The sequence below is a fragment of the Cohnella suwonensis genome (assembly GCF_042655365.1).
In the GTDB taxonomy this organism is placed as follows: Bacteria; Bacillota; Bacilli; order Paenibacillales; family Paenibacillaceae; genus Cohnella; species Cohnella suwonensis.
Genome location: NZ_JBHSMH010000004.1, coordinates 1 through 115343 on the forward strand (window position 1 = coordinate 1; position 115343 = coordinate 115343).

Sequence of the window (115343 nt, forward strand, 5' to 3'; positions counted from 1 at the left end):
CGATTGTTTGTTTCTTACGCTCAATGTTCAGTTTTCAAAGAACAATTTTGTTTCTTTTTTCATGTCGTCCGCGTTAACAGCGACTTGAATAATATATCACGTCGCCCATGTCGATTGCAACAAGTAATTTCTTACAGTTGCCTTCGCCCTTCGTTCGGCTCGTTTATCTTGCCCAACAGGCGCGAGATATAATGTATCACACCCGCTTAGCGCGCGTCAACCTTCAAATCAACATTTTTCGCGCCATGCGCGTCGAACCCCAAACGGCCCGCTCGGAAGGCGGGCCGCTTCATGCGATCAACGTCCACTGCAAGCCGAGCACGAGACCGATTCCCGGCAATCCGAGCAGCGCGACCGTGCCGATCGTGAAGGGATTAAGCGGCATGTACCACCCCGTGACCCAGCCGGAGAAGTTAAGCGCGTAGAGCGCGAAAGCCGACAGAACGAGATGAACGCCGAACCTCATCGCCCAGCCCTTGGGCGCGCGGCGACCGATCAGAACGAACGCGAGAGAGGCGGCCGAGGCGACGAGAAGCACGAGCCAGAACGTCTTCATCCGGTACCTTCCTTCTCCCCGAGCGCGGCGTGGCGTCCCCAATGCCACTTCGCTTGTTTCAGCAGCATGCCCAGCTTCTTCTCGGCCGCTTCGAGGCAATAGACGGCGTAATCGACGTAATCTTCCCCGAGCGCATGATGGAATCTCCATTCCGCTTCGGTCAGCTCTTGCTCCGCTTTGCGAATATCCTCGACCAATCTGCGCTGTTCGGCCGATAGCGCCGTTGCCGGCACGTTCTCCTTCACCCACTTCACGGCAATCCCTCCCGCATGTTCGCAGTGCCCGTCCCTAAGGACAACCTGATTCCATGTCTATGCAAAAAGCAGGACCGATAGAACGCCTTCGAGCGGAACAAAAAAAGACGCCCGCAGGCGTCCCGTGATTTCCATATCCGTCTTGCGCCGAATCGAATCGCCGCATCGGCCGATCAGCTTAATTCGCGGCGCCCTTCGAGCGCTTTGGAGATCGTGACCTCGTCCGCGTACTCCAAGTCTCCCCCGACGGGAAGACCGTGCGCGATTCTCGTCACCTTGATGCCGAACGGCCGAACGAGGCGCGAAATATACATTGCGGTCGCTTCCCCTTCGATGTTCGGGTTCGTCGCGAGAATAAGCTCCTGCACGCGTTCGTCGCCGAGACGCCGAACGAGCTCCGCGATGCGGATATCGTCGGGCCCAAGGCCGTCGATCGGCGAGATGGCGCCGTTAAGCACGTGGTAGTGCCCGTTGAACTCGCGTGTCCTCTCCATCGCGACGAGATCTTTCGGCTCCTGCACGACGCAGATGACCGACATGTCCCGCGCCTTGTCGGAACATATCCGGCAAGGGTCCGTATCGGTGATGTTGCAGCAGACGGAGCAGTACGTCAGGTTCCTCTTGACGCTAACGAGCGCCTTCGCGAAATCGATGACGTCCTCTTCCTTCATGCGAAGCACGTAAAAGGCCAGTCTCGCGGCCGTCTTCGGCCCGATGCCCGGCAAGCGGGAGAAGGAATCGATCAGTTTGGCTATCGGTTCTGGATAAAACAAAGGCTCCCGTCTCCTCTACTCGTCGGCCGGCGGCTCCCAGCGATCGGGAAGCCGCCGGCTCGCATCCTTTAGAACAAGCCCGGGATTTTCATGCCGCCGGTGTATTTGCTCATGTCTTGGTTCGCCAGGTCGTCGGCTTTGGTTAGCGCGTCGTTGACGGCCGTCAGTACTAGATCCTGCAGCATTTCCACGTCTTCCGGATCGACCGCTTCCGGTTTGATTTTGATGTCGAGCAATTTTTTGTGTCCGTTGACGGATACGGTAACGACGCCGCCGCCCGCCGTTCCTTCGATCGTTTTCGATCCTAGTTCTTCTTGGGCTTTCATCATTTGCTCTTGCATTTTCTTCACTTGCTTCATCATTTGGTTCATGTTGTTCATCGTAGACAGCCTCCCTTAAATGGTTCAAGCCCATCGTTCTTAATCGTCCTTGATCGTTACCAGTTGTTCCCCGAACAAGCGTACCGCTTCGTCGACCCACGGCTCGCTCTTGTCACCGCCTTCATCGTCGGGCACGAGCAGAAGCTCCTCGCCTGCCCTTTCGGAATTCGGCTCGCCGGACGCCCCCGCGACCGCGTCCTGCCATTCCTTCTGCATGCAGGTCACGAGCTGGGTCGGCTTGCCGAATATCGAGGAGAGCACCCCTTCGATGACGCCTTTGTTAGCCGGCCGCTCGGTCGTCTCGCGGTGAATCGTATTCTTGAACGCGACCGCGACGGAGTCGTCCGCGTAAGCGACCGGTTCGCCGTCGACGAGCCATGCATAAACGGTGACCCGTTCTTCCTTGACCCGCTGGAGAATCTGCGGCCATTTGCTTTGCGCTTGGCTCGCCGTATCGCGAGCCTCCGCGAAAGCATTCAGCTTCGCGCGGGATACCGGCGCCGCCCGGGGCGCCGCGGAGGCGACGCCGCCGGACGCACCGGATCTGGCGCTGCCGCTTCCCGGGCTTGAAGCGGAGGCGGCCGTTGCCGACAAGCCTCCGCCGCTCGCCAGCGCGGACAGCTTGCTCTCCAGCGCCGCGACTTGCTGCTTCAAATGAACAAGCTCGCCCCGGCCGGCGCCGTCAGCCGGCGCGTTCGCTCCCGATCCGGCCGCAGCTCCGGCGACGGACGTCGCCGACGATTCCGAGCAAAGCTTCAGCAACGCGATCTCGAACATCGTCTGCGGATGGGCGGCGTATTTCATCTCGCCTTGATAACGATTGAGCAAATCAATAATAGCAAATAACCGCTCCCGAGAGAATCCGCGGGATACTTCCTTCAGCTCGGCCGGATTCGCGATTCGGCCGGAAGAGTCTCCTGCTTCCGGCGCGAGCTGAGCTAGCAACAAGTCGCGGAAATAATGCATGAGCTGCTCCAAGCACTTGTCCGCGCTCTTGCCCGCTCTCATCATCTCGTCGATCTCGAGCAGCACTTGCGCGGCATCGCTCTCCCGGATCGCGACCGCGAGCCTGGAGAACTGCTCCGACGGCAATCCGCCCGTCGCCGCGACCGCCTGTTCCAAGCTCACCTGCCCGCCGGTGAACGACGAGATCTGGTCCAGCAAACTCAGCGCGTCGCGCATGCCGCCGTCGGACAGCCTGGAAATATAACGAAGGGCTTCTTCTTCGGCCGTAATGCGCTCTTCCTCGCAAATTTCGCGAAGACGGCCCGCTTGCTCCTCCAGCGAAACCCTGCGGAAATCGAACCGCTGGCAACGCGAAATGATCGTCGGCGGAAGCTTGTGCGGCTCCGTCGTCGCCAGCACGAACATGACGTGGCCGGGCGGTTCTTCGAGCGTCTTCAGAAGCGCGTTGAACGCTTCCGTCGTCAGCATGTGCACTTCGTCGATAATATACACTTTGCGCCGCACTTCCGTCGGCGCGTATTTGACTTTGTCTCGAATATCCCGGATCTCTTCGACTCCGCGGTTGGAGGCCGCATCGATCTCGACGACGTCCATAACGGAACCGCTCGTGATGCGCTCGCATTGCGAGCATTCGTTGCAAGGCTCGACCGCCGGCCCGCTTTCGCAATTGACCGCTTTCGCCAATATTTTGGCCGCGCTCGTCTTTCCCGTTCCTCTCGGCCCGCTGAACAAATAAGCGTGGGAAAGCCGGTCTTCGCGAATCGCGTTCTGCAAAGTCTGTACGATATGTTGTTGCCCGACCATATCCCCGAACGTCTGGGGACGCCAGGCCCGGTACAAAGCAAGATGTGCCATTTGCTAGTCGCTCCCGTCGGCTTGCGCTTTCATTCATTATACATCATAGGAGCTTCGCGCTCCACCGACAGGTACGCATAGCCTAATCGCCATTACCGGCCGTCCGGATTGGGGAACCAAACGGCAAACCGGGCGCCTTCGGACGACGTCGACACTTCGATGCCGCCTCCCAGATCGTCGACGATTCGCTGGCATACCGATAAGCCCAGCCCCGTTCCCTGCTGCTTCGTCGTAAAGAACGGATCGAACATCTTCTCCAGTACTTCGCTCGGAATGCCTGGCCCCGTATCGTCGAACTCGACGGCTATTTTGCCCGAGTCGTACGGAGAATGGCATTCCCTTATCGTTAACGTCCCTCCTTCGCCCATCGCTTCGATCGCGTTTTTCCCCAAGTTCAGAAACACCTGTTTAAGCAATTCCCTGTCGGCCATGATCGGCGGCGCTCCGTTCTTCGCCTTATAGACGACGGTAACGCCATGAAGCAACGCCTCGTTGCGGATCATCGGCAATATTTCCTTGAGCACGTGACCGACTCTCATGGAAGCGAGCTTCGCTTCCTTCTGCTTGGTCAGAAGAAGGAATTCGCTGACGAGTCCGTTGACCCGGTCCAACTCGGCCAGCACGATGCCGACGTATCCGCGTTCCTTTTCCATCTCCCGATCCGAGAGGGTCTTGTTCAGCAATTGCATGAATCCGATGATCGCCGTCAGCGGGTTCCGGATTTCGTGGGCCGTTCCCGCGGCGATCTGGCCGATCGTCTTCAGCCTGTCCGATCGCCGTACCTGCTCTTCCAGTTCGAGCATGTGGGATACGTCGCGAAACAGCACGAATGCCCCCATCGTCTCTCCGTCCCTCAGCAGCGTCTCGCCGTCCAGCATCAGCCTGCGGTTCGTTTGGCCGCCCGTCCAATTCAACGCCCGGTCGCGAAACGCACCCCCCCGAAGCAGCTCCCGGCCGAACGGCGCCGATTGCACCCCGATCGTTCTCATCCATTCGTCGGCGGGCAGGCCGATGAACGAATTCCGCACCCCTCCGAACAAGCCGCAAATCATCGGGCTGATCTCTACGATTCGAAAATCCGAGTCCAACAGGAGCACGCCGATATTCTCCATCGCCAGGAACCGATGCGAGAACTGGGCGACGAACGCCTCCCTGGACGGCCATTCTTTATCGGTCCGGTCGTAATCCGCGATACTTGCCGGTTCGTCCATTATTCGTATCACCTCCGGTCGACAAGCCAGCGATTGTAAATATTCGGTATATTACGCGCATTTCCCTCCTTAAGACCCACTTTCATCGGCGTAATTTTTTCCATAACATGCAAAAAGAAGCATCCGGCATATTGCCGAGATGCTTCATTTGATATTCGCGGATAGAACCGTGCACCCGCCCTCGATAATTACGATCCAGCCGTATAAGAGCGCGACGCTCGAGCCGAGCTACCCTCCAGCACAAGAACTAAACCACTTACGGCTGCTTCCTTCCGGACCTGACCGGGTTCATGGCCGTCCCTCGCGGAGGACTCCGCCGTCAACGCGGCGCGAACTTACCGGAACCTGCATCGCAAAACCTAAAACGGGAATTCAACCTCGCTAGAGCGGATTGCGAGTTACAGGGCACCGCTACCTCCCCGTCTAGCACGGCAAACATAAGTATACTCAATTGCGCATGGAGATGCAACGCCCGGAAATAGTTCCCTCGTCTATTTCATGGACGTCACGTGAATCGTATAGCGCGGATAGTTGAAGCGAAGCACCGTCGCCACCTGCTGCTCGAGCGTCGGAATCTCGTGCGGCCGCAAGCCCGGAGCCAGCTTGATCGTGACGTACGCGTCCGCTCCGTTGAACGTGATGTTGGAATCCGCGACGCCCCGCAAATTCTTAATCGCCCGCTTCATCGAGACGTTGTCCGCCGAATAATTCGTCACCGCGTGATGGCCGGGCAACCGCGGATGGACGCTTCGGGCGCTCATATAGTCGTTGTTGGCCATGCCCTGGGCTTTCAAGCCGTTGTTCGCGCCGTCGTTATTGGTTTTCCCGCATCCGGCGGCCAAAGACAGCGCGCCCGCGAGCATCGCCGTCGCCATCAGGGCCGCAGCCCTTCTCATGCGCATGAAAAAAACCTCCCTTGTATCCCGTAGGATGCGAAGAGAGGCTTATCTCTATACGGATTCGAATTAGATTCCGTATTTTTTCTTGAACTTGTCAACGCGGCCGCCTGCATCGATCAGCTTCTGTTTGCCCGTGTAGAACGGGTGGCAGTTGGAACAAATTTCGACTTTCACGGTCGATTTAATCGAACCGGTTTCGAAAGTGTTTCCACATACGCACGTAGCCGTAACGATGTTGTATTTCGGGTGGATGGATGGCTTCAAAGGGTTCACCTTCTTTCTGCCCTGAATCAACGGTCGGATCCAGAGTATTAGACACATGATGGGATTATAGCACGCTCTATGATGGCCTGACAAGACTATTGTTCCCTTATTTCATCGCTCTAGTCCGCAATCCCGTTCCGTCGCATAACATCCCGGTACCAATAGGCGCTCGCTTTAGGGGTACGCACCTGGGTCTCGTAATCTACATGGACCATCCCGAACCGCTTCTCGTATCCGAATGCCCACTCGAAGTTGTCCAGGAAGGACCATAAATAGTAACCCTTCAGATTGCCGCCGTCTCGAATGAACTTTAACGATTGCTCCAAATGAGCCTTAACGTACCGAATACGTCCCTCGTCTTCCACTTTTCCGTTTTCCAGAACATCTTTCGTGGCAGCTCCGTTTTCCGTAATGAAGATCGGAATGGACGTATAGTCTTTCCGAAGGCGTTGCATAAGCCGATGCAGAGATTCCGGATGGATTTCCCAACCCATATCCGTCACTTCGCTGTTCTCGGGCAGCACATAATCGGTTAGCAGCATCGAATGGCCCGTTCCTGACCGAATGACGCCGCGAGAATAATAATTGATGCCCAGAAGATCGCCCGGTTCATGAATGGTTTCAAGGTCCCCGGGTTGAATAAAATCATATTCGCCGACATGCGGCAAAAACCACTCCATCATGTCTTGCGGGTAAGCGCCTTTAAATACCGGATCCAAAAACCAACGATTCAAATAACCGTCATGTCTCCGCCGCGCCTCGAGATCTTCTTCGCGGTCCGATGCCGGATCGTTATGATCCAGGTTTAAGGTAATGCCGATTTGCCCGGTCAGGCCCATCTCCCGGTAAGCTTGGACGGCCAGCCCGTGCGACAACAGGATATGGTGGGCCGCCGCGATCGCTTCGCGCCAGTTCCGGTGCCCGGGCGCGTGGACTCCGACGCCGTAGCCGAGAAAAGCGGCGCACCACGGCTCGTTGTGAGTGTTCCACATCGGCACTTCCCGTCCGAATTCTTCGAATAAGGTTCTGGCATATTCCATATAGTGGTCAACCGCTTCGCGATTGGTCCAGCCGCCCTCATCCTGAATCCATTGCGGCAAATCCCAGTGATAGACGGTGACCAAGGGCTGGATGCCGCATTCCTTCAATTCATTCAGAAGCGAGCGGTAAAAATCCAAGCCTTCGCGGTTCAGCTTTCCTTTCTCGGGATAAATTCGCGGCCAGGCGATGGAAAAGCGGTAATGCTTGATTCCTAAATCGGCCAAAAGCCGGACATCTTCCCTGAACCGGTAATAATGCTCGCAAGCGCGTTCTCCCGTATCGCCTCCCGCGACCTTGCCCGGAGTCCGGCAGAAGGTATCCCATATGGAAGCCGTTCGGCCGTCCGCATCGGCGGCCCCTTCAATTTGATAAGACGACGTGGCGACACCCCAAATAAAATCGGAAGGAAAATCGGATTTGTTATTCATATAAAGACACCCTCGGCGTTAAAATTTGACGGAACCTGCCAGCGCCCCGCTGACGAGATAACGTTGAACGAACGAATACAGCACGATTAGCGGAAAGGCTACAATGATAATGCCGCACGCGAGCAGCGGCCAGTTATTCAGATATTGGCCGAAGAAAGCGAACAACCCGCGCGTGATCGGCTGGTATTTCGAATCCGACAAGTAGATGGTCGGGCCGATAATGTCGTTCCAGATGCCGATGGCGGTCAGCAGAATTCCCGTCGCCATGACCGGCTTCATCAAGGGAAGCAGGATTTGGAACAGGAAACGCAAGTACCCGCTCCCGTCGATCGCCGCCGCTTCGTCAAGCTCCTTGGAAATCGACTTGATATAACCGACGAACATCATGAACGCGATGCCCGTTCCTCCGGTGCGCAGCAAGATGTATCCCCACTGCTCGTTGTAAAGCCCGAGGTTGTTGACGAGCCAAAACTGCGGGACTAGCGGGTTCGGCAGGAACAGGGACATCATGAAGAACAGATAGATCAGATTGGAAAATTTGACGTAACGCCGGGCGATCGGAAAAGCGGCGAACACCGATAGCATGATCGACCCGAACGTCGCCGTCGTCGTGTACAGCAAGCTGTTCCAAATATAAGTCGAGAAATCTCCTTTTTTCCATGCCTCGGCGAAATTCCCGAACCGAAAGTGCTCTGCGATGCCGACCGGGGATTTCAAAAATTCGATTTGCGTTTTCATGGCCACGTTAAAAAGATAGAACAAAGGAAAAACATAGACCGCCAGCATCGCCAGCACGACGAGATATCGGGCGAAGGAAGTGGATTTCGTCTCTTGCATTACAGCTCCACCTCTCGTCTGCGCAAATAGATCATGGCGACGACCGACACCAAGAGCACGAACACGAATTGGATCATCGCGCCGGCGGAAGCCAGACCGAAGTCGGCTACCCGGTTGTTCGCGATCGCGTCGCGGTACACGTCGAAGGCCAGCGTACGCGTATTGAAGTTGCCGTTCGTCAAAACGTAAATGATATCGAACGTCTGCAGCGCTCCGATAATGGAAAGCATCATGTTGACGGTAAACGCAGGGGCGATCATCGGAAACGTGATGTGCCGGAACGACTGCCAGCGGCTCGTTCCGTCAATGTAGCCCGCTTCGTACAAGTCTTTCGGGATGGATTGAAGACCGGCCAGGAAAATCGTCATCGAATAGCCCATATACATCCAGATCTGAATGAAAATAATCCACTCGAATGCGGAATCGTAGCTGGAAAAGAACGTCGATTTGGCGCCGAACCAGCTATACAGCTCCTTCATCGGGCCGCCCAGCGGGTTCGTCATCATCCGCCAGACGAGACCGGACACCGTAACGCCCAGTACGACCGGCAGGAAGAAGGTTGCCCGGTAGAAAGCGTCGCCTTTCAGTTTGCGGTTCAGAAGGATGGCCATCCCGAGTCCGATGGCATTCTGAATGAGTACGACGGCGACGGCGAAATAAACCGTATTTCCCATCGACCGGATGCGCTCCTGCCGATCCGACGAGAAGAAAAACTTTTCGTAATTATGCCAACCGATAAAATCCCAATCGACGCCCGGAAGCCCCGTGGCGTTCGTGAACGAAAAAAATATCGTCGCGACGGAAGGGCCGAATCCGAACACGACATACAGCAGCAAGGGCAGCATGAGCAATACGAGCGGCAAATGCCTTGCGAGCCCTCTCCCGAACGGGTACATCCCATTCACCTCTCCATCCCTGATCTCTAGTTTAAGGAAGGACGGGGCCTGATTCGAGATCAGACCCCGCGATCTATCTATTCATGAAGCTCATTTCGAGGCGGCCGCATCCCATTCGGATTGCGAAAGCTCAGCCAAGTCTTTCGACGTCTTGAGCGGACCGAACGGCGCCAGGAACTCCGCGTGGATGCTGGAGCCGTTGACATGTTCGCCTGCATTGGCGCGGTTGATGAACAATTGGTCCCAAGCCAGCTTAAAGCTCGACAGATAAGGCTTGATTTCGTTGATGAACGGATCGTCTACCTTCACGTCGGCATTCGGCAGGAAACCGGACGCTTTCACGAACGCCGCGTATTCTTCCGGTTCGGACTGCATGGCCAGCCATTTCAAAGCGGCGTCTTTGTTTTTCGACTTCTCCAGGACCGTCCAAGACATATCGTATTTGCCGGCGAGCGACGCGTTCTGGGCGGCGTCGTTGCTGCCCGGGATCGGGAAGTAGCCGAATTCGAGGTTCGGATCGCCCGATTTGAGCGTCGGCGCATTCCAGGTTCCGTCGGCGATCATGGCGACTTGGCCGCTGATGAACAAGCTCGGCAGCGAGCCGTAGTCAACACCCGCGAAGCCGTCGATCGCATTCTGCATCATGAACTGGGCTTTATCGAGGATTTCGAGTTGCGCCGGGTCCGTGAATTTCGCCGAGCCGTCCCAAAGTCCTTTAATGAAAGCGGCCTGGTCTTTTTGAATGGAGGCGGACAAGCCTTGAACCGCAAGGTTGAGCGGCCAGATGTCTTTGCCTGCGAAGCCGAGCGGAGTAACGCCTTTTTCCTTCAGCTTGTTCACTACCGCGACGAATTCGTCCCACGTTTTCGGCACTTGCAGGCCGTTGTCGGCGAAAATCTTTTTGTTGTAATAAAGACCGGTGAAGGATACTTTGCCCATGTTGATGCCGTATACTTTGCCGTTATAAGTCGTGGAGTTCTGAACGTCGACCGGGTTGTAGTTTTTCACGAACTCTTCGTTCGTCAGTTCCGCGATCAGGCCGGCGTCGATCCACTGTTTCCATAGCGGGGGCTCGGCGCCTTTCGCCCACTCCTGCGGGATCGGCGCGAAGCCGCTCTTGAGGGCAACCAGATCGGCATCGTTCGCATTAATACGCGTTGTTTGCAATTGGTCATACGTGGCGTCCGAAGGCACGACGTCATAGACAACCTTGACGTTCGGGTAACGTTCCATAAATTTTTTGTTGAACTCTTCGTAATACTTGTTAACAGGCTCGTTGATCCAGTGAATGATTTTCAGCGTCACTTCTTCTCCGCCGGAATCCGACGGCGATGCCGCAGGTTCCGACGAGCTTGCGGATGGAGCCGGCGTATTCGACGCATTGTTGTCCCCATTGCCGCAAGCGGCAACAACGATAACCAGAACCAGACTCATGAATAAGGCAGCATACTTCTTCAACATACCTTTTCCCCCAATCGCTTTTTAAGAAATTTTTTTCGAAAGCGCCTTCAAATGTCCGGGGACATCGCGAATAACCTCAGTTCACAAAGGAACTTTCGGTTACGAAATCGCTTTCGTAAAATACACCCTAATTATTTCTTAAGTCTTGCGATTTGTAAAGGGGGGGATGAATAATTTTATAAACACCCCTTATTTCATTTGCTATTACCCTTATATTGACGGGGCGGGGAAGATAATAATACAATGAATACAAGAATATAGCCGAAAAGGTCAAAAAAGCCCGAAACCGGTTTAGTATAATGCTGAAACAAAGGGGATTCCGAAACCATGAACATCAAATCCATCGCCAAAATGGCGGGCGTTTCCGTCGCTACCGTGTCGAAAATCATTAACAATTACAGCGATATCGGCGAAGAAACCAAGCAGCGGGTGCTCAAAATCATGGAGGAGACCGGTTATAAGCCTTCCTCGTCGGCGAAAACGCTCGCCACGAAAAAATCGAACTTGATCGGCGTCGTATTCGCGGGCGCGTTGAATTCCGACCTTAATCATCCTTTTTTCGTAAGCGTAATCAACGCATTCAAGAAACAAATCGGACTGCTCGGTTACGACCTGCTTTTCTTCTCCAACGAGACTTTCTTCGATTCCAAAGAGGATTACTGGGCTCGCTGCCGCCACTTCCAGGTGGACGGCTGTATCATTATTGCCGGGGACGAAGTGGAGGCGAGCGTTCATCAGCTCGATCAAAGCGATATCCCATGCATCGGGATCGACATTCCGTTAACCGGCAACAACTCCGCTTATATTATGTCCGATAACGCGAAAATATCGGCGAAGGTCGTAGAGCATCTGTATATGAACGGCTACCGCGAGACAGGATTTCTGGGCATTGAACGGCATTCGGAAGTGGTTTCGTTGCGGGAGCAAGCGTTCAAGGAGTCGCTTAGAACGTTCGGCCTTCCCGTTAATCCCGATTGGTTTATTTACAGCAAAGATTTCGACGAGGAAAGCGGCTACCAGGCGATGAAAAAATTAATCGCAACCGGCCGTTTGCCGAAGGCTATGTTCGCGGTTACGGATTTACTGGCCTTCGGCGCCATGCGGGCCATGAAGGAGCATCGCCTTAAGATCCCCGAGGATATGGCGCTGATCGGCTGCGACGATATCGATGCCTGCCAATATACGGACCCGGCGCTTACGACGGTGAAGCAAGATAAAGAAAAGATCGGAAAATTAGCCGCTATCATGCTCTACGATATGATTAACAAGCAAATAGAACCATCGGCTATTCTTATCGAACCCGAAATGGTCGTCCGGCAATCCTGCGGCGTTCGGTAATCATGGCTTCCCAATTGATCGGAGGTTTCGGTACATGAGGCGATCGAGGATTTTGCGGATAACGACCGTCCTGCTTAGCACAGCCGTCCTGAGCGGCTATTTTTTTCAGTCTGACCGTTCCGACGATGAAACATTGCGGAAAATGAGGGTCGGGATCGAAGATTCCGCATCTAAATCGATAGCGATCGGCGACGCCGTCGTTCGTAAAACGTTGGACGGAACCGCATTTCAAGCGCCTCAATCCCTGATCTACAAAACGGACCGCGTGAATAAGCCGATGCCGACCAACGATTGGTGGAGCTCCGCCGCTTGGAGACCTTTTACGGGCGCGATGTATCCTCATCCACTCGCCGTTAAAGGTTATCCGGACGGTCTCGGGATTGCTTACCCGGACATTCGGGTACGCCCGAACAGCTATCAAGCACTCTATAGCGATTCCGGCAAGGACATTCTGGTGGGAGGCGAAGATCTGATCGCGGATGCGACGCTAGTGGACGGATTCGGCGATTGGTCCGTCGATTTGCTGTTCGAGAATGACGAGCGCAACAAGCGAATGCGCGTCACTTTGGCGCACGGCAGTCCATACATCTATTACGCCTTCGAACAGACGAAGCCCGTTCTCCGTTTCTCCGCCGAGCCCGAGTGGTTCTACGGCTCAGCCGATCAAGCCGTGATCGGAGTAACGGTTAACGGGCATCACTACGCGTTTTTCGCGCCTAGCGGAACCACTTGGTCGCAAGCCGGCGATTCGACGCTCTTGGCCGACATGCCGAAGAACAAAGGCTACTTAAGCATGGCGCTCCTGCCCGACAACAAAGCCGAAACGTTAAACAAATTCGCGGAATACGCCTACTCCTTCATCACCGATACCCGCGTAACCTGGAATTACGACGAGAAGAGCAGCCTGGTGAAAACCAATTACGAAGCGGCAACGACCGCAATGGAAGGCAAACGGAAAGGCACCTTGTTTGCCCTTTACCCGCATCAGTGGAAACATACCGATGCGCCATTCCTGCCCTATACGTATAAGAGTCCGCGCGGCGAGATGAAAATCGCGGAAGGGCGAAGCTTTATCACGGAAATGACCTATCACGGTATCCTGCCCTATTTGCCCAACATCGGGACGGACGAAACCCAATTAAACGCCCTGATGGACGAGTTCATGGCCGACCAGCCGCTTATGAAGCCGAGTCCAGAGGCGGAAGGCACGTATTGGTATGGGAAAAACTACGGAAGGCTGTCGCAGGCGCTGCAGATCGCCAAGCAGCTTAACCGTTCGAAAGACAAAGAAGCTCTGATGAAAGCCATTCAGATAGATATGGAAACCGCCTTCGGCGATACGACCGCCGGAAAACGATTAACTTATTACGACGCGGTCTGGGGCACGTTAAACGTGTATCCAACCCAATTCGGGGCGGATTTGGTGCTCAACGACCACCATTTCCATTATGGATATTGGGTCTATGCCGCCGCTATGCTCGCCTATGAAGATCCGGAATGGGCTTCTCCGGACCGGTACGGCGGCATGATCGAGCTGCTGATTCGCGATTATGCCGATTGGGACCGCAGCGATGAATCCGAGAAGCCGCTCTTTCCGTTCCTTCGCACATTCGATCCTTATGCCGGACATTCTTGGGCTTCGGGAGAAGCTGCCGACGGCAGCGGTTACTCTCCGGGGAACAACCAAGAGTCATCTTCGGAAGCGATCCAAGCGGCCGCGGCGATGATTCTATGGGGAGACGCCACCGGCAACCGGGAAATTCGCGATACGGGAATTTACCTCTATACGACCGAGACGGAAGCCGTTCGCCAATACTGGTTCGACGTCGACGGCGAGAACTTTCCGGAAGGGTACGAATTCGGGTACGCGCCGCTCGTCTTTTCTTCGGGAGCGGAATACCGCACCTGGTGGACGAACAATCCGGAAGAAGTCCGTCTCATCAACGCGCTTCCATTTACCGGCGCTTCCCTCTACCTCGGCTGGAATCCGGAATACGTCCAATCGAATTACGAGCGGATGATCAAGGAAAACGGCGGGCCCGAGCAGGAATGGAAAGACCTTATCTGGATGTATGAAGCCTTCTACGACCCGGATACCGCATTGTCCAAGATGGAAAACGAACCTTTCGAATCCGAGTTCGGAGAAAGCGCGCCCCATGCTTACCAATGGATCGCCAACATGAAAGAGCTTGGCCGGGTCGATCCCTCCGTGATCGCCGATACGCCGATGTATGCCGCATTCCTTAAGGACGGCAAACGGACTTTCATCGCCTATAACGGTTTCGGCAAGGAGATCAAGGTCACCTTCAAAGCTGCAGAATCCACGAAAAAACTCGTTGAATTAAAAGTGCCGCCTAAGTCGATTCGCTATGTGCAGCTTCATCCATAAATTTAGGGCATCCACGATGTGGATGCCCTTTTCTTGGACCGTAAAATCAGAAAGCCTGTCTATTCACCGGCGGCACATGCGTATAAGATCCGATCACGACATCCGGAAGCTCCTGTCTGAAAATGTCCAGCAGCGTCTTCATGCCGTAAATCTCGCCTTGGGCCGGCGGGATGAGCGACAAATACGCGTCCGGATCGATGTTCAGGTTGCGCATCTGAATGAGCTTCAGTCCGGTGCGACGGGCGAAGCCGATCATCGCCTCGATCTCTTCCTCGCGGTCGGCGACCCCGGGGAATATCAAATAGTTGATCGACGTGTACACGCCCTTGTCGGTCGCGTATTTCAGCGATTTCTCGACGTTCTTCAGCGTGTAACCGCGCGGTTTGTAATACGCGTCGTAGTGCTCGTCGAGAGCGCTGATCGTACTGACCCGCATCAAGTCCAGTCCCGCGTCGGTAATCGCCCGCATATGGTCGGACAGGCCGGCGTTCGTGTTGATGTTGATATAGCCGAGCTGCGTCTGCCCGCGAACCCGCTTGATCGCCTCGATGATCGTCTTCGCCTGCGTCGAAGGCTCGCCTTCGCAGCCTTGGCCGAAGCTGATAATCGATTGCGGCGTCTTCAGGTGCTCCAGCATGATCTCGACGACTTCATCTACTTCCGGCTTGAACTTGAGTCGCGTCTGGGGAGCGACGAAGCCGCTGTCGTCCGGTTGCTCCGAGATGCAACCGTAGCAGCCCGCGTTGCAGGAGAACGATACCGGCACGGCTCCTTCCAACCGTTGCAGGAACGTATTCGAAGAAGTGAGGCATTCGTATTCCAGCGCGCAATGGGACAGATGCTTGTACAGCCGGTTCTCCGGATACTTGTTTAGAATCCGGTCGACCTCGAGCTTCAGCTCGTCGCGGTCGCAATTCTCCGGATTCCAAGGCTCCGGATCGTCGCTCTGCCCGGCGGCCACGTAGAAGCCGTCGTCTTTCCAGACGACCGCCGTGTAGCCGAACAGCGGGAACAATTGCGTCTTGTCCGTCTTGGAATAGCCGGGCACGTAGAACCGGGTAAAGCCTTGGGGCAGCAACGCCCCGACCGCCTGGTAGGCGCCGGGGAGAAGCTGCATCTTGCCGGTGGCCGGATCCATGCCGATCGGCCGGGTATGGGGAAGCCCGACTAACGTCGCTCCCGCCGGCAGCGGAATGAGCTCTTCGTCGAGAAGCTCGACGAGGTCGTTGCCGCTGCGGGCGATGCCGTACAAGTCGGGATGATCGAAAACGTTGCCTTGTTCGTCTGCGTAAACGAGATGCATGGGCTAGGCCCTCCTTACTGGACGCTTATCCACGTGGCGGGCTCGTCCTCGAAGCCGGACGACGCGTGCCGCCGGATCCCGATGAAGATGAGCTCGGCGCGCTCGAAGCGCCGCTCATGTCCAAGGAATCCAGGAACTCCTGGTTCGTCTTCGTGTTGGCTAACTTCTTCAGGAAGCCTTCCACGTATTCCATCGAGTCGTTCATGCTCTTGCGAATCGCCCACAACTTGTCGAGCGCTTCTTTGTCGAGAAGCAGTTCTTCGCGGCGCGTGCCCGACCGGCGAATGTCGAGGGCGGGGAAAATGCGGCGTTCCGACAGCTTGCGGTCGAGGTGCAGCTCCATATTGCCCGTCCCTTTGAACTCTTCGTATATAATATCGTCCATGCGAGAACCCGTTTCCACGAGCGCCGTCGCCAGAATCGTCAGACTTCCGCCTTCTTCGATGTTGCGCGCCGATCCGAAGAACCGCTTCGGACGGTGGAACGAAGCCGGGTCGATTCCCCCGGACAGCGTGCGGCCGGACGGCGGAACGACGAGGTTGTACGCGCGCGCGAGCCTCGTGATGCTATCCATCAGAATAACGACGTCGCGCTTGTGCTCCACGAGCCGAAGCGCGCGCGCGAGCACGAGCTCGGCGACTTTGATATGGTTCTCCGGCACTTCGTCGAACGTCGACGCGATGACCTCGCCCTTAACCGAGCGCTGCATATCCGTTACTTCCTCCGGACGCTCGTCGATCAGAAGAACGAACAAATCGATGTCCGGATGGTTCGTCGCGATGCTGTTCGCGATTTCCTTCAGGAGCAACGTTTTGCCGGCTTTGGGTTGGGCGACGATGAGGCCGCGTTGGCCGAGTCCTACGGGAGCGACGAGATCCATAATCCGGGTGGAAAGCTGGGTCGGAGACGTTTCGAGCTTGATTTTCTTCTGCGGATACAGCGGGGTGAGCGCGGGAAAATGCAGGCGTTCCGCGGCGGCTTCGGGCGTTACGCCGTTGACGGCGTTCACCTGAAGCAAGCCGAAGAACCTTTCGTTTTCCTTCGGCGCGCGACACTTGCCGGAGACGAGATCCCCCGTGCGGAGATCGAACTTGCGAATCTGCGAAGCCGATATATAAATATCTTCGGGGCTAGGCAAGTAGTTGATCGGTCTCAGGAACCCGAAGCCTTCCGGCAATACGTCGAGCACGCCCTCCATGAACATGAGCCCGCTTCGCTCCGCCTGCGCCCGCAGGATCGCGACGATCAGTTCTCTTTTCTTCATCTGGGCGTAATTATTGATCTGATGCTGCTTCGCGAGCTTATACAGCTCGGTCAGCTTCATCCCTTCCAGATCGCCCATCATTAAATCGGTCAAAGGAATCCCCACTTCTGTTCAGAAATACGCTACTTGCGCTTGCTAGCCGTTACCCGTTGCGCCACACTTCCGCGCCCAGGTTGCTCAACTGGGAGACCAAGCGCTCGTAGCCCCTGTCGATGTACTCCACGCCGCCGATCTCGGTCGTTCCGTCTTCCACGGTCAACGCGGCGACGACGAGGGATGCCCCCGCGCGCAGATCCGCCGCGCGGACTTTGGCCGCGTTAAGCCGTCCGCCCTCGATGATGGCGGAACGGCCTTCAACCCGGATTTGCGCGCCCATGCGGGCGAGCTCCGGTACGTGCTTGAACCGGTTGCTGTACACGTAATCCGATAGAACGCTCACGCCTTGCGCCTGCGTCAGCAAGCTCGTCATCGGAGATTGCAGATCCGTCGCGAAGCCCGGATAGACGAGAGCCCTCACGTCCACGGCTTCATACAACGGCTGGCCGACGACGCGGATCGCCTCGTCCATCTCGTACACGTGTACGCCCATCTCTTGAAGCTTAGCCGTCAAAGCTTCCAAATGCTTAGGAATGATATTATCGATAAGGACGTCGCCGCGGGTTGCCGCGGCGGCAATCATGTATGTTCCGGCTTGAATGCGGTCGGGAATGATCGAATGCCTGCAACCGTGCATCTCCGATACGCCTTCGATGCGGATCGTCTCGGTGCCGGCTCCTTTGATCTTCGCTCCCATCGCGTTGAGCAGCGTGGCTACGTCGATGATCTCGGGCTCTTTCGCCGCGTTCTCGATCAAGGTCAATCCCTTCGCCCTGGAGGCGGCTAACATAATGTTAATCGTCGCTCCGACGCTTACGACGTCCAAATAAATTTTGGCGCCCCTTAATTCTTTCGCGCGGATCCGAATGGAGCCGTGTTCGTTGGTCACTTCCGCTCCCAAGGCTTCGAAGCCTTTGATATGCTGGTCGATCGGACGAGGCTCGAAGTTGCATCCGCCCGGCAAGCCGATCGTCGCTTCGCCGAATCTGCCCAGCAACGCTCCCATTAAATAATAGGAAGCCCGGAGCAGCTTGACTCTTCCGTTGGGCATCGGCACCGACCTCATCGCGGACGGCTCTATCGTCATCGTATCGTTCTCCCAGCTTACCTTGCCGCCCAGTTCTTCCAGCAATTCCGCGTACACGGCCACGTCGCTCAGTTGAGGCAGGTTGTCCAATCTGACTTCCGTCTCTGCCAATATCGCTGCGGGTATAAGAGCAACCGCGCTGTTCTTAGCGCCGCTGATGCCGACCGTTCCCCTGAGCGGCCGCCCTCCCCGTACCATCAGTTTTTCCATGAATGCGGTATTCCTCCTCGTGTAGTTGTCGATGAGGAATCACCGACACATGAAGGAACGGGAAAACGCCTAATAGACGTTTTCCCGCAATGATAATTTCGATCGTTTGGACTTCATAACGTCATGAATAACGATAAGAATCGAATGATTCGCCGCGGCTTCGTAGGCGATCGCCGCAGGATCATTTGCTATTATAACACAAAATGACTTGACGAAGTAAACCGGGCCATTTCCCCCGCTTCGTCCGTGCTTCCCGATGTTATCGGGATCCCGGTTACGACCCCGTCGCGAAACGCGACGCCGAGCCTTCGCTCAGTTGCATGTTCACGACCAGTCTCATCTCGTCGATGTCGAACGGCTTCGTGAAATGCATGAGCGCGCCGAGGTCGGTCGCTTCCTTGATCATGTCGAGTTCTCCATAGGCGGTCATCATGATCACCTTGATGTCGCGGTCGTATTCCTTGATTTGTTTCAGGATTTCCAAGCCGTCCATGCCGGGGATCTTCATGTCGAGCAGTACCAGATCGGGACGGTGGTTGCGCACGATGTCCAACGCCGCTCTCCCGTTGGCGGCCTGAAACGTATCGTACCCTTCGGTCGCGAATACTTCCAAAAGCAAAATGCGGATGCCTACTTGATCGTCTACGATTAACAATTTCTTCTTCTCCAAGAGCTCATCCCCCATATTCACCAATGTAGCCTAATTCGTGACCGAACCGCGAAATCCTTCTCCAGCTGTTAAATTTATGAAGAGTGACTGAAATATCCATTCGCCCGTCCGCGCGGAATTGACCTCCGCATCAACGACAAAAAAACGTTCCGGCCGATAAAGGCCGGAACGGCTTGTAGGTCTTATTGTTCCGAACGGCTCAGGGCCGCTTTGACGAACTCGCGGAACAGCGGCTGCGGACGGTTCGGGCGGGACGTGAATTCCGGATGGAACTGAACGGCCAGGAACCAAGGGTGGTCGGGAAGCTCGATCATCTCGACGAGACGGCCGTCCGGCGACGTGCCGGAAATGCGCAGACCCGCCGATTCGATGCGCTCGCGGTATTCGTTGTTGAACTCGTACCGGTGACGATGGCGCTCGTAGACGAGCTCGTCTCCGTAACATTGGGCCGCCAAGCTTCCCGGCACGAGCTTGCATGGATACAGGCCGAGACGCATCGTGCCGCCGAGGTCTTCGATGTCCTTCTGCTCGGGCAGAAGATCGATGACCGGGAACGGCGTCGCCGGGTGGATCTCGGAGCTGTTCGCGCCGTCGAGTCCCGCCATGCCGCGAGCGTATTCGATGACCGCGACTTGCATGCCGAGGCAGATGCCGAAGAACGGCGTACCCGACTCGCGCGCGTAGCGGATCGCGGTGATCTTGCCCTCGATGCCGCGATCTCCGAAGCCGCCCGGCACGAGGATGCCGTGCACGCCGCCGAGCAGCTCGTTCACGTTGTCCGGCGTTACTTCTTCCGCGTTAACCCAACGGATTTCGACTTCGGAATCCGCGTCGATGCCCGCGTGGGCTAGCGATTCGACGATGCTGAGGTAAGCGTCGTGGAGAGCGACGTATTTGCCGACGATCGCGATTTCCGTCGTTTTCTTGAGCGACTTGACGCGGCTGACGAGAGCTTCCCATTCTTTCATGTCCGGAGGTCCGACTTGCAGGTTCAAATGCTTAACGACGTATTCGTCCAAGCCTTCCGCGCGCAAGTTCAGCGGCACTTCGTACAGCGTCGAGGCGTCGCGGCATTCGACGACCGCGTTGGCGTCGATGTCGCAGAACAGCGCGATCTTGCGCTTCATGTCTTCCGCGAGCGGATATTCCGTGCGGCAGACGATCACGTTAGGCTGGATGCCGATGCTGCGCAATTCTTTGACGCTATGTTGGGTCGGCTTCGTCTTCACTTCGCCGGCCGCTTTAATGTAAGGAATGAGCGTAACGTGGACGTACATGACATTCTCGCGGCCGATGTCGCTCTTGATTTGGCGAATCGCCTCCAAGAACGGCAAGCTTTCGATGTCGCCGACCGTGCCCCCGATCTCGGTGATGACGACGTCCGAGCCCGCTTCCTTGCCCGCTCGGAAGACACGATCCTTGATCTCGTTCGTGATGTGGGGGATCACTTGAACGGTGCCGCCGAGGTATTCTCCCCGACGCTCCTTGCTAATGACGGTCGAGTAAATTTTACCCGTCGTCACGTTGCTGTTCTTCGAAAGATTAATGTCGATGAAGCGCTCGTAATGACCGAGATCGAGATCCGTTTCCGCGCCGTCGTCGGTCACGAACACTTCGCCGTGTTGATACGGGCTCATCGTTCCCGGATCGACGTTAATGTATGGATCGAACTTCTGAATCGTTACTTTGAGACCTCGGTTTTTGAGCAAACGCCCCAAAGACGCCGCTGTAATGCCTTTGCCCAGCGATGATACGACACCGCCCGTTACGAAAATGTATTTGGTCACTCTGAACGAAACCTCCCGCCGCATGCCCTATCGGCATCCTCATTATCGTTACCCATTTTGCGCCTTGAATTGACTGAAACTTGGTGAAAAAAAGAAAAAAAGCGACACCCAATAAATGGGGGCACTTTTCTAATTCGTGCTATGGAAAAGCTCACTTCTAAAGCCCAAGCATAAGTTTAACGTGTCGAAATGTCGGTGTCAAGCAAAAACGCCTCCGGCTTTTTGACTAAGCCGAAGGCGTTATTGTGAAGTTGCAAACGGCTTTCTGCAGCCGCCGAATAGCCGGGATCAATTATCGTCGTCGTCTTCCTCTTCGGCCGACTCGTCATCCTCGTCTTCTTCGAAATCGTCGTCTTCGCCTTTTTCCTCGGCCAAGTCTTCTTCGAGTTCGGTGTCTTCCTCTTCGTCGATGAGGGTTTCTTCGTCGGCTTCCGCCGCCTCTTCGCCTTCCTCGAACACTTCTTCGCGATCTTCGTCGAACAGATCGTAAGTCTCGTCGTCCGCGGAAGCGACGTCCTCTTCTTCGCCGTACAGATCGTCGTCCTCGTCGTCCTCGTCATTGATGATACGCGGACGCTTGCCGCCAGCGTTCATCGGATCGTCGGAACGCTCGACAGGGTACCAACGCTTCAAGCCCCAGACGTTGCCGCCGACGCAGGCGAAACGTCCGTCGATGTTGATCTCCGTGTAGAGCTGGGCGATGACGTCGGTTACTTGGCTTTCGGACAAGCCGCGCATCTTGGCGATCTCCATCATCAGATCCCTGTAGTAAAACGGGGTGTTCGCACTCTTCAGTAATTCGTAGGCCAGATCGACCATCGGCATCTCGCGAATTTTCTCGGAGTCGATTTTCAGCACGTAATCGGCGCTCACGTGTCTTCCATCCTCTCTGTATGTGAACCGGCAAGCAAACACGCCTTCGGCGTCCACCGGACGCAGAAGAAGCTTTGCGGAGGTCATTCGGATAACGAATGACTAACCTTCACGTAGATTATCAACCTTTAGTAAACCGTATTTCGTATAAAATTGCAAGTCGCCCAAGCAAAACGGTCCCGACCGTTTCGAGTCCGCGAAAAAGCGAAGGCGCGTCCGATCGGGACGTCACCTTCGCTTTTCGACTGTATCCCTTCCCGGCCGCTCCGCGGGCGGAGGAACCGGCATGACCGAGAGTCTCGCCGGGGAAACTCTCCATTTATCGTATGTCGGCGAATGGGAAATGACACGGAACGGCGCCTATTTCCAGTCAAAAAAGGCCGCTTTCCCAAGCTTTTACCGCGGCTCGTTCATACAGTAGAGAACACGGCACGACGGCACTTCTCTTTCCCCTAAGTCGCCCATGCCGCACATTCGTCCGGGAGGGAAGCCGAGATGGACGCTAGCGATATCGCGGAGTGGCTCCGCACCTCTTCCCGCCCCGCCGGCAAACGCGGGCGCAGGAGCATCCTGCGATTCTGGGACCCCGATGATTACGTCCGCTTCTTGAACGCGCTGCGAACGAATCCGTCCGGCGCGGAAAGCGGATTTCCAAGAGGCGTCCGCAAGCTCAGCCTGATCCGGGCCATCAGTTGCTGGGCCGGATCGCGAGAGTTGCCCCCCTCGTTGGCGGGCAGAGCTTACTGGGAAGAAGATTGCCGCGTCAGAGTCTCGGCCTTGCCCAAGGGCGCGATCGTCACCGACAAAGGCATCCCCTGGGGCGTCAAACACATTCAAGCCCCGCTGGCTTGGAGCCGAACGACCGGCTACAGGGTCAAAGTCGGCGTTATCGACACCGGCGTCGACTTCGAGCATCCCGACTTGCACCACTCGCTGGAGAGGGGCATCAATCTCCTCCAGCGGATGACGCTGCCCCAGGACGATAACGGTCACGGTACCCATATCGCGGGAACGATCGCCGCGGCCAACGAGTTGCAGGGCATGATCGGCGTCGCGCCACGTTCTACGATTTACCCGATCAAGGCGTTCGACCATAACGGAAGCGCGTACGTATCGGACATCATTCTCGGCATCGAATGGTGCGTGCGCAATCAGATCGACGTCGTCAACATGAGCTTCGGCATGAAAACGAGAAGCAAGTCGCTGTTGAACGCCGTCAGCACCGCCTACCGCGCAGGCACTCTCATCGTTGCCTCTTCCGGCAACGACGGCCGCATCGGGGATATCGATTATCCCGCCCGTTACGGACAGACGATCGCGGTCGGCGCGACGAACCAGAAAAACCGGATCGCCTCCTTCACGAACAGAAGCGGCCTCGTCGACGTCTATGCGCCGGGAGACCGCATCGTCTCCGCATGGCTCAAGGGCAAGCATCGCGAAATGAGCGGCACCTCGATGGCCACCTCTCACGTGACGGGCGCCATCGCCCTACTGCTGGCCATGAAGCCGGAATTGAAACCGGACCAGATCAAGGCGCTTATCCAATCGTCCGCCACGCCCCTGAAAAACGGCAAAGCTCTCCGGACGGCCGGAGAGCTGAACGTGGTGCGATTGTTGAAAGCGGCCGAACAATTGTAGCCGTCGGCCGGCGCAACGGCGCTGCGGCTTACATCTTGTCGGGAGCGGAGACGCCGACGAGCGCGAGCGCGCGGGCGATCGTGACCCGCACGGCGGCGAGCAGCTGCAGGCGGGCTTGGCTTTGCTCCGCGTCCTCGGTAATGACGCGTTCCGCTTTGTAGTAGCTATGGAACTGCGAGGCGAGCTCGTACACGTATCGGATGATCGAGTGAGGCGCGTAGATGCGCGCGGCTTCCGCGATCGTCTCGGGCAGTTCGCCGATTTTGCGAATGAGATCGTATTCTTGCTCCGCGTTCAGCTTGGAGAGGTCGACGTCCTTCCACGGCTTGACCGCGATGCCTTGCTCCTCCGCCTGGCGGAAAATGCTGCAAATGCGCGCATGGGCGTACTGCACGTAAAATACCGGATTTTCGTTCGATTTCGACACCGCGAGATCCATGTCGAAGTCCAAGTGCGAATCCATGCTCCGCATCGAGAAGAAGTAGCGAATCGCGTCGACGCCCACTTCGTCCATGAGATCTTCCATCGTTACCGCTTTGCCGGTTCGCTTGGACATCTTCACTTTCTCGCCGTCTTGGAACAGGCTGACCATCTGGGCGATCAGCACCGTCAGCTTGTCCGGATCGTTGCCCAGCGCCGCCATCGCCGCTTTCATGCGCGGAATGTAGCCGTGGTGGTCCGCGCCCCAGATGTTGATCATCTGGTCGTAACCGCGTTTGTACTTATCCATATGGTAAGCCGCGTCCGGCGTCAGGTACGTGTAGCTGCCGTCGTTCTTGACGAGCACGCGGTCTTTGTCGTCGCCGAACGTCATGGAAGCGAGCCATACGGCTCCGTCCTGTTCGTAGACGTGGCCTTGCGCCCTTAACGCGGCGAGCGCTTCGGTCACTTTGTCGTTCTCGTACAGCGAAGTTTCGCTATACCATTCGTCGAAGCGGACGCCGAACCGTTCCAGGTCGCGTTTGATTTTCGCGAGTTCCTTCTCCAGTCCGTAAGACCGGAAGTAAACGAAACGTTCTTCCTCGCCTAGGGAAAGAAGCTTGTCCCCCTGCTCGTCCGCCAGTTCCTTCGCGAATCCGACGATGTCTTCGCCGAAGTAGCCGTCTTCCGGCATCTCGGCGTCTTGCCCGAGCACCTGACGGTAGCGGGATTCGATCGACCGGGCGAGGTTATTGACCTGGTTGCCCGCGTCGTTGATATAGTATTCTCTCGTGACGTCGTAACCGGCGGCGGCCAGCACGTTGCACAGCGCGTCGCCTACGGCCGCGCCGCGGGCGTGGCCCAAGTGAAGGCTTCCCGTCGGGTTCGCGCTCACGAACTCGATCTGTACCCTCTTTCCTTGGCCGGCGTCGACGTTGCCGTACTCGCCGCCCCGGCCGATCGCTTCGCCGATGACCGGATACAGGTAGCTCTTGTCCAACCGGAAGTTAATGAATCCCGGTCCCGCGATTTCGGCGGAAAGGATCGAAGCCCGTCCGGCTTCCAGGTTGCCGATGATCGCTTCCGCGATCTGGCGCGGGTTCTTCTTCGCGAGCTTCGTCAGCTGCATCGCCAGGTTCGTCGCCAAATCTCCGTGCGTTTTGTCCTTCGGCACTTCCAGGACGATCGCCGGCAGCTCGTCCCTCGATGACGCGAGCCCCGCCGCGAGCGCCGCGTCCGCTAGCGCCTCCTTCACCGATGTTTGCAATTGTTCCAATGCGTTCATGGCTTTCGTTCCTCCCGAATATCAAACCTTAAGGCTGTGTTCCACTCTGTTGTGGCTTAATGACAGACAAATGAACTGTAAAACATGCAGTTATTTCGGCTAAAAATCAGATATCTGGTAAAATAGATGTAATACATACATTAATTTCACCAGATTCATCCTGCATCAGTTGAAATCCGCAAAATGAAGTGCACTTTTGCATATAATTCATGCAAAGGCCTTACCGCGTATCTTTTTTCATGCACATTTTACAGTTAAATATTCCAACTACGTTGTTTCTAAGCAACATTCACGCTGAACTCAGCCAACCTTAATGTCGAGACGGATACGGAAGCTTCCGGCCGACTGATCATGCATGAGCAATTCGTATTCCCATTCCACGTAACCGCCGGCCTCCGACAATTCGGATGCCAGCATGGACGTACGCGCCCGTACGTCGTGAGCGCCGTAAGGCGTCGTCATTTCACCCGGCACGGCTTCTTCCCCCAGGCGGAAAACCTGCTCGTAGTCGACCGTTCCCCTGCGCCTGAGCCTGAGCTCCCCGTCGCGGACGAACAACGTGTTGTTCGTCTCCGCCCCGCTTTCGTCGGGCGGTTCCTTGTACGTCAGCGCCCAACCCGCGGCCAGGCGGAACAGCTCGCCAGGCAATCCGGCAAGGTCCGTCTCGCCGTCCTGCTGCCGGCTGCGGAACCCGACGGTTACGCTCCGTTTGTCCGGCATCTTTCCCTCTCCTTGCGCCTCGTTACTCTTGTTACTACTATATACACATCGCCCGATCAATTCAAATACGAAATCGGGGCTTGAATAAGGATGGACGGCGCGGCTATAATGAGTAAAATAAATGATCGACGATGAACGAGAGAGTAACCGAGCCATTCTCGAACGCAGCGAGCCGGGACAGTGGAAGCCGGCGCGAGAACTCGGCGAACCGCACTCGGGAGTCGGTTTCCCGAACAAACGACGAAGTAGGGAAACCCGGCGGCACGCCGTTAACGGGCATACGAGTGGGTTCCGCGCGGGCGGAACGCCATAAGAGTGGTACCGCGGATTCATCCTCCGTCTCTTAACGAGACGGGGGATTTTTGCATTTCACTGACTTTATTCGATTAGGGAGGTTGGGAAACATGTTGACGACAATCGCCGCGTCCATCATCGCTCCGTCGTTGCCCGCGGAAGCGGACATGACGGAAGCAAAGCTTACCGGCATGCTGGAAGTCCCCCCGCAGAGGGAAATGGGCGACGTCTCGTTGCCTTGCTTTACGTTCTCGAAGCTTCTTCGGCAATCGCCGCAGAAGCTCGCGGAGCAGTTCGCGGACGCGATCAACGGCATAGTCGGCCGAGATGGCGAAGTGCGGGCCGCGGCGCTGGGCGGCTATCTGAACTTGACGTTCGGCGGAGCGCACTGGAAAAGCGACATCGTCGGCGCCGCCCTGGCCGAGGACTACGGACGGTCGCGCCTTGGCGAAGGGAAACGCGTCGTTATCGACATGTCTTCCCCCAACATCGCCAAGCCGCTCGGCATCGGCCATCTGCGCTCGACGATGATCGGCAACGCGCTGGCGAACCTGTACGCGGCGACGGGACACGAGGTTGTCAAAGTCAACCATCTGGGCGACTGGGGCACGCAGTTCGGCAAGCTGATCGTCGCGTACCGGAGATGGGGCGACACGGACGCTTTACGGAACGAGCCGATCGCCGAAAGCTTGCGGTTATACGTTCGGTTCCACGAAGAGAGCGAACGCGAGCCGGCGTTGCAAGATGAAGCGCGCGAGGCTTTCGCGCTTCTCGAGCGCGGCGACGAGGAAACGCACGAGCTGTGGCGGTTCTTCGTGGACGAGAGCATGAAGGAATTCCATCGGGTGTACGACCGGCTCAGCGTATCGTTCGACCATTACACGGGAGAAAGCTTCTATAATGACCGGATCGACGCCGTCGTTCGGGAACTGGAAGCTTCGGGATTGCTGGAGGAAAGCGACGGCGCCAAGGTCGTCCGCTTGGAGGAGCTCGGACTGCCGCCATGCCTCATCTTGAAGAAGGACGGTTCGACGATCTACCCGGTTCGGGATCTCGCCACGGCGATCTATCGGAAACGGGAGCTCGGAGCCGATGAAATGTTGTACGTCGTCGGCGCGGAACAAAGCTTGCACTTCCAGCAAGTGTTCGCCGTGCTCGGCAAGCTGGGGCATTCTTGGGCGGCTTCGTGCCGGCACGTGCCGTTCGGCCTCATGACGGTCAACGGCAAGAAGATGTCGACGCGCAGAGGCAAGGTCGTGTTTCTCGAGGACGTGCTCGACGAAGCCGTCGAACGCGCGCTCGCTATTATTGAAGAGAAAAGTCCCTCGTTGCCGAACAAAAAGAAAGTCTCCGAAGCGGTCGGCGTCGGCGCCGTCATCTTCGGAGACTTGAAGCACAACCGGCAGCTATCCGTCGACTTCAACCTCGAGGATGCCGTCAGCTTCGAAGGGGAAACGGGGCCTTACTTGCAGTACACCCATGCGAGAATATGCAGCTTGCTCGGGAAAGGCGATTATTCGGCTTTGCGCGCGAAATATCCGATCGACGGCAGCTATCTAGCCGCGGAACCGGCGTGGGAGTGCGTTAAAACGCTATCCCGCTTCGAGGCGGTATTGGCGGAGGCGGTTCGAGACAACGAGCCGTTCGTCGTGGCGAAATACTTGCTCGCGGTCGCCAAATCGTTCAACCGCTTCTACAACGCCGGCAAAATCCTGGCCGAAGGCGCGGACCCGGCGGAAGTCGCGTCGAAGCTCGCTTTGGCGGCCGCCGCCGCGAATGTGCTGAAGAGCGGGCTCGGCTTGCTCGGCATCGCCGCCCCTAGGGAGATGTGAGCGGAATGCCCGCGCGTTCGTCCCGTTAACGGATATCCCATTTCCGAAACGAGACGACGCGGCATGGGCCTTCCGAGAACAGCTTGATTCCTTGCGAGGCTTCTCCTGGGTAGATCCGCGCCGTCATGACGACTTCCCCATCGCCCGCGAACACTTCCACGGAGGACTTGTCGACGAAAATTCGCAAAGCCAGATGCCCGTCGGACAACGGGATCGCCGCCCTTCGCTCGCCCCCGGGACCGATGCCGGAACGGTCCCGGTTCAAGCGAAGGAGTCCGTCCGACGTTCGATAAGAAAGAACGGTTTCTTCCGGTCCGCCGGCTCCTTCCCCGGTTCTCAGCTTCAAGCCGAACGCCGAAGCCCGTCCCGCCTCGAACACGGCGTGCAGCTCGTAACTGTCTCCGAAGGCGTCGATTCCCCGTTCTCCATCAAGCTCGAATTCGGACAAACGGCAAGGATTGCCGCGATAACTTTCGATTTCCTCTACCGGCCGGTAGACGATCCGGCCGTCCTTCAGCAACGCTTCGCGGGGCAGGCTCATCGCTCCCGCCCAACCGTGTCCGTCTCGCTGCGTCGGCATATCCGACTCCCACATGTCCATCCAACCGATGACGATGCGCCGGCCTTTCTCGTCTAATGCCGATTGGGGCGCGTAGAAATCGAAGCCGTGATCCACCTGGGCATAGCGTTCGGGGCGAAACCGGCCCGACGGCAGATCGAACTTTCCCGTAACCGCCATCGTCGAATGCAGGTTGCGGTATTCTTCTCCCTGAGCCGGCATTCGCTGCGGCGAGAGCATAAACACGTCTTTGTCCCCCAACGGGAACAAGTCCGGACATTCCCAATTATCGCCGAACCGGCCGTCGCTTTCCAAGAGCACGTTGACGAACGTCCAACTCTTCAAATCATCGGAGCGGTACAGCAGCACAAGGCCGTTGCCCTTCGCGTCGTTGGAGCCGAGCACGGCGTAGTATTGCCCTTCGCGAACGAATACTTTGGGGTCGCGGAAATCCTTCCGGCTTACTCCCTCCGGCATTCGGTCATAGCCGATGACCGGATTGCCTTCCCATTTCTCAAAGACGACCCCGTCTTCGGAGAAGGCAATCCCCTGCGATTGCTTGTAATCGCGGTCCTTGTCCGGCCCGGTCACCACGTGGCCGGTATACATCAGCGCCAGCTTGCCGTCCTTCGCGATCGCGCTTCCGGAGAAACAGCCGTCCCGGTCGAATTCCGTGTCCGGAGCCAAGGCGACCGGCAGGTATTCCCACTTCACCAGGTCACGGCTGACCGCGTGCCCCCAGTGCATCGGTCCCCAGACCGGCTCGTACGGATGATGCTGATAGAACAAATGATAAAGTCCTTTATATTGAACAAAGCCGTTCGGATCGTTCATCCAGCCAAATTCGCTCATCAGGTGATAATTCAGGCGATAATCCGGACGAAGCTTGTGTTTGTTCTCGCGAATGAATCGATCGGCATCAGAAGTCGTAAGTCGGATAAAGCATCAACCTTTGCATATGATTTGATAATTTCATACCTCTACTTAATTGAACCTTGCGTAACTCCTTGAATGATAAAGCGCTGCGCAAATAGATATACGATCAAGATAGGAAGAACGATTAGTAATACCGCAGGCAAAAACATCTCGTAATTGGTCGCATATGTGCCGTTAAACACTTGGATGGCGAGCGGCAGCGTCAGCTTGTCTTTGCCTGCGTTCTGTAGAATCAAGACGGGCAGCAAAAAGTCGTTCCAAATCCATAGGACGTCCAAAATGAAGATCGTCACGGAGGTCGGCTTCAAAATGGGCAGAACGATTTTGAAAAACGTCTGCCGGCTGTTGCAGCCGTCGATGAGCGCCGCTTCCTCGAGCTCGAGGGGAACGCTCTTGATAAAACCGTGATAAATGAAAACGGCCAACGATGCGCCGAAGCCGATGTACATAAAGATCAAGGTGAGCTGCGGTTGAGCTTGAATCCAACCCAGTTGACGCCCATAGATCGAAACCATGGGGATCATAATCGATTGGAAGGGAATGACCATGGATGACACCATGAAGAAGAAGATAGAGTTGTTCGTCTTGGTGCGATTCCGAACAAAATAATAAGCCGTCATGGCGGAGAACAACAAAATCAACGCGACGCTGGCCGATGTGATAAAGGATGTATTCCAGAGACTTCTGAAGTAATGCATGTCATGAATCGCCGTTTTGAAATTTCCGAAGTGAAAGGAAGTCGGAAAAGCAACAGGCGAATCGATGATTTGAGCATTGGTTTTAAACGCATTAAACAAAAGCAGGATAAAAGGAAAAAAGAAAAAACATAAAGAGATGACAAGCACGGCATACGTCAGAGTTTTTTGAAGATGAGCACGGGCGTGCATTATGCCTCGACCTCCAATTTTTTGCTGAAGTAAACTTGAAGGATCGTTGCCCCCGCGACCACGAAGAAGAGCACGAAAGCCTCGGCCTGTCCCACCCCGTAATCGTAGCTTCGGAAGGCTTTGTTGAATACGTGCATCGAGGCCATGACCGTGCTGCCGAACGGACCGCCTTTCGTCAACGCGAAGTTGACGTCGTAAACCATAAATCCTCTTTGCAGCGTCAGGAAAATCGTAACGATGAACGAAGGAACCATTAAAGGCAGGATCATCCGCCTTAAACGCAGCCAGCTGCCAGCGCCGTCAATGGTAGCCGCCTCCAAAATATCTTTCGGCACGTTCATCAAACCCGCGACGAAAATGACCATCATATAGCCGGCATATTGCCAAACCGACACGATCACGAGCGCCCAAAAGGCCTTATGTTCGTCCCCCAGCCATGTGGTTTGAAAGAGCGCCAATCCGTACTTCTCGCCGAAGTTGATAGCCACGTTGTTGAATACGAACTGCCAGATGAAACCGAGAACCAAGCCGCCAATCAAATTCGGGGTAAAGAAGGCCGTCCTGAAAAAATTCTGACCCCTGGTCCCGGCCGTAACCATATACGCCAAGAAGAAGGCGACCCCATTAACCAACAGCACCATGAAGAACACGTATTGGATCGTCAGCCAAATCGCTTTCCAAAACTCCGCGTCATGAAATACCGCGGCGTAGTTGTCCGTCCCGACGAAAGGCATGCTGGAAGAAATGCCGTCCCATTGAAAAAAGGTCATATAAATCCCGTATATGAACGGAACGAGAACCACGGCGCAAAAGATGAGGATCGTCGGCCCCGTGAAAAGCACTTGATTGCCGAGACGTTTTCCCAGGTTTTTTTCTGAAATCAAAGGTCTCTCCTCCACTCTATCCCTGTTGTGACGCTATTGAAAAGGAAAGTCGATGGAGAAGCGCAAGGGCTTATCCATCGACAAGTGCTCTTTCGGACAGCTTCTATCCCGCGGCAAACCGTTTACTTTACGTTTTTCCAGTAATCCTGAATGTCGGCAGCCAGACCTGCGCGATCGGTTTTATTGACCAGGTACTTCTGCATGGAAGCGCCCAATATTTTCCAGTGATCGCCCGGTACATAGTTGCCTGCAAAAGGAATGGATTTGCCCGCGTTGTTGTATGCCTTGATTGCTTTAGCAAGCGAATCCTTCGGCTCAAGCTGAATGTTCTTGAAAGCGGGAATGATGCTTGCTTTGTTCACCAAGAAATCTTGTCCCGCCTGGTCGTAAACGATCCATTCGAGGAATTTCTTGGCTGCCGCTTGCTGATCTTCCGAGTTTTGCGTTTGGTCGACGATGATTTGTTTGGTAGCGCCGATCGCGATCGCGGAATTCGCTTTGTCGCCGGCATTGTTGCTTACCGGAACCGGGAGGAACCCGAATTCGCCCGTTGCATTCGATTTTTGCAGCTCGGGGAACATCCAGTTACCGTTAAACGTGATTGCGGCTTCGCCTTTCGCTACAACCGCGGCGCTTTGTTCATACGTTACGGCAAGCGGGTCGTTTTTCGCTTTGTTGTACTTTTTCATGACTTCGAAAGTATCCATTAGACCATTAAAAGCTGCGTTGTCCGCCACTTTCTCGCTTCCTGCTTTCAAGCTGTCCAAATATTTGTTCACGTCGCCATCCGGCTGCGTCGCATATGCAATGGCTAGGAAGTGGTTGCCTAAGGACCAGTCCATGCTTCCGATGGATAATGGAGCTACGCCGGAAGCTTCGACTTTCATGAAAAGTTCTTCCAGAGCGGAAGTGGAATTGACCGTAGCCGGGTCGAAAGTACCGCCAACGGCTTTGTCGAGAACGGCTTTGTTATAGATAAAGCCGTAACCTTCGACTGCGAACGGGAAGGCGAGCGTCTTGCCGTCGATTTGGTTGGGCTGGGCCATATCGGCTACCCATTTCTCGCCCGAGAGATCCGCCGCTTTATCTTTGAATTTGGCGATATCGCCGGCATCCAGCATGATCAGTGCCGGCGCCGTTCCGGAAGCGTAAAGGGTAGAAGCCATCTCGACGGGAGATTGGCCGTCGCCGGTAGAGATCACCTCGACCGTAATATTGGGATTCGCTTTCTTGAACTCTCCGGCGGCAGCCTCGATCAGCTTTTGAACGTCGGCTCCTTTGGTGTTCATGAACGTTATTTTGACCGGTTTGTCGGCTGGAGCTTCGCTGCTAGCCGCGCTGCTGGCAGGTGCGCTGCCGGCAGGCGCGCTGCTCGCTTGGTTTTCATTGTTGTTATTCCCGCATGCGGATACAACGATTGCCAATACAAGCATGAGAACTAATGAAGCTGCCCGGTTGAACTTTTTCATGTCATTTCCCCCATAAATTGTTTTTGAATTACCCCTTAGTTTTCCAACAAAGAAAATGCGTTATTCGTTTGCCGTACATCCCCCCTCTACTTGTGCGGGCAATGAGAACGCTGTCATAAAGCATAAACATGAGGCTGCTTTATGCCAGGACTCTTGCATCGGCGAACGCGATAACTTCATCCTCTTTGTGTCAAACGATTGGTATGTCAATCGTTTGACATAATCATATCAGCATAGAATGAAAACGTCAACAATTCACTCCAAAAAGACGAAAAACCCTTACAGCGTAAGGGTTCGCAAGGCTTTTGTCATCCGTCACGTCGTTTCGCGTTCCACCAATTTAACCGGAAGCACGTACTCGCGCCCGATTGTCTCTCCGTCCATCTGCTTGCGAATCAATTCGACGGCCAGCCGTCCCATATCTTCGATCGGCTGCTTGATCGTCGTAAGAGCCGGACTTACCCAAGAAGCGGCGCTGACGTCGTCGTAACCGACGATCCGCATTTGACGCGGGATCTCTTTGCCAAGCTTGCGGCACCATTTGATAACGAAAGAGGCAATGATATCGCTGGTAGCGAACACGCCGTCGATATCCGAATGCTGAGTAAACAACTCCGCCATCAACCGTTCGTATTCTTGCTGATCGAAAACATCCATATTGGTCTGCAAGGTAAGGAACTCGACGCCTTCGGCCCGCACGACCCGCTCGAAAGCAGTCGTTCGAAGGTTTGATAGCATATCCAGATGCAAATTCCCACAAAAATGCGCAATCTTCCGGCAGCCTTTGTCGATCAACAGCCGAGCGGCCATCTCCCCCCCGCTTTCGTTGTCCGAAGCAACGAACGGTATGGCGTCGATTCTTCGATCGATGGTTACGATCGGGTAATTCAGATTCCGATAATCTTCCACTTCCAGCGTATGGCTGCCCATGATGATGCCGTCAACCCGGTTTCGTTTCAGCATCTCGATGTATTCTTTTTCCTTCACCGGATCCAGGCGAGAGTTGCAGAGCAGCACCTTGCAGCCGCTTCGATAAGCGTAATATTCCACATGATTGGCAAGCTCCCCGAAGAAAGGGTGCGACACGTTCGGAATGATCAGACCGATGATATTGGATTGCTTGCGCAGCAAAGAACGGGCGATTTCATTCGGCTGATAGTTCAACATATCCATCGTCTCGAATACTTTTTTCCGCGTCGCCTCGCTAATATATCCCCTATTATTAAGCACCCGGGATACCGTCGTAACGGATAGCCCCGCTTTTAACGCCACGTCATGAATTGTCGGCATAGAAACCACTCTTTCTCCGTCCGGTTAATTCATAACTATAACCGATATTCGGCAGGCGGACAAACCTCGCATTTCCATCCTACGACGATTCTATGCAATCGTTCATGACGACGAAGCGACCGGGCGTCAGGAATCGCGCGCCCTAGCGCGCTCCCTTCTACCCGGTCGCTTCGAATTGCCTACATCCGTTTTTAACGTTTGCCCGTTTCCGTCAACCGGAATTGGCCGACGAGCTGCTGCATGAACGCGGTGATCGCCTCGACGTTGTCCGATGTGTGACGGACGCCGACGATATCCGCGAGAAGCTCCTGCATTCGGCCTTCGACCTCCGTGGAGATGGTCCGGTTCTCGATGCTGACGGTTGCGACTTTCTCCATGAGCACGACGACTTCATCGATGACTTGCGTCTTCAGCGAATCGTCGGCTTTCGCGTCGCCGAGCGTCTCCGTCGCGGCGGCGACGAGCTCTGTGCCCTCGGACACGACTTTCGTCCCCTCGGTGATCGACTCGTACGCCTCCTGAGCGTTGTTCGTGATTTTCTCGACGAAGCCGTGCACTTCCTCCGTCGACTGGCGCGTCATGTCGGCAAGCTTGCGGATCTCTTGCGCGACGACGGCGAAGCCGCGGCCGTGCTCGCCGACTCTAGCCGCCTCGATCGCGGCGTTCAGCGCGAGCAGGTTCGTCTGCGCCGATATTTCCTCGATGACGTTCAACACGCCGCGGATTTCGTTCGCAGTATCGAGGAAGACGCGGATCGTCTTGTTCGTGTCGGCCACGCGCACGGAGATTTCCGACATTTTATCCCCGATGCGCCCGACTTCGCCCTGAGCGACCGTAATTTGCTGCGACGCCTTCTCCTCGAGCATGTGAAGCGTCTGTCGCATCTCGTCCGCCACGTCCTTGGCCACGTCGATATCCTTGAGCTGACGCCGGATGCTTCGGATCATGTCGTGGACCTTGCCGCTCACCCGCTCCGTCGAAGCGGCCGTCGTCAGCGTCGATTCGCTGAGCAGCTGCTGGCTGGAAGACACGTCCTCCGCGGCGAGCTTCACCTTGAGCATGATGCCTTCCATCGAGTCGATCATGTTGTTGATCCATTTCGCCAGCTCGCGGGATTCGTCGTTGTCGAACGTCTTCGTATCGAGCCGCTGGGTCAAGTCGCCTTCGCCCTCGGCGTTGATGCGGATGAAGCGACTGATCTCCCGAATCGGTTCGACGATTCTGCGGTTCGTCCGGCGGTGCACGGCGCCGCTCGCCCAAGCGCCGAACAGCAGGTTCATCGCCAGCGCGCACAGCCCCGTCGCCAGCGGAGACGCCTGCGAAGCGATCAAATATACGAGCGCCGCGCCCGCGATTCCGAGAATTCCGACGAGGAGCGCATGCGGACGAAGCTGCCGGAGGGCGATGCCCCGGATCCGATACACCTCTTCCAGATCCCCTTCGCACATCATCCCCCAGACGTCCGGGCAATGCGGAAGCTGGAACGTAACCCCTTTGCCGATAACGGGAATGTGACGGTAATCCGAATAACCGGGGAATTCCACGAATAGGTTGCTGCCGTTACGAATCGTGTTCGCCACGCCGGGATGCAATTGCCCCGTCGCCGGATCGGTAAACATCAGCTCGAGCTCCGTATGCTCCTTGACCGTCACCATGCCCCAGTCGGTCGTGACGCCGTCCTTCAGGTTCTCTCCGTGCGTGAACGTCCGATCCTCGAATCGGCTGCGCGACAACGCGATGCCCGGGGCGATATCCCGGTTCAAGCCCGGTTTCGCCATGAAAATATAGTTGTCGCCGGAGTCCGGATACACGTGGCCGGATTCCCGCTGAATCAAATCGCCGATGACGTCGTTCGGCACCCGCGCGCACAACGCGCCGGACCATGCGCCGTTCTTGAAGATCGGCTGAATGAAGAGCAACGTCATTTTGTCGTGGAACGGAGACGAACGCGAACCGGTCTCGAGCGTCATCGGGTCGCCGTACGGGCCGAACAGGCACTTGCGCCCTTCGCCCTTTTCCCCGCGCGAATAGTCGAGACCTGCCGATAGCAACGAGCCGGCGCCGTACTCCCGGCCGACATGCGGCGAGTGCGTGGAATAAACGACGATGCCTTGGCCGTCCAGCAAGATCAGCTCGGTCACGTCGGTCGCACGGGCGTACGTCGCGGAGAACAATCTGTGCAGAGCGTCCGTTCCGATGTCGCTTTCTTCGCTGTTGGAGGAACGAGATTGGGAATCGGCCGACTCCATCTGCTCCTTCAGCCGCTCCAGATGCCGCCACTGCTCGGATGTCCAGTCCTTCAGCACTTGGACCCTCGTCTCGGCGATTCCTTCGAAAATGTTTTCAACGTCTTGCTTCAGCTTCGCGTTTAACCGATAAGACCACCACAAAGGCAAACCTTGCTTCCAACCGAGCCAACCGAACATACGCCCACCACCCCATGTCCCTATCGATATCTTTGTCTATGGAAGTTATTGTAACATAGCGCAAACCGGTTGAAATCCATTATTTTCGTATAATTCGATAAAAATCAATAAAATTCGCTCTCATTTGAACGAAAAAGCCCTCGAAAACCGCACGTTCGCGATAATCAAGGGCTATAACGTTCGTTAATGTCCGCTTATTTCACAAAACCGAGAAGCATTTCGCGAATCATCTTGGAAGCGACGATCGGCGTCATCTCCGTCGGGTCGTAGATCGGCGCCACTTCGACGAGGTCGAAGCCGACGACGTTCACGCCGGAACGGGCGATCGCGTGAATCGCTTCGAGCAATTCCTTCGTCGTAATGCCGCCGGCTTCCGTCGTTCCCGTTCCGGGGGCGGCGGACGGGTCGAGCACGTCGATGTCGATCGTCACGTAGACCGGACGGCCCGCAAGCGAAGGAAGCTCTTTCTTCAGCGGCTCCGCCACTTCGAACGGATGGAAGCGGATGCCGGACGTCTGCGCGTAAGTCCAATCTTCCTTGGAGCCGGAACGGATGCCGAACTGGTAAATGTTCTGCGGCCCCATCAGCTCGGCCGCCTTGCGAAGAGGCGTGGAGTGCGACAGCGGCTCTCCCTCGTACTCTTCGCGAAGGTCGGTATGCGCGTCGAAGTGCAGGATCGCGAGATCCGGATATTTCTTGTACACCTTTTGGATGACCGGCCAGCTGACGAGGTGTTCCCCGCCGAGCCCGACCGGAATTTTGCCGTCGGCCAGAACGCCGGCGACGAATTCGCCGATGATGTCGAGGCTCTTCGCCGCGTTGCCGAACGGCAGGAGCAGATCGCCCGCGTCGAAGTATTCGAGATCGACGATGCTGCGGTCGAGGTAGGGGCTATACTCTTCCAGTCCGACGGATGCTTCGCGGATGCGGCCGGGGCCGAACCGGGAACCCGGGCGGAACGATACGGTGTAGTCCATCGGCATGCCGTAGATGACGGCTTTCGAGGACGAGTAGTCTTCGGAGCTGCAGATGAACACGTTGCCGGAATAGGCTTGGGGTAAACGCATGTCGCGGAAATCTCCTTTAGGTCGCTAGTGCTATCGATTTATTTTACTTCGTTAAATCTTCCACGAACTTCGGCAGCGCGAACGCCGCTTTGTGAAGGCGCGGGGAGTAGTATTTGGTGTCGAGCTCCGGAATGGCGCTCTCGTCGACGGCCAGCGGATCGTGTTTCTTGCTGCCCATCGTGAACGTCCAGAGGCCGCTCGGATACGTCGGCACGTTCGCCGTGAAGACGCGCACGAGAGGGAACACTTCCTTGACGTCGCGGTTCACTTGTCGGATCAGGTCGGCTTTGAACCACGGGTTGTCCGTCTGGGCGACGAACAAGCCTTCGTCCTTCAGCGACTCGTAGATGCCTTGGTAGAAGCCGCGCGTGAACAGGTTCACCGCCGGTCCCATCGGCTCCGTCGTATCCGCCATGATGACGTCGTATGTATTTTTGTGATCATGAATGTGCATGAAGCCGTCATTGACGATTACTTCCACGCGAGGATCTTCCAGTTTGCCGGCGATGGAAGGCAGGTACGTCTTGGAATGCTCGATGACTTTGCCGTCGATGTCGACGAGAACGACCTTTTTCACCTTCGGGTGCTTCAGCACTTCGCGCACGACGCCGCCGTCTCCGCCGCCGACGATGAGCACGTGCTCGGGATTCGGGTGAGTGAACAGCGCGGGATGCGCCACCATCTCGTGGTAGACGAATTCGTCCTTTTCCGTCGTCATGACCATGCCGTCCAGCAAGAGCATGTTGCCCCACTCTTCGGTTTCGATCATCGCGAGCTCTTGAAACTCGGTTTGTTCGTGAACGTACGTTTGTTTCGATTTCATCGTGATGCCGTAGTTCTCGGTTTGCTTCTCGGTGAACCACAATTCCATGGAGGACATGGGATCCCTTCTTTCTTCTGCATGTATGCGTATCGTATGGCCTTCGGGCGCACGTTGCATCGTTCGCTTTATTGTACCAAACAACAAGTATTATATAAAAACGTGCCCAAAAAGCAACAACCTTCGGTTTATTAAGGAAGAGAGACGGAGCGACTCGGATCTTACGGAGGCTCCACGCCCCGATTTTCGGTCGTTGAAGAGGGGATAGCCGGGAGCCGTCTTTTCCATACTAATGGAATCTAATCCTTTCCAACAACGACGAACGGCATGAGAGGGAGGCACGCGCGAACGATGGAAAACAACGATCGACAGCCCGCCCCGGTAGCCGTCTCCCCGTGGAGCAAGCTCCGCCGGAGGCTGGGCTGGCTGACCTTGCTGACGCTGATCGCTTGCGCCGGCGCCGGCATCGCGATGCTTCGTTACGGATCCTTGCCATCCGGAGCGACGATGAAATCGACGGAAATCGTCGATTCGGACGGCAACGTCATCGCTTCGCTTCAGAGAGGCATGAACCGCGAGGTCGTTAAGCTGGCCGATATTTCGCCGTGGCTCGTCAAAGCGACGTTGGCGGTCGAGGATCGCCGGTTCTACGAGCACGCGGGCGTCGACTGGAGAGGAATGGCGAGGGCGGCATGGGTCGACGCGAGGCATATGTCCAAGCAGCAAGGAGCGAGCACGCTGACGCAGCAGCTCGCGCGCAATCTTTATTTGACCCACGAGCGCACGTGGAAACGCAAGCTTAAGGAAGCGTGGTACGCCGCCCGCTTAGAGCAGACGTATACGAAAGACGAGATTCTCGAAATGTACTTGAACCAAATCTACTACGGGCACGGCGCGTACGGGGCGGAAGCGGCTTCGAGGCTGTACTTCGGCAAATCGGCGAAGAACCTGACGCTGGCCGAAAGCTCGCTTCTCGCGGGCATTCCGAAAGGACCGCGCTATTACTCCCCTCACCTGCGTCCGGTAGAGTCCCGCGCGCGGCAGAAGACGGTACTCGCGGCTATGGCCGACACGCGCCAGATCTCCCGGAAAGAAGCGGATACGGCGGCCAAATCGCCCGTCGACGTACGGCCGCTGCCCGAGGAAGAGGAGCGAACCGCCCCCTACTTCGTCGACTACGTCAAGAAAACCGCCGTCGAGCAGCTAGGCATCGACGAACGCCTTCTGAACGAGGGGGGCTTGACCATTCGCACGACGCTCGACTCAGGCATGCAGAAGAAGGCCGAGGAAGCCGTCAAGAGCGGCATGAAAGGGGCCAATCAAGCGCTTCAAACCGCCCTCGTGGCCATCGATCCCCGCAACGGCTACATCAAAGCGATGATCGGCGGCCGCAGCTACCGCAGCAATCAGTTTAACCGCGTGTTCGCGCGTACGCGCCAGCCCGGGTCGTCGTTCAAGCCGATCCTGTACGCCGCGGCCTTGGAGAGCGGGACGATTACGCCCGCTACTCGCTTCCGCAGCGAGCCGACGATCTTTTACTTCGATTCGGACCGCGAAATTTACCGGCCGAGCAACTATAACGGAAGATACTTCAACGAGGAGATCGGCCTCCGCCAGGCGATCGCGGCTTCGGACAACATCTACGCCGTCCACGCGATCATGGAGACCGGGCCGAACAACGTTATCGCGATGGCGCGCAGGCTCGGCATCACGTCGTCGCTGAAAGCCGTTCCGTCGCTCGCGCTCGGCACGTTCCCGGTCAGTCCGTTCGAGATGGCTTCCGCCTTCTCGACGTTCGCGAACGAAGGCCGGCGCTCCGAGCCGATCGCGATCACGAGCATCGAAGACAGGGACGGCAACGTGTTATATAAGTCGCGGACGCGCGGCGAGCAGGCCGTCTCCCCGGCTCTCGCCTACGTGACGACGCGCCTGTTGGAGAGCGTGTTCGAGCGCGGCGGCACCGCCCACCGCGTGTCGAACCTGCTGAAGCGGCCGGTCGCCGGCAAGACCGGGACGACCGATTCCGACGCGTGGTTCGTCGGCTATACGCCCGAGCTGGCGACGGCCGCATGGGTCGGCTACGACCGCGGCCGGTCAATCGCTTCGAGCGAAGCCCACCGCGCCGCGCCGATCTTCGCGCAATTCACCGAGACGGCGCTCTCGGCCTCTCCTCCCGCCGACTTCGCCGTGCCCGAAGGCGTCGTCAGCGTGTTCATTGATCCGGCGACGAACGCTCTTGCCACGCCGGATTGCCCGGGCCGCGTGCTGATGACGTTCCTCGCCGGCACGGAGCCGACCGAGACGTGCGCCGTCCACGGCTCGCATGAGGAGGGAGGCGACAAGCCCGGCGACGGCGGGCCTTCGATCTGGCGCAAGTTCCGGAGTTGGGTCGGGATATAGCCTAATTTGAATTGTTCTAGACCTGAACGGGAGAGGCCGGATCCCGGTCAGGTCTTTTTGGCGTGGGGGGACAATCAGATTGTCTTCGTCCAACTAGCGCAACGGCGCGGAACACCGTTATTTCCGCGGAATGAGGGTATTCGAGCAGTTAGCGGCGCAGGACACCGTTATTTCGGCGGAAGGAGGGAATTCGAGCAGTTAGCGGCGCGGGACACCGTTAATTCGGCAGAATGAGGGGAATCGAGCAGTTAGCGGCGCGGGGCACCGTTATTTCCGCGGAATGAGGGAATTCGAACAGTTAGCGGCGCGGGACACCGTTAATTCGGCAGAATGAGGGGAATCGAGCAGTTAGCGGCGCGGAACACCGTTATTTCGGCAGAATGAGGGGAATCGAGCAGTTAGCGGCGCGGGGCACCGTTATTTCGGCGGAATGAGGGGCTACGCGGCAGTTAGCGACGCGGGACACCGTCCTCTCCTTCCCCATCGAGCCCCCGGCCGCGCTTCCCCATCCGGGCGGAATCGGTTAAGATGACGATGGGAGATTTAACCACGAACGGAGTGTGAAGCGGTGACCATCAAAGTGCTGATCGCGGACGACAATTCCTTCATTCGCGAAGGGATGAAAATCATCCTGACGACGTTCGCCGATTTCGAGGTCGTCGGCACGGTCGGGGACGGCGCGGAGGCGGTCGATTACTGCCGGAACAACGAAGTGGACGTCGTGCTGCTGGACGTGCGGATGCCGAACATGAACGGCGTCGAAGCCGCGCGCCTCATTGTCGCGGAGACGAAAGCGAAGCCGCTCATCCTGACGACGTTCGACGACGACGAGTTCGTGCTCGAAGCCGTCAAAGCCGGCGCGCGCGGCTATTTGCTGAAGAACAACGATCCTGAAAGGATCCGCGACGCCATCAAGAGCGTGCACAACGACCATCACGTACTGCAGGACGTCGTGCTCGAAAAGATTAAGTCCAATTTGCTGAACGGCGGGACGAACGCGCCCTCCTCAGCTCACGCCCACGCGCCCGCCAAGCCGGCCAATGCCTTCGCTGACGGAAGCCTCATCGACCGCGGCCTGTTCACGGAACGCGAACTGGATGTCATGACGCAAATCGCGAACGGCCTCTCCAACAAGGAGATCGCCAAGAAGCTTTTTATATCCGAAGGCACGATAGCCAACTACATCACGTCCATCCTGAACAAAACGGGACTAGAGCATCGCACTCAGATCGCCATCTACTACTTAACGGGCGAGACGAGAATGTCCGACGGTTAACCGGCAAAGGAACGATGGCCGAACGCGCGCATTCATCGGGGAACGAGCGACAAGGAGGCAGGCTTCATGGATTACCGGATCATCGGCAACAAAGCGGGCCTGCTCGCCTATACGATCGCCGTGTCTTTCTTCCTTACGGAGCAATCCGACGAACGTTACATGCTGGCCAACCTGGTCTTCCTGAGCCTGAACATCGCCATTCCGATTTTCAAGCGCCCCGCGCCGAAACGCGTACTCGGCCTGCTCGCCGCCGCTTTCGCCATCGGCTGCGCATGGAAACTCGACCCGCTTTTCTTGCTCCTGCTTCCGGCCAACCTGTACGAACTGGCTTGGCTCACCGGCTTGCGGACGCTCTTCGCCGGCCTGCTGTTGCTCGTCCCCTTGCCCTTTGCACCCAAGGAACTCGTTCCGGCTTACTTGCTCGCCGCGTCGCTCAGCTTCCTGATCTTCGCGAACGGGCGCGCGGCGCTCGCGAGAATCGGCAAGCTCGAGGCGATGAACGAGAAAGCGCGCGAAGATTTCGAACGGCTTACCCGCTCGCTGAACGAGAACGCGGATTATATGAGGCGTTCCGAATACACGATCAAGCTCGAGGAGCGCAATCGGCTGTCGCAGCAGATCCACGACGACATCGGGCACGCGATGGCCGGCGCCCTCATTCAGATGGAAGCGTCGAGGATGCTGCTCGCCTCCAATCCGGACAAAGCGTCGGAGCTACTCGGCAACGCCATTCATATTTCCAAAGAAGGACTCGAACGCATTCGCTTGACGCTGAAGGACGCGAAGCCCAAATCCGAGGAGCTCGGCATCAACCGGCTTCGTCTCATGGTGGACGAGCTGTCCGCGAACCGCGGCGTGCAGGCGACGCTTTCCCACAAAGGGGACGTCGACGCGGTCACGCCGCTCCAATGGAAGATCGTGCAGGAGAACGCCTCCGAGGCGATCACCAATTCGCTGAAATACGGTCAAGCGACGAGCATCCATATCGAAGTGCACGTGCTCAACAAGTTCGTGAAGTCGGTCGTGTCGGACAACGGCGTCGGCGCGGATAAGATCGTCAAGGGCCTCGGCATCGTCGGCATGGAAGAACGCGCGGCCGCCGTCGGAGGCACCGTCGTCGCGGACGGCAAGAAGGGCTTCAGCGTCACGACATTGCTGCCAAGGGAAACGCCGGCGCCTGCAGACGGTTCACCCTGACATTCTCACGGTCCAAAACATGAAGATTCTCATATCCCGGGATGAACTTATGCACTGACATAGGGGCATCCTTTTTCATTACAATTCAATCATAACCTCTTGAAAAGGAAGTTCGAAAAGTCAGATTTCGATCACGAAGCCTATGCTGATAACCGAACTAATCGAACCTTAATCTAATTTAGATGGAGTGATCCGGATGAACGTACTTGAAATCCGCAACCTGACGAAGAAATTCGACGATTTCGTCGCCGTGGACAATATGTCCCTGAGCGTGAAGGAAGGCGAGATTTTCGGGTTCCTCGGCGCCAACGGCGCGGGCAAGAGCACGACGATCAGCATGGTCGCCTCCCTGCTCAGAAGCACGAAGGGAGAAATTCTCCTGCTCGGCAAGAACATCTCGGCCAACGCCAAGTTCGCCAAGTCGAACATCGGCATCGTGCCGCAGGATCTCGCCATCTACGAGAACATGACCGCCTACGAGAACGTGAGCTTTTTCGCCGGACTGTACGGCCTGCGCGGCGCTCTCTTGAAAGAACGGACGGAAGAAGCGCTCCGGTTCGTCGGCCTCGCCGACAAAGCGAAGAGCTATCCTTCCAGCTTCTCGGGCGGGATGAAACGTCGCCTCAACATCGCTTGCGCCATCGCGCACCGGCCGAAGCTGATCATCATGGACGAACCGACCGTCGGCATCGATCCGCAATCCCGGAACTACATTCTGAACTCCGTCCGGGAGCTCAACGAGATGGGCTGCACGATCATCTATACGAGCCACTACATGGAAGAGGTCGAGGAGATCTGCACCCGCATCGCCATCGTCGACCACGGCAAGATCATCGCGGAAGGCACGAAGGAGCAGCTCAAGGCGATCATCACCGACACGAAGGACATCTGGATCGGCGTCAAAGGCGGGGAGACGTTGGAGACGGAACGGCTGAAGCAAATCCCGGGCGTCACCGCGGTCCGGCTCGAGGACAACGTCGTCAAGATCGCTTCCAAAGGCGAAGTAAACAACTTGAACCGCATCGTCCAGCAGCTGATCAAGGACGAAATCGAAATTCGCTCGGTCGAAGAGCAGGCTCCGAATCTGGAGACGGTGTTCCTGACGCTGACCGGCCGCAACTTGAGGGACTAAGGGGGAACGAGAGATGCACATCCTCAGTATCGCGTTAAAAGAAATCAAGTCGACCCTGCGGGAGAAAAGAACGTTCGTCTTCATGCTCGCGTTCCCGGTCGTTCTCATGCTGATCCTCGGCACGGCGCTATCGAACGCCTTCGTAAGCAGCACGCCGGTGGACAATATCCGCCTTCTCTATAAGAACGACGCGACGAACGGTCAATTATCGCAATCCTGGCAAGCTTTCGCCGATGCCCTCGCCAAGGAAGGCATCGAGACGACGCCTCTCGCGGCCGACATGGACGGCAAGCTCGAAGTGAGAGAAGACCATTACACCGCGTACGCCGAGATCGACGATCGAGGCCTCGCTTTGTACACTAGCAGCAAAAACACGATCGAGAGCAACATCGTTCAAGGAATGCTGACCGCCTTCTCGGATCGATACAACTTGGCCGCGGCCGCTTACGAGACCGACCCTTCCAAAGCCGAGGCGATTCTCGCCGGCGCGAACGCGGAAGGAACCGAATTTGTTCGGGAAACCGCGCTGGACGCCGATAAGAAACCGGGCTCCATCGATTATTACGCCATCGCGATGACGACGATGATCGGTCTTTACGCCGCCCTCCCCGGCAGCATGCTGTTCCAAGGGGAACGCTCCCGCAATACGCTCGCCCGCCTGACGGCCGCGCCGGTCAGCAAAGCGGAGGTGTTCATCGGCAAAGTCGCCGGCACGACCTTCATCAACAGCATCATGGTCGGCGCCGTCATGCTCGTCAGCGGCGTGCTTTTCCAAGCGGACTGGGGCAGTCACCCCGCGCTCGTCCTCCTCGTGCTGACCGCGGAAGTCGCGTTCTCCATCAGCTTCGGCCTCGGGCTCAGCTACTTATTCGGAGGCGAAGCGGCCCGCACGTTCATCATGATCTTCACGCAGGTCGCGTCGTTCGTAGGCGGCGCCTACTTCCCGATCGCGGACACGGATAAAGGGCTGGGTCTCCTGACGGAGCTTTCGCCTCTACGCTGGGCGAACCGCGCGCTGACCCGCATCATTTTCTCGGACGACTTGAACGCCGCTTGGCCGACGATCGGATTGTTCGCCGCCAGCGCCGCCGCGTTCCTCGCCGTATCCGTCATTTCCATTCGCCGGAAGGAGGCGCTCTAAAATGCTGAAAGATATAGGCTGGCTTATGCGCAAAACCTTAATGAACACGTTCCGCAGCAAAAAAAGCCTGTTCTTATACTTGGGATTGCCGATCATCGGCGTCTTCGTCTCTACTTTCCTGTACGGCAACTTCAACGGCGGGACGCTTAAGGTCGGCGTCGTCGACCAAGACGGCGGCTCGGCGCTGACGCAAGACGCGATCCGGTTCGTGGAAGGCTTAAAGGAAGTCGAAATGACGGTCACGGACGAAGCGACGCTGAAAAAAGACATCGCGGCCGGCAAGCTGGACAGCGGGCTTATTTTCGGCGAAGGCTTCTCGGCGAGCTTGCGGGCCGGGACGGAGCAACCGGAACAGCTGACGCTCCTCTCCGTCAAGGGCGCCCAAGTGACCGCTTACGTCAAGGCGATGCTGCAAGGTTACGTAGCCAACGTCGCATCGATCGGCCGCGAGACGAAAGGCGATGCCGCCGGGTTCGACGCGCTGTACTCGGCCTATCGGGACCAAAGCTTCAAGGTGACGACCGAGCAAGTGACGGATACGTCGCATAACAAAGACATGACGTACCAATCGCTCGGCTTTCTCATTACGTTCATGCTATTCTCTTCCGTCAATCTCTCGGAGCTCATCCTCGGGGAGAAGGAAAACCGCACGTTCCTGCGCCTGCTCTCGTCGCCGATCTCGGCAAGGACGTACGTGCTGGCGAACGTCGCGGTAAGCTTCGTCATCCTGTTCGCGCAGATCGTCGTCACCTTGTTCCTGATGAAGAACGTCATGAACATCGACTCCGGCGTGTCGTCCGCGCATTTGTTCCCGATTTTGCTGCTGTTCGCGCTTGCCGCGATCGCTCTGTCGCTCTTGATCGTCTCCTTCTCCAAGAGCCGGGCCGGCGCCGGCGCATTGCAGAACCTGATCATCACGCCGACCTGCTTGCTCTCCGGCTGCTTCTTCCCCGCCGAGATCATGCCGGACTCCGTCCGCCAAATCTCGAACTTCCTGCCGCAGCACTGGCTGCTCGATTCGGTGGAGAAACTCCAACGCGGAGATGCCTTCGGCAGCCTAGGCCTTAACATCGCGATCCTGTTCGCTTTCTCCGCCGCGTTCGCTCTCGTCGCGATCTATCGATTCGGACGGAATAACGATACGAAGCAGTTCGTGTAAGACGACAAAAACCCAGGTTTCGGAGCCGCCATCTGCGGTCCGGTCTGGGTTTCGCTTTTTCTATTGTATCTACTCTGCCAGCCTACGCGAGGTGGAAAAGTACATTTATTCAGGCCCGTGAACGCTGAAATTCGACTATATAGGTTGAACCAAAGACTACCTATCCCAGGCGGAGTTCGTCGCGCTGTACAAGGCGGCCTTCACCACGAACCGGTTGTTCAGCTTCGCGCGATCTTCGGCGTGACTTACTTTTATCCGGTATTCAAGGTTCGCGTCGTCCAGTTCGGCAACGACGACTTGTCCGACTTCTACGGCAACTACAACAACGTGACCGCCATCGTCTTCCGCGAAGTCCTGCACCGTACGTTCAGCGGCATCACGATCCAATGCCCCGCAGGCTACCTTCTACATAAGACTTTATGCTCGAAACGCCGAACCTTCCGTCTAATTCCCGTCAACCGAGAGCAGCAGTTCGACTAAACCCAACTACAGCGCCGTAACCCGGCCAACCGAGAGCAGCAGTTCGACTAAATGGGGTTGGAACAGGTTAACGTTACTGCATCATCTTATTGTCCATCAAAATCCGAAATCGGCGTGAATAGCTGCACAAGTGAAATCCGTTCCGATGAGATGGAGATTTCCATCTGCCGTTTAAGGACGTAGCCGATTAACGACATTACCGATTAACGCCGCTAACGATAAACCGGCAAGATAAGTATAGACGTTAAAGAAAAGCGTATTCGTATACTGATTTAACCATCCGAATCGGTAGATAACCGAGTCGGGATCTCCCGGGCCTCCTCCCAGTCGGCGCAGCAGCGAATGCGATTTCTCGTATTCGCCGTAAGCGCAAGCGAGGATGAGCAGCGTCAATCCGCTTATCGCTAGTATCGATGCCCGCCAATGGAGACGGATGCGATAGCTTATTCGACAAGCATAAACCATCAAGAACGCATACGCGGGTACGGCGGGGATGACGAAGAGCAATCCGGGATTCCCGTTGCCGGATATGCCGTGACCCGTCCCTCGGTATTCGAGAGTGAAGAGGCCGACCCCTGCGAACAAGGCGCCGCTTACCGCCACCGCAATCGCGAGGCCGATCGCCTCGGCCCGGTTACGCCGGGAGTCGGCGACCGGAACGCGCGAAGACTCGGACATGGACGTCGCTCGGCCCGGATTGCTCGAGAAGATTTTCCTATCGGATGGAGACATCTTCATGTCTACCTCCTTCCGCAATCATACAATTACATTCAACACCATCATACTCTTCACGCCTAAATTATACACTGATTTCCATACGAAGCCATTCGTGTAACGGATAAAGAAAAACCCGGGCGAGACCGCGATCGTCGCGGTCTCGCCTGGGTTATTTCACGTCAATCGAAACCTCTAAAGGCCGGTAAACGGACAGCAGCTCTCCCTGCCCGTCGACTGCAAACAACACGGAACGCTCGCGCTGAAGCTCGAACTCGTATGTTTTGCCGCTGGAGGGGTCCGTGACCTCAACCGTCGCATCGGCGGCGTATTCCGACACGAAGACGAACAGTGCCCCCGCGGAGAAGCTTACCTTCTTCCCGTACACCCCCGGAAGCTCTCCGCCTTGCTTCCATTCCAGTTCCGGCCGGACGCCGGCTTCGTTCAGGGCATATTCATATAGCTCGACCAAAGATTCGGTTCGTTCATTCAGTTCAAGAGGCAAAGGCGACCAGATCAGCTTTCCCTTGCCGATCGCATAGCTATGGACCTGCGCCGCACCGCCGCCGTTCGTTCCCCCGACGACTTCCTTGCCGATCTGCGCGATGCGATGTCCGCCGAAGGACACCGGCAGCCGCTTGCCTTCCAACTCCAGCAACTCTTCCCGAAGCACATTCCCGAGCTGCCTTCCGCCGGTTATCCCGACTAACCGTTCCGAGGGAGCCCAATATTCGTTCAGGCCGATCGGGCCCGTGTACAATAGCGTACCGCCGTGCTCCTCGATATGGGACAGCAGATCTTGCAGCGCAGCGTCCGCAAAGTTGTGCGCGCTTGGAACGACGATCAGCTTCGGCTTATACGCCGACAAGCTCTCCAGGTGATACTCCCCGACGGCCCGAAACGCCGCTTTCATCTCGTAAACAAGCGTCCTTGTCAGCTTGGATGTGGCATCGAAAGCGAGCTTGCACGTCGAGAAATCATTGGAGAACGGATAGACGACAACGACGTCTTCCAGCTCGCGGCCTTCGAACAGATCGCGGATTTCCCCCATGAAGCTCCCGAAATCGTACGACACGTCCGCCTCCGGCTTCTCCGTCCCGTCCGCCCTCAGCGCTCCAATATTCGACTCGTTCACGTTGTTCATATAGATGTTGGCGTTCCACACCCACTGGACCGCGCCCGCTCCCCCGGTGGAGAAAGCGTAAGCGTATTTGCGCTCGAGAATGTTGCGAAGCTCGAACTCGGAACGCTTGGCCCTGCCATCCGGCGTCTCGACATACATGATCCCGGTTTCCTGCACCAGATTCGGTTTGTCCGGCGACTTCGCGAAGATTCCGTCCCATACGAGTTGGTCCATCATCCACCACGTGTGGTTCGTCGTATAGTCAACCGCTTCGGCATAGAAGAACGGAGACGGCCGCTGACCGGCCAGCCCTTCATCCTGCCCGACGGTCACCAGCTGGCTCGGTTGAATCGAGCGAATCGTTTCCGTTAGCTCCCGGGCCCATTTATTGTGCATATCCATCGTAAAGAGCGTGTAATCGAGCCAAGCCCCCCCTTTCTTCGGAAGGATCGGCGTCGTGCCGAAGTTCACGTCCCCGGCTTCGGGCAGTCGCACATGCCCAAAATCCGGCAGCTCCGGCGGCGTCATATGCCAATGCTCCTGAAGCGCGCCGATGGAACCGTGTCTCTTCTCGAGCCATTCCGCGAACCGCCTCTGCTCGTAAGGATCTCCATTGGTTCGCGGTCCCGCGAAAAGTTCTTTCGGATTGAACATCGACGGCTCGTTAATCAAATCCCAATGGACGTTCTTCGTCTCCGCATGCCGTGACACGATCGACGCGATAAACCGTTTCTGCGCCTCCACGCTGCGCGGATCGAGATAAGGATTCATTCCTTCCCAAGCCTCGGGCGTAAACGCGAAAAAGTTGAACGTCACTTCGATGTCATGCTTCTTGGCCGTCAGGATAAAAGCGTCGATGGCGCGCAGCACTTCTTCGTACGGATGCCCGTCGACGTACATCACTTGCCGCCAAGCCGTCCATATGCCCGTGCGGATCAGGTTGATTCCGGCCTTCTTCATCTGCGCGATATCGCGGTCCCATACGGCCGCGTTCGGCATGAACAGAAATTTCCGCGCCACGTCGGAACCCATGTAGGTCATGCCGACGATCGGAAGCGGACGTCCGTCCTTCCGGAAATAATCGCGGTCGCACCGCAGCCATTCCCCTTCGCGCAGCAACGCGGAATCGATCCCCCAGAAGCCTTGGCGCAAGCGGCGTACTTCTCCCGCATCGGAAGTCGCGAGACAGCTGACGCCGTAATATCCGGGTTCGATCCCAACGGGAACCTGGATCTTGGCAAAAGCCAGTTCTCCCGACGCTTTCATCTCCGTCCGGCCGGTCCATACGGCTTTCGCAGCGCCCTTCGCTTCCTTCGTAACCTCAATCTCGAAACGCCAGAATCCGGGCTCGGACGGCAATCGGTCTTCGGCCGTTCGCAAGGCTTGTACCTGCAGCGTCAAGTTCGCCCGCTCTCCCGGCTCGTACGCGGCATAGTTCGGTTTCAGCCAGATCTCGGTCACGCCTCGCCGGCAATATGCGCCCCATTCGCCGAGCGCTTCCGCTCCGCCGTTTTCCCAGAACGTCTTCTCCGTCCGCAGGTTTACGAATATCCAGCGCCCGCCGGAGAAAACCCCTTTCGTATTCTCGATCAGCACGGCCGGAGCCGCGACTTCCCGATTTTCCTTGGACACGCCTATTAACAGCGGCGCGATATGCGCATCCATAGGCCCGCTTGACCCGCCTTCTCCCGGACGATCGTCCGACCGCGTCACATGGAGAACGAAACCCGTGGTCGGTTGAACCGAGAACAACGATTCCTTGCCGATAAACAGAGGAAGGTCTTCATTGGCCCTGTAATGATCGATCGGCGCGGGATCGACATGCAGCATTTCATGGATTTGCAAGCTTTGATGATAGGCGGTCTGCTCTTTCTCGGCAACCCACGCCCCGTTTTCTTGGTTGACAGGAACGCGGAATGGCTCGTCTCCGACATGAAGAAGGCCTCCCCCTCTTTGCAACAAAGCGAGAATATCCGTCCATGCCCGCTTGGGGAAAAACTTGCCGTGCAAGCTGATCAGACAGCCGGCATCCCGTAGCTTCCCGGACAACAATTCCGCGTCGACCACTTGTCCGATCGCCGATAGCGCCTCGATCGAGGCGTCCCCCGGACGTTCGCCTTCATAAGGAAAAGTATCATCGTAAAAAATAACCGTTCGACTCATTTGAACCCAATCCCCTATCCGTTCACCTTACTCGTATTTGATCGATTTGATTTCGAACGGCTTGAAGCTCAGACGGAGAACGCCATCGGCAATATCCAAAGGCTCCATCTCTTCCTCCAGCAGGTTGACGACGCATACCCGGTTAGGCGAGCCGGGCAGACGAACGGCGACGCTGTCGCGGCTTCCGACAGACTCATATAAGCGGACGATCGTTCCGCCGCCGCGCTCCGCCGGTTTGACGGTATCGAGCACGACGGAACGGCTCTCGAACGGGATCATCGACTGCCCGTCCGGCAGCAGCACTTCGCCTGCCGATGCTGCGGCTACGGCTGCGCTGCGCCGCGGAACCCGCACCGGGATCGCGGGGTGATTCAGCTCCGCGGCTTTGCGAACGACCAGCGCTCCGCGCCAATCCTGTTCGTGAGGGTACAGAGAATACGTAAATTCATGCTCTCCCTGATCCGCCGTAGCGTCCGGCCATTTCGGCGCGCGCAGCAAGGACAAGCGGATCGTGCCGTCTTTGATGTCGTAGCCGTATTTGCAATCGTTCAACAGGCTGACGCCGTAGCCGCCCTCCGACAAGTCCGCCCAGCGGTGGCCGCAAACCTCGTACTGGGCTTGCTCCCAGCTCGTGTTGTTATGGGTCGGCCTTTCCAGCGCCCCGAACGGGATTTCATAAGTCGCCTTGGCGGCTACGATGTCGACGGGAAACGCGACCTTGAGCAATTTGTGATCCTCGTGCCATTGCACGCGGGTTTTGAAATCGACGCGTTGCTGATGATGGTACAGAATAACGTCCTGGCTGATGGTCGACCGGTTCAAGCGCCACTCGAACCGAAGCACGTCCGACGTCTTCCCTGCCTGAACCAGCTCTTTCTTGACGAGCTCGACCGTTCCCGCCCGCTGCTGCTCGAAGCGAGGGTCGATGTCCCAGGCGTCCCAGTACAGCGGTTTATCGTGATAAAATTGAAGCTCGTTCGCTTTGGCTCCGGGAGGCAGAAGCTCGCGGCCTGCCGATTTGTCCAGCCAGCGCGTGATTTCCCCTTCTACGTTGAATTCCAACAGGTATTTCCTGGTTTCCCACGAATTTCCGAACGACGCCGTCACCGGCGCATCGGCAGGCACACTGTCGCCCTCATCTGCCAACGTCCGAAGCCAAATCGTCTTATAACCGACGGCGGGAATCGAAGGTACGGTAATCGACATCGTATAGCGGCCCTCGCCGTACTCGCCGTCGCGGCGGACGTCGCTTGGCAGCCGGTTGCCCGCCTGATCGAACGCTCCCGCCATTGCCAGCTCGGCATCCCCTTCGATCGTAACGACTTCGTCCCGCTCCCAGCCGAGACTGTTGAATACGACATAAGGCGTTCCTTCTCCCGCCGCCGATACTTGCGCGGCCAGCGCCTGCAGAGACTGCTCCAGACACTCGTTCCCCAGCTTGAACACTTGCTCGTATTCGGTTGCGGACGTCTCGTAGGTTTCCGTAATCGCCGTTCCCGGGATGATGTCGTGGAACTGGTTAAGCAGCATCAGCTCCCAGCCTTGGCGCAGAGCGTCCCGGCCCGGTTCGCCGTTCAAGAACGGCCGAGCCAGCCGGTTCCATATTTCCGCTTCGCGGTACAGCACTTCCGCTTTGCGGTTGTTTCGCTTATTCCGCGCATGAGTCGTATAGGTGCCCCGGTGAAGCTCCAAATACAGATCGCCGTGCCACTTCGGCAACGTCGGCGCGATTGTCCCGACTTCTTCGAAGAAAGCCGCGGCCGTGCCGAACCGGCTGACCGGCAGCCCCGGCATGAGCGAAGAACGGCGAACGTATTCGATCATCTCGCGAGTAACCCCGCCGCCGCCGTCTCCGTGTCCGTACAGCAGCATCAGCTCGTCCAGCTTGTCTTTTTGCCGGAATTCCCGCCAATGCTCGTGAATGTCTTTCGGCTTCGTATGCTCGTTAAGGCCGTGGTTCAAATACGATACGATGGAAGACCCGTCGATGCCGACCCAATGGAACAGCTCGTGCGGGAACTTGTTCGTGTCGTTCCAATTCAGCTTCGTCGTCATGAAGTAATCGATGCCCGCAAGCTTCAGCATTTGCGGGAGCGAAGCGCAGTAGCCGAACGTGTCGGGCAGCCACTCGATATGGGACGTTCGACCGAACTCTTCTTGATAGAAGAGTTGACCGTACAGCATTTGGCGGACGAGCGATTCGCCGTTCGGAATGTTCAAGTCCGGCTCCACCCACATGCCGCCGACCAGCTCCCACCGGCCTTCCGCGACTCTGGCTTTGATCTTCTCGTAGAGTGCCGGATCATGTTTCTTCGCGAAAGCGTACAGCAGCGGTTGGCTCTGGGAATAGACGAAATCCGGATACTCCTCCATTAACGTCGTCATGCTGGAGAACGTGCGGCTGACCTTGCGGACGGTTTCCCGAACCGGCCACAGCCAGGCGATGTCGATGTGCGATTGGCCGACCATGTGCATCAAGCCGTCCGCGCGTTGATCCGGTATTAACGCTTGAACGCGGTCCGCCAGCCTTTCCTCCATCGAACGAAGCCATTCCCCATCGGTCGGACGGCTGTCCAGAAACCGGTAGGTTTCCTCCATCGTCTCATATAGAACGTCCATCATCTTCTGCCGGACCAAGTCGCGTTCGTCAAGCAGCAGCATCGCTTCGTAAGCAACCTGGACGCTATATAATAAGCTTTGCAGCGGTTTGTTCGCGCGGACGAGCCGGATCTGGAAATGAGTGACCGGCGGATTGATCGTGGATTGGGCGTTGAGCGGATCGACCGGCTCCGGAATCGGGTCGTAGAGCTCGATTTCAAGCAACGGCTCGCTTCCGATCCCCCCTAAGTAAAGCGGGACGAAAGGATGGTTTCGATCCAACCCTTGGTAAGAGGCGCCGTTCACGCGAAGCAGCCCTTCTCCTCCGCCTTCCGCGAGCAAGCCGACCGAATCGGATGCCCACTCCGGAGGAATCGCGATTTTCTTTCTAAGAAAGTAAGTGATGCCGTGTTTCCCGTCCAGCCGGTCATCCTGCAGCAAGCCGTCTTGCCCCGGTTCGTATTCATACTCTCCCGGTTTGATATAACGGGCTTTTCTCATTTCCCAATCCCGCAGCGGTATGGCATCCAGCCACTGTTTATCGGATAAATATTTAACGTAACGAAGGATTCGATACATCTATTACACCTCGTTCTCCACGAATAAAGACGCGCCGATGCAGTCTTCGGCGTTTCTTCCGACCATGATGCTGAATTCCCCCGGTTCGACGGCGGGCATCAGCCGCGCGTTGATCAATTGCAGGTGCTCCTTGGCAATCCGAAAAGCGACCGCTCGGGTTTCCCCCGGTTCCAACGTTATTTTCCGAAAGCCTTTCAGCTCCTTCTCGGGCCGGGTCACGGAGCTGACTTTATCGGATATATACAGTTGCACCGCTTCCGTGCCCGCGACGGCTCCCGTATTGGTGACGTTGACCGTGACGGTCGCTTCCCCATCCGGCGAAATCCGCTCCGGAGACACCTTTAACCCGTCGTACTCGAACGAAGCGTAGCTCAAGCCGAATCCGAACGGATAACGCGGCTTCGAATCCGTCTCCAAATACCGCTTGCCCCTGCTTCTCTTGCCGTTGTAATAAACCGGAAGCTGACCGACGTCTTTCGGGATCGATACGGTTAACCGGCCGGAAGGGTTAACGTCGCCGAACAAGATGTCGGCCAAGGCGTTCCCGCCTTCCTGGCCCGGATACCACGCCTCGAGAATCGCATGCGCGTTCTCGTCGATCCAAGGCTCCACGATCGGACGTCCGTTAATGTACACGACAATGACGGGTTTTCCGAGCTTATGGATTTCTTTCGCCAGCTCTAGCTGTGCGCCCAGCAAGTGCAAACCGGTACGGTCGATTCCTTCGCCGCACTCCATATCGCTCCACGAATGCTCGGTGACGACGGAAGCGCCCGTTCTAAGATCGATCGTCCCCTCGCCGAAATCGCGCGCGCTTGAACCGCCGAGCGCCAGAACGACGACGTCCGCTTGCGCGGCGTTATCCAGCGCCGTCTCGAATCCTTCCTTGGAATCCCCTTTGATCCGGCAGCCCGGCGCGTACAGGATCCGGTCTTGCCCGCTCTCGCCCAATGCGTTGCGGATGCCATCCAATAAGGTGACCACTTGATGGCGAGGCTGCGGAGAAGTATAGTCCCCCAGCTGATTGTAAATATGATTCGCGTTCGGTCCGATCACCGCGATTTTGCCGGTTTCTTTGCTTAGCGGAAGCGTTCCGCCCTCGTTCTTCAGGAGGACGATCCCTTCGCGGGCGACCTGCCGGGCTAGCTCGACATGCTCCCGGCAACCGATGATTCTCGCGGCTTGCTCGGGGTCGACGTATGGACGCTCGAACAAGCCGAGCAGGAACTTGGTCTTTAATACGCGCAGCACCGCTTCATCCAGCTTCGCTTCCGAAATGGCATTGTTCCGCAGAGCGGACAGCAGGTGCTTACCGAACATTTCGCCGGACATCTCCATATCGACGCCCGCTTTAAGGGCAACCGCCGACGCTTCTTCCCCGTCCTTCGCCACGTCGTGGCCCCAGGCCAGCATGTTGATGGCGCCGCAGTCCGTAATGACGAACCCGTCGAAGCCCCATTCTTCCCTTAGAAGCCGCTGCAGCAAGTATTCGCTTGAGGTGCAGGGAACGCCGTCGATCTCGTTGTAAGCCGTCATCACCGACAAGGCGCCGGCTTCGACCCCCTTGCGGAACGGGAGCAAGTCTATCTCGTGCAGCTCGCGCAAGCCCATATGAACCGGGCCGGCATTCCGCCCGCCTTCCGAGCTGCCGTAGGCAACGAAATGCTTCAAGGTCGCGATTACGCTATCGTCCCGATCCAGCCGGTAGCCCTGCAGCCCTTGCACGGCGGCGGTCGCCAGTTCCCCGATCATGTAAGGATCTTCGCCGAAGCATTCCTCGGTTCGGCCCCAACGGGGATCCCGGACGACATCCAGCACCGGCGAATAAGTAGCCGCGCCGCCTTGACTGCGGGTTTCGGCCGCGATGGCCCGGCACATGTCCCGGTATAAATCCACGTTCCACGCGCTTCCCACCAAGAGCGGAACCGGAAATACGGTCGCTCCGATCGCCATATGCCCATGCGAGCATTCCTCGCCGAACAGAATCGGAATGCCGAGCCGCGAACGCTCGACCGCATAACGCTGAATTTCGTTGATCGCCCGCGCGCCTTCCTCCGGAGACAATCCGTTCTCAAGCGTAACCTCGGTCCATGGATCGGCGCGAAGCACTCCGTAGAGCGATCCGACGCCGCCGTTGCTCGCTTGTTTCTTGAAGGATTCGTCAAGGAGAATGGCGCCGTTGTCTTTATGGTAAGTCTTCCAACCGAACGGCTGAAGCAATTGGCCGACCTTTTCTTCGATAGTCATCAAGGCGAGCAGGCTCTCCGCCCGCTCCGCCGCAGGCAGCGCCGAATCCCTGTACCCCATAATCCGTCTCCTTTACATCCATAGACATAGCAGAAGGAAGTAAACCCGAAGGTTATACTTCCTGTTCTGCCCGTCAACGATTAGCTTTGGGTGATCGCGTTTTGGTAGATTTCGATATATTTGGCCAGGTTCAAGCCGTCGAAGCCCTTCACGTAAGCATCCCAGTCTTTCTCGATGTCTTTGTTGCCGATAATGAACTGGGCCATGCTCGTATTGACGTAATCCTTGATCGCCGTAGTCAGTTGAGCCGCGGTATCCGTGTCTTCCGGACGGATATACGCGCTTGCCGGATAAATTTCTTTAGGAGCATACGGCTCGTATTCCTTCGTCGCTTGCGCCAGACGCGTTTCGTAGCCTTTAGCGCTGAGCGGATCTTGCGCCGAAGCGAACGAGTCGCGGAATTCCTTCGACATATCCTTCGGACCGAGCAGCGACCAGCTATCGTTTCTTATCGCGTTTTCATCCAGCTTTTTAAGATTTTCGAAGCTGTATTTCGCCGGTTCGCCCCAGATGTTCTTCTCGCCCGGCTGCGCTTTGTTCCAGCCGATGCCTTCGTTCGTTCCGTATTCGCTGAACAGCGCGCCTTCTTCGCTGAATGCATAGTCGGCAATTTGGATAGCGGCGATTTGCTGCGCTTCGCTCGCTTTGTTGGTGATCGTGAACGCGAATTCGCCGAGCCCTTGCCATGTGCCCGCAAGCTGAACGCCGTTCGGCCCTTTAAGCGGCGGTACGATAACCCAATGCTTGTGGCGAGTGATTTTCTCGTCCCCGACATTGAGCAGGTAGCTGACGAGCGCGGTCGTAATGGAGCCGACGATCTCGTCGCCTTCGCGGTTGCCGAGCTGGCCGATCGCCTGGTCGTTCTGCGTAAACGATGCGGAATCGATCAGGCCTTCCTTGTACAGCTTCTGCATGTACGCAAGGCCATCTTTCCACTCCGGCTTGTTGGCCGCAAAATCGACTTTACCGTCGGTCACGGTCAAATATTTGTCGTTGTCGTTGTAAATAAACGAGTTCATCAGATAAGCGTCGATGTTGCCGTTCCATACGGACTTGTTCGGAGCGCCGGTCAGCGGAATTTCGTCTGCTTTGCCGTTGCCGTTCGGGTCTTGCGTCTTGAAGGCCTTCAGCACGGCATACAGCTCGTCCGTCGTCGTCGGCACCGGCAATCCGACCTTATCCAGCCATTCTTTATTCATCCAGTACTTCTGGGAATACGTGCAATGGTAACATTCATTAAACCGCGGAATGCCGTAAATATTGCCGTCCGGAGACGTCATGGCGGTTTTCAAAAACGGTTTTTTCTCCCATAGAGCCTTGAGGTTCGGAGCATACTTATCGATCAGATCGTTAAGAGGAATCAATACGCCCTGTTTTCCGTAAGTCATCAGATCCGCATTGGAAAATTTGCCTTCCAAGAACACTTCCGGGTAATCGCCGCTGGCAAGAAGAAGCTGTCTGCGGTCGATCAATGCGTCGGCAGGAGCAAGATCCCACTTGATCTTCGCGTTGAATTTCTGTTCGACCAGCTTCGTATAATCGTTGTCTTCCAGCGGAGCTTTTCCTTGAGGAGCGAAGAAAGTGACTTCTACCGGCCCCGAAGGCGTTGCGCTTGCCGAGGCGCCTGCCGATGGGCTTGCGCTGCTTGTATCTTTATTGTTATTGCCGCAAGCCGAAAGCACGATACTGCCGATCAACAGAACCATTAACGAAACCCACAGTGTTTTTTTCAAAATGACTCCTCCTTAAATGTTTAATCCGGGATGAAGCATACTTGCATAGCGGCGAATCTCGATGATCTTACCTCTCGGGCCTCACCTCCATTAATAGTTAACCGCCCTGCAAATTAACCTTTTAAGGAACCGATCATGACGCCTTTGACAAAATGCCGCTGCGCAAAAGGGTACATAATCAGGACAGGGATGCATGCCACCACGATCAACGCGTATTTGAGCACTTGCTCGAAGCCTTGGTCGCGAATCTTTAATGTCGTATTCGCCAACATTTCCGGATCGGCCGCGTTAAGGATCAGCAGGTTACGAAGCACGTATTGGAGCGGGAACAAATTCTCCGATCTCAAGTAGATCAATGCGTCGAAGTAAGCGTTCCAATGGCCCACCGCGTACATCAGGGCCAGAACGGCAAGAATCGGTTTGGACAAAGGAAGCACGATGCTAACCAAGTAGCGGGTGTCCCTGCATCCGTCGATCTGCGCGGCTTCCTGAAGCTCCGACGGGATGGAGGTCTGGAAAAACGTTCTCGCGACGATGACCTGGAAGACGGATAAGGCGCCGGGCAACCATAGCGCCCAACGGGTATCCAACAAATGGAGGTCTTTGACCAACAAATAAGTCGGGATGAGCCCGCCGCTAAAGAAGAAGGTGACCATCATGAGGATAACGACGATTTTGCGCCCATAGAACGTTTTTTGCGCCAGCGGGAACGCCAGCAGTACCGTAAACGCGACATTAATGAACGTTCCGACTACCGTGTAATAGATCGAGTTCAAGTAGCCTAGCATGATCTGAGAGCTGTTAAATATCGATTCGTAAGCTCTGAACGAGAATTCGACGGGAAACAGCCACACTCGGCCGGCAACGACCGCTCGCGGAGAACTGAGCGACGAGCTGAGAATGTACAGAAGCGGATACATAACGCTTAGCATTAACACCGTCAATAAGAGATAGATGAAAATAAGCAGAATTCGGTCGCCGAGCGTCTCTTTGATTTTGTTTTTGTTAAACATAGTTCCCCTCCTCGTCTACCACAAGCTCGTTTCCGATACTTTGCGTGAAATCCAATTGACAATCAGAAGCAGGATCAGGTTAATGACCGAATTGAACAATCCGACGGCGGTGGAGAAGCTGAAATTCGCTCCGAGCAATCCGACCTTGTAGACGTAGGTGGAGATGACTTCGGAAGAGGTTAAATTGAGCGAGTTCTGCATCAGGTAAATCTTCTCGAATTCAATGCCCATTACCGATCCCAACTTCAGGATCAGCATGATGATCATGATCGGAACCAAAGCGGGCAAATCGATATGAATGATTTTTTTCCATCTGGAGGCTCCGTCGATTCGGGCGGCTTCATATAACGCGGGATCTACGCTTGCCAAGGCTGCGATGTAGATGATGGAAGCGTATCCCATCTCCTGCCAGACGCCGGACCAGACGTAGATGGATTTGAAAAATTCAGGAACCCCCATGAAGTTGGTCGTCGGCAGTCCGAGCATGGTGAACAGCCGCTCTACCACGCCGACATGCGGCGTCAGCATCAGAATAATAATGGAAACCATGACGACGGTCGATATGAAGTGCGGAGCGTAGGTGATCATTTGAACCGATCGTTTGAAGAAGCCGGTGCGGATTTCGTTCAGCGCCAAGGCGAGCAGAATCGGAACGGGAAACCCGGCGAACAAGGAATAGAAACTGACGCCAAGGGTGTTCTTGATGATCATCCAAAAGTTCGGGGAATTGAAAAAGTTCTCGAAGTGCTTGAATCCGACCCACGGGCTCCCCCAAATCCCGCTAACGGCATTAAAATCTTTGAACGCGATTTGAACGCCGACCATCGGGATGTATTTGAAAATAAGTAAATAGAGAACAGGCAGCAGAACCAAACAATATAATTCCCAACTCCTCTTCATCTTCATCCATGAAAGGCTCATCCGCATTTCCCCTTGTCGATTCGTTATGTCCGAGTGTCGTGTTGCAGGTCGACTCGGTCGGTAAGTCGATTCTAGCCCGCGTCAGCTCCATTCATCAATTTGTAAGATTCCTTGACATCACCTTTTTCCCAAGCCTGTTCTACCGGGGAAAAAACATGAATAAAACGCTTACTTCTCATTTTTCTACACTTCTTAATTTTCGCTTAACAAAAACCCTCGGGTTCATGTCATGATATCTGACATAAATCCGAGGGTTTAGTTTGAAAAATACGATATAACGGCTTAATGTCCGGTTTGCTTACGATAATCGCTGGGAGAAACCCCCGCGATATTCTTGAAAGCTCTGTTAAAGGAATTGTAGTTGTAATATCCGACCTCGACGCTGATTTCCTGCAGCGACTTCTCCGTCTCCATAAGCCGCTTTTTAGCGTTTTGAATGCGGAGCCCGATCAGGAAATCGACGAAATTTTCGCCGAATTCTTCCTTGAACATCTTGCTGATGTTTTTGGCGTTCATCAAGAACTTGTCGCTCAGATAGTCCAAGGAAAGCTCGGGGTTCGCATAGTGCTCTTCGATGAAGCTTCGAATCTCGCCGATAATGATTCGATTCCGGTGGGAATCCCGGAGCGATTGCATTTTGCCGGACGCCGCTTCGAATATTCGGATGCAGGAGCTTTGAAGTTCTTCGATCGTTTCCCAATGCTTTTCCGCCTCAAGCAATTCCGTTTCCGTCTCTTTCCACACGTTCCGATACTCCCTGGACAATTCCAGAAATACGCGGTCCAAGTGCTGATGCAGAAACGACAAGAGGCTTTCGATTTCTTTACGCGAGAAGATGGAGTCGCGGATTTGCTTGAACAACTCGGCCAGTTGCTTATTCCAATCCTGATCGGGCAGCCGCAGCGCGTTCGAGAACGAATAAATCGTATGGAAATATTCGTGATTCCGGGTCTGCGGCCGGGCTATTTCCTCCGGATGGATGACTCGCCCCGTTCCGAGAACGGCTTTGTAGGAAAGCAAGCTGCAGGCCGTCTCGTAAGATCGCCTTAATTCTTCGAGCGTTGCCGCCGCGCCGCCATGACCAAGCGTGATCGTGAAGCTCAAATTTTGCTTGACCCACTGGATGACCAAGGCGGTGATCGCGTCCCGCATTTCATCCAGCTTCTCCTTTTCCGGCACCCATATGATCGCCGCCATCTGGCGGTCCGTCGTCCACTCCGCCCATATGGACGCTTCGCGTTGCTGAGTCATTTCCTGAAGGATACTGGATAGGAGAAATTTAAACAAGGATTGATCCTGCTGATCGTAAGTCTGGGAAAACGCGCGATATCCATCGATCTCAAGTACTTGGACGTAAGCGATCTTGCCGGCGGCATCCACGTTGTATTTTCTAAGGTCGGAAGACCATTCCGCTTCCGTGATCGGAACGGTACCTTCCATCGCCTCCAGAAAACGGTGCTTTTTCTGCAGGATGCTGTTCTCCACGTTCTCCTGCCGGATTTTCTTCGTCTCCTCCATCAAGTGCTCCAACGCGCCGCGAATGAAGCCGAATTCGTTTCCGTCCGATTTTCCGTCATTCGGTTGGACCAATGAACTGGTTTGAATCAGCGAGACGATTTGCCCGATCGGCTGATAATTCCGCTTGGTCACGTGAACGACCCAGAAGACGCCGAGCAGCACCGCGGCTATCGCCAAACCCAGCCAGACGCTGTAGAAATTCAGAGCAATCCGGAGAAATCCGGTGTCGATGAGGCCGCTTTCCACCAACCATCCGGTATAGGGAGAGACGAACTCGGAGAATACCTTCCCCTCACCGGAGGTTTCGTCGTCTTTGTCCAGCAAGCTCCGGTGCCGGTTGTCGTACATCCGTACAAAGCTGATGTCGGGATTGTACATTTGGGCGACGGATTCTTTCAACTTCGACAAGCTGACATTCACCACGAAGTACCCTTTCTTGGCGCTGGTGAAGTATGGATATCCCCGAACTAAAGAAATCACTTCTTCTCCCTTTAAGGAAGGGTATAATTGATAAACCCTTTTTCCCGTCCATTTGACGGTATCTTTTTTCCCCTTCATTTGTTCGATGAACGGCATGTCCGGAAAATCTTCTCTCCAGACGGACCCGTCGCCGAACACATAATGATCCTTCAGCCTTACGAAATACACGGAGTGAACGATCGGATAATTGAACTTCAAGTCTTCCATGATTTTGCCGGCCTGTATATTCTCGTAGACGTCTATGTCGTTAAGGCTGAAAAAACGGGATACGACCGGATCTGCCAGAATTTCTCTAACGACGCGGTAATCGATCTTTCTCAGCTCGTTATCCGTATATCTGATGACTTGCTGGGCCAAATATTCATTGGCCTTGATGGCTTCCTTGCGGTTCTGTTCGCTCAAGGTTTGGAAGAAAATCACGAACAATGCGGTGATCACTACGAAAAACACGGGAAGATACGATAAAAGGAGCTTACGAAACCAGTTTCTATTCATTAAGATCCCCCCTTCTTCCATGATAATCGTAATTATCGGTATCTATTGATTCGTCAAGATCCGGAATACGTGAGCGATCGGAGCCTGTCCGTTCCGATCGGCGTCCGGAAGGCGAACGGAAATCCCTTCTTCCGTAAGGATATAGGTTAGCTTCCCTTCCATGCCGACCAGTTCGATGCTTTCCGCATGGTCCATATAAGGAATCAGAACATGTTCCGGCACCGGCGAATCCGCATCCGGATACAGATACGAGCAGTAAACCGTATCCCCTTTGCGGGTGAACGCGCAGGATCCGGTGAAATAAGGGGCGCAGATTCGCGTCCCGTACACGGCTTCCCCGTACGACTTCATCCACGCGCCCAGCTCCTTCATCCGCTTCACGGCTCCTTCCGGCAATCGTCCGTCGGGCTGCGGCCCCACGTTCAGAGCCAAGTTGCCCCCTTTGGCGACGACTTCAAGAAGGATGTGCACCAATTGACGGGTCGGCTTGTAACGGTCCTCATACCGGAAGGAGAAAGAGGTGCCCATCGTAATGCAGCTCTCCCACGGCACATTCAGCGGACCTTCCGGAATCGTTTGCTCCGGGGTCACGTAATTTTCGTACGGACCGCCTACCGTGCGATCGGCCGAAAGCAGCCACGGTTGCCGTTCGCGCGCCCGTTCGACGACTTCGCCGAGCCGAATGTCCTGAGGAACCTTGCCGCCGTCTCTGACCCAGCCGGCATCGAGCCACAGGACATCGATGCGGCCGTATTTCGTCATCAATTCCATGATTTGCTCATGGGTGAATTGAACGAAATTCTCCCACAGCCAAGGCTGCTCCTTCGGATCGTAAGATGGTCCCCGCCACATGTTGGAGCCTCGGGCCATGCCAGGCGCCCAATAGGAAGGCGTGTGCCAGTCCGCTTTGGAGAAATAGGCGGCGATGGCCAACCCTTTATCCCGAAACGCGTCAAAAATATTCTTGCAGATGTCCGCGCGGGGATGGGCGTGAAACGGAGTGTCCGGTCCGGTTATCCGATAATCCGTCGTATGCGTGTCCCACATGCAGAACCCGTCATGATGCTTGGTCGTAAAGATCAAATACTTAAATCCGCCTTCGGCGGCGAGCTCCGCCCACAGTTCCGGCTGGAAGCGGACCGGATTAAACGTCTTGTTCAGTCCGAAATATTGACGCTTGAACTCTTCCATGTCGTCCGTCCAGTCGATGTCGTCGCGCGACCAGTCGCCGTCCTCGTCGCTTAGCGCCCACGACTCTACCAGCCCCAACTGGGAATACGGCCCCCAATGCATCATGAATCCCAATTTCTGATCCTTGAACCACTCCAACCGCTCCAGAATCAGCGGATCTTCCGGCTTGACCCAATCGGCTTCGCTGCTGAAATTGTGGACGCCGTTCTCCACTTCATGGATTTCATGGTCTTCCTCGTGCAGTTGCGTCTTCTGTTCTTCGGAATCGTTCATATCGGAATTCCTCCCATGTGTTTATCGGATGAGCGCTTTTAATGCCTTGACGGCTTCCTTCGATATCCCTAGCTTGTATCCTGCCCAGCGGTAACGAATGCGATCTTGGGCATCCACCGCGTACACGATCGGCAAACCCTCCTTCGGGTGTCCCGCGGACATGGAGCCGTCGATGGAAGCAAGCGTTTCATACGCTTTGTTTTCTTTGCCGAACCAGATGTTCGAAGGCAGCCCCTTGTCGCTCGGCAGCGTTAAGGAAACGTTCCATTTATCCTCTCCGATGAAGCATAAGATGCTCACGCCCAAGGATTCCCATTCGTCTTTCATCTCCCGAAGCTCGCGAAGCAGATGCTTCGACGGCTCGCGGTCCGGCTCGATCCAGGCGATAAACGTACCGTTGCCGCCGGCGAGCTTCGATACTTCGACCTTCTCGCCCGCGGGCGATTCGGCCACGCAAGAAAGATTCGCAACGCCTAGTATCGGGACTTCCGCGCGCCGCTTCCGGAACTTCAACGGAACGGCGGATCGTTGTCCCGGCTTGACTTCGAAGAAATGAAGGCGGATTAACGCGGTGCCGTCCTCCAAACGAATTCCGGTCGTTAAACGGTAATGGCCGGCCCGCATTTCAAACGGTTCATCCCATCCATCGGCTTTGCCCCGCTCGTATTGGAGCGTATGGTAGGTGCCGTTATCGAAACGGGCCACGGTGAAGTTGTGGAAATATTTTGCTTGCTCCTCGGATTCCTGGTCCATCATCCATATAACGGTTCCCGATTCCGCTGCCGGTACGGCGCCCGGAAACGCGGAAGCGTCGGATTTGCCCAATCGCGCATCCTTCCACGTCCCCGCGGATAAATACTGCGGCCTCCTATCGCTCGGCTCGAGCCGGGCGGGAATTCCCGCGCTGCGCGAAGCGGCGACGAACAGAATATCCCGCGACAGCCGATCGCCTTTCTTTAACCGGTAACTGCCGTCGGGCGTGGCCGATCCTCGGTAATCCTTCAAATCTTCGAAGATCTCGAAATCGTTCTCGATGGACTCCGCCAGCAGATCGGGATTCGCCGCGAATTCCCGGATGCCGGCGTCGCCGAAGCGACGTTGGAAGAAAGCCCGGTACGGCGTGATCATCTCAAAATCGACGCGAGGCTTCAAAACATAAGAAGCAAACGTATCGTCGCCGGTCTCGCCTTTCACCTTCATCGAGAACGTTAAATGATCTTCCAGCGTCTCGCGGAACGTATCCGTCAGATCCTTATCGTTTAACGTCTCGAGGACCCGCAAACTCCATTCGCCGTATTCAGGGGACTGCTCTCGTAAGTAAGCGGCGATTTCCCGGCTGTTCCCGCGCGCCTTCCGCAGAACGTTCCTTACTCTTACGGGCGGGAGAGAGCACTCGGCGGCAAGCGCATCGGCATCCTCCTCGCTCAAGAACGTCGACTCGTAATTCGCGCGAATGCACGCTTCTTGTTTCGTCCTTGCATCGTTAACGGATATTTCTTCCTCCGTAACCGGGTCATCTTCGAAATCCGGCAAATCCGGGGGCGGAACCATATCGAGCTGAGCCGTCTCGCCGGAAGGCAATCGCTTGGTTAAAGCAACGGTTACCTCGTCCGTTTGCCCTACGCGACATTTGGCATACCCCCAGCCTTCGCTTCCATATGCGGATATAAATACATCCCCTATGCCAAGCGTGACGGATACAGAACCGGATTCATCCGTATGCATCGGAACGATCGTCGATAATTCGGCATAATTATAGACCTGCAAATCGACCTTTGCCCGAACGGGATTGCCGTCCGAATCCACCGTGCCGACCTTCAGGACTTTCGTGTCGGCATATCGATGCAGCAGATTCAGCTCCGAATACCAAGGCCGCGCGAGCGTCACTTCTTCCGGTCCCGGGTAACCCGCGGCGACTCGAGTATGGACGAGCATCGCTCTTCTGGCCGGTCTGCGGAACCATCCCCGGTCAAGCCGAGGCTCCGGCTCGCAAGCGCCGAGAAAATGCCAAGCCCCGTCCGCCCAAGCCTCCACCCAGGCGTGGTTCGAATCGCAGTGCGCCCAGAGCGGCGTATAGCATTGTCTTGCCGGAATGCCGATACTTCTAAGCGCCGATACGGCAAGCGTCGATTGCTCCCCGCAACGGCCGAGCGCGGTTCGAATCAACGTCAGCGGAGATACCGTCCGCCGATCGTTCGCCATGTAATTCGCCTTCTCGTGGCACCAGTGGTTCGTTTCCAATATGGCGTCAGCCATGGACATCCCCTTGACGCGGGGATAGATTTCCTCGAATAGCGGCAACCGAACCTCTTCGATATTCTCGTTGTTCACCCTGTAAGGCAGTACGAAATGGAAAAACAACAAGTCGGGAATCCGCTCTCCCCAAGGCGCAACGTTTCGAATGTGCAAAGCTTGCCTTACATGCGCGAGAAATAGAGAGCCGTCGTAGTCGGCTAGATCGTTTAACGGCATATAGGCATACAAGTACTTCAACGCCAGCCGTTCGTCTTCGGACAGCGGTTCGTCGAAGATGCCGAAAAGCTCCTTATCCCTTGCCGACGCAAGGCGGCGTTTAAAGGCGAACTTCTCTTCTACAAGGAGCATCGTGGGTTCGTCTAACGATAATAGCCGGCTTTTTCCGTTCATAACCGATTACTCCTTCCATACTTTCCCGTCTTCGCGAATATATAGCCGCGTTTTCCCGTCCGAAGCCGGTACGGATGCAAGGAACGTTCGGGATGTCGTCTCGATCTTGGGCTCATCCGTCCATTCCGTTAGGCGCAAGGCCGACGGATCCTCGCTGAACCGTCCGTGTTCCGCATAGTGACTGCTCTGACGGTAGTATAGCCTTCGTAGCCCCCACTTTCGTTTTTCGTCCTCGGGGATTTGGGGCGTTGTTCCGGAAGTATCGTCGGTGAAGAAGACATATCCCCACAGCTCCGGATAATGCATATTCACAATGCCCATCGGAGACCAGACCCAGTTATCCTCCGGGAAAGGGCGCCCGGTTCTAGGATCGAGCTTCTTGACGTACTTGCCGTCTTTCGCTTCTACTTGCCACTGCACTCTTGAAAAATTCACCCGCCAGAACTCGCCCGGCCGAGGAGGGCGACCTTCCAAGGCGCATTCTTTCAATATGTTCCACGGCATAGCCACCTCGACGCTCCACAGCCGATTGTCCGCCGAAGGATCGTTCAGCCTGCCGTCGATATGAACCGCGGTCCGGATCCCGCGGATATCCCAGCCGTTCACGGCCGGCCCTCCGTCGCGGTAAGGTTTCACGAGCAGTAAATCCCATATCGTATTCAGCGCGTTCATCTCGAACTCGTAGTATTGGTGGGTATCGCCGTCGGGGTCGATAAAAATTTCAAAATCGTTGTCATAGAAAATGACGGATTCCCGCTCGGTTAACGTCGCCCATATTTCATCTTCCTCGAGCTCCGCGCCGAAATAGAAATAGTCGTCGTCCCATAGCATTTTAACGCGCGTGCGTTTAGCCGGAGCGGGCTTGGCGTCGCCTTCGATATCCGCGAAATACTCGCTCCACTCCGCGGTTTTCCAAAACGGTTTGTCCAACCGGCCGTCAAGCGAAGGCAGCGCTCGATCCGCTCTCTTGCAAAGGTACCGGCCAGGGCAGTAGTTCGTGATGTTCGGTTCCGGTACTGCGCTTCTCATCGCTTAACCCCTCAGCTTCCGGAAAGCGATGCGTTCCCGCTTCCATGTATAGGTAATATAAAGTTCGTTGCCCCTGCATACGATGGCCGGATAGGAATACTCTCCCGGGCCGTCTTCGAGGACGACCTCGTCGGCCCAAGCGAACCCGTTGTCCGACGAGAAGCGGACGACGAGCGGAGTGCGCGGCGAATCGGTCGTATAACCGCTCACCGGGTTAAACGCAAGCGCCAGCACGCCGTCGTCCATGCGGACGACATCGACTCCGCTGTTGTTGTTCGGCAGATGGGTCGGATAAGCCGCACTCCACGTGCGGCCGGCGTCTTCGGAATCGCTTCGGTAAATAAAACCTTCCGTGCTTCGCAACAGCATATGAACAAGCGATCCGCCCGTCGACCATAAAGCCGGTTGAATCAACCCTTTGGATGGACCGTGCTCGGTTCCGACAAGCTTTGATACATCCACCGGTACGATCGAGCTTCGGGTCCATGTGCGTCCGTCATCCTCCGAGATGTCCACGAACGCTTCCCAGAGCTCTTTGCCCGGCTCGTCCGGAATACGCCGTTCCACCGATGCGGGGGCGAGCAACGTACCGTCGCTTAACCGGATCGGCTTGTTGCGTACGGGACCCCGTCCCCCGATATCGCCGGGAACGAGCTCCTCCGGCTCAGACCACGTTTCGCCGCCATCTTCCGAACGAATGATTCGCGAAGACCAGGCCGGGATTTCATGGCCCGCTTTGTAGAACAGCCAGACCTTCCGGCCTTCCGCGAATAAGACCGGGTTCCAATGCGCGATGCCGTCTTCGTCCGCGATTTTGTGCGGCGCCGACCAAGCGTCTCCGCTTCGGCGGGCCATCCAGATCGCGACATCGCTCGCTTTTTCGTACGACCCTCCGAACCAAGCGGTCAGCACATCCCCGTTCGGCATTATCTCCAGCGTCGAAGCGTGACAGCTCGGGAACGGCCGGTCGTCCTCGAAAATAAATTGATTTTCCATCGTCCGGGTCATGGGCAAACCTCTTGGATCCGTTTCTCTTTCATCAACGTATGGATCAGCTCGCCGAACAGGGTGTTGGCCCAAGCGAACCAAGCCCTCGTATAGTTGGCGGGATCGTTGACGTCGAACCCTTCGTGCATATAACCGGTATCACCGTCGGTCTCGACCAACGTTCTGACCACCTCGGCGATTTCCCCGGAGTCCGTCGATGTCAGCGCCTGCATGACGAGGCTGATGTGCCAAATATATTGCGGCGGGGTGTGGGGACTGCCGATTCCTTTGGCGCGGCTTCCCTCGAAGTAATAAGGGTTGTCCTTGCTCAGGATGAATCTTCTCGTGTTGAGATAGACGGGATCGTCTTTCTCCGTATACCCCAAATACGGAATCGAAAGAAGACTGGGCACGTTCGCGTCGTCCATCAAGTTGTAATTGCCGAAGCCGTCGGTTTCGTAGGCGTACATCTCTCCGTATACCGGATGGCGGTAGATCCCGTACGTCCGGATCCCGTGGTCGATCTCTTCCTTCAGCGCGGCCGCTTCCTCTTTCCACTTCGAATCGCCGTATACGTCCTCCGCGATCTCCGCCATATAACCCAGGACAACGCTGGCGAACATGTTGGCGGGAATCAAATAGCCGAACGTGCAGGCGTCGTCGCTCGGGCGAAAGCCGGACCAAGTCATTCCGGTATAGTTAACCGGCATCCCCATTCCGTTGTTTCTCAAGGTGTCGATCTTCGGACCGGTTAACCGGGTGAACCGGTAGGGAGACTGCTCGAAATGATTCTGCTCCGTTCGCCACAGACGAATGATCCGGGCTGCGGCCTGCTTGAACGCATCGTCGAAGATCGCCGTACTCCCCGTATGCTTCCAATACAAGTAGCCGATCTGGATCGGATAACACAGGGAATCGATCTCGTACTTCCTCTCCCACACCCAGGGGCTTATCTCGTCGAGCTCGGTCAAGTCGTCTTCGTAGCGGTTATTGTTGTCCGCTTCGTTAAACGCGTTCGCGTAAGGATCGATCAGAATGCACCGGATCTGTCGTTTGACGAGCCCTTCGATGATTCGCCCCAGCTCCGGGTCGCCCGCGGCGAGCGGCAGATAAGGGCGGACTTGGGCGCTCGAATCCCGCAGCCACATCGCCGGGATGTCGCCGGTAAATACGAACGCGGTGCCGTCGTCCATCAGACGGGTCGTCGTTTCCAGCGTATTCGGGAAACATTGCTTAAACATGCGCAGCAATTTGGGATGGCCGGCCAGCTCCGTCTCGGCCTGCCCGATCGTTTCCTGCACGGATTTCGGCAATTTCAACTTTAGTCACTCCCTTTCTCGTTCATCATCGATTGGCGTTATAGGCGGCAAAGGCGCGAATGTTCGGTTCTTCGGCGCTCCGGATGACTCTCAGCCGGAGCTGCCGGGCGCGAACGGCCGGGAACGAATCGATCTTCTTGCGGCCGATCGCGCTTCCCGCCGCGATCTCGGTCCACAATCCGTCCCGCTCCGCCTCGAGCACGTATTCCCGTACCCTTTCCCCATGCTCGATCTGCTCCATCAGGATGACATGGTCGACCTCCGCGTCATCCGGAAGTCGGATCGTGAGCATATCGCCCTTGCCGGAGGTTTCCGCAAGCGGATTCGAGAATCTTCTCTTGATCTCATCGCCGAATTCGACGACTCGCCGAACCTCTTCGTTCGGCAGCAAACCGCGAACATCCGGCGCAAGGTTCAGAAGCAACGTCGCGCCGTGCCCGACGGAACGATCGTACATATCCGTCAGTTCTTCCAACGACCGCAGCGGCGTTGCGTCGTTCGGATGCCAGAACCAGTGGTTGCCCCGGATCGGGACCGGACACTCCGCCGGCACCCAAGCCGGCGTTTCCGGAAGCCAGGAGGTCATTTCGTTCGTGAACATGCTGACCCGCGCCGCTTCCGCCGTATTCCAGCACGGATAAGGCGCGACGCCGTCCTCGTTGCCGACCCAGCGAACCGTCGGAGCCCCCATGTTGAACACCATGGCATCCGGCTGGTATTTCCGGACCAGCCACATGATTCGGGGCCAGTCGTACTGCCTTCCTTCCGAACCGGCACCGTCGAACCAGATTTCCACGAGCGGTCCGTACCGGGTCAGAAGCTCAGTTAATTGAGCGCAATATACCTCGTCGTACGCTTTCGGATCCGGATACCTCGGGTCATGCCTGTCCCAAGGGGAAAGATACACGCCGAACCGGATTCCTTCGTTGCGGCACGCTTCCGCGCATTCGCGAACGACATCCCCTTGGCCGTTCTTCCATGGACTCGACTTCACGGAATAATCCGTCGTTTCCGTCTGCCACAGGCAGAAGCCGTCGTGATGCTTGGCCGTCAGCATCAAATATTTCATGCCCGCGAGTTTGGCGGTTCTTGCCCATTGCCCCGCATCCAGAGATTCGGGATTGAAGAGCGCCGGCGAGTCTTGCCCGTCCCCCCATTCCCGGCCATGAAACGTGTTCAGGCCGAAATGGCAGAACATGCCCAGCTCCAAGTCCTGCCACGCCGCTTGCTGCTTCGTCGGTTTCGCCAAAGGAATCGTAATCATTCGTTCATTCCTCCGTCATTCGATCTAGAATAGGCGCATCCTTAAACGCCACCGAAGCGTCCCTTGTTCCGTGCAATTCCAACACGACGATTTCGTTATCGCCTTGCCGCAGCAACGGAGCCGGAACGTATAACGTTCGCTGCGGGCCTTTGTTCCAATACCGCCCAAGGTTAAAGCCGTTGATAAACGCAACCCCCTTGGTCCAGCCTTCCATATCGAGAAACGTATCCTCGCACGCGTCCGCATGGAACGTCCCTCTGTAAAACGCCGGCCCCGTCCGAGCGCTTGTCCCGCCGTAAGCCAGCGCCGACAAATACTCGAGCGGGAGCGGCCGGATCGTCCAATCGAACAGGAATTGAAACCCGAACCGGACCCCTTCCGTGATGCCCTTCCGGTCTTTCAAGTAGGGACCGTAGTTGATCCGCCCCATATTTTCCACGAGGATGTCGAGCCGCGCCCCTCCTGCCGGTACCGGGAACGAAAGCTTTTGGTCCGCAGGGGAACGTTCGATGGCCCCCATATATTCGCCGTCGAGAAATACGAGCGCCCGGTCCCTCGCGTCCTGAATGCGAAGCTCGTCAATCGGCCGCGGTCCGGAAATCCGGGTCGTGTACAGAATAAAGCCGTAATTTTGCCCGGCTTTCTCCATCGGAACAGGAGTCGCCGACCGGACCGGGTCGGATAAAGCATCTAAATTGGCGAACAATCCGGCCTGCTCCCCCAACTCGACCCGACCGTATGCATGACGCCCGATTCGTGGCGGCAGCTCCGCCTCGCCGGCCTCCGAATAACGGGAGATCACTTCGCGGACGGCATGATATTTGTCCGTCGGTTCTCCGGTTTCGTCCAGCAGCGCGTCATAATCGTAGCTCGTAACCGTAGGCTCGTAATGATCGGGTTGCTGGCAGTTAGCGCCATTGTAAAAGCCGAAATTCGTTCCGCCGTGGAACATATAGAAGTTCACGGAAGCATTCGCTAACAGCATCTCTTCCAACACGGCGGCCGCATCGGCGGCATCCCTCGTATGGTGAGGTTTGCCCCAATGATCGAACCATCCGTTCCAATATTCCATGCACATCAGGGGACCTTCGCTCTGATATTCCCTTAACTTGGCGAATGAAGAGCCCGGATTCGAGCCGAAATTGACCGTCGCCAGCACGCCCGGAATCGAGCCTCCCTGCAGCAGGGAATCGGTGGGTCCGTCGGAAGTGAACAGCAGCACGTCGATCCCCCTGGCGATCATGCCTTGCCTAAGATGCTCCAGATAGTTCGCGTCGTCCCCGTAGCTGCCATACTCGTTCTCGATCTGCACCGCAATGATCGGTCCGCCGTTCGTGCACAGGAGCGGTTGAAGCTTCGGCAGCAGAACGTCATAATAGGCGTCCACCCTTTGCAGAAACGGCGGATAGGCGCATCTTAGCTGCATGTCCGAATCCGCCAGCAGCCATGCGGGCAAGCCGCCGAATTCCCATTCGGCGCAAATGTACGGGCTCGGACGGACGATGACATGCAATCCGAGCTCGCCCGCTATCCGAATAAACCGCGCCACGTCGGCCATTCCGTCGAACCGGTATTGTCCCGGCTTCGGTTCGTGCACATTCCAGGGGATATAGGTTTCCACCGTATTCAGTCCGCACGCCTTCAATTTCAGCAATCGGTCCCGCCAGTACTCGGGCACGACGCGAAAATAATGCAAAGCGCCGGATAGGATTCGAACCGGACGATCCCGGTATACGAAGCTGTTTCCATCATAAGAGAATAGACTCACCGTATTCCTTCACCTCTTCACGATCGGGATTGCTTTGAGAATAAGGGTTGCGGCACGTTCGCTCAACGGGATTTTTTCGGTGCGTACTCATTTTTCCCAACGCGATATTTTCAGCGGGTTGCCGCAGGGAAAGCGCCTTGTTTTTCCCAATATCGTCGGAACCTGCCGTTCTTCTCGATCAACTGGTTCATCGTGCCGCTCTCGATGATTTCGCCTTTATCAATGAATAAAATGTAATCCGCGTCCCGGATCGTGGAAAGGCGGTGAGCAATGATAATCTTCGTGCAAGAGGATGCCCACTGCCCGAGATCCTTCTGGAAAGAGGATTCGGTGTCCACGTCCAGAGCGGAAGTCGGCTCATCCATGACAAGAATGGAAGCATTCCGCAAGATGGCTCGAGCGATCGAAAGCCGCTGCTTCTGGCCATGAGAGAGCTTGATGCCCCGCTCGCCGATTGCCGAATCGAAGCCCTTCGGCAGGGCGGCGATAAAATCGTAGGCCTGGGCCAGCTTCGCCGCTCGCTCAATATCCTCGTATGCGGCTTCGGGACGGCCTGCCGCGATATTCTCCGCTACCGTTCCGTCAAAGATATAAATATCCTGGGAAACGAGCGCCATTCGCTCCCGCAAGGAGGCTATGGAATACTCTTTCAGAGGGATTCCGTCAAGGCGGATCGTTCCCTCCTGCGGCTCATAAAACCGATGCAGCAGCTTAACGACGGTGCTTTTGCCGGAGCCGCTCGGTCCGACCAACGCGATCGACGTTCCCGCCGGCACCTCGAAGCTGATCCCGCGAATGGCGTTCGATTCTTCCGCGTAACGGAACGCAACCCCTTCGTAACGGATCGACGGAGAGCCGTCCGGCAGCGCGATGCCGTCCTTAACGTTCTCTTCCTCCATGTCCATCACATCGAAAAGCCGCCGGGCTCCGGAAATCGACCGCTGCAAATTATTGATCGTGTCCACCAATACATTAAACGGCTCCGCCACTTTATCCAGAAGGGTGATGAAGGCCACCAATCCGCCGGGTCCGATGCTGCCCGAAGCCATCATGTACGCTCCGACGCCGACGCCCGCGATATACCCGACCCTCCCCGGTATCTCTTTTGCGATGCCCCGTATCGTGCTTAGTTTGGTCAAGAGCACGTTATAGGCGACGCCCTTGGTCTGGATATCGGCCATACGTTCGTCGATGATCGGTTCCATCTGATTGGATTTGATTTCGCGGACGCCGTGCAGAGTCTCGCCGATCGTAAAGAATACGCCGCGCGTTGCCCGGCTTTGCATCTCCGCCGCCTGCTTGAACTTGCTCTTATGAACGAGATTGCTGAGCAGTTGAAGCGGACCGATCGAAATCGCGATGGCGCCCAGAATCGGATGAACCGACATCAGATAAATACCGACGAAAAGAAAAGAGACCGGCAGGGCGATGAGCCGCTGGACATCGAATACGATAAAGTTCTTGGCGATCTCCAGCTCGCTGTACATGATGTTGAAGGAGTTCGAGCTGTGATGGCTCTCGTGGAAAGAGAGCGGGAGCCTCTGGAGATGATTAAGGATTTTGCGCCGCATCTCGAACACGACGGATTCGTTCAGAGCGGAATTAAGCCAGTTATAGAGAAAGGTAAAGGCTAGCTGAAGAACGGTAGTAACCGAGAACGCGCTCAAGATGATCAGCAAATTACGATCGGGGATATTCGGGACCTGGTCAAAAAGCCTTCGGCTCGTTTCGGCGAATAGGAGCGCGACTCCGGTAAGCGCGATTTGAGCTCCGATAACCCCGGCGTAGTACCATTTATACGTTTTGATAATGGCGAGAAACTGAAGGAAAACAGGGTCTTTAAGCAATTCCCATACGGATTTCCGCCTTTGGATTACGGGCATATCCTGGTGATCGTCGGCAAGCTTCATCGGGGTTCTCCTTCCACTCTCCGGTATCATCGGCGTGCGTATTTCGTCTAGGCGTTAAATTTACCAACCATGTGAAGCAGGTCTTCGGACATTCTAGCCAGCGAATCGGCGGAGCTTGATATTTCTTGCATCGTGGCCAGTTGTTCTTCGGCCGCAGCCGACACGTTCTGCGTTCCCGCGGCCGTGACATCCACAATGCCGGCAATATCCTCGAAGCTGTCGACCAATTCGTTGGTGCCTGCCGACATCAGCTTTGCCGCTTTGGAAACCTCTTGGATTTGCTGAGTCACTTCCGTGATGGAATGCCGAATGTTCTCGAAGGAGGTCCCTGCCGCCATGACCGTATCCAATCCGGATTCGACTACCTTCGTACCATCCGTTACTTTACGGACTGTCTTCATGGTCTGGTCTTGTATCGCGCGAACCAAGCCGGTAATGTTTTTCGCCGATTGATCGGACTGTTCCGCAAGCGTTCGGACCTCGGCCGCCACAACGGCAAACCCGCGTCCGCTTTCCCCTGCTCGCGCGGCTTCGACGGCGGCATTCAAAGCGAGCAGATTGGTTTGCGAAGAAATATCGGTAATGATTTGCACGAATTTCCCGATTTCTTTGGAATGCTCACCTAGGCTGATGACCACTTGCGAAATTTCACTGACGGTTTCCTGAATATCGTTCATTTTATAGATGGCCGATTGAATGCTTTGCTCCCCGTTCTCTGCCAACCGAGCCGTTCTTATCGCCTGATCGGATACGGTTTGCGCGCGGGCAGCCATTTGCTCGGCTTCCGCGGACATCGCATGAACCGACTTCAGACTTTCCTGAACACTGCTCAACTGCTTGTCGGCGCCGTCCGCGACCTCCTCCGTAATGAGGGCTACTTGCTCGGTTGCCTGGCTTGTTTGCTCCGCGCCCGCCGTCAACTCTTCCGATGCCGCGGCAATCTGCTCCGCATTCATCCTTACGTCGCGTATGAGTTCTCTTAGATTTCCGGCCATCGCGTTGGTCGCTTCTACCAGCAGCGCGATCTCGTCCTTCGTCGTTATGATCAGCGGCTCGCCCGATAAGTTGCCCTGGGCGATTTGCTTCGAGCGTTCCACGACCCTTCCGATCGGCTTCACTATCCGCCCCGCTATCCAGAAGGCAAGAAGCGCGCCAAGCATTATGGCCGCGAGGGTGATGAGCCAAATTACGGCTACCAGGGAATCGCCGTTTCGTTGAATCAGCAAGCTTTTGTCCGCCATCTCTTTCTCTTTGTTCACGACCAAATCGCCGAAACCCCTCTTCAGCTCTTCCGCCTTTGCCTTGATGGTCGTATTGTTGTTGAAGATGGCCTCCTCTTGTTGGCCTTGGGCGTAAAGACTATAGACGTCATCCTGCATCATGCCGCCCCATTCCTCGCTCCGGCCGAAAAGCTTGACCGCATCTGCCGCCATAGGGTTGCTGGACCATTTTTCTTCAATCGCGCGGCTTTCTTTCGCGTATTTGTAATAATTGGCCATCATCGTGGGGTCTTTGGTCATCAGGAAACCGCTGGTTAAGGCGATCCGTTCCGATAAATTGAACCGCAGGGTTTCGTAATCCTTCAACAGGTGCATGTCCTCTTTTACCGTTTCATTAATGATCTTATTGAATTGCTGAATGCGTACATAAGTAAAGAGCGTTACCGCCAACATCAAGAACAGGACGATACCGAATGCGAGAAGAAGCTTCCAACGTAAACTTTTCATTTTGCTTCCAAGCTCCTTTTTGTTCATTCTGTTGACGATTGTCGAAATATCTGAATTTCGTCCTATAACACTCCATTGACACCATAGATTAAACAGTTTTATATTTTATAACATGATGTTAGTAATAAGGCTAGTTTATTCTTTAAAATTGTAACTTAGCTCTGAAATCTCTTATCCACCTCTCTAATTTTTCATTATTTAATAACACGATGAAACTATTTACGAAGGTTGGTGTTCGTTATTCGCTCCGAAAAACACGACCAGGAGTACATCAAGAAGAAAAACCAAATGCTGATTCTCGAGATGATCCGGGCACACCGACCCGTTTCGCGCGCGGAGATCGCCAAACGGACTCGAATGAGCGCAACTTCGATCGGTCGAATCGTAGGGGATCTGATCGAATTCGGATTGGTCAAAGAGACGGATCAATTCTCTTCCGGCGTCGGACGCAAGGCGACCCTGCTGGATATCGACGTTCAATCGATCCTCTCGGTCGGCGTGGAAGTGGACCGGAATATCGTCCTAATCGGCCTCGTCGACTTGGACGGCAACATTGTCGCGGAGCAGCGCCGAACGATCGATCGTCAGCTTGCGCAACCCGAGTCGCTCGCGGGTATCATCGCCGACATGGTCATGCAGCTCGCGGAAGCGCACGGCCTCTCTCCTTCCAAATTCATCGGCGTCGGCATCGGCATGCCGGGAATCATAGACTCGGCCGAAGGAACCGCCGTCTTCTCCGCGCAGCTGGGCTGGAAAAACGAACGCTTCGCATCGATCGTGGAAGCCAAACTCGGCTTGCCCGTCGTTCTGGACAACGATTTGAAAGTGAAAGCGCTTGGCGAAAGCAGCGAAGGCGCCATGTCCGACCAAGGAAAAACCGCGCTGATCAGCATCGGGAGCGGCGTAGGATCCGCCCTTGTCGTGGAAGGGAAAATCTATCGGGGCGCGAACAACATTGCGGGAGAAATCGGGCACTCCACCGTCGATCCGAACGGAAAGCTATGCGAGTGCGGAAAGAGAGGCTGCCTTCAAACGTATATCGCCGACCTGGCCATGCTTCAGGAAGCCGGTCAGATCAAGCCGGTGTCCAGCGTAAATGAATTGTTCTCTCTTATGAATGCCGGAGAAGCATGGGCGTTCAACATTATCGACCGAGCCTGCACCTATGCCGCGGTCGCAGTCAGCAACGTCGTCTGCACCTATAATCCGGACGTCATTATTTTGACGGGAGACTTCATCGATTCGAATCCGGAGGCGTTCGATGCCGTATCGGGCAAATTAAAGGATTTCATTTGGGAGCCTTTTGCCGGAACGTTCGAATTGAAACGTTCGAAGCTCGGCAAGAAATCGGTCATGATCGGAGCGGCTAAGCTGGTCCTTCAACAACGGCTGGACCGCGGCCTGCGCAACGATTGACTAACTCGTGGAGGGGATACGGCATGAAAGCGGCGACGCTCGTCAGAGAATTTCGCGGAGGCATTGAAGAATGCGTCCATTCGGGTCATATTTGCGGCGTGAACGACAGGGGAGAAATCCGGTACGGAGCGGGCGATCCGGAAGCCGTCACGTTCTTGAGGTCGGCGGGCAAGCCGTTTCAAGCGATACCGGTCATCCGTCATGGCGCCGACGCCCGATTCGGACTGACCGATGCGGAAGGGGCTATTCTCGTCGGTTCCCACCGGGCGGAGCCTTTCCACGTGATAGCCCTGGAATCGATCGCGGATAAAATCGGCGTATCGGAAGACCTGCTCCTCTGCCATCCAACTTATCCGCTTAGCGCGTATGCGACCGAAAGCCTGCATCGCGAACATAAGCCCAAGAGATCGATCTACCACAACTGCTCCGGCAAACATCTCGGTATTCTGGCCTTGTGCAAAACTTTGGGGTATCCGGTAGACGGGTACGGGAATCCGGATCATCCGGCACAGGAGGAAATACTGGAAACGTTATCTTACCTGGCCCATTATCCCAAGGAGAAGATCGGCATGGGAACCGACGGCTGCGGCTTTCCCGTGTTCGCCCTTCCGCTTCGCGCCTTGGCAACCGCCTACTTGAAGCTCGCATGCCCGGACCTGATCGCCAATCCCGATATCCGCATCGCCGTTCAGACGATCGTCCGCCGGATGAACGAACATCCCGAAATGGTCGCGGGAACCGATCGGATCTGTTCCCATCTGCTAATGGACTCGAACATCGTAGCCAAGGGCGGCGCCAAAGGCGTATATGGTTTCGGGCTCAAGAAAGAGCGGCTAGCTTTCGCGCTTAAGGTGCTGGACGGCTCCGAGGACGAATGGCCGCTCATCGTGGCGTCCATCCTGGAACAGATCGGTTACGATAACCGGGAGACGATCGACCGGATGTACGGGCTTGCGCCGGTTAGCATCCGCAACGACAACAATCGGGTGGTCGGCCGGAATCAAACGGCGTTTACGCTGTAAGAACAAGCCATAGAAAGAGGTTTTACCCATCATGAACGAACTTTATGTAGGCATTGATATTGGCGGCACCAAAATGCTTGCGGCTCTGGTAGACGGCGACGGAACGATTCTTTCGAAAGCTCGGCAAGAGACGTTGGCGGAACGGGGGGCCCATGACACGATCGACCGGTTGATCGCCATGACGGAATCGTTGCTCCGGGAGTCTGGCGCCGCGGGCGCCGAAGCGGGGATCAAAGGCATCGGTATCGCCGTCGCCGGCATACTCGATCCGGCTCAGGGGACGGTTGTGCTCGCCACCAATCTAGGGTGGAACAACGTTCCGATCGGTCGTATGCTCGAGGAGCGTTTCCAATGCCCCGTCAACGTATTGAACGACGCCAATGCCGCGGCCCTCGGAGAATGGCTGGCCGGAGCAGGCGCGGGGACGGAGGATATCGTCTTCGTGACGGTTTCCACCGGGATCGGCGGCGGCATCGTCAGCGGCGGGCATCTCATTCTCGGCTTCTCCGGCAGCGCGGGAGAGCTCGGCCATATCAGCATCGACCGGAACGGTCCTGCGTGCGCCTGCGGGAACAGGGGCTGCATCGAACTGTATTCGTCCGGCAGCGCGATTGCCAGGCGCGTCCGGAATGACATCCGCGGCGGCGACCCGAGAACTTCGCCCGTCCTTCGGCAGGCCGGCGGGGATGCGGACCGGCTAACGGCGCAACATGTCGCGGCTGCTGCGGAAGAAGGGGACGATTATGCCAACGAAGTGCTGACCGAGTCGGGCTCCGCACTAGGTGTCGGGTTGATTTCGATCATTCATCTGACTAATCCCAAGAAGGTGATTATGGGAGGCGGCGTTTCCGAGATCGGAGAAACTCTCTTCGGCCCGTTGATGGAAACGGTGCGCAAACACGGGATACCCGACTTAGTGAACCCTGTTCAGTTCGTCAAGGCAAAGCTTGGAGAAGATGCCGGAGCGGTAGGAGCGGCCTTGTGGCGGCAGTACGAACGGATGCGGAATGCCTAATCGAAGATGCCCAGCGATCCGCCATCTCGATCGCAGGGCAGCTAACCCGAGTTGAGTATCCGCGAAATGGATTGCACGATATCGACATTCGAGAATAGCGAACAAATAAGCGCCCCCTAGAATTCATCGTCCGAGCCCGAAGGATCTTTCGACGATATTCTAAGGGGCGCTTTTCAGTTTGAAAATATCATTCTCCTTACGACGACTTTTTCGTGCCTTTCTCGACACCGTTCGTTACGTTTTCGACGCGATGACCGATCGAAGCCTCCTGCACGTCACCGAACGCCCAATGCTTCGCCGTCACGTCGCTCCACTTCGCGTCGATGCCGGTTACCGGCCCTCTTCCGAGCAGGCGGTTGATCAGCGTGACCGCTTCCGCACGGGTCAGCTCCGCGTTCGGACGGAACGCGCCGTCCTCGTAGCCTCTCATGAGCTCGGCGGCTTGGACCGACTTGATCGCGTTCTCCGCCCAATGACCGGCTTTGACATCCGCGAAGCCTTGACCCTTCTCACCGTCCTTCACTTCGATGATCCGAGCGACGATCGCCGCCATCTCCGCTCTCGTGATCGTCATCTTCGGACGGAAGCTTCCGTCCTCGTAGCCGAGCAAGAGCCCCATCTTCGTCGCTTTCGCGATCGCTTCGCTCGACCAACGCTTCGCGTCGACGTCTTTGAACGCAAGCGCCGCGACTGTCTCTTTCTTGCTCAGCACGCGGGATAGAATCGCCGCGATCTCCTCGCGCGTGATCGGTTTCTCCGGTCCGAACGTTCCGTTCGGGAAGCCTACGATGTAAGGCTCGTGCGTCTTGCCCGCCTCGCCTTCGCCCTCGAGCGCCGTCTGTTGCCAGCCCTCTTTGTGTACGATCGTGAACGTACTGAACTTATTGATCGTAAAGCGGATGCCTTTCTTACCCGTTGCGTCGTAAGGGACGATTTCCCCTTTGACGAACTCTTTCGTTCCGTCGCTATGTTCGATGAAAATACCGAGATCCTTCAGTTCTTCGTCCGTAAGCGACACGTCGCCCAATGGCAGCACGAGCGTCACCTTGCGGCTTTGCATATTCGTCTCGATCGTCATCGGACGTCCGACGACGTTGATCTTGTCGGTTCCCGCGGCCATTCGTACGACCGTTTCCTTCTTCGCCCGTTCCTCGACTTCGCGACGCTCGTTCTCTGCTTTGATCGGTACGAGGCGGAAGTACTTATCGTCGTCGAGGCCTTGCAGCGATTCGTTCGGAATGATCACGCGGGCATTCGGCGTGTTGATCTCCAGGTTCAAGCCGTTGCTAGCGAGCGTGCCCGTAGAGCTCTCAGGGAGCTTCACGTTCAGCTCAGACACTTCATCCTTCGCGTCCGGAATGACGATCTTCGCCGTATTCGAGCCTGCCGCTTCTAATTGCTCCGCCGTCTTGGTTGCTTGCTCGTTCGTGAACGTTACGTCATCCTTTTTGCTGCCGCTGGCGTCGGTCGTGCGCTCGATCGTCGCCTTGGACACGACGCTGCCGTCCTTCGAGCCGTCTTCCACGTCGACGGTAATGACTTCCTTCGTCGGGGCCGGAGCGCTGCCGCCGCCAATTACAGGGTTCATCGTCCACTTCGCGTAAAGCGTCACATTGGACGAGCCCATGGCGAACGAGTCTCCTGTAGCGTAGCCGGTTCCTCTTCCGTCCGCCTGCGTATTCCATCCCGCGAACGTATAGCCGGACTTCGCCAATTTTCCGGTATTGTCAAGCACGTTAACCGCAGCACCCGGATCATAAATGCTTCCGTCGGCCGGTACGTCTCCTTCGGTGCTGGCGTTGGCATCGTAAGTAACGGTATACAAGCCATCGACAAGCTTGCGAAGACGTTGATTGTTTTTGTCGGCGAAATAGACGTTTCCGTAGCTATCCACCGCCACTCCGTAAGGAGAATCGAATTCAGCCGAAGTAGCTGGTCCGCCATCTCCCGAAAAACCGGCATTGCCCGTCCCCGCAATTGTCATAATGCTTCCCGATTCCGCATCGATCATCCGGATTCGGTTATTCCCTTTGTCCGCGATGAGGATATTCCCCTCAAGGTCCAATGCGATACCGCGCGGCTCATTCAATTGCGCATTGTTCGCAGGTCCTCCATCCCCTGAATAGCCTAGACTGCCAGTCCCCGCGATTGTGCTGATGACTCCGCTTTCGGAATCGATTTTACGAATGCGATGATTGTCCCTATCAATGATAAGTACGTTATTGTCGCTATCCAGAGCCAATCCGCGCGGGTAATTTAATTGAGCTTCGGTTGCGGGTCCGTCGTCTCCCGAAAACCCTGGCACACCCGTTCCTGCAATCGTGGTGATGATTCCGGTAGTTGCTTCGATTTTGCGGATTCTGGCATTGTACAGATCCGCGACATACAGGTTATTGTCGCTGTCTAAGGCAAGAGCGATCGGACCATCGAATTGCGCATCGGCGGCAAGCCCGTTATCTCCCGAGTACCCATACACCTCCGCCGTTCCGGCAAACGTGCTTATTTTTCCGTCAGTGCCCACTTTGCGAATCACCTGATTCCCATAATCCGCAATGAAAATATTCCCGTCCGAGTCCACGACAACTGCTTCAGGCTCGTTCAGTTGCGACAACGTCGCGAGGTCGCCGTCGCCGGAATAGCCTGGCTCGCCCGTTCCTGCAACGGTGCTGATCTTCTTCGTGACCGCATCGAGCTTACGAATCCGGTTATTGTCCGTATCGACGATATATACATTGCCATCGGCGTCAGTGGCAACGCCTTCCGGATAATTCAATTCCGCAGAAATTGCAGGGCCGTCGTCTCCCGAATACCCGTAGGTTCCATTGCCGGCAATTGTTATGACTGTTTTCGGCAACGCTTGAACGAATTGCATGACCGTAAAGGTGACCGGCGTCAGCGAGTCCGCGGATACCGTTACCGTCGCCGTATACGTTCCGACGGACAATCCGTCTTTGGCTTTGACCGTGAAGGTCGTGGACGGAGTTGTATCGTCAAGCGACGTGGCAACCGGCGGCGTGAGCGTAAATCTGCTCTCATCGCTTAACGCTACTGAAACGTTGGTTAGGACGCCCGATCCCTTCCGCTTCAACGTAACCGTCCTCGTCTCCTGCGTTCCCGCAGCGTATCCAACGGTCAACGGCTTCAACGTCTGGTCGGACAACGGGCCGGGAGTCAACACGCGAATCGCGCCGTTGATAGAATCGACAACATAAACGGTGCCGTCATCGGCGACGGCAATATCCTTCGGTCCGCCCAATTGGGCGAGAAGGGCCGGTCCGCTATCGCCGGAATAGCCGTAAGTGCCGGTCCCCGCGACTCTCTCGATCGTACCGTCAGCCTGTTTCACCTTGCGAACTTTATGGTTATCCGTTTCCCCGATGTACACGTTTCCTTGACCGTCGATGGCAACCCCGTTCGGCCGATTGAGGCTGGCGGCCGTTGCCGGCCCGCCGTCGCCGGACAATCCCCAGGGGTCCCCCGTTCCCGCAACAGCCGAGATTGCACCAGTCAAGAGGTCGATCTTACGGACAACATGCTCGTTGAAAGCCGTGTAATACAGTTGGCCGTCGAATACTTCCATGCTGGAAATCGCCGTAGCTGCATTATCTGGAGATAGCCTGGTAAGGATGCCATCCTGAGCAACTTTGTATATAAAGCCGTTATCGGTAAAATAGACATTTCCGTCGTCGTCAACAGTGATGCTGATCGGCCGAAACAACGCCGTTGCGGTAGCCTGAACGTCTGTCGTGGCCGTATCGCCAAAGTTCAAAAGGATAGGACCATTCTCGTTGGTTTTTCCTGCTACGTCGACGATCTGGTCGTTCACCACTTTGCGAACGAGCCCATTATACGAATCCGTAAAATAGAGCGTGCCGTCGCCTGCTACTGTTACGCCTTGCGGAGCGCTTATATTCGCCTCAGTTGCTATCGTGCCGCTTGGGGAGTAATCCCCCGCTTCGGTACCTACGACTGTCGTGATCGCATTGTTGTTTTTAAGATCGATCCGCTGAATGGTGTTTCCTTTCGTGACGTACAAGTACCCGCGCGCCTCGTCAAGCGCCATTTGATTCATGGAGTTCATCCCTTGAACGAGCGTGGAGATCGTATACGAATCGCCTACGATACCAGTCTCTATCGGGGCCGCCGATACACGCGAATCGCCTTGAAACGCGGGAATAAGCAACTGAAGAGACAAGACCCCCGCCAATACTTTGCCAAACCATTTTTTTCGCATAATAAGACAACAATCCTTCCGTCAAAATAATCGTATGCAGCCGGCCTTGCGGCATAGTGCACGGCTCGCCCGCGATTGGACGAGCCGTTCATTTCCAGCTCAATATTCCGCTTACGACGACTTCTTAACGCCTTTCTCGACGCCGTTCGTAACGCTCTCGACGCGATGGCCGATCGACGCCTCCTGCACGTCGCCGAACGCCCAATGCTTCGCCGTCACGTCGCTCCACTTCGCATCGATGCCGGTTACCGGCCCTCTTCCGAGCAGGCGGTTGATCAGCGTGACCGCTTCCGCGCGCGTCAATTGAGCTTTCGGACGGAACGTGCCGTCGTTGTACCCCTTAAGGAGCCCGGCCGCTTGAACCGTCCGGATCGCGTCCGCCGCCCAGTGCGCCGCCGCAACGTCCGGAAAACCACTTCCCATTGTTTCGGTCTCGATCAGTCTCGCGACGATCGCCGCCATCTCCGCTCTCGTGATCGACTGCTTCGGACGGAAGCTACCGTCTTTGTAGCCGACCATCAGCCCCATTTTGGTTACCTTCTCGACGGCCGCGTTAGACCAACGCTTGGCGTCGACGTCCTTGAACGTCATCGGAGCCACCGTCTCGCTCTTCGACAAGACACGGGAGAGAATCGCCGCCATTTCCTCGCGCGTAATCGGCTTCTCCGGTCCGAACGTTCCGTTCGGGAAACCCAAGATGTAAGGCTCGTGCGTCTGGCCGCCTTCGCCTTCCAGCAGCGTCTGCTGCCAGCCTTCCATGTGAACGATCGTGAACGTACTGAACTTATTGATGGTGAAGCGGATGCCTTTCTTACCCGTTGCGTCGTAAGGGATGATTTCCCCTTTGACGAGCTCCTTCGTACCGTCGCTATGCTCGATGAAGATGCCGAGATCCTTGAGCTGCTCGTCGGTCAGAGACACGTTGCCGATCGGCAGGATGAGCTCTACCTTGCGGCTCTGCATATTCGTCTCGATCGTCATCGGACGGCCGACGACGCTGATCGTATCGTTGCCGGCGGCTTCGCGCACGACTTGCTCCGTACGCGCCCGCTCTTCGACCTGCTGCCGTTCGCTCTCCGCCTTGATCGGCACGAGGCGGAAGTACTTATCATCGCCCAGCGCCTGCAAGGATGCCGAAGGGATGACGATGCGAACGTTCGGCGTGTTGATTTCCAGGTTCAGCCCTTGATTAGCCAGTGTACCTGTTGAAGCTTCCGGAAGCTTCACGTTAAGCTCCGACACTTCGTCCTTCGGATCCGGAATGACGATCTTGGCCGTGTTCGACCCTGCAGCTTCTAATTGCTCGGCCGTCTTGGACGCCTGCTCGTTCGTGAACGTTACGTCATCCTTTTTGTTGCCGTTCGCGTCGGTCGTCCTCTCGATCGTCGCCTTGGACACGACACTGCCGTTATCGTTCGAGCCGTCTTCCACGTCGACCGTGATGACTTCCTTCGTCGGAGCCGTCGTGCCGCCGCCAAGCACGGGATTCATCGTCCACTTCGCATAAAGCGTGACATTCGACGTAACCGTATCGTTATCGAAATCCCAAGCCGTTGTACAGGCAGGTTCCTTGTACCAGCCGGCGAACGTATAACCTTGTCTGGTCGGCGCCGTCGGCGCGGAAATCTTGCTTCCCGTTACGACATTGGACAAATCGGAAACATCGCTTCCTTCAGCCTCTTCGAACGTGACCGTGTAAGTCGCTATAATCCACTTGGCGTAAAGCGTGACATTCGACGTTACCATATCGTTATCGAAATCCCAAGCCGTTGTATAGGCAGCTTCCTTGTACCAGCCAACGAACGTATAACCTTGTCTGGTCGGCGTCGTCGGCGCGGAAATCTTGCTTCCCGTTACGACGTTGGACAAATCGGAAACATCGCTTCCTTCAGCCTCGTCGAAAGTGACCGTGTAGGCTAAAGCCGTCCACTTGGCATAGATTTGCAATGCCGATGTAACTGGGGTGCCCGCGGTAAATGCTGCCCCGCTCCCGTCCGCGTTGACATACCAGCCTTCGAAGGTATATCCCGTTCTGACAGGGGCAGTCGGCAATTGACCTGCAGCTTCGCCTTCCACGACGGAAATCGTCGCATAAGGATCCGTTGCGGTGCCGTCGTTCCGATTAAAAGTTACCGTGTGTTTGACAATATCATTATCAAGATCCGCGATGACTTGAGACAAGCTGGCAATGGAACCTGCCGCGTAATACCAATTGAACGAATCGGAAGCTCCGTCGGCCAAATCTGTTAATCTGAAGTACATGCCGTATGAAGAATCCGTACCTAGTGCGCTGATTGGCGTGATGGCTGGATCTCTCGTGCGCAAGGCATCCAGGGTAAGACTATTTCCAATAAGCGCTTGCGCGGATGGACTTGTCGAGATGAGCAGCGCGCCGGAATCCGAGGAAACGGCCTTTAACACTTTAGCTTGAGCGGTTTGACTCGCAATAGGAGCGAACGCCCCGTCGACAATATTCCCTCTCGTCTTATCCGGGCTATCGTCGGTCCCGATATAATCGTCGCTCGTACCTACGATAAATCTAACGTTCAAGACCGATTCACCGCTAATATTGGTCACTTTCGATCGGACTTTAATATAGGACTTATCCGCTAGAAGCGTATAGACATGCTGCACGAGCAGCGTCTTGCCGTCGATCGTGACTTTCCCCGTTACGGTCACGATCCCCGTCTGACTTTCCGCATCATATTGGCTGCTATCCATGCTGACTTCGTTCATCGGCACTATATCCCATGTACTCGACGGTCTGACCGCCGAATAGTACGTGCTACCATCCGAGTTCCAACTGCTCGTGCCGTCTCCGCCAATCATCAGCATCGATTGCAAGGCGTTAGTGCCAAAAGTCAATTTAAACCAGCTGCTGTTAAAATAATACGGTTGATTCAAGTTGCCCGCGGCGTTAATGGACTGACCGTCGGCAGTGTTGCCGAATTTCATTTTTCCATTGTTCAACCATACTTTCAGTTCGGTCCACTTCGCGTAAAGCGTAATATTCGACGTTACCGTATCGTTATCGAAATCCCACGCCGTTGTATGGGCGGATTCCTTGTACCAGCCGTCGAACGTATAACCTTGTCTGGTCGGCGTTGTCGGCGCGGCAATCTTGCTTCCCGTTACGACATTGGACAAATCGGAAACAGCGCTTCCTTCAGCCTCGTCGAACGTGATCGCGTAAGTCGCTAAAGCCGTCCACTTCGCGAAAAGGGTAATATCTGCAGTCACCTGTTCCGTGCTGAAATCCCAACTATCCGTCGTCTCTTCATCTGCATGCCAGCCATCGAACGTATAACCCGATCTTGTCGGCGCCGTCGGTTCGGTTATCGTGCTGCCCGAGGAGACGTCACTATTCGATGGTACGGCGCTTCCCGAATTGGAATTGTAGGAAACCGTATAAACATCCGGAGGGGCGATATCCTCGGCATAATTTTTGATGTCCGTATTTCCGTTACCCAATCTGCCGTCGGCATTATTTCCCCATCCGATCAGTTGTCCATTCTTTAGAGCAATCGAATGGCTGTCAAGCCAAGTTCCGCCGGAAGCAAGGGCATCCGCATTCAGGAAAGTGCTTCCGTTGCTATTTCTGACTTGAACGGGCATTATTCGATCAACATTGCTCTTGTCGCCCAATTGACTGTATCCGTTGTACCCCCAGGCCCACACTTTATCGTTCGAATCGATAGCAAGAACATGACCGTATCCCGCAGAGATGGCCACGACATCGCTAATGCCGGAAACTTTTACAGGAAGGCTAGACTTGAAGTCGAAGTCGGAGTTGCCAATCCCGAGTCTGCCTCCATAATTATCGCCCGAAGTCCATACATCCCCGGCAAGGTCTACAAACGTATAGAAGTGGTTCCCCCCGCTAACCGCCTTCGCCTTGATCTCCGCTCCGCCGGCATTCAGAACCTTGGAAGGCAAACCGTTTACCGTATCCGTTGCCCCGTTCAGCCCCCAAAACCATAACGAATCCTGTAAATCGATAACAAACGATTGTCCGTCGCTCGCGGAGACGCGCTTTGCAAGCAAGGGAACGAGAGTGCCGTTGTCGTCATATTTGACCTGCACCGGAGTGGCGGAATAATTAACGTTAGGATTCGCAATCCCCAGATCCACGCCGACCGTACCGTAGTAATCATCGCCCCATGCCCACACCTCGCCGTTCGTCTTCAAGGCCAAGGTAAAGTGGGAACCTGCCGCAACGGCGCTGACACCGGATATCGTCGTCAATTTTACCGGCGCCAACACCGGGGTCGATATGCTCCCGGTTCCAAGAGCTCCCTTGTCGTTTATTCCCCAATCCCATATGTTACCTGCCGAATCCAATGCGACCGAATGCTGGGTTCCTGCGGATACCGCAACAAATTGAACGGAGCTTCCCCCTTCCTCGATCGTTAATTTCGTCGGCACGTTTCTTTCTAATTGATCCCCAGTGCCTAACTGACCTTTATCGTTTTTCCCCCAAGCCCAAACATTGCCATTGCTATCCAGCGCCAACGTATGACTTCCGCCAGCATCAATGCTTGAAAACACGACGCTGCTCGCGAATGTTTTTACCGTCCCCAAACCGGCTGCTGGCAGAATGCCGAACACCATCGCGAATGCCAGCAGTACCGCGCTCGCCTTCTTCTGAATTCTCCGTACCATGTGTAAGCTCTCACCTTTCGTCATCACGTTTAACGAGCGGATTCTGGCTTATTCGACAAGAACCGCTTGTGGCAGACAAACTGTACCATAAAGCATCTCTCAAAAATCTCTCCAACTCCCCGTCTCCATGGGCATGTACCGTTCTTAAAACGACAAAAAGCGAGAGAGCCCGAACGCTCTCTCGCTCCATCTCTTCCTCGCCAAAGCGTTTAAACCCGCCGCGTCGCGTTGGAAGCACCCGGCTCCACACCAAACTCTTCCTTGTAAGCGACGGCGAATTCGGAGGCTTGCCTGAGCGCCTTTTCGGGATGCCCGGCGAGCTCGTACGCGGAAACGAGCATGTTGTTCATCTCCTCATTCAGAGGCTCGATCGCCAGACCGGCAAGCAGCCTCTCTTCGACCAGCTTCCACTCGCCCGCCTTCAGATGCAGCTTCGCCAGCTCCCGGACGGCCGCCGAATACTGTCTCGCGAAAGCTTCCTCGAGAGGAAGCTTCCAGCCGTAATCCTTCGTCTCCAGCAGCCTGCCTCGGTAGGCCTTGCATAACTGTTGCTCGTGCGACAATCCCGCCGCCGCGCTGTTCGGATCGCCCGCCCCGAACAGCGCCACGTCGTATTCCATTCCGCCCGTGTCGAGCGAATAGCCGTCCTGCGTCTTAAGCACGTCTATACCGAGGCCGTGCTCCTTCAACGTCTTCTTCAAGCGGTAAACCGAGTTATACATGTTGTTCATCGCCCGATCTTCGTCCATATCCGGCCAAAGCGCATCGGCGAGCTTCCACTTGACGATCTCCCTGTTCGGATGGCAGAGGAAGTAGGCGAACAATTCTTCCGTCTTGCGGGTTCGCCACCGGAGCAGTTCTCCCGCAGCGTTGCGTACCTCGAAGGCTCCGAAGCAGCGAATGTCTCCCTCGCGTCCGGCTTTCCTCGCGCCAGCGGACGGGGCGCCGAACAGCTCGTCCAACCTCCCCGTCACCCGCTGGATCGCCGCCGGCGTAACCGGCTTCAGAATATAATCGACGGCGTTCACGTCGAACGCGTCGAGCGCGTATTGGCGGTACGCCGTCGAGAACACGATTCTCGTTCGCGGAGACAGCTCCGCGATCAACCGGGCCAGCTCCAGCCCGCTCAGCTTCGGCATCTCGATGTCCAGGAACGCGACGTCGGGCAGCAACGCCGCCACCGCCTCCGCGACCTCAAGCGAATTCGCGTACGTTCCCTCGATATCGTAACGCCCGTTCTTGGCGATGATATGTTTCATGAGTTGTATGACCGGCTTCTCGTCGTCCACGATGATCGCCCTATATCGCTTCATACCCGAGCTCTCCTCCCTTCTTCGCCCTCGATTTCTCTTCCGGTTGCGGGCAAGAACAGCGTCACCCTTGTCCCGCGCCCGACTTCCGAGTCGATCTGCAAGCTTGCGCCGGGCGACGCGGCGAGCCGCTTGCGGATATTCGCGATGCCGATGCTCCCGCCCGGACCGTCTCCATTCGCGAGCCGATACGCCAAGTCGTCCGGAATGCCGATGCCGTCGTCCTCGACGGTCACCTTGAGATACCCGTCCCCTTCGACGATCCGCAGCGTCACGGTGCCGCTATCCTTCTCGAACAATCCGTGGCGGATCGCGTTCTCGACGAAAGGTTGGATGCACAAGGAAGGTATCTCCCGGTACGCGACCGCCTCGTCGACTTCGAGCTTGAAGTCGAACCGATCATCGAACCGGGCTTTCTCGATTTCGACGTACGCTTCGATCAGCTCCAGCTCTTGCTGCAACGGAACGAAGGCCGTATCCCGGTCCATGTCCAGAATATGCCTAAGATACTGGCTCAGCATCGTCAGCAAATACGCGGCCCTCTCCCCGTCGGTGTAACAGAACGAGATGACGCCGCTCAGCGCATTGTATAGAAAATGAGGCTTGATCTGCGCCTGATGGAACGCTTGCTCGCTCCGGATCGCTTCCTTGAAAGCGGCCTTCATCGCCAGCAGCGTCTGAATGCGGGCCAGCAGCGTCTCTCCCTCGAACGGCTTCGTGACGTAATCGTTCGCCCCGGCCCCGAAGCCGAGCGCGATGTCGTACGGGGAATCCTTCACCGTGGCGAACAGAATCGGCAGCTCCAGAATCGACCGTCGTCTGCGGATCGATCGGCACAGCTCGATGCCGGATTCGCCCGGCATCATCACGTCCAGGATGACCAGATCGGTCTCCGGGTGGCGAACGAGCTTCTCCGCGGCCTCCTTGGCCGAGAAAGCCGACACGACGTTATAGTCCTGCCTTTTCAGAATACTGCGAAGCGCGTGAATGTTGGTCGCCTCGTCGTCGACGATCAACACCGTCGCACCCGGACGACCGAGCACGTCCGCCAGCTTGTCCTCGCTCGCGAACGACGGCTCCTCCGCCGACGCGGCCGCTTCTCTAGCGGCAAGAGGCAGCCGCGCGGAAGGGAGCGTTAATGCCATTCGCGTTCCTTGGCCGAGCTCCGACCATTCGACCGCCAGACGCCCTCCCATGCGCTCCGCGAGCATTCTGCTAATATACAGCCCGACGCCCAATCCCGAATGGCGGCCTCTGCCGAAACCGGACTCGAGCTGCTCGAAGTAGCCGAACACTCTTTCCCGATCCCCCGCCGGAATGCCGATGCCGGTATCTTCGACGACGATGCGCTCGAACTCCCCTTCGGTGCTCGAGTAGATGCTGATCGTCCCGCATTCCGTATGCTTGATCGCGTTCTGCACAAGATTGTAGAGCACCTGGCGCAGCCGGTTCTCGTCGGCGAAGACGCCGACGCCGCTCTCGATCCGGTTGTCCAATCGGATGCTCTTGCCGCCGAGCTCGAACCGAAGAACGTCGCAGACGATCCTCGCCGTTACCCGGACATCGACGAGAGTCGCGTCCAGACGAAGCTCGTCATGCTTCAGCCGAGTCGCGTCGACCAAATCCCGAACGAGCATGGATAGCTTAAGCGACGTGTCGCGAATCAAGCCGAGCTGCCGGCGATGGCGTTCCGAAGGAGGCGTCTCCCCGTCCTCCAGCACGTCCTCCGTCAAGTTCAGGATGCCGTGAAGCGGCGTCTGCAGCTCGTGCGACGTCATCGTCAAGAATTCGTCCTTCCTTCGGTTGGAAGCCGCGAGTTGCCGGGCGAGCTGCTCGGTTTCCTTCAGCGCGCGGCCGAATCTCGAAGCCAGCATGATATTCGTGAAGATGATGAAGCAGACGAGCGCGCCTTTGGCGATCAGGTCGTCCGGCACGAGACTTTCCGAATAGAGAGAGCCGTCGACGAGGAAGACAAGAAGCGACAAGCTTCCTCCGATGAACAGCGCGAGCTCCTTGCGTCCGTTCGGTCTCTTGAGTTCCGCCAAGAACAGAACGATCAAGCGGAGGATGATGAACAGCATCAGCAAGAACGCGTAGAGGAACAAGTAAAACTTCGCTTCGACGATCGAAGAATAAGGGAAGAAAGCCAATCCCGCGATATAAAGGAGATAAGGAATCAATACCGCCGTCAACGTTCCGCGCTTCAGAATGCGCGTGTCGATCGAAGCGTAGAACAAGAAACAGAGCGCCATGGAAGAAAACTGTCCGAACTCGAGCAGCTTGTACGCGGCATGGAACGGAATATCCGGCCAGAGCCGAAGCGCGGTTTTTTCCCCGTAGAACAGTTGAACGATGACCAAGGACAGCAAATAAAGCCCGCCGAACAAATACGTCTTCTCCCGCTTGCGGATGAAATAGAAGCTGAGCTGGTACGCGCCGAACATGCCTAGAACGAATACGGACGCGATATCGGTGCCAAGCTGTATGCCGCTCTTGAGCGTAACGTCTTCCGGAAGCCCGAGCTCTATCGCGCTAACGACGCCCCCGGTAATAAACTCGAAGTTGGCGATCTGAAGCACGAGGTCGATCTCCCGGCCGTTCGCGTGGAATAAGGCGGTATAAGGCGTATTACCCGGCACGTGCGCCTCCCGGCTTTCGGCGGGCCTGCCGCTCGATCCGATCAGGACGCCGTCAGCGAACAGCCGGTGGGACATCCGGATGCTGCGGACCTTAAGTCCGTACATCCCTCCGGATTCGGGCAGGAGCACCTTAAGCCGGTACGTCCCGTAGCCTTTGCGGGCAATGCCGCCATCGTCATCGTTGCCCTTCCATGTGCCGGGGACGTTCGAATAGGCCGGAGCCGGCGCGCCGTCCATGGCGAAATCCGACGGATCAAGCACCCGCCCGCCGTAAAACTCCCACTCGCCGATCAAGTTGGCCACGCCTCGATCCTTGAAATCCCACCCGGTCAGATCGAGCAAGCCAGACTCCGCTACCGGCGAATCCGCGGCCGGCCGCGTCTGTAGGAAGATTCCTATAATTAACGCGACGGCGAGCGCCGAGAATCCGACGATGCCTAGCGCGCTCCGCAAGCTTGTTGCTTTCAAGCAAACCTCTCCCCCGGAAAAGCCGACTTACCTCTATTCCCTCATTGTACGACAACCAACTCTCATAAATCTCTCAAATCGGGCAGCATATAAAAAACACCCTCCGAATCGTTCATCGGTCAAACCCGCGGGTCGTTCCAATGGAAAATTCAGGGGTGTTTCGCGATTCATGAGCTTACCGGCCTAAGCGAGCAAATCCTTCAATGCTTGCGGCGAGTTGTCCCACCACTCGGCGTTATGCTCGACGAGCAGCTTCGTCAGTGCCGCTTTCTCGGACGGACCGATGTTATCGAGCATGTATTTACGTTTGATCGAAGCATCGAGCCGGTTCACGTGATCGGGCAGTATCTTCCAGCCCTTACGCGCCTCGGTGTCGATCAGCATCTCGCAAGATGTCGCGCCCGCGTAATACGATCCGGTCTCGTTGCGGTCGACCGCGACCCAGACGATCCATGCTTGTCGGCCGTTCGGTACTAGCGACTTGTCCGGGGAAAACTTGATCCCCTTCTCGATCTTGCTCTTGGCGTGCATCGCGCCGACGTCGATGTAGGCTTCGCCTTCGTCGATGATGACGCAGGCGACTTGGCTCAGGTCGATCGATCCCGCCCCGAACCCTCTATGTTCTTTGTTGCTCACGACGTTCAGGGATAACTTCTTCTTCTCCGGCGGCTGCGCGTTCGTATCCATTCATGACCCTCCAACCTTGAACTTCTTTCTTCCCTTTATTTTAGCGACAACGGCGGAAAAAAGCGATCTTTCTTCCTCGAGTCCTACGGCAATCGTTGCGGGAAGAGCGCCGGAGTACCGGATAAATCTGGTTGCGGGGCTCGCTCCGTCGGAAATTTGGCGTGCAGAGCGGTGAACTCAGGTGAAACCCGCTTAGAGCACCTCAAACCGCACTCTTAGCACCTGTAGTCAGGTGAAACCCACTTAGAGTTCCTCAATCCGCGCTCTAAGCACCTGTAGTCAGGTGAAACCCACTTAGAGCACCTCAAACCGCACTCTCAGCTCCTGTAGTCAGGTAAAACCCGCTTAGAGTTCCTCTAACCGCACTCTCAGCTCCTGTAGTCAGGTAAAACCCGCTTAGAGTTCCTCAATCCGCGCTCTAAGCACCTGTAGTCAGATGAAACCCGCTTAGAGCACCTCAACCCGCACTCTCAGCTCCTGTAGTCAGGTAAAACCCGCTTAGAGTTCCTCAATCCGCGCTCTCAGCACCTGTAGTCAGGTGAAACATCCCTACAGGCGCCCATCCCCAACCGCATAAAAAAAGGCCCAAATCTTCTCCGAACCGGAGAGATTAGGGCCGCGTTTTCGCTCGCATTTAATGCGAACGTTTGTTCGCATTATTTTAGGTAATCCTATACTCAACATCATAACAAAACGGAAAACATAAGTCTATTGTTTTATCGAAAAATGCGTCACAATAGGGAAGCGAAATCAACGAACGACGCAAGGAGGCTTCACGACGATGGAAACGCAAAGCCAAAACCCGACCCACCAAAAAGAAACGCAAAGGCTGAAGGAAACGTTCGAAGAGATCGAGCGGCAGCGATCAGCGATCGGCCCCGTCTACCGCGGGCAGGATTTCACCGAGCAACTGCTCGAGGAGAAAAGGGAAGAATACCGCAGAAGATTGGCGCTGCTCGGCAACGAACCCTACTTCGGACGGATCGACTTCCGCGAGAACGGCAAGGACTCTCCTCTTCCGCTCTATATCGGCAAGAGGGGCATGGACCGCGCGGAGACGAACGAGGCTTACGTCATCGACTGGCGGGCGCCGGTCGCGAGCTTGTTCTACTCCTTCACGGGAGGGGAAGCTCCCGTCGAATACGTAGCCCCGGAAGGGACGATCGGCGGCGCCGTCTACCTCAAGCGCAATCTATCCATCCGCGACAAGACGCTGCAACGGATCGTGGACAGCTACGAGCGCGGCGGAGACAACATCGGCTTGAACGACGAGTTTCTTCTATATAAGCTCGGCGACAAGAAGGACAACAAGCTGCGCGACATCGTGTCCACGATTCAAGCGGAGCAAGACGCGATCATCCGCGCGACCCGTTACAAGGCGCTGATCATCCAAGGGGCGGCCGGTTCCGGGAAAACGACGGTCGCTCTGCACCGCCTCGCCTTCCTCCTCTATCAATATCAGCAGCAGATGAAAGCGGAACGAATGATTATTTTCGCCCCGAACACGATGTTCCTCGATTACATCTCTGGCGTGCTGCCGGAGCTCGGGGTCGGCAACGTCGAGCAGACGACGTTCGCGGCATGGGCGCTCGACCGTCTGAACGCGAACGTGCGGCTCGCGAAAGATTCGGCCGAAGGCAACGTCTGGTTCTCCTTCGTGGCGGATCGGCCTTCGATCGACGACGAGACGCCGGGAAGGTTCAAAGGCTCGCTCGCGTTCAAGGAGAAGCTGGACGAGAGGCTGCGCGAATTGGAGCAGGCGTTCCTCGGAGACGAGCCTCCTGCTTTCGAAGCTTGGGACGGACGAACGCTGCCGGGAAGCATGGTGCGCGAATGGTTCGAAGTGGAATACCGCCACTACGCGCTCGCTCCTCGCCGGGAACGGCTCATCGCGCGGATCAACCGCTGGTTGGAGATGCAGCTGACGGCGATCGGCGACCCGAAAATCCGCAAGGAACGGAGCAAGACCGCCAAGAACAGGCTGCGCGCCTACGCGAACAAGCTGCCGAAAGCGGACGCCCTAGAGTTCTACAAAAGCTTGTTCGCGGCTCCGGACGCGGCAACGTGGATTCCCGCGAAGGTCGTCAAGGAGACGCTAGCCTACCTGAAGAAAGGGTTCGTCCAACCCGAGGACCTGCCCGCCCTCGTCTGGATCCACGTCGCGTTTAACGGCCGGGACAACCTCTCGTTCGACCACGTCGTCGTCGACGAAGCGCAGGACGTGTCCCCGCTTCAGATCGCGGTGCTGAACGCCTTCATGAACGAGCCTTCGTTCACGATCCTGGGTGACTTGGCGCAGGGCATTCACGCCTACCGCGGCGTTCAACGCTGGAACGAGTTGTCCGCGGTCTTCGACGACGAGCACAATTCTTATCACGCGCTCCAGCAGAGTTACCGTTCGACGCTCGAGATCATCGAATTCGCCAACCGGATTCTCCCGCACACGGATACCGGGCTTCCGGCGGCTACTCCCGTCTTCCGCAGCGGCGACCCGGTCGAGCTCGTTCGGCTGGAGCGCGAGGAAGAGAGATTTCCGTTCATCCGCGACTTCGTCGAAAGCAACCAGGAACGGGGCATGCGCACGATCGCCATCATCGGGCGGACGGACGTGGCTTGCGCGAAGCTGCACGAAGAGCTGTCCGCTGGAGGCCTCGAAGCCAATCTCATCTCCGAAGGACAGGCGCAATACCGCGGAGGCGTCACGATCGTGCCCGTCTACTTGTCCAAAGGGCTGGAGTTCGACGCCGTCCTCGTCGCGGGAGCCGACGAACGGCAATACTCGCTTAACCCGCAGGATGCCAAGCTTCTGTACGTCGGCTGCACCCGCGCGTTGCACCGGCTGACGCTTTACGCTTACGGAGATGTGACTCCTCTCGTGAAATAACGGTTAGGCAAGCCGAAAAAGCCTCCAGACCCGGCAATTCGCGCGGGTTCTGGAGGCTTCTTCTTTATACTTCTATTGCTTAATGAGAGAGTAAATCGCCATCGCTGCCTCCGCGCGAGTCAGAACGCCTTGCGGAGCGAACATGCCTGCTCCCTGGCCTTTCAACAGCCCGAGCTCGTACGCGACGTCGACGTAAGGCAACGCCCATGCGCCGATCCGGCCGCGATCCTCGAACGGAGCCGGAGCGCCTGTCGCTGAGGCTTTGCCGTTCTTGACCTCCAGCGCGCGGACGATCATCGCCGCCATCTCCTGCCGCGTCATCGTATCGTTCGGCCCGAACCGGTTACCGTTTCGGCCGTTGACGATGCCGAGCTCGGCGGCGGTCGCTACGTACGCCGCATACCATTTGCCCGCGTCGACGTCGTCGAACTTGGTTTTTCCATCAGCCGCGACGCCGAGCGCTCGCACGAGCATCGCCGCGAATTCCGCGCGGTTAATGCGCTGCTGCGGCATGAAGGAAGACTCGTTCACGCCGTTAAGGATATGCTTCGCCGTCAACGCCTTGATAACGGCTTCCGCCCAATGGCCAGACCGGACGTCGGAGAACGTCTTCTCGTACTCCAGCACGGCGTACTTGCTGAAGTGCGACACTTCCGCGCTGACCCGATCGCCGTTAACCGTGCCGCCGACATACTCCAGCTTCCCGTTATCCGCGATGTAATAGATACCGACAAGCTCCTTATTCGGATTGCCCGTCAGCGGAAGCGTAATCGTTAGCGGATTCTTGAAGCTCGTAACCGAGATCGACTTGCCGTCTTTCGTAACGACGCTGAGCGTGAATTCGTATACCGGAGAGGCCTGACGGACGTTCGCGCCCTTCGCTTCCTCGTCTGCGATCAGCTTCTTGCCGTCGATTGGGTCCGCCACCGGTTTGAAATCGAATTGAATATGCGCTCCGTCCGCATCTTGACCGGAGACGAGCTTAGCGATCGCATCCAATTCCTCCCGCGGAATCGCGACCGTCAACTCGCCCGCTCGCAACGCGAGATCGTTCTCGCCTAGCATCGCGGCCGCCTGGATCGGCAACAGTACGGAGTGCTTGCCTCCCGCGATCGCCACTTCGACTTTACCTTCCTTGCCGTTCTTCAGCGCCTCTTCGTTCACGACATGCGCGCCGGAATCTCCTTGCGAAGAACCGCCCGAGCCCGAGGACGAAGGCAAGGATACGACTGCCGCCAAGATCGCCGTTCCGCCGTCGTTTCTGCCCGGCACATCCAGCGTGATTTTCCCGTCCGACGTTACCGTATACGTGCCGCCGCCGTATTCATCCTTCACCGATGCGCCCGCGGCGAAAGGAACGTTAAGCATGACGCTCTGGCTTGCCGTCTTCACGTTGATGACCGTGACGACGTTCGTTCCCGCGTAAGCCTTGTCGAACGCCAAGTAACCCGTCGCGTCGGAGCCGCCGATCTTCGTCCGCGTTCCTTTCGAATACACTTTGGAATACTTCGCGCGGATGTTCAGCAGCTTCATGTAATGGTCGTGAAGCGCCTGCTCCGCCGTCAAGCGATCCCATGGCATGTCGCCGCGATTCTCGCTGAACTTTCCTTCCTTGAAATCGGCTGCTTTCGCGCCCGAACGTCCAAGTTCTTCGCCGTAATAGACGACCGGCTGGCCTTTGGCCGTAATCTGCAGCGCCGCCGCGATCTTGAGCTTGCCTTCGTCGCCGCCGACGTATTCGGACAGGAAGCCGGGCTCGTCGTGGCTGCTTAGGAATTGCCCCATCGTCGCCGCGTTGTTCAGCTTCGATTCGCGATCCGCGAGATAAGCGTCGACGCTATCGATGCTGCCGTTCGCGAAATCGCGCGCCTTATCCTTGAAGCCGAAGTCGAGCAAACCGTCCATCTGCCCGCTGTAGAGGTTGCCGCCGTCGTTATCGATCGTCCCCCCGAAGTACTCGCCGATCAATTTGAAATTCGGATCGATCCGAAGCAACTCGTTCTTGAACGCCTTCCACGTCGTATCCTCTACGTGTTTCACCGTATCGATGCGGAAGTAATCGATCGTGTCGCCGCGGGACGTTCTCGCGCGATCCAGCCAGCCCGCCTGCCAATCGACGATCCGCTGCCGAACGGCAGGGTCTTCCGTCTTGAAGTCCGGTAAATGCTCGAGTTCCCCGACAATCGGATTCACGTCGGAGGACACCGTATCCGTGCGCAGCAGTCCGGCAAAACGATCTCTCGTCGCCTGCGTCACGCCCGCGACGTTGTCGGTTACCTTCACGCCGTAACCGGCATGGTTCAGCACGACGTCCACCATGATCTTGATGCCTTTGTCATGGGCTTTGTCGATCAGTTGCTTAAACGTCGCCAAGTCGCCGAGATGCTCGTCGAGTTCGGTGAAGCTTTGCGCCCAATAGCCATGGTAACCGTATTGCTTGCCGCCCCAATCCACTCCCTTGTTGAAGTCGATATTATCGACGATCGGCGTGATCCACAGCGTATTGATGCCAAGCTCTTTCAAGTAGTCGAGCTTGTCGATCATGCCCTTGAAATCGCCGCCGTGATACGCCTCGAGGTGAGATTTGTCGACGTTCGCGTTGTTCGTCGGATCGCCGTCCGCGAACCGGTCCGTCAGCGCGAAGTAAATGCGCGCTTCATCCCAATCGAAGTCGAGCGCGTCGCCCGCCGACGTCCTGGCATTCACGTTAACCTTCGCGACGTGCCCATGCTTGTTGCCGTACTCGTCGATCAGCGTCGCCGGGACGTTCTTGCTGCCGGCCGTCACCGTATCTTGGACCGAGACCGATTGCTCCATGAGCGCCGTATCGAACCGGACTTTGGCGGGGCCTCCCAGCGCCGTCAGATCGATATAGCCTTCGCGGAAAGCGACCGGCTCCGAAGAGGTCGTCGTTAACGTCAGAATGCCTTCCTCGTTGGAGGTAATCGCATTTCGGTTCATCGACGACGAAATCGTCACCGTAGGCGCGGCGTATTTCAGAACCGAATGTCCATCCTCGATCCATGCGTGATGCGGGTCGGCGATTTCCGTCTCCGTGCCGCCCTTCGTCACGAGAAAGGTGTACGCGTAATGATGAGGCGTCAACCCTTCGAGCGTGTAACCGAATAACTCCTTATGCGCGTCGTACACCATGTCGTGAAGCTCTCCGTCGATCTTCACCTTCACGCCCGAAATCTCGTTCATCCGTTCGTTCTTGAACAGCGCGTCGTCGCGATAGACGAACGTCGCCTTGCCGTCATCCAGCTGCGGTCCGATCGCGCTAGGCATAATGTCCAGCTCGCCGACCATGCTCGTGATGTTCACTTTCGTGTACGGGTCTCCCGGCTTTAGCGGAATGAGCCGATCGTAAGGAATATCTTGCTTCGCCGTCGACCAATCCGCCCCCTTGCGAACGACGACCCCGACGCTGACCGCTTCCTGCGCGACCTCCAGCATCGCCGTTGCTACTCCGTTCTCGACCTGATCGAAATTGATCTGGTCGTTTTTCACGCCCGTGCCCCATATCCATAAGTTCCAGTCCGTATAGTTTCCGTCCGGCCGAATGTAGTTGATCTTGACGTATCGCTTCGGCACGACGTTAACGGCGGCGCTGACGCTCTTGCCTTGGTAAGAAACGCTGATCATCGCCGCGCCTTTATCCACGCCCGTCACCAAGCCGCTTGCCGATACGGTCGCCGCGCTCGGGAGATCGGAGACGTATGTCGCTTTGTCGGTCACGTTCCGTTTGGTGCCGTCGTCGTATTTCGCGAACGCTTTGGTCTGATGCTTGTCGCCCGGCGTCAGGCGATAGCTGCCGGAGTCCAGCTCCAACGACTGCAGTTGCGCCGCCGCCGAATCCACCCGAACGACGACCGCCGTCAGCGGATCGAGCGCGATGGATCCGGCCGTCAGCGCGAACCCGGACGGCGTTCCGACCGCCGCCGTGCCCGCTTCGTCGCTATCGACGACGACCGTCCCGCCCGTCAAATCCTCGGACAACGTCAGCGTTCGTTCCTCGTCGTCCGCGTTCAGGAACACGTAATATTGACCTGTGCCGTCCGTCGCCTTATTCTTGTAGGCGATGACGAGATCGTTCGCCTGGATTTCCGGCGCGGATACGAGCGTCACGTTGGCGTTCACCAAGTCTTTGTCCCCGAGCGTGAACGCGTCCGTCGATCTTCTAAGCTTCATCAGGCCGGACGTATAGTCCTTCGTCTCCGTCTGCGCAGGATACGCCGCCTCGTCCGTCGCTTTCGCCCAATCGAAATGATTGATCGCGTCCGAGGAATCGTACGAATCGTTGATGAAGTACCCGAACGATTGATCGTTCGCGTCTTTGAGCTCCACGTACTTCTGCTCCGGCACGCCTGCAGCCTTCCATTGCTTCGTGCGCCCGTATTCTTGACCCGCTTGCAGGAAAGCTGTTCCTTGGGACGTTAGAATGAGCAGATTACCGAGCCGGATCCGCTTCTGGATCTCCAGCTCGTTCGCCGCGACGGAAGGATCCTTCTTGATCGACTGCGCGATGACGTCGTGCAGCGTCAGGTTGTCGTGCGCTTCGATATACGACACGACGTCGCCCGGATCGTCCTGCGCGATGTTGGACGGCTGGGCCTTGATACTGTTGAAAATCGTGCTAATGCTTCGAGCGCCGCCCGTTATGAATCGCGGTTGTCCTTCGGAGCCGTAGCCGGACTTCAATTCGTTGCGCATCTCGTCGGAGAAGACGCCGACGCTGTCCGTGCGGTTCATCCACCCCTGATCCGCGCCCTGGCCTTCCAGCGAAGGATCCGCGATGTTACCGGAGAACGTCTTCCAGCCTTCGCCGATGAACAGCGCGTTCGGATTGATGGCCGCCGCCGCGTCGTACGCGTCCTGCACGGCGTCCGACGTCGCGTCGCCCATCATGTCCCAGCGCATGCCGTCGATCTTGTATTCGTCGAACCAATACTTGACCGAATCGACCATAAGCTTCTCGGCCATCTTGTGATTCGTCGCTAGGTTGTTGCCGAATCCTCCGACGAACGAGCCGTTCGCGTCTTGCCAAGCGTAATAGCCCGGCACGATGTCGTTCAGCAGCTCTTTTTTCGCCATGTGGGTATAGACGACGTCCAGCACGACGCCCATGCCCGCCTTGTGAATCGCGTCGACGAGCTCTTTCGTTTCCTTGATCCGCAGCTCCGGATCCGTCGCGTCCTCCGAGTAGGCGCCGTCCGGCGTAAAATAGTTATGAGGGTCGTAGCCCCAGTTGTATTCGTTATCCTGCGCCGAGTACGCCGACTCCCTCGTGCCCGCCTTCGACTCGTCGCCGAAGTACCAAGCCATAATCGGCAGCAGTTGAATATGGGTGACTCCGAGCGATTTGATATAGTCCAGCTTATCGATGAACGCCTTGTACGAGCCCCATCTCGCGGTCAGGTCTCCGGAGATCGAAGGATCGGACGTAAAGTCCCTCACGTGAGTCTCGTAGATGATCGCGTCCTCGCGTTTCTCGTAACCGTCGATCGAAGCGAAGCCGAACCCGCTCGGGCTCGTGCCGCTCAAGTCGACGATCGCGGCTTTGCCGACGGCATCGTCGTCCGTGCCGGCTTCGCCCTTCGTGTTCACGCGGAACTCGGCCATGGACTTCGCGTAGGGGTCCAGCACCTTCTTGACGACACCGTCGTTCGTCACTTCGTATTGATAGTAATAGCCTTTCAAGTCAGAGACGCCGAGATCGCTCGCGCTAACTTCAGCGGCCCATACGCCTTGTGCGCCCTTCGCCAGAGTCGCTTGACCGAGCGAGTTAATGCCGTCCTTCTCGTAGAAGTTCGCCACGACGGCGCTCGCCGTCGGCGCCCACAGCTTCAGCGTCGCGTCCCCGCCATCGTACGTAGCGCCGAGATCGTTGCCGTCGTACGCGTACATCTCGTCGAGCATTCGCCAGCCCTTTCTCGCGGAGAGCGTCGTTCCGGCGTACGTGACGCTCAACGGCGTCTTCTCCATGTCGAGCGCCGCCGTCAATTCGACGGTCGTGCCGTCCTTGATCGCCGCGGCGTCGACCGTTAACGGATCGCCGTTCTTGTCTTTGACCGCGATCGCGGTTTTCAAGTCGTCCGCGACCAGCCCGGCCGTCGTCGTGAAGCCGAGCAGTACCTTCGTCGGCGCCGAAATCTCCGCGGACACGAGGCCGATCGGCAAGTCTCCGTACGGAGAGATATACACGTTGCTATCGCCCTGCTTCAGCCAGATGTGCTTGTATTTGCTCAGCAGCCCGAAGGAACGGTCCGCCGAGACGTCCTTGTCCCCGGTCGTCCGGTTGACGACGAGGAAATTGATCTTCTTCGCGCCCGGCGCGAGCGCCACGTCGACGTACGAACCTTGCCTGCCGACGGTGTCCGTCGCGAAAGCCGCAGCGCCGGTCGGCCATCCGGAACTTGCCGTTGCCACGTCGCCCCAGGTCCATAAGCCGTAATCGCCCTGCTTGCCGTCATCCCTTATATAGTGGACCCTGATCGTATTATCGGGAGGATCAACGGGCTCGTAAGGATATACGATATCCGAACCGGTTTTCACCCAGATTTCGTTCATCGCGGGCGAAGTCAACATCACGGTTTTATTGTCGCCGTCCTTCGCCTCCGTTGACTTGTCGACGAGAAGGAACCCGACCTTCTTGGCGTCCGCCTTCAGCTGCACGTCCACGAAAGCCCCGTAATCGTCCGTCTGGCCGCTCGGAAACGCGGTCGCGCCGTTCGGCCATCCGGTAGATGCCGCGACGACGTCGTCCCATAGCCATGCCGAATATTTAGAGGCATCCCCGTTATAATGGATACGCAAGAACCCGGCGGGAACGCCGCCGTTCGGATCGGCCGGTACGACGAAATCGGCCGCGACGGCGTTCGTGATCGAGTTATACGAGAACGTCACGTCTAAATCCTGCGGCAGCACGAGGGGCTTGTCGCTCTCCGGATACGCCTGATTTCCTTCCCACGCGCTCCCGAGCAGGATTTTGAACGCGTAACTCCCCTGCGGCACGCTTTTCTTCGCCGCATACACATTATCGTAATCCGGATCGGTCAGCCGGGTTCCCGCCTCCCCCGGATTCCAGTCACTCGAGTCTCCGAGCTCGGACTGCAGGCTGCCGACGACGCGCGGCGCTTTGTCGTCCGCGATCGGCGTATAATACGACGAGTCCGCGATTCGATGGGTCTTATCGTTGTAATAAAACGCCACGGTCGCCGCTTCCGGCAGCGTTAGGACGATATTGCCGCCATCCCCGACCGCTCCCGGCTTCGTATAGCTGCCAACGCCGTAGCTTTCGGTCCAAGCACCATTCAGAGCGACTTTGTACTGATAAGTCCCCGCGGGCAAAGTCCCTGTAAACCGGTATTCCCCGTTCCCCATATCGGTCATTTTCGTCACTTCCGACTTTTCGTCCCAATCGCTGGCGTTGTCCAACTCCGTCTGCAAGTCTCCGACCAACGTCGCGCTGACCGTTGCGGCGACCGCCCCTCTCGGATACAGCTGCACGCACGACAACGCCAGCATGATCGCCATGAACAGCATGAATAACCGCTTGCCTCTTAAAGCGAGATTCATCCATACGCCTCCTTTTTTTGCTTGCCAACAGCGTTTGCGGCCTTCCGCCGCCCCTTCCGGTGTTCGAGCTACGCCGCATCAATGCGCAAACGTTTGCGCATTGATGCGTATAAATATAAACGCCTCCTCATGAAATCCTTCTGTGCAAACAAGTTGCGCAAGTGGCATAATGAAAGCGCTTGCCATTAATCTTTCCCTATGTTATCTCCACGGAAGAAGAACTGTCAATTGCTTTTTTTACCGTATTTACGAGATTATTCGGCATCCACATCATCTTTTCCACCACAACCCACAATTGTGCTATCGTTTGCACAAAAGTTGCGCAACCATTTGTCGTAACTTCCCGTCCACCGCCCCGGGTTCGGCCGCGACTTCCGGGAGAGCTTTTCCCATTTTCCTGACAAGCATCGGAAATATTCCGCGGACAACCCACATATATATCTCGTAGATGCTTGTCAACGGGAGGGTTATCCGTATGCCTAAGCGCCGTTCGCTGCGAATGCTGCTTTTCGTCGCCGCCGCCGCTGTACTTGTGTTATCGTTCCGGTTCGGATTCGCCGACGCTTGGGTGGACCAATATGCCTGGCCGGCTTCCGCGGCGTCCGAGTTGGAGAGGGGCCCTTCTTCGGCCGCGCCCGTAGCCGCCGAGCCCAAAGCGGACCCCGTGCCCGACGCGAAGTCGAAGTCGACGGCCGCCGTGCTCAGCAACCGGGTCGCGGAGTACCATATCTCCGTCAAGCTCGACGAAAGGCTTGGGACGCTTAACGGGGAGCAGACCGTCACTTGGAAAAACCCCGGCCGCAAGTCCGTCGGAGAGCTCAACTTCCATCTCTATCCGAACGCTTTCTCGCCGGGCAGCACGTTCATGAAGGAATCGGGCGGCCAATTGCGCGGAGACAAAATGAAATCGGGCGGCGAGGGCGGCATGACGCTGACCTCGCTGACGACGGACCTAGGCGAAACGCTGCTTCCTCGCCTGCACTACGTTCAGCCGGACGACTCCAATAAGAGCGACCGCACGCTCGTCACCTTCCGATTGCCGGAACCGGTTAAGCCAGGCGCAACCGTCACCCTTCGCATGGCCTACACCGTCAAGCTTCCCGACGTATTCGCCCGCATGGGCAAAGCCGGCGATTTCGTCATGGCGGGCCAATGGTTCCCGAAGGTCGCCGTCTACGAGACGGCAGGCACCCGCGGCAAAACCGGCGAAGGCTGGAACCTGCACCAGTACCACGGCAACTCCGAATTCTATTCGGACTTCGGCATCTACAGCGTCCGCATCGAAGTGCCCGAGACGTACGTCGTCGCGGCCACGGGTTTCCAGACGAAGCCTGCCGTCGTCAACGCCGGAAGGAAGACGCTCCAATTTTACGCCGACGACGTTCACGATTTCGCCTGGTCCGCATCTCCGAACTTCGAATACGTGGAAGACTCCTTCTCTTCCCCGGGCGTTCCCGGCGTTCGCATCAAGCTGTATCTCGATCCGCTGCACAAGGATTTGAAGGACCGCTACATGCACGCCGCCAAGTCCGCCCTCGCGAAGCTCGGCCAGTGGTACGGGGAATATCCGTATTCGACGCTGTCGGTCGTCATTCCGCCGGCGGACGCGAACGGCGCGGCGGGCATGGAATATCCGACGCTCGTCACCGGCGCCTCCGCCCAGGCCGCGAGCTCCGGCTACGATCTCGAACGGACGCTCGTTCACGAGATCGCGCATCAATATTGGTACGGCCTCGTCGCCTCCAACGAGTTCGAGGAAGCCTGGCTCGACGAAGGCTTCACCTCTTATACCGAGGATAAGCTCATGTCCAGCATCTACGGGGTGCTTCCTAACTTGGCGGTGGAATCCAGCTACCTGACCGATCCGCAGCCTCTGAACCAATATTCCTGGCGGTTCAGCTCTTCCGACGGATACGCCGAGAACGTCTACATGCGCGCCAAGCTCGTGCTGTCCGCCCTCGAGCGCCAAGTCGGGGACAAGACGATGAACAAGATCATGCGGACGTATTTTCAGAAATACAAATTCAGGCATCCGTCGTCGGAAGACTTCCAGAAGGTCGTGGAGTCGGTCACCAAAACGAAATGGAACGATTTCTTCCTGTCCTACGTGCAGCATGGGGAGATGGCGGACTACGCGGTCGAATCGATCGAATCGAAAAAAACGAACGAAGGTTTCGAAAGCACCGTGCTGCTGAGAAGGTACGGCGGGAACGCGCAGCAGGTGTCGGTATGGCTCCAGTTCGCCGACGGGCAGTCGCTCCGCAAACAGTGGGACGGCGTCCAGAACCACATCCGGCTCCAGCTCCGCTCCGCGTCGCCGCTGACGTACGCCGCCATCGACCCGGGCAACAAAGTCGTCCTGGACAACCGGAAGTACAACAATTATTTGCTTTCCGAGGTGCCGAAAGAGAAACGTTCCCGCGTAGCGACCGGGATCACGCAATTGCTGGAAGGCCTGTTCGGAACAATGGCGTGGTAAGGAGGCGAGGTCACGATGATACGAGAATTGTTAAAAAAGGGATGGGACATGGCCGTCCGTCATAAGGTTGTAGTGGTTCTCCTGTTCCTGTACCGGCTGTTGTGGGGATTCTTCCTCTACCGGTTCGTCGACTCCGTCGCGACCCCGATTCTTGCCCGCTATCCGGAAACGCACCCGAATTCCGACGCGGCGCGGTTATTCCTCGTCGAAGCCCAATTCCGGCTGCTGAAGACCGACCTCGTCAACGAGTCGCTTTGGCTGCTCGGAGGCCTGCTTCTGCTGCGGATGCTGCTGACGCCGCTGCTGAACGCCGGCGTGTTCTACTCCTTCCACCACGCGACGGAGGAAGCGGGCACGCGCGTGCTGTTCGGGGTTCGCCGGGTTTGGAAACCGGTCACGCTGCTGTACTGGGCGGAGAACGCTTTGCTTCTGTTGCCCGCCGTCTGGTTGGTGCCCTTCGCGAAAGACCGGTTCTACTCGGAGCCCATCATAACCGACTGGCTGAGAGATCTGTCGCCTTATGCGCTGGCATGGCTAGTCACCGGCTTCCTGCTGCATCTGCTGTTTCAGTTCATGCAGTTCGGCGCCGCGTCCGGCGAAGGCATTCTGAACGGGCTCGGGTTGGCGCTTCGCCGGGCATTGCCTTTAATCGGCATCACTCTAGCGTTGCTCGGCATCGGTTTGGCGGTATCCGCCACGGCGTGGGCCGTCTCCACGCTCTGGTCCGGATTTATCGCCGTCGCGCTGCATCAGGCTTTCTACTTCGTCCGTTCCCTCCTGACGTTATGGACGTCCGCGTCCCAATATCAGGTATGGTCCGGAACGGAGCCGTAAGCTTCCTGTCCCCCTTCCGACAATATTCACCAGGGACATTCCCCGGTTTGCGCCTTTTCGCGGGCGTAACCGGGGTTTGACGTTATTATCGGCGGCCATTTCCTAAGCGAAAGGAGGACCGATTTCCTAGTTTTCCGCTGTAGATGAGTGAATTCTCATTTAGTAGATGCAGGAAATTCGTCAGGAAAACCGAATATGTAAGACGAAGAAATCAAAAACTGCCGAGTTCTCGCGAAAGCGGGAAACGGGGGAACCAGTCTTTACGGGTGAATTGGCTTCGCTTCACAGGAGCCATAGGGGAACCTTCTACCGAACCCTCCAGCTAACCTCGTAGGCATTGGAAGGAGTCAACCTGTTTTGCGCAAGCTTTCCGCTATTCTTATCGCTTTATGCTTTGCTTTGGCTTTCCAAGTAGGCAGCGCGTTCGCCGATTCCAAGATGGATGAGACGATCAAGCCCCTTCTCGGCATCGACTACAAGTACGGCGGATCGACCAAAAGCGGCTTTGACTGCTCCGGATTCACGCAGTACGTCTTCAAGCAGCTCGGCATCAATCTCAACCGTGCTTCGAGAGACCAAGCGAAGCAAGGCCAGAAAGTTTCCCGAGACAACTTGCGTCCGGGAGACCTCGTGTTCTTCAACACGAACGGCAAAGGCATCTCGCACGTAGGCATCTATGTCGGCGACGGCAAAATGGTTCATTCCCCTTCTTCGGGCAAGAGCGTTTCGTTCGTCAGCATTTACGACAAATACTACGCTTCGCGTTATGTAACCGCTCGTCGGATCATGGACACGGATACTTACCAAGAGCTCGCAACCGAACCTTCGGATGCGGAAGATGCTGCCGCTGCGGGCGCATCTGACGAAGCCGCGGAATAATCCGGCGGCGATCAAATAAAGGGCAATCCCGTCGTCATCGCAAGATGACTTGTCGGGATTGCCCTTTGTTTTTGAATCTCTTATTCGGTTCAGCGCCTTATTTCGGCTTTCGTTCCCTCAGCCGGCCGACTTCATCGGCCCCGATCGCGTGCGCGCTATATTTCGCTTTCTCGTATAAGCGCAACAGCCGGGGCTTTGCTTCCGCGAACCAAGCCCAATACGTCGCGGCTCTGCCCTTGCCGGAAACCGGAAACGCGAGCCGATGCCTTTCGATCCTCTCCAGCGTCTCCGAGGGCGTGTCGGACGCGCGGAATTCGAATCCGTCCCCGATACCGGCCAGCACCGCTTCCTCGTAAAGCCGCCGGACTTTATCCGCGTCGCCGAGCCGCTCCCAGTCGGCTTTGGCCGTTCGAGTCGGGATTCTAGGCGATTGCGCCCGCTTCTTCGCGAGCGACCTCCGCTCTTCCACGTACGGCAATACATCCTCCGCCCGGCGTTCCCTCCGCAGCATGTCCAGAACGGCTTGCCACCAAGATTGCCAAGTCCGCTTGCGATCGCGCCACCATAACCGGACGAACCAGACCGCTACGATTACGACCCCCGCAAGGACGCCCCAACCGATGACGTCCCAGCCCTTCCATGTCCCCCCGGCGCCGCCTAGCTGCTGGATCATGTTCGCCGCGCCCGAATCGGACGGCGGCTGTATGAACTTCTCGGGATCGATCCGCCGTTCGTTCGGCTTGATCGGGTTCTTCGGCGTCAGCAAGCGCGAGCCGAATTCCGCCGTAAGCGCGACGACCGACACGCTAGCCGCCAGAAACGCGTACACGTACGTACGGTTCGCCCGCTTGACCGCTCCTGTCGCGATGCCTTGAAGCAGCGAGGCTTCTTCCATGAGGTGCCGATTCAGCGCGACGAACCAAGCGATCATCCAGCCGAACGACAGCAGTATGAAGACGAGCTTATAGCCGCTCCAGTCGTCGTTCACGGCGACGAGGGACAGCGCCGAGGCGGCGATACCGAAGCCGAGAGCGCATTGCATATATCCGAAAGCCGCGTATCGGCCCCGCCAGAGCGCGACGCCTCCCCAGACCAAGAGGACGATGTTATCCGGATAAGCGCCCAGGCCTAGCGCGATCAATAGAACGAATACGGCCAACATGATCACTCGTCTCCACGCCGTTGGCAACGTCGCATGAAACAACAGCCCCGCGGAGAAGAGCGTCAACGCGAGACCGAGCAAGCCGATCCTCGTCGGACCGGAGTCCGCGGCGCTTCCGACCATCAGCCAGACCGGCAGCCATAACAATCCTTCCGTCAGGACGCGTAAGATGCCTTTGCCGATCGGAAGGGACTCTCTCTGTGCCATTGACTTTGTCGTGGGGCTCATGATGCGATCCCTCCTTCGACGAACAGCAGAAGCTCGACGCCGTTGCCCTGCTCTCTCAGCTCGCGGACGAGCTGCCTTTCTTGCGAGTCGATGAACGCCGTCACGAGCAAATAATGTTTCCCCCGTTGCCTTTCGCCCAGCAGCTGCTTCAATAGAAAAGATAATCCGAGCCGCGTCTCCGGTTTGAAGCCCGCCATCGCCTCCAGCAGCGCGTCCATATGCGCGGCTCCGCTTCTCTCGGGAGCGCGGAACACCGGGGCGTCGTATCCGTCTACCTCCCCGTTGAATATCAAGCCCGCCTTCCCTCCGCCTCCGATGATGTACTGCGCGGCGGAAGCCGCATAGCTGACCGCTTCCTCGAACGATTCGGCGGTCATGCGGGCGTTGTTCGCGCGATCGAGCAATTCCGCGTTCAGAATGAGCGTCAGATCGTTATCCTGCATGCTTTCCCGCCGATGGACGAGAAGCTGTCCCGTCTTCGCCGTCGCGCTCCAGTTCACCATCCGGAACGAATCTCCCGGCCGGTAAGGCCGAATGCCCGCGACGTACATCGCGTCCTCGCGGATCGGACTGATCATGCTGCGGACGCTTTGCACGTAACGCCTGACTTCCAGAGGAAAGTCGTCGATCCGTTTCAATCTCGGGTAGACGACGATTTCCAAGCTCGCCGGCTGACGCACAGACCGCCCCGGGAATCCGACGATGTCTCCCGACGTCAGCGTATAACTGTCGATCCGGAATTTGCCCCTCGCGGGGCATACGATCTCGTGCTTCCGAACGATCTCCGTATAGCCCGGGATCGTGAACAGGCTCGCGTGATTCTGCAGCCGATCCCCGCTATGGATCGACATGTCCGCCTGCGCGTTCTTGAAGACGAGCTGGGCGGGCAGCTGCGATTCGACGCGGACCCAAGGGAGTGGCAATCTTCTGCCGTTCGCGATCGTCTCCCGCATCCACGTCGATTCGCCCGCGTGCACCCTCGATTGGCTGAACGAACGGTCGTAAGCGACCGACTTCAAGCCGGCGAGCCTGAACGTCAGCCGTTGCGCCCCGTAGAGCGCGCTCATAAGAAGCACGATCCAGAAGACGTAAGTCATGAGCGCCGCGTCTCCAGCGCCGGTTCGGACGGAACCGGAATGCCGGCCACGATCGCGTCCAGAATCTTCTCTGCCCGGCCGCCCTCTTCCCGCATCGCGTCCCTGAGGATGACACGGTGGGCCAGAACCGGCTTCACGAGCGTCTTCACGTCGTCCGGCAAGATGAAGTCCCGACCGCGCAGCAAGGCTCGTGCTTGCGCCGCCTTCACGAGCTGAAGCGCCCCCCTCGGGCTCGCTCCGAACGACAGTTCCGGATGCGAGCGGGTCGCCGACGCGATCGCGATCGCGTAAGCGTAGATTTCGTCGCCGACGTGCACTTGCGGCAGCGCCTTCTGAAGCTCCGCCACTTCCCCGCGGGTCAGGATCGGCTTCAAGCCTTCCAGCGGATTGCCCGGAACGAACCTCCGCATGATCGCAAGCTCTTCCTCAGCCGTCGGATAACCCATCGACACCCGCATCATGAAGCGATCGAGCTGCGCCTCCGGCAGCGGGAACGTTCCGTGATTGTCGATCGGATTCTGCGTCGCGACGACCATGAACGGCGCTTCCAGCCGGTACGTCTCGCCGTCGATCGTCACTTGGCGCTCTTCCATGCACTCCAGCAAGCTTGATTGCGTCCGCGGCGTAGCGCGGTTCAGCTCGTCCGCCAGCAGAATATTGGCGAAAACGGGGCCTGCCCGCATCTCGAATTCGCCGTTGCGTTGATTGTAATAGTTAATGCCCGTAACGTCCGAAGGGAGCAGGTCGGCCGTGAATTGTATGCGCCGCATCGAGCAGTCGAGCGATTGGGCCAGCGTCTTGGCGAGGAGCGTCTTTCCCGTTCCGGGAACGTCCTCCAGAATGACGTGGCCGGACGCGAGCAAGGCGACGAGCAGATGCTCCACCGCCTGTTCCTTGCCGACGACGACCGAACCGACGTTGTTCGCGAGTTCCGTAAGCTTGCGATTGATTAGCGCGTTATCCAAAACAAAAACACCCTCCTCCGTTTCCTACATATTACCAGTAGCGAAGAAGGGTGAGAATAACCAATCCTATTTAGTTGTTTCGAAGCGATGGCTTACACTATGCCAAAGCCTGCATCCGTTGTTCCTCTTGCCCGTTCGCGAACGCGTCGATCGACGGCGAAATCGTCGTTCCCGCATGACCCGTTTCGTCCGCCAAGCCGTAAGGCAGGCAGAGCGGCGCTCCCGTGCGAGGGTCTGGAATAATGTCGGCGTCGATGTTGAACACTTCGCGCAGCATGTCGCACGTCATGACCTCTTCCGGCGGTCCTTCGTACAATACCGTGCCCGCCTTCAAGGCGACGAGATGCTGGGAGAAGCGCGCCGCGTGGTTCAGGTCGTGAACGACCATGACGATCGTGCGTTGCTGCTCCTTGTTGAGCTTCTCGAGCAGGTTCATGACTTCCATCTGATGAGCCATATCGAGGAACGTCGTCGGCTCGTCGAGCAGAAGCACTTCCGTGCCTTGGGCGAGCGCCATCGCGATCCAGCCCCGTTGCCGCTGGCCGCCCGACAAATGATCCACGGACCGGTCGGCGAACGCGGACATGCCCGTCGCTTCGAGCGCCCAATCGATCATGCGGCGGTCTTCCGCCGTCAAGTTCCCGAAGCCCTTCTGGTGCGGGTAACGGCCGAAAGCGACGAGCTCGCGCACCGTCAAGCCTTCCGGCGCGGACGGATTCTGCGGCAAGATCGCCAATTGCTTCGCCACTTCTTTCGTCGGCTGGCGATGAATCAGCTTGCCGTCGAGATAGACGCCTCCGCCCGTCGGCGTCAGAATGCGGGCCATCGACTTCAAAATCGTCGATTTGCCGGAACCGTTCGAGCCGACGAGAGCCGTAATCATGCCATCCGGTACTTGCAAATTCAGCCCCTGCACGATTTGCCTGCTGCCGTATGCAAGAGATAACTGATTTGTGTTTAACCGCGACATGGTGCAACTCCCCTTTGAAGGTGATGATGATAACCGATGAAAAAAATGAACGCCGATTACAAACCGATTACAATGACCGACGACAATGATGATATCCGACGAAATTGGTGATAACCGTTCTCAATATAACGCTTCTTATGAATGATAATGGTTCTCATTGTCGTTGTCAATGAAATCGCGGCATTTCTTATAATAGCGGGAGGGGGCTGACGGCGGCAGGTCGTTATCGGAGAGGCATAGCGGAGATCGTGTGCTGGCTGTGGGCAGTAGGTTGTCGGCGGGCGGCGGTTGGCGGTTGGCGGTCAAATTGCTGAGATTAATGGTTTTTTCCATTAATTTCAGCCATTCCATCACAGCCCTCTTGCCTTAATGGAAATATACAGTAAAATCAGGCCTTCTAAGCAGATTTCAGCCAATACGCCCGAAATTAATGGACTTTTCCACTAAGATGAGCAGATTTCGTTTGACGGGCGCTAATTAACTGTATTAATCCATTTACTTGGCCTAGAAGCGGTAAACTCCGCGCCAATTTCTATTCCTCGAGCAGTAACCCCGTGCTCGAGCCCTCTTTCGCGAACCAGTTACTGCTCCTCAAGCAGTAACTCCGCGCTCGACCACTCATTCGCGAACCAGTTACTTCTCCTCAAGCCTCCTCAAGCAGTAACTCCGTGCTCGATCCCTCATTTGCGAGCCAGTCACATCTCCGAAAACAGTAACTCCGCGTTCGATCCCTCTTTCACGCCCCACAAGCAGTAACTCCGCACTCCCCCCCCCCCCCCCACTATCGCTCCTCCCGTAACTCCGATCTCGCCCCATCCGCGCCCATCGCCCCATACACCCGCCAACGAAAAAACCGCCCCGGCCGGCGGCCGAGACGGTGGGATCGCGCATATCGTCAGTCGAACAAATCGCCGAAGACGTCCATGACGCTTTTTTTCTTTTTCTTGTACGGCGGGTACGACGAATGTCCGTGCCCGTGGCCGTGTTGTTGCTGCGGCGGATACGGTTGCTGCGGATACGATTGTTGCGGCGTTTGGCTATAGGACTGGCGTTGAGGTTCCTGCCCGTCGCGCGAGTCGCCGTAATACCATTCGTTGTAGTCTTGTTTGACCTCGCGAACGTCTTGCATCAGCTTGTCGAGTTCCCCCCGATCAAGCCAAACCCCTTTGCAAGACGGACAAACGTCGATCAAAATCCCGTTCTTCTCCACTTCCCGCATCCGGGAATCTTCGCATACCGGACAATTCATCAGCCATGCCTCCTCGTTCGATTCGTTGCCCTCTTTACTACGGACAGCATCTCCCGAGGTTTCGGCCTTCATTCAACCTCTGCGTGCTTTCGTGCAATTCAGGGCGTACGTTTTGCCGTAGCCGCGCGCGTAGCGGATGATCTCGTTCAACATGGAAGCGTCGGCCAGCTTCGTAAAAGGACAAGGGTCCGGTTGCGTGTTCACTTCAAGAATCCACGCACGGCGCTTCCGATCCACCGCGATGTCGAGCCCAAGCTCGTTCATCCTTGGATAGGCGTTCTGGAACCGCCAGGCCGTCGCCTTCGCGAGACGCTTGAACTTCCTTTGCAGCCGGATCGCCGTACCCGCGTCCGTCAACCGGCGCAGCAGTCCTCCCGCGTCGTGGATGCTCCCCCCTTGGCTGCCGTTAGTGACCACCTTGCCGGGATGGGCGACGCGAGCCGCCGTTCCGGTCACTTTCCACCCCGCCCGTCCTTTCTGGACCATCACGCGAAAATCGATCGGGCGCCCCTGCAGCTTCAGCATGCGCACGCCTCTTTGCGCCAAGTAAGACTTACCGGCGGTACGTTTCCGGAGCCACTCGTACATCTCGTCGTAAGAAGCGAACGTCCGCTTGCGCAAGCCTTCCTGCACGCTCCGTCGGCCGACGCGCATGAC

General features: G+C 56.7%; 76 protein-coding genes, 1 other RNA gene, 1 riboswitch and 1 other annotated feature (1 of these 79 running past the window's edge). Of the genes, 18 read left to right on the plus strand and 59 right to left on the minus strand.

The features are described 5' to 3' along the window. Positions 1–289 precede the first annotated feature (289 nt). The 13 genes from ACFPPD_RS01300 to ACFPPD_RS01360 all read right to left on the minus strand — a co-directional run bounded on the left by ACFPPD_RS01300 (position 290) and on the right by ACFPPD_RS01360 (position 10821). Positions 290–556 (minus strand): pro-sigmaK processing inhibitor BofA family protein, encoded by a 267-nt coding sequence (locus tag ACFPPD_RS01300; protein WP_209747393.1) that lies wholly within the window; start codon positions 554–556, stop codon positions 290–292. Continuing rightward, positions 553–810, minus strand: coding sequence for a DUF2508 domain-containing protein (locus ACFPPD_RS01305; protein WP_378081081.1), 258 nt, complete (start codon positions 808–810; stop codon positions 553–555). The genes ACFPPD_RS01300 and ACFPPD_RS01305 overlap by 4 nt, the downstream gene beginning before the upstream one ends. A gap of 173 nt (positions 811–983) precedes the next feature. After that, entirely contained in the window at positions 984–1583 is a 600-nt protein-coding gene (gene recR, locus ACFPPD_RS01310) for a recombination mediator RecR (RefSeq protein WP_209747391.1), read from the minus strand. 68 nt (positions 1584–1651) lie between these two features. Further along, positions 1652–1963 (minus strand): YbaB/EbfC family nucleoid-associated protein, encoded by a 312-nt coding sequence (locus tag ACFPPD_RS01315; RefSeq protein ID WP_209747389.1) that lies wholly within the window; start codon positions 1961–1963, stop codon positions 1652–1654. 39 nt (positions 1964–2002) lie between these two features. Next, positions 2003–3784, minus strand: a complete 1782-nt coding sequence (gene dnaX / locus ACFPPD_RS01320) for a DNA polymerase III subunit gamma/tau (protein WP_209747388.1) — start codon at positions 3782–3784, stop codon at positions 2003–2005. 92 nt (positions 3785–3876) lie between these two features. Beyond that, entirely contained in the window at positions 3877–4995 is a 1119-nt protein-coding gene (locus ACFPPD_RS01325) for a two-component system sensor histidine kinase NtrB (protein WP_209747387.1), read from the minus strand. 167 nt (positions 4996–5162) lie between these two features. Continuing rightward, an RNA gene (ffs, locus tag ACFPPD_RS01330) (signal recognition particle sRNA large type) lies at positions 5163–5427 on the minus strand. Between the two features lie 59 nt (positions 5428–5486). After that, positions 5487–5897 (minus strand): hypothetical protein, encoded by a 411-nt coding sequence (locus tag ACFPPD_RS01335; RefSeq protein WP_209747386.1) that lies wholly within the window; start codon positions 5895–5897, stop codon positions 5487–5489. A 63-nt stretch (positions 5898–5960) separates the two neighbouring features. Next, complete coding sequence (gene rpmE, locus ACFPPD_RS01340; RefSeq protein ID WP_209747385.1) at positions 5961–6158, minus strand: 50S ribosomal protein L31; 198 nt, start codon at positions 6156–6158, stop codon at positions 5961–5963. A gap of 119 nt (positions 6159–6277) precedes the next feature. Next, positions 6278–7627 carry a GH1 family beta-glucosidase gene (locus ACFPPD_RS01345; protein WP_209747384.1) on the minus strand — a complete coding sequence of 450 codons (1350 nt, stop codon included), beginning with the start codon at positions 7625–7627 and terminating at the stop codon, positions 6278–6280. An 18-nt stretch (positions 7628–7645) separates the two neighbouring features. Further along, positions 7646–8464 carry a carbohydrate ABC transporter permease gene (locus tag ACFPPD_RS01350; RefSeq protein WP_209747383.1) on the minus strand — a complete coding sequence of 273 codons (819 nt, stop codon included), beginning with the start codon at positions 8462–8464 and terminating at the stop codon, positions 7646–7648. After that, positions 8464–9360 carry a carbohydrate ABC transporter permease gene (locus ACFPPD_RS01355; RefSeq protein WP_209747382.1) on the minus strand — a complete coding sequence of 299 codons (897 nt, stop codon included), beginning with the start codon at positions 9358–9360 and terminating at the stop codon, positions 8464–8466. Before ACFPPD_RS01355 ends, ACFPPD_RS01350 begins: the two co-directional genes overlap by 1 nt. A 90-nt stretch (positions 9361–9450) precedes the next feature. Then, positions 9451–10821 (minus strand): ABC transporter substrate-binding protein, encoded by a 1371-nt coding sequence (locus tag ACFPPD_RS01360; RefSeq protein ID WP_209747381.1) that lies wholly within the window; start codon positions 10819–10821, stop codon positions 9451–9453. Positions 10822–11148: 327 nt separating this feature from the next. Between ACFPPD_RS01360 and ACFPPD_RS01365 the strand changes: the two genes are divergently transcribed. Next, on the plus strand, positions 11149–12159 hold the full coding sequence (locus ACFPPD_RS01365) for a LacI family DNA-binding transcriptional regulator (protein WP_209747380.1): 1011 nt from the start codon (positions 11149–11151) through the stop codon (positions 12157–12159). Between the two features lie 34 nt (positions 12160–12193). Beyond that, positions 12194–14548: a glycosyl hydrolase gene (locus ACFPPD_RS01370; RefSeq protein ID WP_209747379.1), complete on the plus strand. Its 2355-nt coding sequence runs from the start codon at positions 12194–12196 to the stop codon at positions 14546–14548. Positions 14549–14594: 46 nt separating this feature from the next. Here ACFPPD_RS01370 and ACFPPD_RS01375 read toward each other — a convergent pair whose 3' ends face one another. The 6 genes from ACFPPD_RS01375 to rpoE all read right to left on the minus strand — a co-directional run bounded on the left by ACFPPD_RS01375 (position 14595) and on the right by rpoE (position 21838). Then, positions 14595–15851 (minus strand): radical SAM family protein, encoded by a 1257-nt coding sequence (locus ACFPPD_RS01375; protein WP_209747378.1) that lies wholly within the window; start codon positions 15849–15851, stop codon positions 14595–14597. Between the two features lie 25 nt (positions 15852–15876). Further along, positions 15877–17196 carry a transcription termination factor Rho gene (rho, locus tag ACFPPD_RS01380; RefSeq protein ID WP_209747426.1) on the minus strand — a complete coding sequence of 440 codons (1320 nt, stop codon included), beginning with the start codon at positions 17194–17196 and terminating at the stop codon, positions 15877–15879. Positions 17197–17257: 61 nt separating this feature from the next. Further along, complete coding sequence (locus tag ACFPPD_RS01385; protein ID WP_209747377.1) at positions 17258–18508, minus strand: UDP-N-acetylglucosamine 1-carboxyvinyltransferase; 1251 nt, start codon at positions 18506–18508, stop codon at positions 17258–17260. A 274-nt stretch (positions 18509–18782) separates the two neighbouring features. Further along, a complete protein-coding gene (locus tag ACFPPD_RS01390) occupies positions 18783–19178 on the minus strand; it encodes a response regulator (protein WP_378081087.1) in 396 nt (131 codons plus the stop codon). 182 nt (positions 19179–19360) lie between these two features. Next, positions 19361–20965 (minus strand): CTP synthase, encoded by a 1605-nt coding sequence (locus tag ACFPPD_RS01395; RefSeq protein ID WP_209747375.1) that lies wholly within the window; start codon positions 20963–20965, stop codon positions 19361–19363. A 288-nt stretch (positions 20966–21253) separates the two neighbouring features. Further along, positions 21254–21838 (minus strand): DNA-directed RNA polymerase subunit delta, encoded by a 585-nt coding sequence (gene rpoE / locus ACFPPD_RS01400; RefSeq protein WP_209747373.1) that lies wholly within the window; start codon positions 21836–21838, stop codon positions 21254–21256. A gap of 495 nt (positions 21839–22333) precedes the next feature. Here rpoE and ACFPPD_RS01405 point away from each other — a divergent pair, with 495 nt between their 5' ends. After that, positions 22334–23476, plus strand: coding sequence for a S8 family peptidase (locus ACFPPD_RS01405; protein ID WP_209747371.1), 1143 nt, complete (start codon positions 22334–22336; stop codon positions 23474–23476). 28 nt (positions 23477–23504) lie between these two features. Here the strand turns inward: ACFPPD_RS01405 and argS (ACFPPD_RS01410) are convergent, their stop codons facing one another. Both argS (ACFPPD_RS01410) and ACFPPD_RS01415 read right to left on the minus strand, forming a co-directional pair. Further along, positions 23505–25181: an arginine--tRNA ligase gene (gene argS / locus ACFPPD_RS01410; protein WP_209747369.1), complete on the minus strand. Its 1677-nt coding sequence runs from the start codon at positions 25179–25181 to the stop codon at positions 23505–23507. Positions 25182–25481: 300 nt separating this feature from the next. Next, positions 25482–25901 carry a YwiB family protein gene (locus ACFPPD_RS01415; protein WP_209747367.1) on the minus strand — a complete coding sequence of 140 codons (420 nt, stop codon included), beginning with the start codon at positions 25899–25901 and terminating at the stop codon, positions 25482–25484. A 122-nt stretch (positions 25902–26023) separates the two neighbouring features. Continuing rightward, positions 26024–26248, plus strand: a binding site (T-box leader). A gap of 57 nt (positions 26249–26305) precedes the next feature. Between ACFPPD_RS01415 and argS (ACFPPD_RS01420) the strand changes: the two genes are divergently transcribed. After that, positions 26306–28027: an arginine--tRNA ligase gene (argS, locus tag ACFPPD_RS01420; RefSeq protein WP_209747365.1), complete on the plus strand. Its 1722-nt coding sequence runs from the start codon at positions 26306–26308 to the stop codon at positions 28025–28027. Positions 28028–28052: 25 nt separating this feature from the next. Here argS (ACFPPD_RS01420) and ACFPPD_RS01425 read toward each other — a convergent pair whose 3' ends face one another. The 8 genes from ACFPPD_RS01425 to speE form a co-directional block, all read right to left on the minus strand. Continuing rightward, on the minus strand, positions 28053–29525 hold the full coding sequence (locus ACFPPD_RS01425; protein ID WP_209747424.1) for a glycoside hydrolase family 32 protein: 1473 nt from the start codon (positions 29523–29525) through the stop codon (positions 28053–28055). 41 nt (positions 29526–29566) lie between these two features. Beyond that, the gene (locus ACFPPD_RS01430) at positions 29567–30220 is read right to left on the minus strand and encodes a carbohydrate ABC transporter permease (RefSeq protein WP_378081089.1); all 654 of its coding nucleotides are present in this window, start codon (positions 30218–30220) and stop codon (positions 29567–29569) included. A 188-nt stretch (positions 30221–30408) separates the two neighbouring features. Next, a complete protein-coding gene (locus ACFPPD_RS01435; RefSeq protein ID WP_209747361.1) occupies positions 30409–31293 on the minus strand; it encodes a carbohydrate ABC transporter permease in 885 nt (294 codons plus the stop codon). 122 nt (positions 31294–31415) lie between these two features. Continuing rightward, entirely contained in the window at positions 31416–32762 is a 1347-nt protein-coding gene (locus ACFPPD_RS01440) for an ABC transporter substrate-binding protein (RefSeq protein WP_209747359.1), read from the minus strand. 315 nt (positions 32763–33077) lie between these two features. Continuing rightward, positions 33078–34052, minus strand: a complete 975-nt coding sequence (locus ACFPPD_RS01445; protein WP_209747357.1) for a LacI family DNA-binding transcriptional regulator — start codon at positions 34050–34052, stop codon at positions 33078–33080. A gap of 191 nt (positions 34053–34243) precedes the next feature. Then, positions 34244–36478 (minus strand): methyl-accepting chemotaxis protein, encoded by a 2235-nt coding sequence (locus ACFPPD_RS01450; protein WP_209747355.1) that lies wholly within the window; start codon positions 36476–36478, stop codon positions 34244–34246. A 194-nt stretch (positions 36479–36672) separates the two neighbouring features. Further along, positions 36673–37545 carry an agmatinase gene (speB, locus tag ACFPPD_RS01455; RefSeq protein ID WP_209747353.1) on the minus strand — a complete coding sequence of 291 codons (873 nt, stop codon included), beginning with the start codon at positions 37543–37545 and terminating at the stop codon, positions 36673–36675. 43 nt (positions 37546–37588) lie between these two features. Then, positions 37589–38416, minus strand: coding sequence for a polyamine aminopropyltransferase (gene speE / locus ACFPPD_RS01460; protein WP_209747422.1), 828 nt, complete (start codon positions 38414–38416; stop codon positions 37589–37591). Positions 38417–38716: 300 nt separating this feature from the next. On the opposite strand from speE, the gene ACFPPD_RS01465 reads away from it, so the two are divergent. The 7 genes from ACFPPD_RS01465 to ACFPPD_RS01495 all read left to right on the plus strand — a co-directional run bounded on the left by ACFPPD_RS01465 (position 38717) and on the right by ACFPPD_RS01495 (position 47150). Further along, positions 38717–40765: a transglycosylase domain-containing protein gene (locus ACFPPD_RS01465; RefSeq protein WP_209747351.1), complete on the plus strand. Its 2049-nt coding sequence runs from the start codon at positions 38717–38719 to the stop codon at positions 40763–40765. A gap of 619 nt (positions 40766–41384) precedes the next feature. After that, positions 41385–42041, plus strand: coding sequence for a response regulator (locus tag ACFPPD_RS01470; RefSeq protein ID WP_378081150.1), 657 nt, complete (start codon positions 41385–41387; stop codon positions 42039–42041). Between the two features lie 66 nt (positions 42042–42107). Beyond that, the gene (locus ACFPPD_RS01475) at positions 42108–43238 is read left to right on the plus strand and encodes a sensor histidine kinase (protein WP_209747347.1); all 1131 of its coding nucleotides are present in this window, start codon (positions 42108–42110) and stop codon (positions 43236–43238) included. Between the two features lie 196 nt (positions 43239–43434). Further along, entirely contained in the window at positions 43435–44370 is a 936-nt protein-coding gene (locus ACFPPD_RS01480; RefSeq protein ID WP_209747345.1) for an ABC transporter ATP-binding protein, read from the plus strand. Positions 44371–44383: 13 nt separating this feature from the next. Next, a complete protein-coding gene (locus tag ACFPPD_RS01485) occupies positions 44384–45511 on the plus strand; it encodes an ABC transporter permease (RefSeq protein WP_209747343.1) in 1128 nt (375 codons plus the stop codon). Positions 45512–45515: 4 nt separating this feature from the next. Continuing rightward, entirely contained in the window at positions 45516–46670 is a 1155-nt protein-coding gene (locus tag ACFPPD_RS01490; RefSeq protein WP_209747420.1) for an ABC transporter permease, read from the plus strand. A gap of 144 nt (positions 46671–46814) precedes the next feature. After that, a complete protein-coding gene (locus ACFPPD_RS01495) occupies positions 46815–47150 on the plus strand; it encodes a hypothetical protein (protein ID WP_209747340.1) in 336 nt (111 codons plus the stop codon). A gap of 171 nt (positions 47151–47321) precedes the next feature. Here ACFPPD_RS01495 and ACFPPD_RS01500 read toward each other — a convergent pair whose 3' ends face one another. From ACFPPD_RS01500 to ACFPPD_RS01580, 17 genes are all read right to left on the minus strand, one after another. Then, positions 47322–47882 carry a hypothetical protein gene (locus ACFPPD_RS01500; protein WP_209747338.1) on the minus strand — a complete coding sequence of 187 codons (561 nt, stop codon included), beginning with the start codon at positions 47880–47882 and terminating at the stop codon, positions 47322–47324. A gap of 154 nt (positions 47883–48036) precedes the next feature. Next, the gene (locus ACFPPD_RS01505; RefSeq protein WP_209747336.1) at positions 48037–51150 is read right to left on the minus strand and encodes a beta-galactosidase; all 3114 of its coding nucleotides are present in this window, start codon (positions 51148–51150) and stop codon (positions 48037–48039) included. Between the two features lie 27 nt (positions 51151–51177). After that, the gene (locus ACFPPD_RS01510; RefSeq protein WP_209747334.1) at positions 51178–54327 is read right to left on the minus strand and encodes an alpha-mannosidase; all 3150 of its coding nucleotides are present in this window, start codon (positions 54325–54327) and stop codon (positions 51178–51180) included. Between the two features lie 3 nt (positions 54328–54330). After that, positions 54331–56634, minus strand: a complete 2304-nt coding sequence (locus ACFPPD_RS01515) for a glycoside hydrolase family 3 N-terminal domain-containing protein (protein WP_209747331.1) — start codon at positions 56632–56634, stop codon at positions 54331–54333. An 80-nt stretch (positions 56635–56714) separates the two neighbouring features. Beyond that, entirely contained in the window at positions 56715–58367 is a 1653-nt protein-coding gene (locus ACFPPD_RS01520) for a type 2 periplasmic-binding domain-containing protein (protein WP_209747329.1), read from the minus strand. 113 nt (positions 58368–58480) lie between these two features. After that, on the minus strand, positions 58481–59380 hold the full coding sequence (locus tag ACFPPD_RS01525; RefSeq protein WP_209747327.1) for a carbohydrate ABC transporter permease: 900 nt from the start codon (positions 59378–59380) through the stop codon (positions 58481–58483). 15 nt (positions 59381–59395) lie between these two features. After that, positions 59396–60301, minus strand: a complete 906-nt coding sequence (locus ACFPPD_RS01530) for an ABC transporter permease (RefSeq protein ID WP_378081097.1) — start codon at positions 60299–60301, stop codon at positions 59396–59398. A gap of 282 nt (positions 60302–60583) precedes the next feature. Beyond that, positions 60584–62794 carry a helix-turn-helix domain-containing protein gene (locus ACFPPD_RS01535; RefSeq protein WP_209747323.1) on the minus strand — a complete coding sequence of 737 codons (2211 nt, stop codon included), beginning with the start codon at positions 62792–62794 and terminating at the stop codon, positions 60584–60586. Positions 62795–62836: 42 nt separating this feature from the next. Beyond that, a complete protein-coding gene (locus ACFPPD_RS01540) occupies positions 62837–64258 on the minus strand; it encodes an alpha-L-fucosidase (protein WP_209747321.1) in 1422 nt (473 codons plus the stop codon). Positions 64259–64279: 21 nt separating this feature from the next. Next, a complete protein-coding gene (locus tag ACFPPD_RS01545; RefSeq protein WP_209747319.1) occupies positions 64280–66904 on the minus strand; it encodes a transglutaminase-like domain-containing protein in 2625 nt (874 codons plus the stop codon). A 6-nt stretch (positions 66905–66910) separates the two neighbouring features. Beyond that, the gene (locus ACFPPD_RS01550; RefSeq protein ID WP_209747317.1) at positions 66911–67933 is read right to left on the minus strand and encodes a carbohydrate-binding family 9-like protein; all 1023 of its coding nucleotides are present in this window, start codon (positions 67931–67933) and stop codon (positions 66911–66913) included. Positions 67934–67936: 3 nt separating this feature from the next. Continuing rightward, positions 67937–68941 carry a sialidase family protein gene (locus ACFPPD_RS01555; RefSeq protein ID WP_209747315.1) on the minus strand — a complete coding sequence of 335 codons (1005 nt, stop codon included), beginning with the start codon at positions 68939–68941 and terminating at the stop codon, positions 67937–67939. Next, a complete protein-coding gene (locus ACFPPD_RS01560) occupies positions 68938–70239 on the minus strand; it encodes a glycoside hydrolase family 125 protein (protein ID WP_378081100.1) in 1302 nt (433 codons plus the stop codon). Before ACFPPD_RS01560 ends, ACFPPD_RS01555 begins: the two co-directional genes overlap by 4 nt. Positions 70240–70264: 25 nt before the next feature. Continuing rightward, positions 70265–71503, minus strand: coding sequence for an alpha-L-fucosidase (locus tag ACFPPD_RS01565; protein WP_209747313.1), 1239 nt, complete (start codon positions 71501–71503; stop codon positions 70265–70267). A gap of 4 nt (positions 71504–71507) precedes the next feature. After that, positions 71508–73271 (minus strand): glycoside hydrolase family 35 protein, encoded by a 1764-nt coding sequence (locus tag ACFPPD_RS01570; protein WP_209747311.1) that lies wholly within the window; start codon positions 73269–73271, stop codon positions 71508–71510. A 110-nt stretch (positions 73272–73381) separates the two neighbouring features. After that, on the minus strand, positions 73382–75181 hold the full coding sequence (locus tag ACFPPD_RS01575) for an ABC transporter ATP-binding protein (RefSeq protein WP_209747309.1): 1800 nt from the start codon (positions 75179–75181) through the stop codon (positions 73382–73384). A 47-nt stretch (positions 75182–75228) separates the two neighbouring features. Next, positions 75229–76908: a methyl-accepting chemotaxis protein gene (locus ACFPPD_RS01580; RefSeq protein ID WP_209747307.1), complete on the minus strand. Its 1680-nt coding sequence runs from the start codon at positions 76906–76908 to the stop codon at positions 75229–75231. A 288-nt stretch (positions 76909–77196) separates the two neighbouring features. Between ACFPPD_RS01580 and ACFPPD_RS01585 the strand changes: the two genes are divergently transcribed. Genes ACFPPD_RS01585 through ACFPPD_RS01595 form a run of 3 tightly spaced genes read left to right on the plus strand, consistent with a single transcriptional unit; the run spans position 77197 to position 80361 of the window. After that, entirely contained in the window at positions 77197–78324 is a 1128-nt protein-coding gene (locus ACFPPD_RS01585) for an ROK family transcriptional regulator (RefSeq protein WP_209747305.1), read from the plus strand. A 23-nt stretch (positions 78325–78347) separates the two neighbouring features. After that, complete coding sequence (locus tag ACFPPD_RS01590; protein WP_209747303.1) at positions 78348–79346, plus strand: asparaginase; 999 nt, start codon at positions 78348–78350, stop codon at positions 79344–79346. Positions 79347–79377: 31 nt separating this feature from the next. Further along, complete coding sequence (locus ACFPPD_RS01595) at positions 79378–80361, plus strand: ROK family protein (protein WP_209747300.1); 984 nt, start codon at positions 79378–79380, stop codon at positions 80359–80361. A 196-nt stretch (positions 80362–80557) separates the two neighbouring features. On the opposite strand, the gene ACFPPD_RS01600 is transcribed toward ACFPPD_RS01595, so the two are convergent. From ACFPPD_RS01600 to ACFPPD_RS01620, 5 genes are all read right to left on the minus strand, one after another. Then, complete coding sequence (locus ACFPPD_RS01600; RefSeq protein WP_209747298.1) at positions 80558–84595, minus strand: NHL domain-containing protein; 4038 nt, start codon at positions 84593–84595, stop codon at positions 80558–80560. 111 nt (positions 84596–84706) lie between these two features. Beyond that, complete coding sequence (locus ACFPPD_RS01605) at positions 84707–89257, minus strand: InlB B-repeat-containing protein (protein ID WP_209747296.1); 4551 nt, start codon at positions 89255–89257, stop codon at positions 84707–84709. A 209-nt stretch (positions 89258–89466) separates the two neighbouring features. Further along, on the minus strand, positions 89467–90570 hold the full coding sequence (locus ACFPPD_RS01610) for a response regulator (RefSeq protein ID WP_209747293.1): 1104 nt from the start codon (positions 90568–90570) through the stop codon (positions 89467–89469). Then, the gene (locus ACFPPD_RS01615) at positions 90567–93674 is read right to left on the minus strand and encodes a hybrid sensor histidine kinase/response regulator (protein ID WP_209747290.1); all 3108 of its coding nucleotides are present in this window, start codon (positions 93672–93674) and stop codon (positions 90567–90569) included. The genes ACFPPD_RS01610 and ACFPPD_RS01615 overlap by 4 nt, the downstream gene beginning before the upstream one ends. A 183-nt stretch (positions 93675–93857) precedes the next feature. After that, positions 93858–94361: a YwhD family protein gene (locus ACFPPD_RS01620; protein ID WP_209747288.1), complete on the minus strand. Its 504-nt coding sequence runs from the start codon at positions 94359–94361 to the stop codon at positions 93858–93860. A gap of 781 nt (positions 94362–95142) precedes the next feature. Between ACFPPD_RS01620 and ACFPPD_RS01625 the strand changes: the two genes are divergently transcribed. Beyond that, positions 95143–97245 carry a HelD family protein gene (locus ACFPPD_RS01625; protein ID WP_209747286.1) on the plus strand — a complete coding sequence of 701 codons (2103 nt, stop codon included), beginning with the start codon at positions 95143–95145 and terminating at the stop codon, positions 97243–97245. 72 nt (positions 97246–97317) lie between these two features. Here the strand turns inward: ACFPPD_RS01625 and ACFPPD_RS01630 are convergent, their stop codons facing one another. Next, a complete protein-coding gene (locus ACFPPD_RS01630; protein WP_209747284.1) occupies positions 97318–104823 on the minus strand; it encodes a pullulanase in 7506 nt (2501 codons plus the stop codon). Positions 104824–105298: 475 nt separating this feature from the next. Here ACFPPD_RS01630 and ACFPPD_RS01635 point away from each other — a divergent pair, with 475 nt between their 5' ends. From ACFPPD_RS01635 to ACFPPD_RS01645, 3 genes are all read left to right on the plus strand, one after another. Further along, complete coding sequence (locus ACFPPD_RS01635; RefSeq protein ID WP_209747282.1) at positions 105299–107302, plus strand: M1 family metallopeptidase; 2004 nt, start codon at positions 105299–105301, stop codon at positions 107300–107302. Between the two features lie 15 nt (positions 107303–107317). Further along, a complete protein-coding gene (locus ACFPPD_RS01640) occupies positions 107318–108136 on the plus strand; it encodes a hypothetical protein (protein WP_378081107.1) in 819 nt (272 codons plus the stop codon). A 209-nt stretch (positions 108137–108345) separates the two neighbouring features. After that, positions 108346–108488, plus strand: a riboswitch (cyclic di-AMP (ydaO/yuaA leader). A gap of 5 nt (positions 108489–108493) precedes the next feature. Continuing rightward, entirely contained in the window at positions 108494–109015 is a 522-nt protein-coding gene (locus ACFPPD_RS01645) for a C40 family peptidase (protein WP_378081108.1), read from the plus strand. 97 nt (positions 109016–109112) lie between these two features. Here ACFPPD_RS01645 and ACFPPD_RS01650 read toward each other — a convergent pair whose 3' ends face one another. The 7 genes from ACFPPD_RS01650 to ACFPPD_RS01680 all read right to left on the minus strand — a co-directional run. Beyond that, complete coding sequence (locus tag ACFPPD_RS01650; protein WP_209747280.1) at positions 109113–110405, minus strand: MFS transporter; 1293 nt, start codon at positions 110403–110405, stop codon at positions 109113–109115. Next, positions 110402–111502 (minus strand): DUF58 domain-containing protein, encoded by a 1101-nt coding sequence (locus ACFPPD_RS01655; RefSeq protein WP_209747278.1) that lies wholly within the window; start codon positions 111500–111502, stop codon positions 110402–110404. The genes ACFPPD_RS01650 and ACFPPD_RS01655 overlap by 4 nt, the downstream gene beginning before the upstream one ends. Then, positions 111499–112467: an AAA family ATPase gene (locus tag ACFPPD_RS01660; protein ID WP_378081110.1), complete on the minus strand. Its 969-nt coding sequence runs from the start codon at positions 112465–112467 to the stop codon at positions 111499–111501. The genes ACFPPD_RS01655 and ACFPPD_RS01660 overlap by 4 nt, the downstream gene beginning before the upstream one ends. A gap of 97 nt (positions 112468–112564) precedes the next feature. Then, entirely contained in the window at positions 112565–113437 is an 873-nt protein-coding gene (locus ACFPPD_RS01665; RefSeq protein ID WP_209747276.1) for an ABC transporter ATP-binding protein, read from the minus strand. Positions 113438–113572: 135 nt separating this feature from the next. Further along, on the minus strand, positions 113573–113788 hold the full coding sequence (locus ACFPPD_RS01670) for a hypothetical protein (protein ID WP_209747274.1): 216 nt from the start codon (positions 113786–113788) through the stop codon (positions 113573–113575). Positions 113789–114332: 544 nt separating this feature from the next. Next, positions 114333–114686 carry a TFIIB-type zinc ribbon-containing protein gene (locus tag ACFPPD_RS01675; protein WP_209747271.1) on the minus strand — a complete coding sequence of 118 codons (354 nt, stop codon included), beginning with the start codon at positions 114684–114686 and terminating at the stop codon, positions 114333–114335. A gap of 72 nt (positions 114687–114758) precedes the next feature. Continuing rightward, positions 114759–115343: the 3' portion of a YheC/YheD family protein gene (locus tag ACFPPD_RS01680; protein ID WP_209747269.1), read on the minus strand. The gene runs 180 nt beyond the window's last position; only the last 585 of its 765 coding nucleotides appear in the window; the start codon falls outside the window, past its right edge — the gene reads right to left on this strand; it ends in the stop codon at positions 114759–114761.

Excerpts from the sequence above, each read along its gene's own strand:
- ACFPPD_RS01300 (WP_209747393.1), bottom strand. The coding sequence starts at position 556 with ATGAAGACGTTCTGGCTCGTGCTTCTCGTCGCCTCGGCCGCCTCTCTC.
- ACFPPD_RS01315 (WP_209747389.1), bottom strand. The coding sequence starts at position 1,963 with ATGAACAACATGAACCAAATGATGAAGCAAGTGAAGAAAATGCAAGAG.
- dnaX (WP_209747388.1), bottom strand. The coding sequence starts at position 3,784 with ATGGCACATCTTGCTTTGTACCGGGCCTGGCGTCCCCAGACGTTCGGG.
- ACFPPD_RS01325 (WP_209747387.1), bottom strand. The coding sequence starts at position 4,995 with ATGGACGAACCGGCAAGTATCGCGGATTACGACCGGACCGATAAAGAA.
- ACFPPD_RS01335 (WP_209747386.1), bottom strand. The coding sequence starts at position 5,897 with ATGCGCATGAGAAGGGCTGCGGCCCTGATGGCGACGGCGATGCTCGCG.
- ACFPPD_RS01345 (WP_209747384.1), bottom strand. The coding sequence starts at position 7,627 with ATGAATAACAAATCCGATTTTCCTTCCGATTTTATTTGGGGTGTCGCC.
- ACFPPD_RS01350 (WP_209747383.1), bottom strand. The coding sequence starts at position 8,464 with ATGCAAGAGACGAAATCCACTTCCTTCGCCCGATATCTCGTCGTGCTG.
- ACFPPD_RS01355 (WP_209747382.1), bottom strand. The coding sequence starts at position 9,360 with ATGTACCCGTTCGGGAGAGGGCTCGCAAGGCATTTGCCGCTCGTATTG.
- ACFPPD_RS01360 (WP_209747381.1), bottom strand. The coding sequence starts at position 10,821 with ATGTTGAAGAAGTATGCTGCCTTATTCATGAGTCTGGTTCTGGTTATC.
- ACFPPD_RS01365 (WP_209747380.1), top strand. The coding sequence starts at position 11,149 with ATGAACATCAAATCCATCGCCAAAATGGCGGGCGTTTCCGTCGCTACC.
- ACFPPD_RS01370 (WP_209747379.1), top strand. The coding sequence starts at position 12,194 with ATGAGGCGATCGAGGATTTTGCGGATAACGACCGTCCTGCTTAGCACA.
- ACFPPD_RS01375 (WP_209747378.1), bottom strand. The coding sequence starts at position 15,851 with ATGCATCTCGTTTACGCAGACGAACAAGGCAACGTTTTCGATCATCCC.
- rho (WP_209747426.1), bottom strand. The coding sequence starts at position 17,196 with ATGATGGGCGATCTGGAAGGGATGAAGCTGACCGAGCTGTATAAGCTC.
- ACFPPD_RS01385 (WP_209747377.1), bottom strand. The coding sequence starts at position 18,508 with ATGGAAAAACTGATGGTACGGGGAGGGCGGCCGCTCAGGGGAACGGTC.
- ACFPPD_RS01405 (WP_209747371.1), top strand. The coding sequence starts at position 22,334 with ATGGACGCTAGCGATATCGCGGAGTGGCTCCGCACCTCTTCCCGCCCC.
- argS (WP_209747369.1), bottom strand. The coding sequence starts at position 25,181 with ATGAACGCATTGGAACAATTGCAAACATCGGTGAAGGAGGCGCTAGCG.
- ACFPPD_RS01415 (WP_209747367.1), bottom strand. The coding sequence starts at position 25,901 with ATGCCGGACAAACGGAGCGTAACCGTCGGGTTCCGCAGCCGGCAGCAG.
- argS (WP_209747365.1), top strand. The coding sequence starts at position 26,306 with ATGTTGACGACAATCGCCGCGTCCATCATCGCTCCGTCGTTGCCCGCG.
- ACFPPD_RS01430 (WP_378081089.1), bottom strand. The coding sequence starts at position 30,220 with ATGCATTACTTCAGAAGTCTCTGGAATACATCCTTTATCACATCGGCC.
- ACFPPD_RS01440 (WP_209747359.1), bottom strand. The coding sequence starts at position 32,762 with ATGAAAAAGTTCAACCGGGCAGCTTCATTAGTTCTCATGCTTGTATTG.
- ACFPPD_RS01445 (WP_209747357.1), bottom strand. The coding sequence starts at position 34,052 with ATGCCGACAATTCATGACGTGGCGTTAAAAGCGGGGCTATCCGTTACG.
- ACFPPD_RS01450 (WP_209747355.1), bottom strand. The coding sequence starts at position 36,478 with ATGTTCGGTTGGCTCGGTTGGAAGCAAGGTTTGCCTTTGTGGTGGTCT.
- speB (WP_209747353.1), bottom strand. The coding sequence starts at position 37,545 with ATGCGTTTACCCCAAGCCTATTCCGGCAACGTGTTCATCTGCAGCTCC.
- speE (WP_209747422.1), bottom strand. The coding sequence starts at position 38,416 with ATGGAATTGTGGTTCACCGAGAAGCAAACCGAGAACTACGGCATCACG.
- ACFPPD_RS01465 (WP_209747351.1), top strand. The coding sequence starts at position 38,717 with ATGGAAAACAACGATCGACAGCCCGCCCCGGTAGCCGTCTCCCCGTGG.
- ACFPPD_RS01470 (WP_378081150.1), top strand. The coding sequence starts at position 41,385 with ATGAAAATCATCCTGACGACGTTCGCCGATTTCGAGGTCGTCGGCACG.
- ACFPPD_RS01475 (WP_209747347.1), top strand. The coding sequence starts at position 42,108 with ATGGATTACCGGATCATCGGCAACAAAGCGGGCCTGCTCGCCTATACG.
- ACFPPD_RS01480 (WP_209747345.1), top strand. The coding sequence starts at position 43,435 with ATGAACGTACTTGAAATCCGCAACCTGACGAAGAAATTCGACGATTTC.
- ACFPPD_RS01485 (WP_209747343.1), top strand. The coding sequence starts at position 44,384 with ATGCACATCCTCAGTATCGCGTTAAAAGAAATCAAGTCGACCCTGCGG.
- ACFPPD_RS01500 (WP_209747338.1), bottom strand. The coding sequence starts at position 47,882 with ATGTCTCCATCCGATAGGAAAATCTTCTCGAGCAATCCGGGCCGAGCG.
- ACFPPD_RS01505 (WP_209747336.1), bottom strand. The coding sequence starts at position 51,150 with ATGAGTCGAACGGTTATTTTTTACGATGATACTTTTCCTTATGAAGGC.
- ACFPPD_RS01510 (WP_209747334.1), bottom strand. The coding sequence starts at position 54,327 with ATGTATCGAATCCTTCGTTACGTTAAATATTTATCCGATAAACAGTGG.
- ACFPPD_RS01515 (WP_209747331.1), bottom strand. The coding sequence starts at position 56,634 with ATGGGGTACAGGGATTCGGCGCTGCCTGCGGCGGAGCGGGCGGAGAGC.
- ACFPPD_RS01525 (WP_209747327.1), bottom strand. The coding sequence starts at position 59,380 with ATGTTTAACAAAAACAAAATCAAAGAGACGCTCGGCGACCGAATTCTG.
- ACFPPD_RS01530 (WP_378081097.1), bottom strand. The coding sequence starts at position 60,301 with ATGAGCCTTTCATGGATGAAGATGAAGAGGAGTTGGGAATTATATTGT.
- ACFPPD_RS01535 (WP_209747323.1), bottom strand. The coding sequence starts at position 62,794 with ATGAATAGAAACTGGTTTCGTAAGCTCCTTTTATCGTATCTTCCCGTG.
- ACFPPD_RS01540 (WP_209747321.1), bottom strand. The coding sequence starts at position 64,258 with ATGAACGATTCCGAAGAACAGAAGACGCAACTGCACGAGGAAGACCAT.
- ACFPPD_RS01545 (WP_209747319.1), bottom strand. The coding sequence starts at position 66,904 with ATGAACGGAAAAAGCCGGCTATTATCGTTAGACGAACCCACGATGCTC.
- ACFPPD_RS01550 (WP_209747317.1), bottom strand. The coding sequence starts at position 67,933 with ATGAGAAGCGCAGTACCGGAACCGAACATCACGAACTACTGCCCTGGC.
- ACFPPD_RS01555 (WP_209747315.1), bottom strand. The coding sequence starts at position 68,941 with ATGACCCGGACGATGGAAAATCAATTTATTTTCGAGGACGACCGGCCG.
- ACFPPD_RS01565 (WP_209747313.1), bottom strand. The coding sequence starts at position 71,503 with ATGATTACGATTCCTTTGGCGAAACCGACGAAGCAGCAAGCGGCGTGG.
- ACFPPD_RS01575 (WP_209747309.1), bottom strand. The coding sequence starts at position 75,181 with ATGAAGCTTGCCGACGATCACCAGGATATGCCCGTAATCCAAAGGCGG.
- ACFPPD_RS01580 (WP_209747307.1), bottom strand. The coding sequence starts at position 76,908 with ATGAAAAGTTTACGTTGGAAGCTTCTTCTCGCATTCGGTATCGTCCTG.
- ACFPPD_RS01585 (WP_209747305.1), top strand. The coding sequence starts at position 77,197 with ATGCTGATTCTCGAGATGATCCGGGCACACCGACCCGTTTCGCGCGCG.
- ACFPPD_RS01590 (WP_209747303.1), top strand. The coding sequence starts at position 78,348 with ATGAAAGCGGCGACGCTCGTCAGAGAATTTCGCGGAGGCATTGAAGAA.
- ACFPPD_RS01595 (WP_209747300.1), top strand. The coding sequence starts at position 79,378 with ATGAACGAACTTTATGTAGGCATTGATATTGGCGGCACCAAAATGCTT.
- ACFPPD_RS01600 (WP_209747298.1), bottom strand. The coding sequence starts at position 84,595 with ATGCGAAAAAAATGGTTTGGCAAAGTATTGGCGGGGGTCTTGTCTCTT.
- ACFPPD_RS01605 (WP_209747296.1), bottom strand. The coding sequence starts at position 89,257 with ATGGTACGGAGAATTCAGAAGAAGGCGAGCGCGGTACTGCTGGCATTC.
- ACFPPD_RS01610 (WP_209747293.1), bottom strand. The coding sequence starts at position 90,570 with ATGAAGCGATATAGGGCGATCATCGTGGACGACGAGAAGCCGGTCATA.
- ACFPPD_RS01620 (WP_209747288.1), bottom strand. The coding sequence starts at position 94,361 with ATGGATACGAACGCGCAGCCGCCGGAGAAGAAGAAGTTATCCCTGAAC.
- ACFPPD_RS01625 (WP_209747286.1), top strand. The coding sequence starts at position 95,143 with ATGGAAACGCAAAGCCAAAACCCGACCCACCAAAAAGAAACGCAAAGG.
- ACFPPD_RS01630 (WP_209747284.1), bottom strand. The coding sequence starts at position 104,823 with ATGAATCTCGCTTTAAGAGGCAAGCGGTTATTCATGCTGTTCATGGCG.
- ACFPPD_RS01635 (WP_209747282.1), top strand. The coding sequence starts at position 105,299 with ATGCCTAAGCGCCGTTCGCTGCGAATGCTGCTTTTCGTCGCCGCCGCC.
- ACFPPD_RS01640 (WP_378081107.1), top strand. The coding sequence starts at position 107,318 with ATGATACGAGAATTGTTAAAAAAGGGATGGGACATGGCCGTCCGTCAT.
- ACFPPD_RS01650 (WP_209747280.1), bottom strand. The coding sequence starts at position 110,405 with ATGAGCCCCACGACAAAGTCAATGGCACAGAGAGAGTCCCTTCCGATC.
- ACFPPD_RS01655 (WP_209747278.1), bottom strand. The coding sequence starts at position 111,502 with ATGACTTACGTCTTCTGGATCGTGCTTCTTATGAGCGCGCTCTACGGG.
- ACFPPD_RS01665 (WP_209747276.1), bottom strand. The coding sequence starts at position 113,437 with ATGTCGCGGTTAAACACAAATCAGTTATCTCTTGCATACGGCAGCAGG.
- ACFPPD_RS01670 (WP_209747274.1), bottom strand. The coding sequence starts at position 113,788 with ATGGAATGGCTGAAATTAATGGAAAAAACCATTAATCTCAGCAATTTG.
- ACFPPD_RS01675 (WP_209747271.1), bottom strand. The coding sequence starts at position 114,686 with ATGAATTGTCCGGTATGCGAAGATTCCCGGATGCGGGAAGTGGAGAAG.